The sequence below is a fragment of the Streptacidiphilus rugosus AM-16 genome (assembly GCF_000744655.1).
GTDB lineage: Bacteria > Actinomycetota > Actinomycetes > Streptomycetales > Streptomycetaceae > Streptacidiphilus > Streptacidiphilus rugosus.
Map to the genome: position 1 here is coordinate 892583 of NZ_JQMJ01000004.1, position 112745 is coordinate 1005327.

At 72.1% G+C, this 112745-nt stretch carries 101 protein-coding genes and 6 pseudogenes (2 of these 107 running past the window's edge); 55 read left to right on the forward strand and 52 right to left on the reverse strand.

Features of this window, described 5'->3' with window-relative positions:
- On the reverse strand, positions 1-488 hold the 5' portion of the coding sequence (locus tag BS83_RS13080; protein ID WP_051943001.1) for a TetR/AcrR family transcriptional regulator. The gene continues 94 nt to the left of window position 1, outside the view; the window shows 488 of its 582 coding nt (coding positions 1-488); its start codon is at positions 486-488; its stop codon lies off the left edge, out of view.
- A 105-nt stretch (positions 489-593) separates the two neighbouring features.
- Between BS83_RS13080 and BS83_RS13085 the strand changes: the two genes are divergently transcribed.
- Positions 594-1817, forward strand: coding sequence for an alpha/beta hydrolase family protein (locus tag BS83_RS13085; RefSeq protein ID WP_037603905.1), 1224 nt, complete (start codon positions 594-596; stop codon positions 1815-1817).
- Positions 1818-1891: 74 nt separating this feature from the next.
- On the opposite strand, the gene BS83_RS13090 is transcribed toward BS83_RS13085, so the two are convergent.
- A complete protein-coding gene (locus BS83_RS13090) occupies positions 1892-2161 on the reverse strand; it encodes a helix-turn-helix domain-containing protein (RefSeq protein ID WP_037603907.1) in 270 nt (89 codons plus the stop codon).
- Positions 2161-2652 (reverse strand): DUF2975 domain-containing protein, encoded by a 492-nt coding sequence (locus tag BS83_RS13095; RefSeq protein WP_037603909.1) that lies wholly within the window; start codon positions 2650-2652, stop codon positions 2161-2163. The genes BS83_RS13090 and BS83_RS13095 overlap by 1 nt, the downstream gene beginning before the upstream one ends.
- A 144-nt stretch (positions 2653-2796) precedes the next feature.
- Here BS83_RS13095 and BS83_RS13100 point away from each other — a divergent pair, with 144 nt between their 5' ends.
- A complete protein-coding gene (locus tag BS83_RS13100) occupies positions 2797-3297 on the forward strand; it encodes a VOC family protein (protein ID WP_037603911.1) in 501 nt (166 codons plus the stop codon).
- A gap of 37 nt (positions 3298-3334) precedes the next feature.
- Here the strand turns inward: BS83_RS13100 and BS83_RS13105 are convergent, their stop codons facing one another.
- Positions 3335-4207, reverse strand: a complete 873-nt coding sequence (locus BS83_RS13105; protein WP_037603913.1) for an LLM class F420-dependent oxidoreductase — start codon at positions 4205-4207, stop codon at positions 3335-3337.
- A gap of 174 nt (positions 4208-4381) precedes the next feature.
- On the opposite strand from BS83_RS13105, the gene BS83_RS41775 reads away from it, so the two are divergent.
- A complete protein-coding gene (locus tag BS83_RS41775) occupies positions 4382-5380 on the forward strand; it encodes a hypothetical protein (RefSeq protein WP_051943002.1) in 999 nt (332 codons plus the stop codon).
- Positions 5381-5404: 24 nt separating this feature from the next.
- Here the strand turns inward: BS83_RS41775 and BS83_RS41780 are convergent, their stop codons facing one another.
- From BS83_RS41780 to BS83_RS13125, 3 genes and pseudogenes are all read right to left on the reverse strand, one after another.
- Complete coding sequence (locus BS83_RS41780; RefSeq protein WP_051943003.1) at positions 5405-5857, reverse strand: hypothetical protein; 453 nt, start codon at positions 5855-5857, stop codon at positions 5405-5407.
- 274 nt (positions 5858-6131) lie between these two features.
- Positions 6132-6812: an SAVMC3_10250 family protein gene (locus tag BS83_RS13120; protein WP_269664852.1), complete on the reverse strand. Its 681-nt coding sequence runs from the start codon at positions 6810-6812 to the stop codon at positions 6132-6134.
- Between the two features lie 67 nt (positions 6813-6879).
- Positions 6880-8063, reverse strand: a pseudogene (locus BS83_RS13125) (RNA-guided endonuclease InsQ/TnpB family protein).
- Between BS83_RS13125 and tnpA the strand changes: the two are divergent.
- Positions 8062-8491: pseudogene (gene tnpA / locus BS83_RS43885) on the forward strand (IS200/IS605 family transposase). The pseudogenes BS83_RS13125 and tnpA overlap by 2 nt on opposite strands.
- A gap of 212 nt (positions 8492-8703) precedes the next feature.
- Here the strand turns inward: tnpA and BS83_RS13130 are convergent.
- Positions 8704-9941, reverse strand: a pseudogene (locus tag BS83_RS13130) (IS256 family transposase).
- A gap of 149 nt (positions 9942-10090) precedes the next feature.
- Between BS83_RS13130 and BS83_RS13135 the strand changes: the two are divergent.
- The 3 genes from BS83_RS13135 to BS83_RS13145 all read left to right on the forward strand — a co-directional run bounded on the left by BS83_RS13135 (position 10091) and on the right by BS83_RS13145 (position 12200).
- Positions 10091-10363 carry a hypothetical protein gene (locus BS83_RS13135; protein ID WP_037603917.1) on the forward strand — a complete coding sequence of 91 codons (273 nt, stop codon included), beginning with the start codon at positions 10091-10093 and terminating at the stop codon, positions 10361-10363.
- 154 nt (positions 10364-10517) lie between these two features.
- Entirely contained in the window at positions 10518-11219 is a 702-nt protein-coding gene (locus tag BS83_RS13140) for a hypothetical protein (RefSeq protein ID WP_037603919.1), read from the forward strand.
- A gap of 27 nt (positions 11220-11246) precedes the next feature.
- The gene (locus BS83_RS13145; protein ID WP_051943004.1) at positions 11247-12200 is read left to right on the forward strand and encodes a Gfo/Idh/MocA family protein; all 954 of its coding nucleotides are present in this window, start codon (positions 11247-11249) and stop codon (positions 12198-12200) included.
- 37 nt (positions 12201-12237) lie between these two features.
- On the opposite strand, the gene BS83_RS13150 is transcribed toward BS83_RS13145, so the two are convergent.
- Positions 12238-13050: a PH domain-containing protein gene (locus BS83_RS13150; protein WP_198035229.1), complete on the reverse strand. Its 813-nt coding sequence runs from the start codon at positions 13048-13050 to the stop codon at positions 12238-12240.
- Between the two features lie 295 nt (positions 13051-13345).
- On the reverse strand, positions 13346-13987 hold the full coding sequence (locus BS83_RS13155; protein ID WP_037603922.1) for an MBL fold metallo-hydrolase: 642 nt from the start codon (positions 13985-13987) through the stop codon (positions 13346-13348).
- 73 nt (positions 13988-14060) lie between these two features.
- Here BS83_RS13155 and BS83_RS13160 point away from each other — a divergent pair, with 73 nt between their 5' ends.
- On the forward strand, positions 14061-14543 hold the full coding sequence (locus BS83_RS13160; RefSeq protein WP_051943005.1) for a MarR family winged helix-turn-helix transcriptional regulator: 483 nt from the start codon (positions 14061-14063) through the stop codon (positions 14541-14543).
- Positions 14544-14779: 236 nt separating this feature from the next.
- On the forward strand, positions 14780-15937 hold the full coding sequence (locus tag BS83_RS13165) for a serine hydrolase domain-containing protein (RefSeq protein ID WP_037603932.1): 1158 nt from the start codon (positions 14780-14782) through the stop codon (positions 15935-15937).
- Here BS83_RS13165 and BS83_RS13170 read toward each other — a convergent pair.
- The 4 genes from BS83_RS13170 to BS83_RS13185 form a co-directional block, all read right to left on the reverse strand.
- The gene (locus tag BS83_RS13170) at positions 15906-17327 is read right to left on the reverse strand and encodes an MFS transporter (RefSeq protein ID WP_051943006.1); all 1422 of its coding nucleotides are present in this window, start codon (positions 17325-17327) and stop codon (positions 15906-15908) included. The two genes, BS83_RS13165 and BS83_RS13170, sit on opposite strands and share 32 nt — an antisense overlap.
- A 56-nt stretch (positions 17328-17383) precedes the next feature.
- Positions 17384-18310, reverse strand: coding sequence for a TauD/TfdA dioxygenase family protein (locus tag BS83_RS13175; RefSeq protein WP_037603934.1), 927 nt, complete (start codon positions 18308-18310; stop codon positions 17384-17386).
- Positions 18311-18490: 180 nt separating this feature from the next.
- Positions 18491-19030, reverse strand: coding sequence for a TetR/AcrR family transcriptional regulator (locus BS83_RS13180; RefSeq protein WP_232248258.1), 540 nt, complete (start codon positions 19028-19030; stop codon positions 18491-18493).
- A 124-nt stretch (positions 19031-19154) separates the two neighbouring features.
- A complete protein-coding gene (locus BS83_RS13185) occupies positions 19155-20297 on the reverse strand; it encodes an epoxide hydrolase family protein (protein WP_037603939.1) in 1143 nt (380 codons plus the stop codon).
- Between the two features lie 187 nt (positions 20298-20484).
- Here BS83_RS13185 and BS83_RS13190 point away from each other — a divergent pair, with 187 nt between their 5' ends.
- Complete coding sequence (locus BS83_RS13190) at positions 20485-21132, forward strand: class I SAM-dependent DNA methyltransferase (protein WP_037603947.1); 648 nt, start codon at positions 20485-20487, stop codon at positions 21130-21132.
- A gap of 4 nt (positions 21133-21136) precedes the next feature.
- On the opposite strand, the gene BS83_RS13195 is transcribed toward BS83_RS13190, so the two are convergent.
- The 3 genes from BS83_RS13195 to BS83_RS13205 all read right to left on the reverse strand — a co-directional run bounded on the left by BS83_RS13195 (position 21137) and on the right by BS83_RS13205 (position 24769).
- Positions 21137-21514 (reverse strand): hypothetical protein, encoded by a 378-nt coding sequence (locus BS83_RS13195; RefSeq protein WP_037603950.1) that lies wholly within the window; start codon positions 21512-21514, stop codon positions 21137-21139.
- 77 nt (positions 21515-21591) lie between these two features.
- On the reverse strand, positions 21592-21906 hold the full coding sequence (locus BS83_RS13200) for a GNAT family N-acetyltransferase (RefSeq protein ID WP_157597167.1): 315 nt from the start codon (positions 21904-21906) through the stop codon (positions 21592-21594).
- A 73-nt stretch (positions 21907-21979) separates the two neighbouring features.
- Positions 21980-24769, reverse strand: a complete 2790-nt coding sequence (locus BS83_RS13205; RefSeq protein WP_051943007.1) for an ATP-binding protein — start codon at positions 24767-24769, stop codon at positions 21980-21982.
- 90 nt (positions 24770-24859) lie between these two features.
- Here BS83_RS13205 and BS83_RS43890 point away from each other — a divergent pair, with 90 nt between their 5' ends.
- Both BS83_RS43890 and BS83_RS13215 read left to right on the forward strand, forming a co-directional pair.
- The gene (locus tag BS83_RS43890) at positions 24860-25387 is read left to right on the forward strand and encodes a hypothetical protein (RefSeq protein WP_051943008.1); all 528 of its coding nucleotides are present in this window, start codon (positions 24860-24862) and stop codon (positions 25385-25387) included.
- A gap of 16 nt (positions 25388-25403) precedes the next feature.
- The gene (locus BS83_RS13215) at positions 25404-25931 is read left to right on the forward strand and encodes a YceI family protein (RefSeq protein ID WP_051943009.1); all 528 of its coding nucleotides are present in this window, start codon (positions 25404-25406) and stop codon (positions 25929-25931) included.
- Positions 25932-25986: 55 nt separating this feature from the next.
- Here the strand turns inward: BS83_RS13215 and BS83_RS13220 are convergent, their stop codons facing one another.
- Positions 25987-26676 carry a cytidylate kinase family protein gene (locus tag BS83_RS13220; protein WP_037603954.1) on the reverse strand — a complete coding sequence of 230 codons (690 nt, stop codon included), beginning with the start codon at positions 26674-26676 and terminating at the stop codon, positions 25987-25989.
- A gap of 59 nt (positions 26677-26735) precedes the next feature.
- Positions 26736-27731, reverse strand: coding sequence for an aldo/keto reductase (locus tag BS83_RS13225; RefSeq protein ID WP_037603956.1), 996 nt, complete (start codon positions 27729-27731; stop codon positions 26736-26738).
- Positions 27732-27922: 191 nt separating this feature from the next.
- Between BS83_RS13225 and BS83_RS13230 the strand changes: the two genes are divergently transcribed.
- Positions 27923-28531: a dihydrofolate reductase family protein gene (locus tag BS83_RS13230; protein ID WP_037603961.1), complete on the forward strand. Its 609-nt coding sequence runs from the start codon at positions 27923-27925 to the stop codon at positions 28529-28531.
- Between the two features lie 39 nt (positions 28532-28570).
- Here BS83_RS13230 and BS83_RS13235 read toward each other — a convergent pair whose 3' ends face one another.
- The 3 genes from BS83_RS13235 to BS83_RS13245 form a co-directional block, all read right to left on the reverse strand.
- On the reverse strand, positions 28571-29545 hold the full coding sequence (locus BS83_RS13235) for a magnesium transporter CorA family protein (protein WP_084714926.1): 975 nt from the start codon (positions 29543-29545) through the stop codon (positions 28571-28573).
- 342 nt (positions 29546-29887) lie between these two features.
- Entirely contained in the window at positions 29888-32005 is a 2118-nt protein-coding gene (gene ligA / locus BS83_RS13240; RefSeq protein ID WP_408640995.1) for an NAD-dependent DNA ligase LigA, read from the reverse strand.
- 71 nt (positions 32006-32076) lie between these two features.
- Positions 32077-32538 carry an NUDIX hydrolase gene (locus tag BS83_RS13245; protein ID WP_037603969.1) on the reverse strand — a complete coding sequence of 154 codons (462 nt, stop codon included), beginning with the start codon at positions 32536-32538 and terminating at the stop codon, positions 32077-32079.
- A 197-nt stretch (positions 32539-32735) separates the two neighbouring features.
- Here BS83_RS13245 and BS83_RS13250 point away from each other — a divergent pair, with 197 nt between their 5' ends.
- The 3 genes from BS83_RS13250 (at position 32736) to BS83_RS13260 (ending at position 34277) form a co-directional block, all read left to right on the forward strand.
- Positions 32736-33266, forward strand: coding sequence for a DUF3592 domain-containing protein (locus tag BS83_RS13250; protein ID WP_157597168.1), 531 nt, complete (start codon positions 32736-32738; stop codon positions 33264-33266).
- 164 nt (positions 33267-33430) lie between these two features.
- Entirely contained in the window at positions 33431-33781 is a 351-nt protein-coding gene (locus BS83_RS13255; protein ID WP_232248261.1) for a hypothetical protein, read from the forward strand.
- Positions 33782-33839: 58 nt separating this feature from the next.
- Entirely contained in the window at positions 33840-34277 is a 438-nt protein-coding gene (locus BS83_RS13260; RefSeq protein WP_051945346.1) for a ribosomal maturation YjgA family protein, read from the forward strand.
- A 35-nt stretch (positions 34278-34312) separates the two neighbouring features.
- Here BS83_RS13260 and BS83_RS13265 read toward each other — a convergent pair whose 3' ends face one another.
- Positions 34313-34636: a putative quinol monooxygenase gene (locus BS83_RS13265; RefSeq protein ID WP_037608836.1), complete on the reverse strand. Its 324-nt coding sequence runs from the start codon at positions 34634-34636 to the stop codon at positions 34313-34315.
- A 358-nt stretch (positions 34637-34994) separates the two neighbouring features.
- Here BS83_RS13265 and dacB point away from each other — a divergent pair, with 358 nt between their 5' ends.
- A complete protein-coding gene (dacB, locus tag BS83_RS13270) occupies positions 34995-36566 on the forward strand; it encodes a D-alanyl-D-alanine carboxypeptidase/D-alanyl-D-alanine endopeptidase (protein ID WP_232248265.1) in 1572 nt (523 codons plus the stop codon).
- 79 nt (positions 36567-36645) lie between these two features.
- On the opposite strand, the gene BS83_RS13275 is transcribed toward dacB, so the two are convergent.
- The 5 genes and pseudogenes from BS83_RS13275 to BS83_RS13290 form a co-directional block, all read right to left on the reverse strand.
- Positions 36646-37758, reverse strand: a complete 1113-nt coding sequence (locus BS83_RS13275) for a hypothetical protein (RefSeq protein ID WP_037603977.1) — start codon at positions 37756-37758, stop codon at positions 36646-36648.
- Positions 37759-37851: 93 nt separating this feature from the next.
- Positions 37852-38994 carry an SPFH domain-containing protein gene (locus BS83_RS13280; RefSeq protein WP_232248266.1) on the reverse strand — a complete coding sequence of 381 codons (1143 nt, stop codon included), beginning with the start codon at positions 38992-38994 and terminating at the stop codon, positions 37852-37854.
- A gap of 195 nt (positions 38995-39189) precedes the next feature.
- Positions 39190-39708, reverse strand: coding sequence for a hypothetical protein (locus BS83_RS41790; RefSeq protein ID WP_232248268.1), 519 nt, complete (start codon positions 39706-39708; stop codon positions 39190-39192).
- Positions 39709-39898: 190 nt separating this feature from the next.
- Positions 39899-40142, reverse strand: a pseudogene (locus BS83_RS43895) (helix-turn-helix domain-containing protein); the annotation flags it as partial.
- Positions 40143-40191: 49 nt separating this feature from the next.
- Positions 40192-40545 carry a hypothetical protein gene (locus tag BS83_RS13290; RefSeq protein WP_037603980.1) on the reverse strand — a complete coding sequence of 118 codons (354 nt, stop codon included), beginning with the start codon at positions 40543-40545 and terminating at the stop codon, positions 40192-40194.
- Between the two features lie 164 nt (positions 40546-40709).
- Between BS83_RS13290 and BS83_RS13295 the strand changes: the two genes are divergently transcribed.
- The 3 genes from BS83_RS13295 (at position 40710) to BS83_RS13305 (ending at position 44494) form a co-directional block, all read left to right on the forward strand.
- Positions 40710-42023, forward strand: a complete 1314-nt coding sequence (locus BS83_RS13295) for a serine hydrolase domain-containing protein (RefSeq protein WP_037603982.1) — start codon at positions 40710-40712, stop codon at positions 42021-42023.
- A 529-nt stretch (positions 42024-42552) separates the two neighbouring features.
- Entirely contained in the window at positions 42553-43515 is a 963-nt protein-coding gene (locus BS83_RS13300) for a DUF4331 family protein (protein ID WP_037603984.1), read from the forward strand.
- A 61-nt stretch (positions 43516-43576) separates the two neighbouring features.
- The gene (locus tag BS83_RS13305; RefSeq protein ID WP_037603985.1) at positions 43577-44494 is read left to right on the forward strand and encodes a phytoene/squalene synthase family protein; all 918 of its coding nucleotides are present in this window, start codon (positions 43577-43579) and stop codon (positions 44492-44494) included.
- A 117-nt stretch (positions 44495-44611) separates the two neighbouring features.
- On the opposite strand, the gene BS83_RS13310 is transcribed toward BS83_RS13305, so the two are convergent.
- The gene (locus BS83_RS13310; RefSeq protein ID WP_037603988.1) at positions 44612-45061 is read right to left on the reverse strand and encodes a hypothetical protein; all 450 of its coding nucleotides are present in this window, start codon (positions 45059-45061) and stop codon (positions 44612-44614) included.
- A gap of 177 nt (positions 45062-45238) precedes the next feature.
- On the opposite strand from BS83_RS13310, the gene BS83_RS13315 reads away from it, so the two are divergent.
- The 5 genes from BS83_RS13315 to BS83_RS13335 all read left to right on the forward strand — a co-directional run bounded on the left by BS83_RS13315 (position 45239) and on the right by BS83_RS13335 (position 51491).
- The gene (locus BS83_RS13315; RefSeq protein ID WP_037603990.1) at positions 45239-45778 is read left to right on the forward strand and encodes a GNAT family N-acetyltransferase; all 540 of its coding nucleotides are present in this window, start codon (positions 45239-45241) and stop codon (positions 45776-45778) included.
- 178 nt (positions 45779-45956) lie between these two features.
- Positions 45957-48698, forward strand: a complete 2742-nt coding sequence (locus BS83_RS48310; protein ID WP_051943010.1) for a PKD domain-containing protein — start codon at positions 45957-45959, stop codon at positions 48696-48698.
- A gap of 99 nt (positions 48699-48797) precedes the next feature.
- Positions 48798-49760: an ABC transporter ATP-binding protein gene (locus tag BS83_RS13325; RefSeq protein WP_037603992.1), complete on the forward strand. Its 963-nt coding sequence runs from the start codon at positions 48798-48800 to the stop codon at positions 49758-49760.
- Complete coding sequence (locus tag BS83_RS13330) at positions 49757-51130, forward strand: ABC transporter permease (protein ID WP_037604088.1); 1374 nt, start codon at positions 49757-49759, stop codon at positions 51128-51130. The genes BS83_RS13325 and BS83_RS13330 overlap by 4 nt, the downstream gene beginning before the upstream one ends.
- Before the next feature lie 142 nt (positions 51131-51272).
- The gene (locus BS83_RS13335) at positions 51273-51491 is read left to right on the forward strand and encodes a DUF6296 family protein (protein ID WP_037604089.1); all 219 of its coding nucleotides are present in this window, start codon (positions 51273-51275) and stop codon (positions 51489-51491) included.
- A gap of 75 nt (positions 51492-51566) precedes the next feature.
- Here BS83_RS13335 and BS83_RS48315 read toward each other — a convergent pair whose 3' ends face one another.
- Both BS83_RS48315 and BS83_RS13345 read right to left on the reverse strand, forming a co-directional pair.
- Positions 51567-52709: a WXG100 family type VII secretion target gene (locus BS83_RS48315; RefSeq protein ID WP_037604090.1), complete on the reverse strand. Its 1143-nt coding sequence runs from the start codon at positions 52707-52709 to the stop codon at positions 51567-51569.
- Positions 52706-53023: a hypothetical protein gene (locus BS83_RS13345; protein ID WP_037604093.1), complete on the reverse strand. Its 318-nt coding sequence runs from the start codon at positions 53021-53023 to the stop codon at positions 52706-52708. The genes BS83_RS48315 and BS83_RS13345 overlap by 4 nt, the downstream gene beginning before the upstream one ends.
- A 117-nt stretch (positions 53024-53140) precedes the next feature.
- On the opposite strand from BS83_RS13345, the gene BS83_RS13350 reads away from it, so the two are divergent.
- Positions 53141-53809 carry a MerR family transcriptional regulator gene (locus BS83_RS13350; RefSeq protein ID WP_037604095.1) on the forward strand — a complete coding sequence of 223 codons (669 nt, stop codon included), beginning with the start codon at positions 53141-53143 and terminating at the stop codon, positions 53807-53809.
- Positions 53810-53842: 33 nt separating this feature from the next.
- Here BS83_RS13350 and BS83_RS13355 read toward each other — a convergent pair whose 3' ends face one another.
- On the reverse strand, positions 53843-54685 hold the full coding sequence (locus tag BS83_RS13355) for a trypsin-like serine peptidase (RefSeq protein ID WP_037604097.1): 843 nt from the start codon (positions 54683-54685) through the stop codon (positions 53843-53845).
- A 77-nt stretch (positions 54686-54762) separates the two neighbouring features.
- A complete protein-coding gene (locus BS83_RS13360) occupies positions 54763-57096 on the reverse strand; it encodes a M4 family metallopeptidase (protein WP_051943011.1) in 2334 nt (777 codons plus the stop codon).
- Between the two features lie 449 nt (positions 57097-57545).
- On the opposite strand from BS83_RS13360, the gene BS83_RS13365 reads away from it, so the two are divergent.
- From BS83_RS13365 to BS83_RS13395, 7 genes are all read left to right on the forward strand, one after another.
- Complete coding sequence (locus BS83_RS13365) at positions 57546-58289, forward strand: class E sortase (protein ID WP_084713441.1); 744 nt, start codon at positions 57546-57548, stop codon at positions 58287-58289.
- Positions 58290-58404: 115 nt separating this feature from the next.
- Positions 58405-59568 (forward strand): serpin family protein, encoded by a 1164-nt coding sequence (locus BS83_RS13370; RefSeq protein ID WP_037604100.1) that lies wholly within the window; start codon positions 58405-58407, stop codon positions 59566-59568.
- Positions 59569-59736: 168 nt separating this feature from the next.
- Positions 59737-59988, forward strand: a complete 252-nt coding sequence (locus BS83_RS13375; RefSeq protein ID WP_157597169.1) for a hypothetical protein — start codon at positions 59737-59739, stop codon at positions 59986-59988.
- A 430-nt stretch (positions 59989-60418) separates the two neighbouring features.
- Positions 60419-61573, forward strand: coding sequence for a GNAT family N-acetyltransferase (locus BS83_RS13380; RefSeq protein WP_037604103.1), 1155 nt, complete (start codon positions 60419-60421; stop codon positions 61571-61573).
- Positions 61570-62742 carry a LuxE/PaaK family acyltransferase gene (locus BS83_RS13385; protein ID WP_037604105.1) on the forward strand — a complete coding sequence of 391 codons (1173 nt, stop codon included), beginning with the start codon at positions 61570-61572 and terminating at the stop codon, positions 62740-62742. Before BS83_RS13380 ends, BS83_RS13385 begins: the two co-directional genes overlap by 4 nt.
- Entirely contained in the window at positions 62739-65258 is a 2520-nt protein-coding gene (locus BS83_RS13390) for an acyl-CoA reductase (RefSeq protein WP_037604106.1), read from the forward strand. The genes BS83_RS13385 and BS83_RS13390 overlap by 4 nt, the downstream gene beginning before the upstream one ends.
- A gap of 84 nt (positions 65259-65342) precedes the next feature.
- Positions 65343-66617 (forward strand): phenylacetate--CoA ligase family protein, encoded by a 1275-nt coding sequence (locus BS83_RS13395; protein ID WP_037604107.1) that lies wholly within the window; start codon positions 65343-65345, stop codon positions 66615-66617.
- Between the two features lie 98 nt (positions 66618-66715).
- On the opposite strand, the gene BS83_RS13400 is transcribed toward BS83_RS13395, so the two are convergent.
- Complete coding sequence (locus BS83_RS13400) at positions 66716-67030, reverse strand: VOC family protein (protein ID WP_037604108.1); 315 nt, start codon at positions 67028-67030, stop codon at positions 66716-66718.
- Positions 67031-67433: 403 nt separating this feature from the next.
- Here BS83_RS13400 and BS83_RS13405 point away from each other — a divergent pair, with 403 nt between their 5' ends.
- A complete protein-coding gene (locus BS83_RS13405; protein ID WP_037604110.1) occupies positions 67434-68021 on the forward strand; it encodes a hypothetical protein in 588 nt (195 codons plus the stop codon).
- 433 nt (positions 68022-68454) lie between these two features.
- On the opposite strand, the gene BS83_RS13415 is transcribed toward BS83_RS13405, so the two are convergent.
- Positions 68455-68769 (reverse strand): antibiotic biosynthesis monooxygenase, encoded by a 315-nt coding sequence (locus tag BS83_RS13415; protein WP_063774157.1) that lies wholly within the window; start codon positions 68767-68769, stop codon positions 68455-68457.
- 150 nt (positions 68770-68919) lie between these two features.
- Between BS83_RS13415 and BS83_RS49120 the strand changes: the two are divergent.
- Positions 68920-69058: pseudogene (locus BS83_RS49120) on the forward strand (IS630 family transposase); the annotation flags it as partial.
- Between the two features lie 164 nt (positions 69059-69222).
- Here BS83_RS49120 and BS83_RS13420 read toward each other — a convergent pair.
- Positions 69223-69663 carry a VOC family protein gene (locus BS83_RS13420; protein WP_037604113.1) on the reverse strand — a complete coding sequence of 147 codons (441 nt, stop codon included), beginning with the start codon at positions 69661-69663 and terminating at the stop codon, positions 69223-69225.
- Positions 69664-69853: 190 nt separating this feature from the next.
- Positions 69854-70849, reverse strand: a complete 996-nt coding sequence (locus BS83_RS13425; protein ID WP_232248270.1) for a sigma-70 family RNA polymerase sigma factor — start codon at positions 70847-70849, stop codon at positions 69854-69856.
- A 153-nt stretch (positions 70850-71002) separates the two neighbouring features.
- On the opposite strand from BS83_RS13425, the gene BS83_RS13430 reads away from it, so the two are divergent.
- Complete coding sequence (locus BS83_RS13430; RefSeq protein WP_051943015.1) at positions 71003-71635, forward strand: dihydrofolate reductase family protein; 633 nt, start codon at positions 71003-71005, stop codon at positions 71633-71635.
- 21 nt (positions 71636-71656) lie between these two features.
- Here BS83_RS13430 and BS83_RS13435 read toward each other — a convergent pair whose 3' ends face one another.
- The 5 genes from BS83_RS13435 to BS83_RS13455 form a co-directional block, all read right to left on the reverse strand.
- The gene (locus tag BS83_RS13435; protein WP_051943016.1) at positions 71657-72571 is read right to left on the reverse strand and encodes a CAP domain-containing protein; all 915 of its coding nucleotides are present in this window, start codon (positions 72569-72571) and stop codon (positions 71657-71659) included.
- Positions 72572-72952: 381 nt separating this feature from the next.
- Positions 72953-73387 (reverse strand): hypothetical protein, encoded by a 435-nt coding sequence (locus tag BS83_RS13440; protein ID WP_037604117.1) that lies wholly within the window; start codon positions 73385-73387, stop codon positions 72953-72955.
- Positions 73384-74136 carry an SDR family oxidoreductase gene (locus BS83_RS13445; protein WP_037604118.1) on the reverse strand — a complete coding sequence of 251 codons (753 nt, stop codon included), beginning with the start codon at positions 74134-74136 and terminating at the stop codon, positions 73384-73386. The genes BS83_RS13440 and BS83_RS13445 overlap by 4 nt, the downstream gene beginning before the upstream one ends.
- A gap of 93 nt (positions 74137-74229) precedes the next feature.
- Positions 74230-74520, reverse strand: a complete 291-nt coding sequence (locus BS83_RS13450) for a hypothetical protein (protein WP_037604119.1) — start codon at positions 74518-74520, stop codon at positions 74230-74232.
- On the reverse strand, positions 74517-74810 hold the full coding sequence (locus tag BS83_RS13455) for a hypothetical protein (RefSeq protein WP_037604121.1): 294 nt from the start codon (positions 74808-74810) through the stop codon (positions 74517-74519). The genes BS83_RS13450 and BS83_RS13455 overlap by 4 nt, the downstream gene beginning before the upstream one ends.
- A 322-nt stretch (positions 74811-75132) precedes the next feature.
- Between BS83_RS13455 and BS83_RS13460 the strand changes: the two genes are divergently transcribed.
- From BS83_RS13460 to BS83_RS13480, 5 genes are all read left to right on the forward strand, one after another.
- The gene (locus BS83_RS13460; protein WP_037604122.1) at positions 75133-75987 is read left to right on the forward strand and encodes a DUF4132 domain-containing protein; all 855 of its coding nucleotides are present in this window, start codon (positions 75133-75135) and stop codon (positions 75985-75987) included.
- Entirely contained in the window at positions 75984-81140 is a 5157-nt protein-coding gene (locus tag BS83_RS13465; protein ID WP_051943017.1) for a hypothetical protein, read from the forward strand. Before BS83_RS13460 ends, BS83_RS13465 begins: the two co-directional genes overlap by 4 nt.
- Positions 81137-82285 (forward strand): ATP-binding protein, encoded by a 1149-nt coding sequence (locus BS83_RS13470; protein ID WP_037604123.1) that lies wholly within the window; start codon positions 81137-81139, stop codon positions 82283-82285. The genes BS83_RS13465 and BS83_RS13470 overlap by 4 nt, the downstream gene beginning before the upstream one ends.
- Positions 82282-86271, forward strand: coding sequence for a DUF5682 family protein (locus tag BS83_RS13475; RefSeq protein WP_332262330.1), 3990 nt, complete (start codon positions 82282-82284; stop codon positions 86269-86271). Before BS83_RS13470 ends, BS83_RS13475 begins: the two co-directional genes overlap by 4 nt.
- 64 nt (positions 86272-86335) lie before the next feature.
- The gene (locus BS83_RS13480; protein ID WP_051943018.1) at positions 86336-88219 is read left to right on the forward strand and encodes a hypothetical protein; all 1884 of its coding nucleotides are present in this window, start codon (positions 86336-86338) and stop codon (positions 88217-88219) included.
- An 829-nt stretch (positions 88220-89048) separates the two neighbouring features.
- Here the strand turns inward: BS83_RS13480 and BS83_RS13490 are convergent.
- Positions 89049-89357 (reverse strand): hypothetical protein, encoded by a 309-nt coding sequence (locus tag BS83_RS13490; protein WP_037604124.1) that lies wholly within the window; start codon positions 89355-89357, stop codon positions 89049-89051.
- A 617-nt stretch (positions 89358-89974) separates the two neighbouring features.
- Here BS83_RS13490 and BS83_RS13495 point away from each other — a divergent pair.
- The 4 genes from BS83_RS13495 to BS83_RS13510 all read left to right on the forward strand — a co-directional run bounded on the left by BS83_RS13495 (position 89975) and on the right by BS83_RS13510 (position 91923).
- Positions 89975-90226 carry a hypothetical protein gene (locus BS83_RS13495; protein ID WP_037604125.1) on the forward strand — a complete coding sequence of 84 codons (252 nt, stop codon included), beginning with the start codon at positions 89975-89977 and terminating at the stop codon, positions 90224-90226.
- Positions 90207-90725 (forward strand): DUF6879 family protein, encoded by a 519-nt coding sequence (locus BS83_RS13500; protein ID WP_037604126.1) that lies wholly within the window; start codon positions 90207-90209, stop codon positions 90723-90725. Before BS83_RS13495 ends, BS83_RS13500 begins: the two co-directional genes overlap by 20 nt.
- 6 nt (positions 90726-90731) lie before the next feature.
- Positions 90732-91595: a Scr1 family TA system antitoxin-like transcriptional regulator gene (locus tag BS83_RS13505; RefSeq protein ID WP_037604127.1), complete on the forward strand. Its 864-nt coding sequence runs from the start codon at positions 90732-90734 to the stop codon at positions 91593-91595.
- Between the two features lie 103 nt (positions 91596-91698).
- Positions 91699-91923 carry a hypothetical protein gene (locus BS83_RS13510; protein ID WP_037604128.1) on the forward strand — a complete coding sequence of 75 codons (225 nt, stop codon included), beginning with the start codon at positions 91699-91701 and terminating at the stop codon, positions 91921-91923.
- A 554-nt stretch (positions 91924-92477) separates the two neighbouring features.
- On the opposite strand, the gene BS83_RS13515 is transcribed toward BS83_RS13510, so the two are convergent.
- The 4 genes from BS83_RS13515 to BS83_RS13525 form a co-directional block, all read right to left on the reverse strand.
- Positions 92478-94673: a tetratricopeptide repeat protein gene (locus BS83_RS13515; RefSeq protein WP_084713443.1), complete on the reverse strand. Its 2196-nt coding sequence runs from the start codon at positions 94671-94673 to the stop codon at positions 92478-92480.
- Positions 94674-94728: 55 nt separating this feature from the next.
- Positions 94729-95919, reverse strand: a complete 1191-nt coding sequence (locus BS83_RS13520) for a hypothetical protein (protein WP_198035230.1) — start codon at positions 95917-95919, stop codon at positions 94729-94731.
- A 619-nt stretch (positions 95920-96538) separates the two neighbouring features.
- A complete protein-coding gene (locus BS83_RS48320) occupies positions 96539-96673 on the reverse strand; it encodes a hypothetical protein (protein WP_269664853.1) in 135 nt (44 codons plus the stop codon).
- A 152-nt stretch (positions 96674-96825) separates the two neighbouring features.
- Positions 96826-98919 carry an ATP-binding protein gene (locus BS83_RS13525; protein ID WP_037604129.1) on the reverse strand — a complete coding sequence of 698 codons (2094 nt, stop codon included), beginning with the start codon at positions 98917-98919 and terminating at the stop codon, positions 96826-96828.
- A 267-nt stretch (positions 98920-99186) separates the two neighbouring features.
- Here BS83_RS13525 and BS83_RS13530 point away from each other — a divergent pair, with 267 nt between their 5' ends.
- Entirely contained in the window at positions 99187-99594 is a 408-nt protein-coding gene (locus BS83_RS13530) for a hypothetical protein (RefSeq protein WP_037604130.1), read from the forward strand.
- A 99-nt stretch (positions 99595-99693) separates the two neighbouring features.
- On the opposite strand, the gene BS83_RS13535 is transcribed toward BS83_RS13530, so the two are convergent.
- Complete coding sequence (locus BS83_RS13535) at positions 99694-100101, reverse strand: nuclear transport factor 2 family protein (RefSeq protein WP_037604131.1); 408 nt, start codon at positions 100099-100101, stop codon at positions 99694-99696.
- A gap of 342 nt (positions 100102-100443) precedes the next feature.
- On the opposite strand from BS83_RS13535, the gene BS83_RS13540 reads away from it, so the two are divergent.
- The 4 genes from BS83_RS13540 to BS83_RS13555 all read left to right on the forward strand — a co-directional run bounded on the left by BS83_RS13540 (position 100444) and on the right by BS83_RS13555 (position 103925).
- Positions 100444-101463: an ATP-binding cassette domain-containing protein gene (locus tag BS83_RS13540; protein ID WP_037604132.1), complete on the forward strand. Its 1020-nt coding sequence runs from the start codon at positions 100444-100446 to the stop codon at positions 101461-101463.
- Positions 101460-102296 carry an ABC transporter permease gene (locus tag BS83_RS13545; protein ID WP_037604133.1) on the forward strand — a complete coding sequence of 279 codons (837 nt, stop codon included), beginning with the start codon at positions 101460-101462 and terminating at the stop codon, positions 102294-102296. Before BS83_RS13540 ends, BS83_RS13545 begins: the two co-directional genes overlap by 4 nt.
- 179 nt (positions 102297-102475) lie before the next feature.
- Positions 102476-103258, forward strand: a complete 783-nt coding sequence (locus BS83_RS13550; protein WP_037604134.1) for a maleylpyruvate isomerase N-terminal domain-containing protein — start codon at positions 102476-102478, stop codon at positions 103256-103258.
- A gap of 88 nt (positions 103259-103346) precedes the next feature.
- Positions 103347-103925 carry a hypothetical protein gene (locus BS83_RS13555; protein WP_037604135.1) on the forward strand — a complete coding sequence of 193 codons (579 nt, stop codon included), beginning with the start codon at positions 103347-103349 and terminating at the stop codon, positions 103923-103925.
- Between the two features lie 64 nt (positions 103926-103989).
- Here BS83_RS13555 and BS83_RS13560 read toward each other — a convergent pair whose 3' ends face one another.
- The 4 genes from BS83_RS13560 to BS83_RS13580 form a co-directional block, all read right to left on the reverse strand.
- Positions 103990-104709, reverse strand: a complete 720-nt coding sequence (locus tag BS83_RS13560; protein ID WP_051943020.1) for an oxygenase MpaB family protein — start codon at positions 104707-104709, stop codon at positions 103990-103992.
- Between the two features lie 418 nt (positions 104710-105127).
- Complete coding sequence (locus BS83_RS13565) at positions 105128-106261, reverse strand: glycoside hydrolase family 3 N-terminal domain-containing protein (RefSeq protein ID WP_084713445.1); 1134 nt, start codon at positions 106259-106261, stop codon at positions 105128-105130.
- Between the two features lie 557 nt (positions 106262-106818).
- On the reverse strand, positions 106819-107415 hold the full coding sequence (locus tag BS83_RS13575) for an NADPH-dependent F420 reductase (protein WP_037604138.1): 597 nt from the start codon (positions 107413-107415) through the stop codon (positions 106819-106821).
- Between the two features lie 41 nt (positions 107416-107456).
- The gene (locus BS83_RS13580) at positions 107457-108275 is read right to left on the reverse strand and encodes an inositol monophosphatase family protein (RefSeq protein WP_037604140.1); all 819 of its coding nucleotides are present in this window, start codon (positions 108273-108275) and stop codon (positions 107457-107459) included.
- 137 nt (positions 108276-108412) lie between these two features.
- Here BS83_RS13580 and BS83_RS13585 point away from each other — a divergent pair.
- The 5 genes and pseudogenes from BS83_RS13585 to BS83_RS13600 all read left to right on the forward strand — a co-directional run.
- Positions 108413-109321 (forward strand): annotated as a pseudogene (locus tag BS83_RS13585) (LysR family transcriptional regulator).
- Between the two features lie 450 nt (positions 109322-109771).
- Positions 109772-110299: a hypothetical protein gene (locus BS83_RS13590; RefSeq protein ID WP_037604143.1), complete on the forward strand. Its 528-nt coding sequence runs from the start codon at positions 109772-109774 to the stop codon at positions 110297-110299.
- 184 nt (positions 110300-110483) lie between these two features.
- Positions 110484-110630, forward strand: a complete 147-nt coding sequence (locus BS83_RS45390; protein WP_157597170.1) for a hypothetical protein — start codon at positions 110484-110486, stop codon at positions 110628-110630.
- A 389-nt stretch (positions 110631-111019) separates the two neighbouring features.
- Positions 111020-111523, forward strand: a complete 504-nt coding sequence (locus BS83_RS41800; RefSeq protein WP_051943021.1) for a hypothetical protein — start codon at positions 111020-111022, stop codon at positions 111521-111523.
- A gap of 82 nt (positions 111524-111605) precedes the next feature.
- Positions 111606-112745, forward strand: partial view of a helix-turn-helix transcriptional regulator gene (locus tag BS83_RS13600; RefSeq protein WP_198035231.1) — the 5' portion only. Its footprint extends 1596 nt past the window's final position; the window shows 1140 of its 2736 coding nt (coding positions 1-1140); it begins with the start codon at positions 111606-111608; its stop codon lies off the right edge, out of view.

The window sequence follows — 112745 nt, forward strand, 5'->3', positions numbered from 1 at the left end:
GGCGCGAGGAGCTGGTCGAAGATCTCCTCCAGGGGTGGGGGGCTCTCGCCCCTGGCGGCGGCCCGTTCGCGGATGCTCTCGATGGAGCGGACCCGGCGCTGGAAGTGCTCGGTGCGTTCGGCCTGCGCGTCGGCCCCGGCGGGCATCGAGAGGGCGACGGCCCGGATGAGCATGCGGCCCTCGGAGGTGCGGATGCTGTCCACCCCGGCCCGCACCCAGGCGGTGAGGTCCCCGCGCAGGGATCCGGTGTCGTTCAACGGCGAGTCCCGTTCCAGGCGGGTGGTGACCACGTCGGCGAGGAGTGCCTCGCGGCTGCCCCAACGCCGGTAGATGCTCGTGTGGTTCACCCCGGCGCGCTGGGCGATCGCGGGGATGGTGGGCTCGGCGCCGTCGGGATCGGCCAGCAGCTCGACGACGGCCTGGTGGACGGCCGCGCGGACCTGCTCGGGGCTCTTGCGGAGGCGTTCGGCCGATGGTTTCGGGGTCACCTCCCCATCGTAGCCGACAAGCACAGATATTTACTTAGTGGCGGCCCGGGGGCTACAGTCGTCCACACAAGCACAGATCTGTGCTTAGCCGGAAGGGGAGATCCGATGAAGCAGTTGCTGTTCCCGAACAACACCCAGTTCTGGTACGAGACCCTGCGCTCGATGAGCCACATCGCCTACGGGGGCGCCGACTTCGGCGAGGTCGTCACCACCTGTGCGCGCATCACGGAGGGCGACTACGACAGCTGGCACACGGAGTGGCTCGCCACCGCCGACCGCGTGTCCGGCGAGGCCGAGAAGGCCCTGGAGGCGGGCCACCGGATCAGCGCCAGGGACGGGTTCCTGCGGGCCTCGAACTACTACCGCTCCGCGGAGTTCTTCCTCCACGGGCACCCCTGCGACCCGCGCCACGACCACGCCTACGACCGCAGCGTCGCCTGCTTCCGGGCGGCGGCGGCACTGTTCACGCCCGTCATCGAACCGGTGGCCATCCCCTACGAGGGCACGACCCTGCCGGGCTACCTCTACCGCGCCGACACCACCGGCACGCCCCGCCCGACCCTGATCATGCACTCGGGCTTCGACGGCACCGCCGAGGAACTCCACTTCAGCGGCGCACTCGCCGCCGTGGAACGCGGCTACACCGTGCTGACCTTCGACGGCCCCGGGCAGCCGGGCCCGCGCCACCACCAGGGTCTGGTCTTCCGCCCGGACTGGGAGCACGTCATCACCCCCGTCGTCGACTTCGCCGAGAGCCTCCCGGAGGTCGACAACAGCCGCATCGCCCTGTTCGGCTCCAGCATGGGCGGCGTCCTCGCCCCCAGGGCCGCCGCCTTCGAACACCGCCTGGCCGCGGTGATCGCCGTCGACGGCGTCTTCGACCTCGGCCAGATATCCGTCCGCAACATCCCCGGGGCCAGGGAGGAGGCCGAAAGGCTCCTGCGCGCCGCGGACGCCCCCGAACTCGACGCCGCGTTCGACCGGCTCATCGCCCAGGACGCCACCGCGCGCTGGGCCATCAACCACGGCATGTACGTCCTGGGTGTCGACACCCCCCGCGCCTTCAGCGCCGCCTACCTCGACTACACCCTCGACCACGGCGTCGCGGAGCTGATCCGGTGCCCCACGCTGGTCTGCGACGCGGCCGAGGACGAGTTCTTCAAGGGCCAGCCCGAGCAGCTCCACGACCGTCTCACCTGCCCGAAGACGCTCATGCTCTTCACCGCCGAGGAGGGGGCGGGAGCCCACTGCCACCCGGGCGCCATGCGTCTCGCCCTCGCCCGCATCTACGACTGGCTCGACGACACCCTCGCCGTCGGCAAGGCCTGACGGCCCGCCTCGGCCGGAGCGGGCGCCCGCCGGCCGGGCGGACGGGGCGGGGTCGGGTTCCTCGGGCGCACGGTTCAGTCGCCCGCCGCGACCTCGGCGGGCTCGGCTGTCTCGACGGACTGCGCGGACCGCGCCTCGTCCGCGGGCTCCCAGCGCAGCAGGTCGCCCGGCTGACACTCGAGCACCTCGCAGAGCGCGGCGAGCGTCGCGAAGCGCACCGCCTTGGCGCGGCCGTTCTTGAGCACCGCAAGGTTGGCGGGCGTGATGCCCACGCGGTCCGCGAGCTCTCCCACGGACATCTTGCGCCTGGCCAGCATCACGTCGATGTCGACGACGATCGGCATCAGATGACCTCGTCCAACTCGGCCCGCATCCTGGTCGCCTCGACGTCGCGGGCGACGGCCTGGGCGAGCAGCATCCGCAGCACCAGCACGATGAGCGCGACTCCCAGAATGGCCACGCCGATCCCGCCCATGATGAGGGTGACGCCCGGGTCGTCCCGCTGGCCCGGCGCGTTCAGTCCGGTGACCGCGAACCAGACGAGCGCGGCCGCGGTGATCGCGCCGATGATGCCGTCCACGTACCGGAAGGCGGCATGGGAGAACACGGTCCCGCGTCGGACCATCGTCACCAGTCGCCAGACGCAGACCAGGGCGACCTGGGCCGCTCCGACGCCCAGGATCGTCACCACACGCAGCGCGGTGAGCGGGAGCGACCCGTCCTCCGGGTCGCTCCCGCTGATCAGCGCCCACACCATCAGCGCCTGCACGAACACGGTGCCGGTGAAGACCACCAGGAGCACGGTGCGCAGCGCGCGCACGGTCAGCTTTCCCATGACCCGTTCCATCCTTCTATCGAGATGCGATGGCAATCTATCGATTCTCGATAGGCAAGGCAAGGTCTCATTTGTTCAAATTCGAATCAGTGGCTATCGTCGAGACAGTTCAGTCCAGGGTCGACCTATGCCAGGAGAGCACCCATGCCGGTACGCCGCCTCAACCACGCGGTTCTCTACATCCGCGACGTCTCCGCCTCGGTCGCGTTCTACACCGAGGTCCTCGGCTTCAAGGTCGACGTCGAGATCCCCGGTCGGGCCGCCTTCCTCAGCGCACAGGAGACGCTCAACGACCACGACCTCGGCCTGTTCGCGATCGGATCCGGCGCCCCGGGCCCCGAGCAGGGCCGGGTCGGCCTCTACCACCTGGCCTGGGAGGTCGGCACGCTGGGCGAGCTCGCCGAGATCGGCCGGGCGCTCAGTGAGCGAGGGGCGCTGGTCGGCGCCACCGACCACCACCGCTCCAAGTCCTTCTACGCCAAGGACCCGGACGGCAACGAGTTCGAGGTGATGTGGCGGGTACCTCGCGAGGACTGGCCGGCGGCCGACGACACCGCGAGGATGCGGGCCCTGGACCTGGAGGCCGACATCGCCCGCTGGGGCGCCGACCTGGCCACCGGCGCGGCCGCCGGCTCCACCACCTGAGGTCGCCGGGCGGGGCGCGTCGAGCCGCGGTGCCGCGTCAGCCGATCGACGCGAGCTGCGGCAGCACGTCCTGCCCCACCCGGCGCGCGAACTCGACCGGGTCGCGGTCCGGCATCACCTGCAGCTCCGTGATGCCGAGTCGGGCGTACTGCTCCGCCTGGGCGAGGAACGCCTTCGGGTCGTCCAGCGGCGGCAGCAGCGCGAGCATCGTCTTGGTGATGGCGCCGTAGTCGCGACCCTCGTCGACGCAGTGCGCGCGCAGCACGTCGAGCTTGCGCGCCACGTCCTCGGGGCTCGAACCGAAGAGGTTGCACGCGTCCGCGTAACGTGCCACGAGGAGCAGCGTCTTCTTCTCCCCGCCTCCGCCGATCATGACGGGCGGGTGCGGACGGGACAGCGGCGCCGGCACGCAGAGGGTCTCCTCGAGCTGGAAGTGCCTGCCCCGGTAAGGCCCGTTGTCCTGGCTCCACATCTGCCGGCAGATCTGCAGCGTCTCCTCGAGCCGCTCGAAGCGTTCGGCCACCGGCACCACGGGCACGCCGAGCCCGCGCTGCTCCCGCTCGTACCACGAGGCGCCGATGCCGAGACGGGCACGGCCGCCGGAGAGCACGTCGAGGGTGGTGACGATCTTCGCCAGCAGGCCGGGATGCCGGTACATCACGCCCGTGACGAGCAGACCGAGCGTCATCCGCTCGGTCAGCGCCGCCACGTAGCCGAGGGCCGTGTAGCCCTCCAGCATCGGCTCGTCGGCCGCCGAGGTCGGCGTCTCCATCTGGAAGTAGTGGTCCATGACGGTGAACGAGGCGAAGCCCGCCTCTTCGGCGGCGCGCGCCGTCTCGGCCAGCGTGGGTGCGATCCGCGCCGGGTCGGCGGGCGATGAGTAGTTCCAGTAGTGCAGTCCCAGCTTCACCGGACACCTCCGCGGACACGACGGCGGGCGGCGACGCCGCCCCACGCCGCTCAGCCTAACGACGGGCGGGCCGGACGGCGGGCCGGTCGGGCCCCGCCGCGCGGCGCGGGTTCGCCGGCCTGCGCCGCGCATCCCGCGCACGCCGTCTCCGCGCCGAGTCGATACGGTGGAGCCGTGACCACCGAGCCGACCCTGCCGCCGGAGGACCCGTCCGGCCGGGTCCCGGCCCCGGGCACCGCCGATCCTGACCGCAGACGAACCGAACAGAGGCCGGACGTGCATCTCGAAGACGTCCTCGAATCCGCCGCCGCACTGCTGCCGGGCGGCGCCGCCGACATCGCCCGCGCGCTCGTCGCCGAGGGCGACCACGCCGCCGCACTGAAAGCCCTCGCCGAGGCCGGAGACCGGCACTCCGCACCGCCGCGCTTCTGGGAGTTCCTGGGCGACGCCGCCGAACAGCTCCCCGGCGAGCCCGGCGCCGCGTGGTACCGCTGGCGCACCACCGAGGCGCTGCGCGGCCGACTGCGCATCGACCTCATCCTCGCCGCGGACGGCGACCTCGCGGCGATCCCGCCGGGACGAGGGCTGCAGCCCCTGTGGGATCTGGGCGAGCACGCCGTCAGCAGCTACCGCGCGGTGCGGGTGGCGGCGCTCTGGCTGGAGGGCGACGAGCCCCTGCGCGCCGGCGGCCGCGCGTTCGGACGACTGCTCCCGCTGGACAGCGAGCACTGGCACAAGCTGATGCCGGGCGACGTGATCACCATGCGCGACGGGGAACGAGTCGTCGGCAGCGCCACCGTCGTCGACGTCGCCTGGCCGGAACCCCCCGCCGAGCCGGCGCCCGCCCTCCTGCCGCCCGGATTCGGCGACCTGCCCCTGCCCCCGGCGCCGACCCGTCGCGCCCGCACCCGGACCCAGGCGGAGCACACCACCTGGCCCAACCCCGACTGCCCGGTCCAGGTGTCCGCGCTGAACCCGAGGCTCCGTCACCGCTACGTCCGCGTCATGCGCGAGAACGGCTCCGTCACCCAGCCCTACCCGTGCGCCACCCACGCCGAGTTCGTCCGCCACGTCTCCCACGAGCGCCCCGACGTCGACCCCCGTGACCCGGCCGAGGTCTACTGGGACGACCACCCCGAGATCTGGCCCGGGGCGACGCACCGACCGCTGTGACCGGGACGGCGGGCCCGGCCCTCGCTACGAGCACATGCCGGTGATCGGCGTGGTCCCGACGTAGATCACGCCGAACTTGTTGATGTCGACCGTGCTTCCGCCGCCGTTGTAGGTGTTGCTGGACCACACCGCCTTGGTGCTCCAGTCGGGATACATGACGAAGTTCCCGTCGTTCTGGTAGACGACGTGGGTTCCGCCGTGGTACCGCGTGTTCGAGGCCCAACAGACCTTGCGGCCGTACGAGGCCTCGTCGCGGTACTCGACCAGGTTGCCGTCCGACTGCATGATCAGCGTGAAGTCCCCTCCGGTCAGGGTCAGCCGCTGGATGTAGTCGCCGGCTCCGAGGTACTCCCCCTTCACCAGCTGGCTCTCGTAGGCATGGGCCGAAGCGCTGGTGGCGCCCCCGCCCAACATGACGGCGGTCAGCGCGGCGACGGCCAGCGATCCGGAGACGGCCCGGCGAAGTCGTGATGACATAGTGTTCCCCCTGTAGGTGCCCAACGCGACGTCAGTTGTGCGCGGACGGCGGCGGCGGGAATGCAGCACGCAACGCCGTCCACGGACTGGACGGGCTGTCCCGCCGCTGGGCAGAACACTCACACACGGTTCCGTCCGCGATCAAGAAGGATCCGTCCCCCCTGCGCCTCGGGGATGTCCCACGGCCCTGACCTGCGGTGTGGGATGACGGGGACGATGTCCCAACGCCCGTCCTGCCGCTCCGGGCCACCGACGTCGGCGGCCCGCCGTACGGCTATACGGCAGCCCCGGACCGGCCGTGGCCGCGCGCCACGTACAGAGGACTGGCGAAGACCACGTCACGCCCCTCGACGTCGAGCCGGAACGACACTCTCGCGAGACCGCTCATCCTGCCCGCCAGTCCGGATGGCAGATCAGCCCCGAGCTGGCGGATCAACCTGACGGCACCTTCGGTGGCCTGCCCGCCGGGCTCCGGACGTTGTCGCCCTTCGTGCTGCAGGAGGCGCCAAAGGGGAACCGAGAACAACGGCGAGATCCGAAAGTGGCGGGCAGGGACTGCCGCGTCCGCTTGGTGGGCACCGAGCAGATGCTTCGGGGAGCCGTGCAGCACCATGCCGGACTGGGCCGCCCCCACGAGGGCCTCCGGCTGCCAGAAGAAGAGCACCGGGCCGTTGGCCCCGCTCCAGTTCGGTTCGATCGTGGTGCAGTTCAGGCGCGCGTCGAAGCGCACCCACTCGCCTGCCTCGACCGCTGCGGCGTCGTACGAGGCCAGTGGCAGTTTCATTCGATCGAAGTAGCGAATGACCCTCGCCAGATCCCCGCGCGGCTGCGCCGGAGCGGACGGGTCGGCCGTCCTGACCTGGAACTCGCCGATGCCCACGGGGCCCTTCGCGTTCACCTTACTGATGCGTGGTCCCCGCCACCCCTTGCCCCGCTCGTCAACTTGACCCGGCATGAAGGACCGGGCTTGTGGGTAGGGCGCGACTGGCTGTCGCGTGGCCTCCCACGTCTGAGAGCTGCCGTCAGGCTGGCTCTGGGACGCGTGACTCACGCCCCGCAGTCCACACGTTCGCGCCCTTTCGGGCGATGTTGTGGGACGCGTTGTCGTCCGCGTGCATGATCACGCCGCAGGCGCGGCACGCGAACGTTGCTTGATCGACGCGGTTGCCGCGCTCGATGTGGTGGCACTGGGAGCACTGCTGGCTGGTGTACGCCGGATCGACGTACACCAGCGGCACTCCGGCCCGCTTGGCCTTGTACTCCACGAAGGAGGCGAGCTGGTGGAAGCTCCACGAGTGCAGTTTGGTCCGCTGGTCCTTGCGGTGCCGTACCCGGTTGCGGATGCCCGTGAGGTCTTCCAGGGCGATACCGGAGCCGGTGCGTTCAGCGGTGGTGACGATGGTCTTGGAGATGACGTGGTTGGTGTTGGCGGCGTGCCGCTGTTCCTTGCGAGAGCGCTTCTTGAGGAGACGCTTCGCGGACTTGGTGCCCTTGGCCTGCAACTTCATCCGCAGGTCACGTTGTCGCTCGCGGTGCCGGTTCAGGCCGCGCCCGGCGGCGCGGTAGCCGGAGGACGCGGTAGCGATGTTGGCGATGCCGAGGTCAACGCCGACGAACCCGGCAGGGTCCTCATTGAGCGGCGTCTCGGGCACGTCGCAGACGGCGATCAGGTAGAACACGCCTCACGTTCGATCAGGTCGGACTCGCCCTTGCGGTGCTCACGCAGCATCGTGAGGGCATCGGGCGAGCACACGAAGCGCACGCCCTTCAGACGCCCAGCGGTCGTCCAGATCGACACGGTCCACTGGTCGTACTGCCAGCTCAAACACCGGTCATCGTATGGCTGCGCGGCCTCGGGCCGGAACGCAATCGGCTTCGACTCCGCCTTGATGCGGCGCTTGGCCCCCGCCTTGCCCAGGTTCCCGGCGCGGATGTTCGCCTGCAACGTGGTGTAGGCGTCACGGGTCTTCTTGATCACGTGCTGCGCGGCCTGCGCCCCGAGCCCACGCGCCCTCAGCTCGGCGTAGGTGAGCTTGCGCAGCTCGAACTCACGCGGCACGCCACGCTCGAACGCCACCCCGGACACCCAGCAAGCCGCCTCGTTGACCGTGCGCAGGGTGGAGCGCAGCACGGCGGCCTGGTCGGCCTCCGGCATCAGCTTCACCTGCCTAACGATCTTCACGGGCATGACAATACATTGATCCATGTCACCACGATGGGAACCAAACCCCAGCATTCGCAGGGGCCGTACGGTTGTCCACACCCTCCATGCACACTTGGTCTTCACGCCCAAGTACCGGCGCGGACCGTTCACCGACGAGATCCTGCGACGCTGCGAAGCGACCATGCGTGCCGTCCGCGCCGACTTCGAAACCGAGCTGGTCGAGTTCAATCGCGAACGCGACCACGTCCACCTACTGGTGCGCTACCCGCCCAAGGTCGCCCTCTCACGCCTGGTGGGCTCACTCAAGGGCGTCTCGGCCCACAGGCTCCGCCAGGAGTTCCCCGCCCACATCCGTAAGTACCTGTGGGGCGAACACTTCTGGTCACCCAGCTACTTCGCCCGCATCATGCGGCGGCGCACCACTATCGATCATCAAGGAATACATCGAGAACCAGAACCGCCCACAGTGAAACGGCGGCGCTCCGCACCGCCGTGGCTCAGGAAGCGATTCCTCCCGGCCGTGAACGGCCGGGGTTCCTCGCTAGATCATGCTGAAACTGGGCGAGCTTCGCCTCTGAGAGGTAGATCAGTTCATCCATCCGACGCATGCACACAGGGTGGCGCTTGAGGTCACGTCCGCTGGCGTGGTGTATCGACGGCCAGTCGGTGATCTCTTTGCAGATTAGGCGGTAAGGGCGGTCGGGTTGGTGTCGTCGGTGGGTTCTCCCTCGATCGGGTGGAGGCGGCAGCGGCCGAGGATCTCGGACCCGATGTAGCGCCGTTGCTCGGCCCATTCGTCGCTCTGCTCGGCCAGGACAGCGCCGACCAGCCTGATGACGGAGGCTCGGTCGGGGAAGATCCCGACGACGTCGGTGCGGCGGCGGATCTCCTTGTTCAGCCGTTCCTGCGGGTTGTTGCTCCAGATGCTCTTCCAGACCGTGCGTGGGAAGGCGGCGAACGCCAGCAGGTCCTCGCGGGCGTTCTCCAGGTGCTCGGCCGCGGCGGGGAACTTCTCGTGCAGCGAGCCGATCACCTGACCCATCTGCTGATGGACCGCGTCGGCGTCGGGCTGCTCGAACACGGTCCGCAGCAGTGTGGCGACCCACGGCTGGGCCGATTTGGGGACCTTAGTCAGGAGGTTGCGGGCGTAGTGGGTGCGGCAGCGCTGCCAGCTCGCGCCGGGCAGGACCCCGGCGACGGCGTCGACCAGGCCTGTGTGGGCGTCGGAGACAACCAGCTTCACCCCGGCCAGGCCGCGGGCGACCAGGGACCGCAGGAATGCGGTCCAGCCGGCTCCGTCCTCGACGGTGGCGACGTCCAGGCCCAGGACTTCGCGCTGGCCCTCGTTGTTGACGCCGACGGCGACCAGGCATGCGATGTTGACCACGCGGCCGCCCTCGCGGACCTTCTGGGTCAGCGCGTCGAGCCAGACGAAGGTGTAGGGCCCCTGGTCCAGGGGGCGGTTGCGGAACTCCGCGACCCGGGCGTCCAGGTGCTTGGCCATCTCGCTGACCTGGGACTTCGACAGCTGGGTGACGCCCAGGGTCTCGGCGAGCTTCTCGACACGGCGGGTGGAGACGCCGAGGAGGTAGGCGGTGGCGACGACCGAGATCAGGGCCTGCTCGGCCCGGCGTCGGCGTTCCAGCAGCCAGGTGGGGAAGTAGGAGCCCGACCGCAGTTTGGGGATGGCCAGCTCGACGGTGCCGGCGCGGGTGTCCCACTCGCGCGGGCGGTAGCCGTTGCGTGGTTGACGCGTTCGTCGCTGACCTGCCCGTATTCGGCGTTGCAGAGAGCGTCGGCCTCCGCGGACATGAGCGCGTCGGCGAACGTCTTGACCATCGCGCGCAGCAGATCGGGACTCGCCGAGGCCAAGTTCGCCTCAATCGTGGCGTGCAGGGGCAGACTGTCAGGTGCGGTCATCGTGCTGGTCTCCTTCGGGCTTAGACACCTCGAAGATCAGCCGATGGCCGTTCAACTATGCGGGCACCCAACCGATTCAGGAGCAAACCCCCGGATCAGGTGGAAACCCGTACACCACTTCCCAGGACGCAACCGGCGCTTGAACCGGCTTGGTAACAACCTTCCCAGTTCTGACCGTTGAACCCAGCTCGACTGAGCCGCACAACGGACCACGGGCAGATGGCGACGCCTCGGAGGAGATCTTCGCGCTGCTCGGCGAGCTGAACGGCGAGACGGGCATGCGGCTGAACCCGGGCCGGATCGCCGCGAAGGTGGAGGAGGCCGGTGGGTACAAGGTCCAGCACTACCACGAGGGCACGCCGCTCGAGGAGACCATGCACGGGGCCCGCACCCGGGCCCTGGCAATGAGGTCCACGGGCTGACGTCCCGGGCTTCCGCATACGTGCGAATCTGCGTGTTTTCCCCCATGCGCACGGCGCGACCGTGCGGAAGGATCTCCGCAGCACCCGCTCGCCGCCCGGTCGGCGCACGAACGGGCCGCGGAGCAGCGAAAACAGCGCGAGGGGGACGGGCGGGATGACACAGCCGCGGGACGACGCCGGGTTGGCGCAGGGCGGGGAGGCGGAGGGCCCGGAGTGGGACGCGGAGGACGACGACGTTGCCGACTGGATGCTGGTGCGCCCGGACGGCCGGGCGCTGGTGGCCCCGCTGGTCCGGAGCGCTCCGCTGATCGCCCTGGCCGCGCTGCGCGTCGGGCTGCTGCTGGCGCGGGGGCGCGGCAGCTCTCAGGGGCTGGGGTGGGTCGGCCTGTCGGCGGGCCTCGTTCTCGTGGTGCTGCCGCTGCTCTGGGTCGTCCTGCACATCGGCCTGCGCTGGCTCAACTCGACCATCCAGGTGGAGGAGGGGGAGTTGACGATCCGCAACCCGTTGGGCCGCCGTGTACTGCAGGTCCCGGTCGGCTCCGTGACCGGGCTGCACAACGTCACCCTGCCCCAGCAGGGGCCGGGCCGTCACCGGGTCGTGCTCACCTTCACGGCCGGGAAGCCCCGGATCATCCAGCCACGGCTGTGGGACGCGGCGGCCCTCGGCGAGCTCTGGCGCGCCCTCGGTCTGCCGTTCACCGATCAGGGCACGCTGAGCTGGAAGAAGCTGGTGCAGCGGTTCCCCGGGGCCAAGGTGCCGTGGTGGAACCTGCATGCCGGCCTGGCCGCGGTGCTGGGGACGGTTCTGGCGATCGCGTACATCGCCGTGATGGTGAACCTCGCCTACCTGGTGTGACCCGGCAGCACCCGCGAGACTGGTGCGATGACGACCCCCAGTCCCCTGCGCGTCGGGCTCCTCGGTACCGGCCCCTGGGCCTCCCACGTCCACGCCCCCTCCCTCTCGGCGCACCGCGACGTCGCGTTCGCGGGGGTCTGGGGCCGCCGCCCCGACGCTGCGCAGGCCCTGGCCGACCGGCATGCGGTCAAGGTCTACGCGAGCCCCGCCGAGCTGATCGCCGACGTCGACGCCGTGGCCTTCGCCCTGCCGCCGGCCGTGCAGGCCCCCCTCGCCGTCGAGGCGGCGCGTGCCGGACGCCACCTGCTGCTCGACAAGCCGGTGGCCACCGACCCCGCGGAGGCCCGCGCCGTGGCCGAGGCGGCGCGGCGGCACGAGGTGGCGAGTGTGGTGTTCCTGACGCTTCGCTTCGGCGCGCAGGAGAGCGAGTGGATCGCCGAACAGGCGCGCACCGGCGGCTGGTTCACCGCGCACGCCGAGTGGCTCGGCTCGGTGTTCGCGGCCGGCAGCGACAGCCCCTACGCCGATTCGCCCTGGCGGCGCGAGAAGGGGGCGCTGTGGGACGTCGGACCGCACGTGCTGTCGGTGCTGCTGCCCGTCCTCGGCGAGGTCTCCACGCTGGCCGCCCGACGCGGCCCGGGGGACACCGTCCTGCTCACCCTGCACCACGTCGGCGGCGCGGCCGGCACCGTCGCCCTGAGCCTCACCGCACCGCCCGCCGCGGCCGGCGTCGAGGTGACTCTCCGCGGCACCGGCGGGGTGACCTCGCTCCCGCCCCGCGCCGGAGGCGCCGAACGCCCCTACCGGCGGGCGATCGACGCCCTGCTGGAGTCCGTGCGCACCGGCACCGCCCATCCCTGCGACGTGCACTACGGCCTGCGCCTGACCGAGCTCCTCGCCGCCGCCGAGGCCTCCCTGGCGCAGAACGGCGCTGCCGTGAGCACGACCGGCTCCGGTGCCTCGGCCGCCGGGGCGCGCTGACCTCTCTCCGCCCGCGCCCGCGGGGTCCGGGTCGGGATCAGATTCCCGGCACCGGCCCCGTAGCGCGCTTCCTCTCCCTCACCGACCGCAGCGGCACGGTCCAGACCCAGACGGCAAGAACCACCGCCCCCACCAGGGTGCTCCCGGAGACGGCGATCCAGTCGTCGCCACCGCCCCGCGGGTAGACGTCGACCCGATCGCCGGTGTCCACGGCGGGGATCTGATCGCCGACCTGGTGGACCTTCCCACCGCTGCCGAGAACGACCCCTGACCGGACGTCGGCTCCGTCGTCCGAGGTGAAGTCGCCCGTCCAGGTGCAGGTCCGACGGCAGTCCACCTGGGTGGCGGTGAACGTGCCGTGCTTTCCGGCCCCCAGATGCGCCGACCACGCGGGCACGGCGTCCAGGCTGCCGAAGATCAGAATCATGAGCGCGGCAGCCGGCGCGAGATACCGCCACGTCCATCTCCGCAGCCTCGCGTTGCCACGGGACACGGCCGACTCCACCACGGCCGGAACCGGCGCAGCGCTCTCGGGTGCGGGGAGCGAACCGTAGTGGCTCATCCGGTCCCGGATCTCCTCGACCTTGCGGTCGAGGTCGGGGTCCGGGCCGACATACCCGTCGAGCAGCATCGGCAGCGTGCGGCGTCTGCCGTCGCGGAGGACGACCTTGACGTTCCGCCCGATCCCGGACTGCGTCCTGAAGTGGTTGATCTGAACGCCGGCGATGTCCTGCCAGGGCAGGAGACGTGCCCGGCCCAGCCCCGTGTGCGTGAGGCTGATCCCGGCCGCGTCGACCTTCGTCCACGCTCCGCGAAAGGTCAGCGTCAGCAGGAGCAGCAGGACCGCCATGCCTCCGATGATCATCCCGACGACCGGCCACTGACCGGAGACCAGCCAAGGCAAACAGAGCAGAGCCAGAGGAGGCGCCGCCAACCCGATCCTTCGTATCAGGCTGATCGACGGCGGCCGGGTGGCACGGCTGAAGACAAGCTCTTCCACGGCAGGCCAGGGTACGCGTGGTCGGTTCAGGCCACCAGAGCTCGACACCGCGTCACACAGGCTTTCCCGACTCCGGGTTGGCCGTGCACGCCGGCCCAGGAACCGCCCGGAGCCGCCCGGAGCCGCGCAGAGCCGCCGCCCGGGCTCAGACCGTGACGCTCTCCCCCACCGGCACGAGCGTCAGGGGTACCTCCGTCAGCATCTCCGGGCTCAGGATCCGGGCGGTCGACTGCTGTCCCAGGGGGCTGAGCATGAGCTCGTGGATCTGGATCAGGTTCCCCGGGGCGACCTCCCGGACGTAGTCGACGGCCTCGCCGAGCTTCGTCCACGGGCCGCTGGTGGGCAGCAGCAGGGTCTCCACCCGGGCGTCGGGCACGTGGTAGGCGTCGCCGGGGTGGTACAGACGGCCCTCGACCAGGTAGCCGACGTTGGTCACGCGCGGGATGTCGCGGTGGATGGAGGCGTGGAGCTCGCCGAAGACCGCGACGTCGAACCCCGCGACCGCGATCCTGTCCCCCGCCGCGACGGCGGTGACCTGGCCACGGCGCGCCGTCCACCGTTCGACCACCGATGACGGGCCGTAGACCCGCAGCTCGGGCCTCGCCTCCAGGGACTTCGCGATCAGTTCCTCGTCGAAGTGGTCGAAGTGCTCATGGGTGATCAGCACGGCATCGGCGGCGGCCACCGCCTGCGCGGCGTCGGGGGTGAAGGTGCCGGGGTCGATGACGATCCGTGCCCCTTGCCGGGCGAGGGAGACACAGGCGTGCGCGTGCTTGGTCAGTTCCATCAGAACGTCCTCTCCGAGCATATCTACAGGCTGGACTGTACAGCTGAAACTGTACACCTGGTAACCTCGGCCCATGCCCACGCAGCCCCGGCCCTCCCCCGACGGCCTCGCGGCCGCCCTGCGCATCACGGTCGGCAGCCTGGTCCGCGCCACGCGTTCCTCCGATCGCCTGGCCCCGATCCCGGCCACCGTCCTCGATCTGATCGACCGGCAGGGACCGATGACGACAGCCGAGCTGGCGGCCGGACGCGGAGTGCGGCACCAGACGATGGCGGTCACCGTCAAGGAGCTCACCGAGGCGGGCTACCTGGCAGCCGGCCCCGACCCGGCCGACGCGCGCAAGCGGATCCTCGCGCTGACGGCCGCCGGAACCGACGCGCTCGAGACCGACCGCCGCGACCGCGTCAGCCTGCTCGCCGGGGCCATCGCCGCCGGCCTGACCGAGGACGAACAGCTCGTGCTGGCGGAAGCCCTCCCCGTGCTCGACCGGATCGCGGCCACGCTCGCCGAGGGCGGGCCCTCGCTCGACCGCGGTCCCGTCACCGGAGCCTGGTGACACCGGACGGAGCCCGCGCCGGTGGCGAGGCCCGCGCCGCTTCGGCCGACTCGGCCGGTTGGGACGGCTCGGCCGGCTCGGCCGGCTCGGCGATGGTCCCCGTCGTCAGGTGCCGCAGGCGGGTGAGATGACGGCGCGGAGGTTTTGGCGCACGCGGGCGCGGTGACGTTGCAAGCCGAAGTCCGCCCGCCCGTGCTGACGTCGGCTCTCCCCGGGAGCCGGGAGGCAGGAGTCCCATGCCGCTCACCCGTCGGCGGTCCGCCGCGATCGCCGCGATGACCGCTCTCTGCTGCGCCCTGACGGCCGCCGCCCCCGCCCAGGCCGGGCAGCCGCAGAAGGACCAGCGCCTGCAGCGGCTGCTGGACGCGCTGGTGCGCCAGGCGGGCGGCCCTCCCGGGGCCATCGCCGTGCTGAGGACGGACGGGCGGACGGTCGTCGTGCGCGCCGGCGAGGGCGACGTGCGGACCGGGCGGCCGCCGCGGATCGACGACCATATGCGGGTCGCGAGCGTCGCCAAGACCTTCAGCGGCGCGGTGGCCCTCGCGCTCGTCGACTGCGGCGAGCTGAGCCTGGACGACACCATCGCCGAGCGCCTGCCCCAGCTCCCGGCGCGCTGGGGCAAGGTGACGCTGCGCCAACTGCTGCAGCACACCAGCGGACTGCCCGACTACAGCCGGGCCCCGGCGTTCGTGGACATTCTGCGGAACGATCCGCACCACCGGTTCGACTCCCGGCGCCTGCTGGACTTCGTCGCCGACAAGCCGCTGGCGTTCCCGCCGGGCAGCCGCTACGCCTACTCGAACTCCGACAACATCGCCGTCGCCCTGATGGCCGAGGCGGCGACCCACCAGCGCTACGAGACGCTCCTCAAGCAGCTCGTCTACACGCCGCTCGGGCTCGACGCGACCAGCCTGCCGTCCGGCTTCACCCTGCCCCTGCCCTACCTCCACGGCTACGCCACCACCCCGACCGGGCCGGAGGACGTCAGCACCGAGTTCGGCAACTCCGGCGTCTGGGCCTCGGGCGGCATCGTCTCGACGCCGAGAGACCTGAGTCTCTTCATCGGCGCCTACGCGGGCGGCAAGCTGATCTCACCCGAGGTGCGGCGGCAGCAGCTCACCTTCGTCGACGGCAGCTCCGAGCCGCCGGGGCCCGGCCGCAACGAGGCGGGGCTGGCGATCTTCCGCTACACCACGCGCTGCGGCGTGGTGTACGGCCACAGCGGCAACACCCCCGGCTACACCCAACTCGCGGTCGGCACACCGGACGGCCGCCGCTCCATGACCTTCTCGGTCAACGCGCAGATCACCCCGGGCACCGCGCCGGCCGTCTTCACCACGATGCGCGCCGTCGAGGAGGCCTTCACCTGCGCGCTGCTGCGCGGCAACGCCTGACGCCCACCGCCTGCTCCCGGGAACTCCTCGTCCGCAGGCGGAAGGCGTCGCGCGCGGGATCGACGAGGAGGAGCGCGGCCAGGCCGCCGAGCAGGAGCAGGACTCCGGTGAGCAGCACAGCGTGGCGGTATCCGGCCACGCCCTGCATGTCCACCAGAGCCCCGGTCAGCGTGGGCGCGATCAGCCCCGCCGTGGTGGCCACCGCACTCGTCAGACCGAGCGCGCCGGCGCGCCGCCCCGCGGGCACGAACTCGGCCACCGTGGTGACCGAGATGTTCACCATCACCCCGGCCAGACCGAAGCCGGCCACCAGCAGCGCGACCGCGACCGGGCCCCGGTGTGCGCCGGACAGGCCCAGGCAGCCGAGGGCGGCGACGAGGAGAGCCACGCCGCCGACCCCGGCGCGGGCCCACCGGCTCGGCACTCCGCGGCGCAGCAGTCGGCCGGTCACCCCCGCCTGGGCCAGCATCACGCAACCCGTCGCCGCCCAGACCAGGGCGATCACGCCGGCGGCGGAGGCGGAGGGATAGCCGAGTCCGTCGTGCAGGTAGGAGGGCAGCCAGACCAGCGTGAGCGCGGCGGCCCAGTAGGTGCTGAAGTAGGCGGCCGTGATGCCGATCCAGGTCCGAGTGCCCAGAATGCGCCGATAGGAGACGACGACCGGCGCCTGTGACAGCGCGTCGGCCTCGGAGGCAGCCTCGGGACCTGCCTTCGGGGGTGCCCCGGGCACGGTGGCGGTCGCGGTCCCGGTCGCGGTCCCGGTCCCGGTCGCGGGGAGTGCGCCTTCTCGTCCGAAACAGCTCCACAGCACCGCCCACAGGACACCGGCGACGGCCACCGTGCCGAACGCGGAGCGCCAACCGTGGTGGCCGACCACCCAGGTCAGCGTGGGAGCGGCGACGACGACGCCCAACGTGGTCCCCATCGAGATCAGCGCCCCCGGCAGGTTGCGGCGACGGTCAGGGAACCAGGTGAACGCGGTGTGCTGGGCGATCGGGAACGCCGGTCCCTCCGCTGCGCCCAGCACGATCCGAGAGGCGACCAGCAGAGTGAAGCCGGCTCCCAACGCCATCGGGAGTTGGGAGGCGGACCACACCGCGGCAAGGACCAGCAACAGCCGTCTCGGGCGGAGCCGGTCGGCGAGCAGCCCCATCGCCCCGCCGCTCAGCGAGAACAGCAGGAAGAAGGCGCTGTTGGCCAGACCGAAATCGGTCGCCGACAGTCCGAGGTCGTGGCGGATCGGATCCGCGGCGAGCCCCAGCACGGACTTGTCGGCGAAGTTGACGACCATGAAGGCCACGAGCAGGGCGGTGACCCCCCAGGCGCGGCGCTGCGGAGGGGACGTCGACGGCCCGGTGGGGACGAGGGGCGCGAGTTCGTTGTCGATCACAGTGACTCCGGCATGCCTGCTGCCGATCGGCAGGGAACGTGGGAGGTGGGAACGGCTCAGGAGAGCGGCACGCCGGCGATCGCGATCCGCTCCATGACGCGGCGCCGGGGGTAGTAGTCACTGACCGCGTAATGCTGGGTGGCGATGTTGTCCCAGATCACCACGGAGTCGGGCTGCCAGCGGAAGCGCACCTGATACTCGGGAATCCGTGCCTGCAGGGCCAGTTCGTTGAGCAGGTCACGGCTCTCGTCGTCGGGCAGACCGACAATGCGGGTGGTGAACGGCTCGTTGACGTAGAGCAGCTTCCGCCCGGTCCGCGGGTGGCGCACGACGACGGGGTGCTCCACCGGCGGCAGCGTCGCCCGCAGCGCCGCGACCTGCTCGTCCGTCATCGTGTGGCCCCAGGTCGGCAGCCAGTCGTGCACGGCGGTCAGGGCCTCGATGCGCTGCTTCGTCGCGTCGGTGAGGTTGTCGTACGCGGCGTACATGTCGGCCCACATGGTGTCGCCCCCGGCGGCCGGCACTTCGACCGAACGCAGCACGGAGCCGAGGGCGGGCGCGGCCATGAAGGAGTGGTCGCTGTGCCAGATGTTCTCCCTGCCCACCGCCATGGCGTCCTTCGCCAGCCGGGAGACGCCGACCACGTTGCCCCGGGGGAAGAACGGGTTCGGCTCCGGCTCGCCCCATACGCCGGCGAGGGCCAGGTGCGCGTCGGTGTCGAAGGAGTGCTGACCGGGGAAGAAGATCACCTTCCACTCCAGCAGCGCCTGCCGCAGCTCGTCGGCGAGCTCCGCGTCGATCGGGGCGGAGAGGTCGACTCCGGCGATCTCCGCACCGATGTGCGGGGTGAGCGGGGAGAGCCGCAGGGTCCGGTACTCGACCGCGGGCGCGTCGGCGGCGGTGCGCTCCAGGGTGCGCCGCCCGTGGTGGTAGAGCGGTTTGTCGATGACGGGCCGTCCGGGGATCGGCAGGGTGGTGGTCATGGGGGTCCTCCCTGAGGCGCCAGAAAATTCGTTACCGGCAGTATCGATATTAGGGCGACCGAGGACAAGGGCCCGGAACGAGAAAGTGGAAAGCGGGCGCGTCAGGTCAGGAGCCCGGAGAAGGCGAGGTGAGCAGGCGGCAGGAGCGAACCGGACCGGGAGCGGACAGGACGCAGAAGCTCAGGGGGCGACGCAGACCGCGCGGGCGACCAGGTCGACGAGGTCGTCGACGAAGTGCTCATCCGGTCGCTCACGCTCCCCCAGCAGGCGGAACACCAGCGGGCCCGCCACCAGCGTGGCAGCCGACCGGACATCGACGTCGGCACGGACGTCGCCCCGGGCGATCCCCCGCTCGAGCACGCTCCGCGTCTCCGCCATGATCCGCTCGGAGTACGCCGCGTACGGCGCGCGCGAGGTCGGATCCTGAGCCGCCCGCATCAACTCCGCCAGCAGCCGATCCGTACCGGGCCGCCGGTACGCCTCCAAGCGCGCGGAGAGGATCTCCCGCAGTTCGTCGCGGAAGTTGCCGAGGTCCGGCACGCTGAGAGTGCCGATCCGACTCTCCGCCGCCGCGATCACCAGATCCTGCTTGGTCGGCCAACGCCGGTAGATCGCGGGCTTGCTCACTCCCGCGCGTGCGGCGACGGCATCCATGGTGACGGCGGCCATCCCCTCCTCGGTGACCATCTCGATCACCGCCCCGAGGACGGACGTCGTCACCCGCTCCTCCCGCGGCCGCCCCGGGCCCCGCTCCGCCTTCCCCGCCTGTCTGCCGACCACCCCCCGAGCATACGGGCCCGCCGTACACCGAACCGGCCGACCCGCGCTCGATGCGCGTCCGCGGTCATCGCACGCCGGGGAGGACGTCGCCCGGGTCGGTGAAGAAGTCGGCGATGTCGCCTGCGAGCAGGTCCGGCACCTCGGCCGCCGCGAAGTGACCGCCGCGCGGGAAGACCGTCCAGCGCCGCACCTGGTAGAGCCGCTCGTACCAGGAGCGTGGCGGTTCTCCCTCGGGGACTAACTCGTTGGCGAAGACCGCGATCGCGGTCGGTACCCGCACCAGGTCATCGGGCCCGAGGGCCGTGCCGTGCCAGCGGTTGTCGTAGTAGTCGCGCAGGGACGAGGTGATGGAGTCCGAAGCCCACCAGACGGTCAGCATGGTGAGGAGCGCGTCCCGACCGAACGTGGCGTCGAGGTCGCCGTCGCTGTCCGACCACGCGCGCCACTTGTCGAGCACCCAGGCGGCCAGACCCGCGGGCGAGTCGCTCAGTCCGGATCCCAGCGTCTGCGGCCGGGTGGACTGCACCGCGCTGTATCCGCGCTCGGTCGCGTCCCAGCGGGCCACGTGGTCGACGTAGGCGTGTTCCTCGGGCGACAGCGGCGGCGCGCCCGGGCCGGTGTACGGGGACATCTCCGCCGTGCTGAGGTGGACGCCGATCATCCGGTCCGGCTCTGACAGCGCCATCTGCGTGGCGACCCCGGCGCCGAAGTCACCGCCGCAGGCGCCGTAGCGCTCGTATCCGAGACCCTGCATGAGCGTGTGCCACAGGTCGGCGACGAACGCACGGTCGACGCCCACCCGGGGTGGGCGCTGCGAGAAGGCGTAGCCGGGCAGGGAGGGCACCACCAGGTCGAACCGGTCGCCGAGGCGGTCGACCAGGCCGAGCATCTCCACGAAGGTGCTGGGCCAGCCGTGCGTCAGCACCAGCGGAATCCCACCGCCGTTGGCCCGGTGATGCACGAAGTGGATGCGTACGCCGTCGATCTCGGCCGTGCGGTGCTCGTAGCGGTTGAGCGCGCGTTCCTGCGCCCGCCAGTCGAAACCGTCGGCCCAGTAGGCCAGCAGGCCTTGCAGGTAGTCCCGGTCCACCCCCTGGCTCCACGGCTCTCCGGGCGCCGCGTCAGGCCAGCGGGTGCGCAGGATCCGCTCGCGCAGGTCGTCCAGGACCGCATCGGGCACGAGGATGCGGAAGGGCTCAACGTGCATCCGCCGATGATAGGCAGCCGACAGCGTCCAGTGGTTCGTCTGCCGCTCCGCCGATCGGGTGACGCACGATCAGGCGCGTTCGCCCGCCCCCGGCGAGGAACTCGCGGCGCGGTGTCCCCCGTGCGTGAGTGCCCCGCTCCGCCGATCGGGCCCCGCCCGTGTCAGTGAGGTCGGCTAGATTCCCCGGATGGTCGAACTCAACTCCCTCCCCGTCACTCGTGACGCCTACGACGCCGTCGCCGCGCTCTATGCCCGGAAGTTCACCGACACGCTGAGCGACCGGCCGCTGGAGCGGGGACTGTTCGCCGCGTTCGCCGAGTCCGTGCACGCCGGCGGTGGGGGCGAGGTTGCGGACCTGGGCTGCGGGCCGGGGCACATCACCGCTCATCTGAGGCGGTTGGGGCTGCGCGCCTTCGGTGTCGACGCGTCGCCCGCGATGATCGCGCTGGCTCGGGAGGCCAACCCGGAGCTGCGGTTCGAGGTGGGCTCGATGGCGTCGCTCGACATCCCGGACGGCGCGCTGGGCGGAATACTCTCGCGGTTCTCGATGATCCACGTCCCCCCGCAGGACCTCCCGACCGTCGTCGCGGAGTTCGCCCGGGTGCTGGCCCCTGGGGGCCTACTGCTGATCAGCTGCTACGCCACCGACGACTCCGCGATTCCGACGCAGTCCTTCGACCACACCGTGACGACGGCCTATCGCTGGTCGCCCGATCGCCTCGCGGAGCTGCTGCGGGACGTCGGCGTGAGCGAGACCGCCCGCGTGCTGTGCGAGCCGAAGCCCACCGACAAGCGGCAGTTCCAGGAGCTGCAGTTGCTCGCGGCCAGGAACTGAGGCGTCACGCCATCCAACGGGCTGCGGCCTCGTAGGTCGTGGCGGGGGTGCTGTTGAAGGCGATGGCCGCGTCGGGCGCGTGGCGCCGGACGAGGTTGACCACCTGCTCCAGGAGTTCGACCTGATCGTCGGAGTGCCGCAGGCCGCCGCCGATGGTCACGCAGGCCCACGGATGACGCCGCAGCGCACGCCCGACGAGGGCTTCCACGTCGTCGCTCCCGTCGAGGCCGATCAGGCAGGTCTCCGCCTCCACGCCGTGTGCGGCGAACGTGGCCAGCCCCGCTTCGATCGCCCTGGCCACCGGCTCGGGATCCCACGGCCCGGGCACCCGGTACGGATCGAGCCCGATGACGAGGACGCGGGGCGGGTCGGCGGTGTCCATGGGTGGACGATACGCGCCGAAGGGTCCGTGCTTCAGGAGCGAACACGCAGAGCGGGCGGCTCCCCCGCTCTCCCCCGCTACGCGTCCAGGAGCGCTTCGAGCACGGCGGCGTCGGCTTCGACGCTGACCAGGGTGTGGTCGGGTTCGTAGCCGAGCGCGGCGTTCACCCGGATCATGTGGGTGTTCTCCGGCGCCGTCATCGTGTGCACCTGCTCCAGTTCGGGCAGGTCCGCGGTGAGTCCGCGCATCATGGCGGACTTCATCGCCAGGCCGAGCCCGCCTCCCCGGAAGTCCGCGATGACGGCCGTGTCCCCCTGCCGGCAGCGGGTCCGCTGTTCGGCGTCGAGGGCGATCTCGGTGAAGCCCGCCACCGTCCCGCTGCGTTCCTCCACGGCCACGACGTAGCGGTGCGACTGGCCGGCCCCCCACCGATGCCTCTCGGGCTTCGGCGGGCACACCCCGGAGTCAGCGTGGGCGGCCGTCGTCCGCAGGGCTCCCGGTGCCCGGGAAGCGTCTGATCAGCTCGGCGCGGTTGGCGCAGCCGCGCTTGGCGAGGATGCTGCGGACGTGGCTCTCCACCGTCCGCTCGGACAGGACCAGTTCGTCGGCGATGCGGCGGTTGGACCAGGCCTGGACGACCAGATGGGCGACCTCGCGCTCGCGCGAGGTCAGCGGGTCCGCGTCGGCACGGCGCGCGGCCAGGCGGCCGACCAGGGCGAGGGCGCGGGCGGCGTGGCCGGGCATGTCCAGGCGCTCGGTCGCGGCCAGGGCCCGGTCGGCGAGGACGGCGGCCTCCTCCGGTTTCCGCTCGGCCAGCAGGGTGGCCAGGTCCAGGCCGGCCAGGGCCGCGTACGGTCTGGCCCCGAGCGCGAGGTTGCGCTCGATCGCCTCCCGGAGCAGTTCCTCCGCCTGCTCGGGCCGGCCCGCGACCGCGGCGAGGCGGCCGAGCTCGCGGCTGACCGATCCGGTGAAGTAGGCGGTGGACCCGCCGATCGCACCGGGATAGCGGCGGAACAGGACCAGTTGGCCGAAGGCGGCGTCGGCGGTCTCCGCGTCGTCGAACGCCTCGACCAGGTCGGCGACGGGCAGGACGACGGCGGCCCAGGCGAGCGCGGTCATCGGGACGGGGAACAGCCGGCGCAGCTCCCCGAACGCCTCACGGGCGTCGTCGAGGCGTCCGGCCAGAAGGAGCGCCTGGGCCCGCTGCGCAAGGATCAGCGGGATCCGCGGGGCGCCGTCCAGCGCGGCGAAGATCTCAGGTGGCATCTCGGCGGCGTCGCCCCGGACCAGCGCGAGTTGCTGGCAGGTCACGTAGTGCATGGCGACGGCGGTCTCGTCGCCCCCGGCCCGGGCGAGGGCGGTGCTTCCGGCGTTCCAGCGGCGGACGTCGTCGAAGCGTCCCTCCAACTGTCCGCGCGCGACGCGGACCCGCAGCAGATGCCACTGGATCACGGGCAGCGGGACCCGTTCCGCGATCGCCTCGATCGCGGCCAGCGCGTCCGCGACGACCTCCCGACGGCCCATCAGCCACCCGGACTGGAGCCGCCATTCGTGCCCGAGCACGGCGGCCAGGGGGTCCTGGAGCGCATCGGCGCGGGCCGCGCTCAGCTCGCCGAGCCGTAGCCTTTCGGGCACGTCGTCGGGGTGCGGCAGGGTCATCTGCCGGGCTCGCGCGGCCTCCAGTTCGGCGTGCGGGTCGCCGCAGCGCTCGGCCAGCGCGAGGGCTTCCCTCGCTGCCTCGACCGCCTCAGGGGACAGCCCCGACTCCGCGGTCACGGTCGCCAACTGCGCCAGCAGCCGGGCCCGCACCGCCTGCGTCAGCCCCTGCTCCGCGAGCGCGGCGCGGCACAGCCGGGCGATCACGTCAGAAGCCTGCGGAAACGTGACGCCCTGCACCACCAGGGCCGCCTGTGCCAGTACTTCGGCGCGCTCCTCGCCACCGGAGGTCGGGGCGACGTGTCCGGCGGGCGGTGCCAGCGCGGCGGCGGCTTCGCAGGTCGTGAGGGCGTCGGAGTAGTGGCCCGCCAGGTACTCGGCACGGGCCAGCCGCAGCAGCGCGGCAGCGCCGGGCGGGTGGGCGGCGTCGGCGAAGTGGCGGGCGGCGTCGGCGAAGGCGTGGCGGGACAGGGCCAGTTCCGCCGCCGCCGTGGACCATCGGCTCGCGGCCGCGGCGTGCTCCGGGCCCGCGTGGCGCCAGTGCGCCGCGATGCGGCCCGGCTGGGCCGCGGCCGCGGGCGTCGTGGACAGCACCTGCGCCGCCGCACGGTGCAGGGCCCGCACCGTCGCCGGGTCGGCGCGACGGGTGATCTCCTCCCGGACCAGGTCGTGCCCGAAGCGGTAGGCCGGCTCCGCCGTGGAGCCGTCCGCCGTCAGCACGCCCGCCTGCCAGGCCGCCGCGAGCGCCGCGCTCACCTCGGACACGGACAGTCCCCGCACGGCCGCGACCGTGCCCGGGTCCAACCGGTCCCCCTCCGGCTCGCCGCCCAGCACCGCGGCGGCTTCCAGCACCGCCCGCTGCTCGCCGCCCAGCGGGCCGAGCAGTCCGCTGACCACGGTGCTGAGGTCGCCGGGGTCCGCCCCGCGCCCCAGGGCGGTCACCAGCAGCGGCAGCCCGCCGGTCCTCCGGTGCGCCCGGGCCGCCTCCGCCGCTCCGACGAAACGGGCGATCTCCGCCTCGGTGAACGGCGCGAGCCGCAGCGTCCGCGCCCCCAGCCTGGTGATCTCCGCGAGCGCCGCGGCCTGCTCCTCCGGCGCCGGCTGGCGGTAGGTGCCGAGGACGAGCAGCCCGTGCTCCCCTGCCGAGGCGGTCACCTGCCGCAGCAGGTCCAGACTCGCCGCGTCCGCCCAGTGCAGGTCCTCGAGCAGGACCACCAGCCCGCCCTCGGTCGCCCGAGCCGCACGGCCGAGGGCGGCCGCCATGTCCGCGAGCTCCGCCCAGCGGGCGGCCGCCGCCAGCCTGGCGTCCCCGGACCCCGGCATCGGCGCGGAGACGGCAGCGGGAGCGGTGACGCCGGCCGACCGCAGGGCCTGCCGCCACGGCCAGAGCGGCGGCGCGGCGGCGTCCCGTGGACAGTGACCGCGCGCCACCGGCCGCTCGCGCGGACTCAGGGCTTCCGCGACGAGCCTGCTCTTGCCGATCCCCGCCGGTCCCGCGACCAGGGCGACCGCGTCCTGTCCGGCCCGTGCGGAGGTGTCGAGAAGCCGGCCCAGCTCGGCCAGCTCCGCCCCACGTCCGACGAAGTCGCTGCTCTGCACCTCCGCAGTATCGCGGAGCGCCCGGGTTCAGTGGGGGATTCAGTGGCGGCACGGATGTGGGGACCGTCCCCCGGGCGCGACGGTTGGACCATGACCGCCATCTACCTCTCCGAGGAAACCCTTCCCGACGCCCATCCGGTCCACGAGGACTGGGTCGAGCGGGCGCTGGCACAGCTGGCCGGCACGGAGTGCCGGGGCGCGCTGATCGGTCGCCCGTTGACGCGCGGGCCCGGCGTGCTCATCACGCTGCGCGCCTCGGGCTCCTACGAGCTGCTGCAGCAGGTGGCCGGGAGCGCACCGGGGCGTCCAGCCCACTACGCCACCGTTCTCGTCTTCGAGGGTCCGCGCGACGCGGCGCGGGCGGCTGCGGAGGAGCGCGCGTCCACCGCACGTCTGACGCCGGCGACGAGCGCCGTGCCCGGCGTCGTCGCGACGCTCCGCGCGCGCCGCGCGGACAACGGGGTGCTGGTCGTGCTCCTGGCGGAGTCCGTCGAGGCGCTGGACGAGGCCTCGCGCGCCGCCCTCAGCACTCCGCTGCTGCCCGGCGAGGACCCGAGCCTGCTCGCCGGCCCCGACCGCATCGACCTGTACCGCCTGGTCCACGTGGACCTGCCCTGAAAGGAGCACCGCCATCATGACCACCACCGACACCGACCGCCTCGCCACCGGCAGTTGGCGGCTCGCCCCCGAACACAGCACCGCCCGCTTCACCGCGGCCAACTTCCTGTTCCGCCGCGTCCCCGGCACCATCGCCCTGCGCACCGGCACCGCCGTGGTCGGCCCGGACGGCGTCCCCTGCGGCGCCTCGGCCGAACTGGACCCGGCCTCCATCTCCACCGGCCACGAGCGCCGGGACGGAGATCTGCGCGGCAAGCGCTTCCTGCGGGTGGCCCACTTCCCCGCGATGGGTTTCCGGGCCGACCGGGTCGAACCGCAGACCGACGGCACCTTGCTGGTCCGTGGCCGCCTGACGGTCGCCGACACCACGGCCCCGCTCGACCTGACCGCGATCGCCCACCCGGCATCGACCCAGGGTCGACGATCCGTCACCGCCACGGGCCGGCTGGACCTGCGCACGGTCGGCATCCGGGTTCCGGCCTTCCTGGTCGGCCGCATGATCGACATCTCCGTCGACGCCACGCTCCTGGCCCCGGAGACGTGACCGGTTCCCGGAGCTTCGGCGCGCGCCGGGAAGGAGTTTTCCTCCCGGGAGGTCGTCACCTCCCGCGTGGTCGGACGTCCCAGGTCGGCCGGTCGAGTCGGTCGTTGTGCACGACGATGTCGGCGTGGTCGGTCGGACGCGCCGTGGCGAAGTAGAGCTGCTGGGAGGGGATGTAGCGGTCGCGCCAGGACCGTTCGATGTCGGCCGCGTCGGCGGAGCCGGCCGGGGCCCCGCCCCGGTCCTTGGCGCGATCCACCGTCCGTTCGAACGGGACGGACACGAAGATGCGCAGGTCCCAGCGGTCGATGAGTTCCGGCCGCAGCAGGAAGACGCCGTCGAAGAGCAGGACGGCATCGGCGGCGGCGGTCATGGCGGGCGGGAACGACGGGGTGTCGGCGTCCCGGTCGAAGACGGCGCAGCGGACCCTCCGGTCTCCCCCGGGCCCCAGCGGATCGAGCAGGACCCGGCACAGCGCCGCGCGGTCGTGGGCGTCGAAGTAGCAGCCTTCGGCCGAGTACTGGCCGCGCCGGTAGCGCTGCGCGCGGGGGAAGAGGAAGTCGTCGATGCCGGCCCGGATCACCTCGCGGCCCCGCGCGCGCAGGACGACGGCGAGCTCGTCGGCCAGCGTGGTCTTCCCCGAGGCGGGCGGCCCGTCGACGGCGACGCGCAGCGGGTGCGGGGTCGTGACCGAACCGATCGCGTCGACCAGCCGGTCGATGAGCCGGCCGCGGGTGCCTTGGTCCATTGCTGCCCCTTCCACCAGTCTCTCCTGTGCCCCGCTGTCAGCTTGCGTCCGACGCGGCCTCAGGACCAGGGCAGCGCCGCGCGGGTGCGCCAGTAGGTGTCGGGGCTCTCGGCGAGCGGGGCGAGCTCGGCCAGGTCGTCCGGGGTGGGGGTGAGCTCGGCGGCGGTGAGGTTGGAGGCGAGCTGCTCCGGACCTGCGGCTCCCGAGAGGACGAGGTCCGCCCAGGGCTGGGCGGCCGCCGCGGCGAGGGCGAGGGCGTCGGGGGCGGCGCCCGTGCGGGCGGCGACGGAGCGCAGGGCGGCGGTGTCGGGTCCGGTGGCGTTGCGCCCGGCGAGGCGGCCGTTGGCCATGGCCTCCTTCACCACGACCAGCCACCCGGCCGCGTACGCCTCGGCGAGCGCCGGCGCGGCGGAGGTTTCGAGGAGGTTCCAGGTGGCCTGCACGGCGCCGAACAACGGTCGCCCGCCGACGGTGACGCGCAAGGCGGCGCGGAGGGCCTCGGCCTGCCCCGGTCCGCTGGTGGACAGCCCGACCCGGACGCCCTCCGCGGCCAGCGTCGCCAGCCGGGCGTGCAGGGCCCGATCGGTGAGCGCGGGGCTGTCGGGGGTGACGGAGTGGACGAGGTAGACGCCCAGGTGAGCGCCCAGCCGGTCCCGGGTCTCGGCGATCTGACGGTCGAACACCGCCGCCGAGTGCTCCTTGACCTCGTGCGCGGGCACGCCGCTGGTGCGCCAGTCGGCGGTGTAGGTGTAACCCCACTTGCTGCCCACCACGACGTCGGCGGCCGCCTCGGGGCGGGCGGCCAGCCACGCGCCGAGGAACTCCTCGGCGCGGCCGTAGGAGCGGGCGGTGTCGAAGTACCGCACGCCTGCGCCGTAGGCGCTGTCGAGCAGGGCGTGCGTGCGCTCCCGCAGCGCCGCGACGGTCCGCTCGGCCGGGAGGTCCAGCTCACGCCCGAGCGTGATATAGCCGGGGCGCCCGACCGCCGCCGTACCCAGGCCGAACCGCCGGACCGGGGAGTCGAAGGGACGGTCGAAGGGAGGTACGGCGGGCATGGCGGGTTTCCTCTCGGCGGATCCGTCGGACGATCACCGAATCTACCCAGGAGCCGATGCGGCAGCGCTCCAGCGGCCTCTTCCGCCGGCGTCAGGAAATCCGCGAAGCGGTGTCGGATCGGGGCGGCGCTGTTCGTAGCTGAGGTGAGGCCGCCGACCAGGGGCGGCGCCGGGACGGAGGAACCACCATCGTGAAGCTGACGACCATGACCCAGGTCACCCTCGACGGAGTGATGCAGGGAAACGGCGCCGCGTCGGACGACCGCAGGAACGGATTCGAGCGCGGCGGATGGGCCCGGGGAAAGGGCGACGACGGGACCAGGGCGTTCATCACGGAGACCTACCGGCGCGCCGAGGCGTTCCTGTTCGGCCGGCGCACCTACGAGCTGTTCGCCGGCTCCTGGGGCTCGGTCGAGGCGATGCGCGCGCATCCCATCGGCGTGGCCTTGAGCCGGGCTCCGAAGTACGTCGCCTCGACCACCCTGACCGCGTCGCGCTGGGAGGACACGACCGTCCTCCGGGGCGACCTCGCGGCGGCGGTCGGCGACCTGAGGGCCGAGCCCGGGGGCGAGCTGCAGGTGCACGGCAGCGGCGTGCTGACCCGCTGGCTGCTGGCGCACGGTCTGGTCGACGAGATGACGCTGATCACGATCCCGGTGATCGTCGGCCAGGGCGCACGCCTGTTCCCGGGGACCGGCCCGGATCTCGCGCTCGACCTGGTCGAGTCACGGGTCGACGCGAAGGGCGTGACGATCCAGGTGTTCCGGCCTGCGGGGCGCCCGCGGTACACGACCGACTGAGGTCCCGGCCGGCGAAGACGTGGGCCGCGGGCCGGGTTCTCAGATCCAGTCCTTGCGTCTGAAGACCAGGTAGAGCAGGACGGAGACGACCACGATGATCACCGTGGACGTCCAGAAACCCACGGCACTGCTGAAGCCGGGATAGGGCACGTTCTGGCCGTAGAAGCCGGTGATCGCGGTCGGCACGGCGATCACCGCGGCCCAGCTGGTGACCTTCTTCATGATGAGGTTCATGCGGTTGCCCTGGACCGACAGATTGGTCTCCATGATCGAGGTCACCATGTCGCGCAGGGACTCGGTCCACTCCGTCGCGCGCAGCACGTGGTCGTAGATGTCCTGGTAGAAGGGCTGCATCGGCTCGGGGACCAGGTGCAGGTCGCGCCGCAGGAGACTGTTGACGACCTCGCGCATCGGCAGCACGACGCGGCGCAGCCGGGTGAGGTCCTTGCGCAGCGCGTAGGAGGAGCGCTGGACGGTGTCGATCTGCGCGCGGCCGTCGTCGAAGAGCAGGTCCTCGAGCGCCTCGATCCGGTCGTCGAGCTCCTGGACGGCTCGGAAGTGACCGTCCACGACGACGTCGAGCAGTCCGTGCAGCAGGAACGCCACCCCGTGGGACGCGAGTTCGGCGTTCTCGTCCCAGCGTGTCACCACCTGCGCGATGTCGAACTCGTCGCCGGCCCGGACGGTGATCAACGCGTTGGGCAGGACGAAGACGGACATCTCCACCGTGTTCAGCTGTCCGGGTGAGCTGCTCGGGCGGACGGCGTAGACGCTGAGGAACACGTGGTTGGGGTACCGGTCGAGCTTGGGCCGCTGGTGCGCGTGCCGGGCGTCCTCCACGGCCAGTTCGTGCAGGCCGAGCTCGTCCTCGAGTATCCGGAAGTCGGCGGGCGTCGGCGCGCACAGGTCGAGCCAGGCGGTGACCGCGGGTGAGTCCAGATGGTCCGCCACCTCCTGCACCGGAAAGCCCTCGCTCACCAGCCGGCCGTCGCGGTACAGGCGGGTCCTAGCCACGGCGGGCACCTCGCAGGGTCCGTCGGGGCCCGGCTTGCCCGACGCGGGGAGCGCGCTGAGACACAGCTGTTCCTTCCTGCCGCCGATGTGGTCGTCAGCGTCTTCCCCGTTGCGGCCCCCGGCACACGAGGATCGGCGTGCAGGCCCGGCTGCTTCTCCGGATGGCCTGATCCGACAGATCCTGGTCGTTGCGGCCATGTCCGAACGGGCGGAGCAGGAACACCACCGCCTCGCCCGCCTCGACGCCGCCGGACGCCTCGCCACGCGCGGCGCGTGACGCGCCGTTCGCCGTGCCGGACCGCCCCGGATGCCCGAATTCGGCCCGCCCGAGCGGTCGCGCCGTCAGCCGAGAAGCCCGGCCAGGCGCTCCGCGAGCTCCTCGGGGGTGATGATCTCGATGCCCAGCGCCTCGGCCTTCTCCCGCTTGCTGCCTGCCTTCTCTCCGGCGACCACGAGGTGGGTGCGGGCGGAGACGCTGGAGGACGCGCGGCCCCCGGCGGCGGTGATCAGTTCGGTCATCTCGGTGCGGGAGCGGTCCGCGAGAAGCCCCGTCATCCCGCCCGTCACCACGACGGTCATCCCCGCCAGCGGCAGCCCGCTCCCCGCGTCCGGCGCAGTGGTCCCGGCACCGCCGTCGGCGTCAGCGTCCGCGGGGGCGGGGGGAACGAAGCCGGGCTGGTCCATGTTCACACCCGCGGCGACGAGCTTGTCGACGAGCGGCGCGAGATCGGCCAGTTCGGCCACGATCACCGGAGCCTTCTCGCCGCCGATGCCGTCGACCTGCTCCAGGGCGACCGCGTCGGCGTCCCGGACGGCCTGCATGGAGCCGAAGTGCGCGGCGATGCGCAGCGACATGGAACGGCCGGTGCCCAGCACGCCGAGGGCGCAGAAGACGCGGTTCAGCGGCTTGGCCTTGGCGGCCGCGACGGCGGCCATGAGGTTGTCGGCGCTCCTGTCGCCCATGCGGTCCAGGGTGAGCAGTTGGTCGCGGGTGAGGGTGAAGAGGTCGGCGAAGTCCTCGATCATCCCCTTGTCGACGAGCTGCACGATGATCTTCTCGCCGAGTCCGTCGATGTCGAGCGCGTCGCGGGCGACGGCGTATCGGATGGCCTCGACCTGCCCGCAGGCGCGTCCGCGCGCGCAGCGCCAGCGCTCCTGACTGCGATCGATGTCGGCGCCGCAGCGCGGGCAGACCTCGGGGAAGGCGATGGGCTGTTCGTCGCCGGTCCGCAGGCCGGCGACCGCGCCCTCGACGCGGGGGATGACCTCGCCCGCGCGGTAGACGATGACGTGGTCCCCGAGCATCAGGCCGCGGCGGGCGATGTCGGCGGGGTTGTGCAGGGTGGCGTAGGTGATGGTGGTGCCGGCCACCTCGACCGGGTCGAGGACGGCGCGCGGGGCGATCACGCCCGTACGGCCCACGCTCCACTCCACCGCGCGCAGCACCGTGATCTTCTGGGCCGCCGGGAACTTGAAGGCCGTCGCCCAGTGCGGGGTGCGGGAGCCCGTCCCGGCCCGCTCCTGGTCGGCGGGATGGTCGGCCTTGATCACGGCCCCGTCGAGTTCGAAGTCGAGCTCCGCACGCAGGGCGCCGATCTCGCGCACCCGCTCCGCGACCTGCTCCAGGGTCGCGCAGGCCCGGGTGGCGACGGGGGTGCCGGCCGTGGTCCCCAGCCCGAGGGCCGCGAGGCGGGCGATGAGCTGGGTGTGGGTGAGGGCCGCGAGGGTCGGGTCGCTGGTGTGCTCGGCGTCGGTGAGCGCGGCGTAGGCCAGGAAGGTCTGCTCGACCCGGTAGGCCCGGTCCTTGGCGCGCAGTGAGCCCGAGGAGGCGTTGCGGCGGTTGGCGAAGGCCGTGGCCCCGTGCGCGGTCCGCGTCTCGTTCGCGGCGGCGAACTGGGCCTCCGTCATGAGGACCTCGCCGCGGACCTCGATCGTGACCGGCTCGGCCAGGGCCGCGGGCAGGCCGGTGATGTCCTCGACGGCGTGGGAGACGTCCTCGCCGGTGGTGCCGTCGCCCCGGGTGACCAGTTGCACCAGCCGGCCCTCGCGGTAGCGGGCGGCCAGGGCGACCCCGTCCAGCTTGGGCTCCACGGCCCAGCCCGCCACCGCTTCGCCGTCCAGTCGCCGCTCCAGCGACGCGGCCCATGCCGTCAGTTCCTCGTCCGAGAAGACGTTGCCGAGGCTGAGCATCCGCACGGCGTGCTCGACGTCGCCCGTGGTCACGCCTCCGCCGACCTGCCGGGACGGTGAGTCGTCCGCGATCTGCCCGGGGTGCGCGCCCTCCCAGGCGGTGATGCCGCGCAGCAGCCGGTCGTAGTCGTCGTCGTCCAGTCCCGACTCGCCGGACCCGTAGTAGGCGTCGGCGGCCTTGCGCGCGTGCGCGACGGCATCGAGGTAGGCGGCCTCGTCGGCGAGGTCGACGGCGGGCGCAACTGCGGAGGGCTTCGTCATGCTGATCATTCTGTCGACCGCCACTGACATCCGGGCTCCGGCGCCGAGCCGGGCCCCGAGCCGCCGCGCGCGCCTGGTGATCACTGGTCGGTCGCGCGCATCTCCGACTGCTCGATCAGGTGGACGAACTCGCCCTGCCGGTCGGCCAGTAGACCCGCGGCCCGGTGCAGCGGGACGAAGCGGCACCGAAAGGCCATGCCGTGGTCCTCGTCGTCCGCCGATCCCCCGACCGTGTGGATCCAGCTGTCGCGGGACTCGCTGGTCCATGCCTGGAAGAACACGGTGACCCGGGGTCGGCCGGTGTGCGGATGCGGGCGCTGCTGTACGGCCAGGGCGGCGCCGAGCGTGACGGCGGAGACGCCGGTCTCCTCGGTGATCTCCCGGCGGACGGCGTCGCTGAGAGGCTCCCCGGCGTCCACGCCCCCGGCCGGCACCTGGGTGCCCGCCTCGGGGTGGTCCCGGTGATCGAAGACGAGCAGTTCCCGGCCGCCGGGACCCTCGCGGGTGACGTAGGCGGCGACTCTCACGCGCGCGGCTGGCATGCGGTCATCCTTCCACGCGAGGGAGCGGCGGTCCGCGGTCACGCGGCTACGGCCCCGGGACGGGTGGAGGGCCCGTCCCGAACCGGTGTGTGAGCGGACGTCAGGCGTGAACCGCAACCGATCGGGGTCGGCGGTCTCGCGCGAGCCGGGGCGTGGTGCTTCAATCCAGCCTGGCCGGCCGACCCGGGGAGGGGCACGTGAGCGACGGCGACAGGACGACGGAGACCGATGCGGCGCAGGTACCGACGCCGCCGCCGAGAAGGCCCGGTGACGATCTGCGGGGGAATCCCGTGCTGGCCGGGCTCGGCTTCGGGATCATCGGCCCGGTCTTCCTCGTCCTCGGCATCGTGTACACCCATGAGGCACTGGCTGCGCGCGACGACTACGCGCACGCCCACCCCGTGACGGCCAGGGTCGTGTCCGCGCAGTACGTGAAGGCGGACAGATCCGAGGCCGAGAGGATCGTCGTCGCCCTCGACGGCTCCGGGGCGACGGTGACGATCGACGACGTGGCCTCGGCTCCGGACCATCTCGTCCCCGGTCAGGCGGTGGACGTGCTCACCTCCTCGGCCCGGCCGGGTCACGCGTTGTTCGCCCGCCAACTCGGCTGGAGCAAGCTGATGCTTCCGGTCGCGGGGATCGTGGCGGGGGTCGGCGCGCTCTGTGCCTTCGTCCGGTGCGCCGTGGAGACGCGGCGGCTCATCCGTCGGCACCGGCAGGCGGTCTGACCTCGCGGTGGCCGGGTGTCCCGCGGGTCGTTCTTCCGGGGGCCACGTCTGCCCCGACCTCGGAGGCGCCTGCCGGATAATGACCGGGGCCGCACGCCGACTGCGTCCGCGGCACCGATCGATCGAGAGGCAGAGGACGGATGACCCTGGAGGAAGGCCGACGCGTGAGGCTCGCGGAGGACCTCGCGATCGGCGAGGCGGTCGCCGGGGAGCCCGGGGCGGTCGTCGGGTTCCTTGCGCTCGGGGCCGGGATCGAGGGCACCGTCGAGCGGGTGGACGGGGAGCTGCCGGAGAGCGAGGAGGTCCGCGAGTACGAGCGGCTCAAGGCCCTGTTCGACGGCTACGGGCACGCGATGCCGGAGGCGAGCCGGAAGCGGTTGGAGGAGGAGATCGCCCAGTTGGAGCCGGAGTGGGCCGCGCACCGGGAACGCGGCAGCCGGGTGACCGTCCGGGTCCGGTGGGACAACGGCTTCGTGCTCGACGGGGCGCACGAGGACGTCCTCACCGCGCTGTGAGGGGGACAGCCACCTGCCGCTGGTCGGCCTCGCGCGGCGCCCGTGCAGAATGGCCGACATGAACGATCATCAGGGCGACGGGCGCCACCGGCCCACCCGGCTCGCCGCAGCGGGGGCGGCAGCCGTGACGATCGGCGCCGGGCTCGGGATCAGGGCGGTCGCGAGCAACGCGGTCACCAAGTACGCAGGCGACGCGCTCTACACGGTGATGGTCTACACGCTGATCGTGCTCGTCGCGCCCCGGGCGAAGCCCCGGTGGGTGGCCGGGGGCGCACTCGCCTTCAGCACGGCCGTCGAGTTCTTCAAGTTGAGCGGCGTGCCGGGCGATCTGGGCCGGCACAGCACCGCCGCCCGCCTCGTCCTCGGCACCACGTTCAACCCGCCCAACCTGTGCTGGTACGCCGTCGGCGCCGTCGTCGCCTGGCTCGCCCACCGGGCGTCCACGACGACGGCCACGACCGCGGCGGCGCAGGCCGAACCCGAGCCTTCCAGGTAGGGCCCCGGCCCACCTGCCGCGCGCACCGCGCGAGGTCAGTCGATGACGAGCTCGCCCATCGCGCTCCAGCCGTCCGCTCCCGGGATCGTGGTGCTCACGATGTCGGGGGTGCGGCTCAGCAGCGGACGCATCGCCTCCAACCCGGCGCGGAAGTGGTCGGAGGTCACGTGCGCCTCGCCGGCGCCGTCCTGGAAGGCTTCGACCAGCACGTAGGTGTTCGGGTCCTCGATGCTGCGCGACCACTCGAACCACAGGTTGCCGGGTTCGTTCCGGGTGGCCCGCGTGAACGCGGCGACCTCCTCGGGCCACCGCTCGGCATGTTCGGGTTTCACGGAAAGCTTCACGACAATAAAGATCATCCGGCTGCCCTTCGCACTGGTCCGCGCCAACGTCCCGATCCGCCGCGCCGGACGGCCGGGATCTCGTAGGCGAGGATCTCACGGGGCGGCCACGCCCACGTGGAGCCGCGTTCGGCCCGCCTCGCAGGGCGCCCGGCCGGGCCGGACCGATGCAGTCGACCGATCGGATGATATCTGTCCCACACGCCGTCATGAAGCGGACCGGTCAAGGGGCTTCCGCGCCCGCCGCGCATACGATGCTGCCGCGAGAATCCGACTTATCGGATATATCAGGCTCGCACTCCTTTCCTCTCCTGAATCGGCGGTGTGCATGAAACGGATGTTCCGCAGGCGGCTCCGGCCCTGCGCTGCAGCCTGCGTGGCGCTCGTGACCGCGGCGGGCCTGGCGGCGACCGCCCCCGCGGCGCTGGCGACGGCTCCTCCGCCCGCACCTGCGGCGGAGCACGGCTATCCCCTTTCGCCCGCCGTCGAGGCGGTCATGCACCAGCCGGGCTACGAGACGGCGCAGTGGGGCGTGTACGAGGTCGACCCGTCGAACGGCAAGGTGATCCACTCCCAGTTCGCGCGCCAGTCCTTCGTGCCCGGCTCGGACACCAAACTGGTCACCATCTCGGCCGCCTGGCACAGCCTGGGCCCCGACCACCGCTTCACCACCCCCGTGTACGCGACCGGCACGCGCCGTGGCTCGACCCTGAACGGGAACCTGGCGCTCGTCGCCCAGGGCGACCTGACGATGGGCGGCCGGACCAAGCCGGACGGTTCGGTCGACTACACCAACGTCGACCACACCTCCGCCAACGACCTGCCCGGCGCCACGCTCACCCCGGAGAACCCGCTCGCCGGCCTGAACCAGATCGCCCGACAGGTGCGCCAGGCGGGCATCACGCGGGTCAACGGCAACGTGATCATCGACCCGCGGCTGTTCACGCCCCCGGCCCTGGACCCGCAGCCCACCCCGCTGATCATCAACGACAACCTGATCGACCTGCTGACCACCCCGACCAGGCCCGGCGAGCAGGCCAAGCTGTTCTGGCGCCCGCAGGTCCAGCCGTACAAGGTGAACTTCAACGTCAAGACGGTGGCCGCGGGCGGTTCGACGAACGTCACAGTGACGGCCTCCCCGGACGGCACCAGGATCTCCGTGTCCGGCCAGATCGCCGCCGGGACGCAGCCGCTCCTGCGGACCTCGCCCATCATGGATCCGAACGCCTTCGGCCGCACCGCGCTGATCGAGGCGCTCGGCCGCGCGGGCGTCACCGTCGGCGCGAACCCGACCGGCCCCAACCCGGAGCGCAGGCTCCCCGCCTCGTACGCCCACGACCCCCGGGTGGCCGCGTACGTCTCGCCGCCCTACCGCCAGTACGCCAAGCTGATCCTGAAGGTCAGTCACAACCTGGGTGCCAACCTGGCGTTGTGCAACATGGCCACGCTCCGGGGCAGCAAGGACTGCTTCGGCGGCGGCTTCGCCGTCGAGCACGACTTCCTCACCGACGTCGCGCACGTCGACCCGAAGCAGTTCCAGCTCGACGACGGACGCGGCGGCGACGCGACCGAGAAGGCCACCCCGCTCGGCCTCGCCGAGATCCTGGGCTACTGGCTGCACACCCCTGACGCGACGGCGTTCCGGCTGTCCCTTCCCATCCTGGGCGTCAACGGCTCCAACGCCATCTCCTGCCCCCACTGCCCGGCCAAGGGCAAGGTCTTCGCCAAGCCCGGCACCGTCATCGGTATCGACCGGCTCAACAACCAGTTCGCCGTGGCGGACCAGAGCCAGGCCGGCTATCTGCTGACCGACGACGGCCACCTGCTCATCTTCGTCGTCCTGGTCAACTCCGCCACGGCCCCGGACATCCAGGGCGTCGTACGCGTCTTCGACGACACCAACCAGATCTCGGCCCTGCTGCAGGAGGAGGCCTCGGCGCACCTGTGACAAGGTGCTCCGGTCCGCGTAGCGCGGGCCCTTCGTGGGCGGGCGACGTCGCCCGCCCACGAGGGGCCGCATCAGCCGATCAGCCGTGGTGCGACTTGCCCACCATGACCGCCGCCACCACGGCGGCGACCAGCAGCACCGCCACGAGCGACGCCACCGCGATCTTCAGCGCACTGTACGGGCGCTCGCCGATGACCTCACCGGTACGGGCGTTGACCATCACCGGCCACGGCTTGCCGCCGTGGAGGTAGCTCATGAACCAGACCGGGAGCAGCAGCAGCTTGTACGTTACGTCGCTGTACTGCGTGGACACCGTATGGACCCGCTGCTCGTCGCCGCCGATGTCGCGGGCGCAGTCGGTCCGGATGACCGGCGCCATCCGCTGCTTGGCGGACTCCAGTCCGGCCTCCGGCTCCAGGTCGTAGCGCACGGTGCGGAACCCGGCCAGGTACTCCTCCTGGTAGGGCACCGCCTCCGGCAGCGGCCAGGGCGTGAGCTTCTCCAGCTGCTCCTCGGGAGTGCGGGTGGTTCCGGGGACCAGCACGTCGTCGAAGAAGCGGCTGACCGTGCCCGAGGCCGGGTACCAGGCCGTCTTCTGGACCTGCTCGGTCCGGGTGACGGTCTGACCGTCCACGGTCTCCGTGTAGGTCCGGGTCTCGTAGTAGTGCTCACCGCGCTCACCGGTGTAGTCGCTGGTGGTCTCCGCGTCGTAGGTCCAGTGCGGCAGGTAGCTGCCCCGGAAGGTCTCCGCCTCGGTGACCTTCTTCAGGCTGGACGGCGCGAACCAGCGGGACTTCGTCCAGGCGCCGAGCGCCTCCCGCGCCTGGTCCCTGGTCACCGCGAACGGCAGCACCGCCTCGGGCACGACGCGCTCGCTGGAGACGGCGTCGGAGACCAGCGGCGTGGCGCAGAACTGGCACTTGTCGCTGAGTGCGTCGCTCTCGGTCACGGCCTGGCATCCGGGACACCGGAACACCTTCATTCCCGGGGGCACGGCCGCACGGAGCGGCAGCACGGCCAGCTCCTGGATCGGGTGCTCGGTCACCTGCCGGGGCGCCGGCACGATGCCCTGCTCGTGCCGACAGTAGGGGCAGCGCAGCGCGTACGTCCCGGGCGCGTACTCGCTGCGCGCGCCGCACGCCTCGCACTCGAACGCGCGGTCCGGCGCGGGCGCCAGGCCCTCTTCCGTCATCGTCCCTCTCCCCCGTGGGTGGTCGTTTCCGTGGTCGCTTCCGCGGACGTCGCTCGGACGTCCCGGCGTGGTGGCTGCTGCATCACGGCCGCCCTATCCCTGCGGCGGGAGCGGCGGGAGCGGCGGCGGCACGTTGGCGAACAGCGGGGCGAGCTCCCCGACCTGCTCGGCGGGCTGCCAGTTCGCCATACCGTTGTGCCACACCAGCGTGGCGCGGGTCAGCCCTCCCGAACCCACCAGCCCGGCCAGGGCGTTGGCCTCGTACGGGCCCTGCTGCTGACCGCCCACCGCGACGAACCACTGCACCGCGGTCGGCAACGGCGGGGGCACCGCGGCGGCCGGGGCCTGCGCGGGCACGGGGGCCGAAGGTGCCGCGGGCGCGGCGGGGCTCTGGGGCGTCAGGCCCTGGGCGATGCGCTGGCCCAGCGCCATGCCGACGCCGAGTCCGACGCCCTCCCCGGCTCCGCCGGGATTGGCCGCGGCCGTCCCGATCGCGTTGGCGGCCTGGAACCTGGTGTAGTCGTCGAGGTTGCCCGCGATGCCCATCCGCGAGCGGGTGTCGATGGCGGCCTCGACCTCCGGCGGGACGCTGATGTTCTCGATGACGAACTTCGGGATCGCGATGCCGACGGAGGCCAGGTCCTCGGTCAGGATCCCCGCCAGCTGCTGCCCGATGCCCTCCTGGCGGGCCGCCAGGTCCAGCAGCGGGACGTTCGCCGAGCCGAGGGCGGAGCCCAGCTTGGAGACGACGAGCTGGCGCAGGTACTCGCCGACCTCCTCGGTGCGGAACTGCGGGTCCGTTCCCGCGAGCTCGCGCAGCAGGGCGGCCGGGTCGGAGACCCGCGCGGCGAACGCGCCGAAGGCGCGCACGCGGACCATGCCGAACTCCGGGTCCCGCAGGATGATCGGGTTCTGGGTGCCCCACTTGAAGTCGGTGAACTGCCGCGTGTTGACGAAGTAGACCTCCGCCTTGAAGGGCGACTCGAAGCCGTACTTCCAGCCCTTCAGCGTCGACAGCACCGGCATGTTCTGCGTGTGCAGCGTGTACGTCCCGGGCGAAAAGACGTCCGCCAGCTGCCCCTCGTTGACGAAGACCGCGACCTGGGACTCGCGCACGACCAGGCGCGCGCCCATCTTGATCTCGTTCTCGTAGCGGGGGAAACGCCAGACGATCGTGTCACGGCTGTCGTCGGTCCACTCAAGGATGTCGATGAACTCTCCGCGTATGCGGTCCATCAGACCCACAGCAGCACCACTCTCTCCTACCGACCCACCCGCCCCTACCCGGCGGCTCCGGGACGCGTTCGGGGCGGCCGGTCAGCATTATGACCTGCCGTGATACACCCTGCCGCATTACCGGCGAACCGTTGCGGACCCGGAACGCCGTCGAGTAGGACGGCACGCGTCGGCCGCCGGCCCCGCGAACCGGCGTCAGCCCGCGACCACCTCCAGGTGGTAGGTCGTGTCCACCCAGAAGTCGTCCGACGAAGCCTTGATCGACAGGACGTACTGGCCAGGGGAGAGGGGGTCCAGCGTGCACCAGATCCCCCACGCGATGCGCGGCCGTCGCATCGCCCAGAAGCGCTTGGAGGCGAACTCCTGCATCGGCAGAGGGTTGCCGTTCAGCACGGCCTCGGCGCTGGAGACGTCCAGACGCCACGGCCGCGAGGAGAAGCCCACAGCCGACCGCATGGTGTTGAGGACGGGAAAGAAGATCGGCCTCCCGGCGGGTATCTGACAGCGCCGCACCACCCGGCCACCGTAGGTACCGGCCAGGAACCAGACGTCCCACGGCTGCCCCCAGCCCGCGAACTCCCCGGTCCGGTCCCTGACCGGACTGCGGTCACGCGGCCCGGCAAAGGCCCACTTCCACCAACGTGCGGCAAGCCTCCTGCCCCGCTCGGGATCCACCGCCCCGGGACCTGCCTCCTGGACCACGGCCTCACTCACGTCAGCTCCCTGCGCCTGCACCCATACGGAAACGATTCGGCGAGACCCTATCCCGCCGCGCCGCAGCACTCCCGATCCGCCCGAACGGCGCCCGCGCCTTCCCGGCTTCGCCGGTCGGAGGCCACGCCGCATCCGAGAGCCGGCGCCATCCGATCGGGTCGCCCGCCGAGGACCGTGCCACGACGGAACGGATGGCGCGGTCGGCTGCGGACTTGGAGATGCCAAAGAGCAGGGCGAGTTGGCGCAGAGTGAGGTTGGTGCGCCAGTACGCGACAACCAGCAGCACCCGGTCCTCAACAGAGAGCGACGACGGTCGGCCCCGTCGAGTTCCGGTCGGCTCCCTCGCGGCGCAGCTGGGTAAGCAGCCCGGCGAATGCACGTGGACTCAGCCCTGCGAAAGGACCAATCCACGCGGGCTCCGACGCCGTGATCACTACGGTCGTCCCGGGATGGTCCCATGACCTGCGGTGCCGGAACGCGTGTTCAGTGGAACTCGTGCACCACCTGGATCTCACCGACGATGTGAGCGTTGAACTCGTCAAGCTCCTCCGCGGGGACCCACAGCTCGAGGATCGTCCGCCCACCCGCCTGTTGGACGGGATAGCGGGCGACGAACTCGGCCTCGACCTCGAAGCGGGTGACGAAGCCGGCCCCGTCGTGCTTGACGTTCCAGTCCCTTGCGATCTTGATCGCATAGTCCTCGTTGAGCACCGGATAAAAGATCGGCTGCTCTGGGAGGCGGGGTGGCCAGGCACGCCAGCCCAGGTCTCGCACCAGCTCCAGCTCCCTCGGCCCCGTCGGACGCCACAGAGTCGTTGTCGCAGGCCGGCTGGTCATAATAGGCGCTCTCTGGTCGTAGGTCCCGCAGGCGCGGTTGCTGAGCGTGCACGGTAGCGGCCCATGCAGGCACCAGGCGAGTTTCAATATCCGCAGACCGATCACGAGCCGTCCGCGCAGGCGAAGCCCCAGCAACGGTTGCGGACAAGCTTTAGGCTGCCGGAGTGGGATGGCATCTGAGCGAGCTGATCGCGAAGTACGGCGTGCCGGGCGCGCAGATCGCCGTGTTGGCCGACGGGGAGATCCATGACGAGGCCGCGGGCGTGCTGAGTCTGCACACCCGGGTCGAGACCACGACCGACTCGGTGTTCAAGATCGGCTCCATCACCAAGATCTGGACAGCCACGCTGGTCCAGCAACTGGTGCACGAGGGTGCGTTGGACCTCGACCGTCCGGTTCGCCACTACCTGCCCGGCTTTCGGCTGAGCGACCCGGCGGCGGGTGAGGTGCTGACCGCTCGCCACCTGCTGACCCATACCGGCGGCATCGACGGCAACCACTTCACCGACACCGGTCGCAACGACGACGCGATCGAGAAGTTCGTCGCCACCCTCGCCGAGGCGGACCACCTGCTCCCGCCGGGCACCCTCTTCTCCTACTCCAACAGCGGGTACGTGGTGCTCGGCAGGCTCGTGGAGGTGCTCCGGGGCGAGCCCTTCCACCAGGTGCTCCGCGAACGCCTGGTGACCCCGCTGGGCTTGCCGACCGTCGCCACCACCACGTACGAGGCGATCCTGCACCGCGCCGCGATCGGGCACGTCGAGACCGACGGCGAGCCGGCGCCCACGAAGAGCTGGGCAGTCCGTTACTTCTCCACGCCCAGTGGCTCTCACCTGGCGATGAGCGCACGCGACCTGCTGAGGTTCGTCCACCTGCACCTCACGGACCCCGCGCTGGCGCCCATGCGCGACCCCCAGCTCACAGGCGTCCCGGACTTCGGCGGGGGCGTCGTGGGGTGGGGGCTCGGCTGGATGCTCTACCGGGACGGCGTCGTCGGGCACACCGGCGTCTCCAAGGGACAGAAGGCATTCCTGCGCGTGGTCCCCTCGGCCGGCGTCGCGGTCGCCGTGCTGACCAACAGTTCCGGCGCGGAGCCGCTGGCCCACGAACTACTCAGCACCGTGCTCGGTGATCTCACCGACGTCGAGACGGCTCCACTGCCGGTGCCGCCCGCGAATCCGCTCCGGCTCGACGCGGAGCGCATGTGCGGCACCTACCGGAGCACCCTGTACGACCTCACGCTCACCGTCGAGGACGACCGCGCGTTCCTCGTCCGCCGCCCTCGCAACGAACTCCCGAAGTCATCATCCCTCGGCGGGCCCGGAGAATCCGTCGAGATGGTCCGCCTCGACGACAGCACGATCATCACCGCCGCACCCACGTTTGAGGGCCATCAGGTCCTCTCGCTGATCGGCTCCGACGAACACGGTCGCGCCCGATTCCTGCACAATGGAGCCGCCGCCCGACGGATCTCCTGACTGCCGACGCAGGGCCAGGGTCTCCTCCCCGAGGAGCCGGAGCCGGCCTGAGCGCAGCTCAGTGCCGGCGGTCCTCTGGCCCGAGATCCCTGACGCGGGGCCACTTCTTGGCGATTGCATCGAGCGCCCGACCAGGAGTGAGGTACTGCTCGAAATATCCGCAGTCCGTGCAGACGTAGTCGTCGGACGTCGAACGTCTACGAATGAGCCCGCCCACCACGATGTCGGTGTGCTGCCCGCGAAGGATCCCGCCGAAGGCCGTGTGTACCTCGGTGGACCCGCACTTGGGGCATGTTCCTGATCGCATGCGCGGACCTTACTCGCCGGGGGACGGCAACCCGCACCCCGGGCTGCCCTTTCCCACCGACGTCGGGCCGCTGCACGAGGGGGCTTCCGACACCGCCTGCGCCCCTGCGGGCCGGGAGCGGGTGGCCACGGTGTGGCTGGCGGGGGCGGGCAGAGGTGCGTGGCAGCATGAGGAACCTGCCGTTCCGCCTTACTCCCTTCCGATCAGCACCAGGAGTTGGCTGTGTCCCACCACCTCAGCGGACCGAACCTGCGTTCCCCCAAGGGAGACGCGCGGCTGGACCTCACGGACGTGTTCGTCTTTCCCGCCGCCGAGGCCGGCCGCACCGTTCTGATCATGAACGTGAACCCGTTCGCGCCGACGCAAGGCGACGCGTTCCACCCCGACGCCGTGTACCGGATCAACGTCGACACCGACGGCGACCACAAGGCCGAGCTCGCCTACAGCTTCACCTTCTCCTCTCCCGTGGACGGCCGCCAGACCGTGACCGTCCGGCGCGCGGACGGCGCCGAGGCGCAGCAGCAGGAGGCTGTCGGCAAGGCCGTCGTCTCCGATGTCGCCGTCGACTTCGGGCGGGTCCCGAGCGTCGTGCAGAGTGGCGGCTACCGCTTCTTCGCCGGGCTGCGCAGCGACCCGTTCTTCGCCGACCTCGACGGCATCGTGAACAACTTCCAGTGGACCGGGAACGACTTCGGCATCGACAAGAACGCCTTCGGCATCGTCCTGGAGGTCGACGACGACGAACTCGGCGACGGTCCGATCGGCGTCTGGGCCCGGGTGAGCCTGCGCGAGAACAGGGTCCTGACGTCCGTCGACCGCGGCGCCCACCCGTCCCTGACCGCGTACTTCAACGCCGAGGACGTCAAGGACGCCTACAACGCGGGCGAGCCGGCCGACGACTGGGACACCTACCACGAGGCGTGGACCGCCGTCCTGGCCCACACCGGCGGCTACGCCGCCGCGGAGGCCGAGGCGGCGCTGCACACCGTCCTGCCGGACGTCCTGCGCTACGACCGCACCCGCCCCGTCGCCTATCCGAACGGGCGCACCCTCACCGACGACGTCACCTCGGCCCGGCTCGCCATGATCTCCAACGGGAAGATCGCCGACGACCACATCCCACCCCACACCGATCTGCTCACCGTCTTCCCCTACCTCGGGGAGCCGCATTCGACCGGCTCCTGACGCGCCGCTCCGGCACACCCGGCACGCCGAGGGATCGGCGGATCTGCCAGGCTGGGGTCCCGTGATCACGTGGAGCCGCACCCTGGACGCCGCAGGCGTCACCGATACGGCGCTGCGCGCCGACTACACCGCCCAGCGCCGGGCCGCGACCCGCTTCAGGCCGGAGGCGGCCTGGGCGGTGCGGCTGCTGGTGCCGCCGGCCCTGGTCCCCCATGTGCTGGTCGCCACCGCGTTCATGCACCACACCGACAAACTGCTGGACGGCGAAGCGCCGCAGGCGGAACGGCTGGCCGAGTACCGGGCCTGGTCGGCTGCAGTGACCGCCGCGCTGGCGCGGGAGGAGGCGGACGAGCCGCTGCTGCGCGCGCTCGCCCACAGTGCGGCGCTGCATCCGCCGCTGCGCCGCTGCGCGCAGGAGTTCCTGGCCACCGCGCAGACCGAGCTGACCGCCTCCGGCTTCGCCACCGAGGCGGACTACCAGGCCTATCTGGACGACTACTCGCTGCCCGCGCTGATGGTGGTCGCCTGCCTGCTCGCGCCCGACACCGCCGAGGTCCGCACGGCCGCGCGCGCGTACATCGACGGCAGCCAGCGCCTGGACTTCGTCGCCGACCTCGGCGAGGACCTGGCCGCAGGCCGCCTCGGCCTTCCGCTCACGCTGCTGGCCGAGCACGGCGTGAGCCGTGCGGAGCTGGTCGCCGCGGCCGAGACGCCCGGCACCCGGGCGCTGCTGCGGCACGCTCTCCGGCTGGCCGGGGACGCGCTGGACCAGGGCCGCGCCGTGCTGCCGCTGACCCCGCCCGCGCACCGGGCGCTGCTCGCCACCCTGATCGGGCTGGACGAGCTCACCGCCCGGGCGGCGGCCGAGGCGGGCCCGGCCGCGCTGCTGCGCTCGGGCGCGGGCCCCGCCAAGCCGGCCGCGCTCGCACTGCTGTGGCGTCAGTGGCGGGCCGCGCGCCGGGTCGACGGCGAGGCGTGACGTCACGGCGCGACACGAAGGCGTGGTCCGTCGTGACGACCGTGCTCGCGGAGCGGCTGACCTACGATCACCGCCCGGGCTGCGGCTGGTCGCGGCCGCCCTCGTTCCGGCCGCGGGTCAGGACCGGCCGGTGGCAGCGCCGAAGTCGCGGACGAAGCCCCGGAACGCGGTCTCCACCTCCATGGCGTCGGCGAGGCTGCCTCCGTTGCCGGCCTTGACGTTGTCCAGGCAGTGGGAAGCGGCCGCCTGGGCCCGGTCCAGAGTCTCCTCCCAACTGCTTTCGGCACTGCTGTCGGGCAGCTTGCCGTAGGACTTCGCCGCGTTCACGTCTGCGAGGACCTGACGGCAGCGCGACGCGATGGTGGGGTCGTCGCCCCGGCCACTGACGTCGAGCAGGGTCTTCACGTCCGCGCCGATGGCGTTGACGTGCGTCTGGCCGCCGTGCTGGGACCAGCTCGCCACCGTCTGCCTGTCCTCGGAGCAGCCGGCCGGACCGGCGAGCAGCAGGGTTGCCCCGGCCGCGAGGAGAACGCCTCGCACGGGACGGGAGCGGGTCGACAGGTTCATGGGATGCGCCCTTCTCTTGGCCGGCGGACTCGCCATGATCGCAAAGCGGGGCCGCGGAGCCATCGGGGAAATCACTGAGCCGTCCACGTAGACGGGGCCGCAGGGCGTCTCCGAGCCCTGAGGTGGGTTCGTCCGCGCGCCTTGTGGTTCCCCGCGGCGGGGTGGAGGCTCTGTCGTATGCCGATCTTGGTCAGGACCGCCGAGCGCGCCGACGTGCCCGCACTCGTCCGTCTGCGTCTCGCGAACGCGGACAGTCATGTCCGACTCGATCCGGTCGTCTATCGCGTGCCCGACGCCGACGCTGTGCGCGGGCATTTCGAGGCGACCCTTTCGTCCGGATCGGAAGTGGAGATCTTTGTCGCCGAGGTGGCGGGTGAGGTGGTGGGCATGGTGGAGCTGGTGCCGGTGGCCGCTCCCCCGGAGCATCAGATCCTGGTTCCCCGGCGCACGGCCGAGATCCATACCGTGGTCCTGGACGGACATCGGGGTGAGGGCATCGGATCGGCCTTGCTGAAGGCAGCCGAACAGGCAGCGGCCGAACAGGGTGTCGCGATCATCTATGCCGGGATCTTCACGCGGAACGAGGGAGCCGTCCGCTTCTACCGCGCCGCGGGCTTCGGACCGCGTGGAACCCTGCTCAGCAGGGAACTGGGCGGGCCCGCCACCGACCGATCAGGGCCTTCCCGTCAACTCCATTCGGGAAATAACACGTTGTGAATGCGGACCGGCATTCAGAGCGGCCGCAGAACCTTCGGGCAACAGCGGGCGAACGCCGAACGAAAACCCCCGGATCTTGAAAAATCTACGCGCATCTACTTGCCCGGCCTCCATTTCGCGGTGACCATACGGACGGCAGTCATCTGACCATGCACCGTCATTGCGCGGAGGTGTATCGATGAAGAAGTGGAAGAAGAGATCGGCGAGCGTGGCGTTAGTCGCCGCCGTCGCACTGGGCGGGGCCTCCTTGGCCACCGCCCAGGGGGTCGGAAAGCATCCGGCGACCGGGGTCGGCTCGTGCACGCTGAGAGGGTGGAATCCGGCGACCAGCCCGACCAGCGCGAACCTGCCGATCGGCAAGCGTCCGATGACGTACAAGCCGGACGACGTCGACTGCACCGGCGCGGTGTTCGCCGCACCGGGCGTCGAGTTCGCGAAGTTCCCGCAGCCGAAGAACTTCGCGATCACGAACAAGACCGTCGTGCAGAAGGTCGGCGCCCACCAGACGGTCGTGGCGAAGCCGGCCGCCGCGGTGAACCCGCTGGCGCCGTATTTCCCGCCGTTCCAGCACTTCGTGATCATCTATCGGGAGAACCACACCTTCGACGACTACCTGGGCGACTGCGCGACCACGGTGATCGCCGGTTGCAACGGCCAGGTGCAGAGCACCAACCACATCAGCTCCGTGCCGAACCTGCACACCCTGGCCAAGACCTACTCGCTGTCCGACTCGTACAGCACCGGCGTGCAGCCCCCGTCCGGCCCCAACCACTGGTTCCTGTTCTCGGGGCAGTCCTCGTCCAGCAGCCAGCAGCAGTCGTACCCGTCGAACGGCACCGAGTTCGACCGCTTCCTGCAGAGCGACGCCGGACCCACGGACGAGGGCACCAACGCGTGCACACCTCCGTCCGGCACCAGCAGCGGCACCAGTCCGTACTCGTTCATCATGAACGGCGACATCTACTGGATGCTCAACAGCGGCAGCGGCTACTGGAAGAACCCGGGCGACGGCAAGGTCGAGGTCCTGCCGCCCAACCGTCCGGGCACGTCCATTCCCGAAGAACTGCACACCAACGAGTACACCTGCCAGAACCAGAGCATCCCCGACAGCACAGTGGCGAGCGACTACCTCAACTTCGTCAACCAGTACGGGATGCCGGCCTACAACTACGTCGAGCTGTTCAACGACCACCCCGGTACGTACCAGGACGTCCCCGGTAACGACACCGCGACGAACAGCATCGTCAGCTCCATCATGAGCAACCCGACGTACAAGGACAACACCCTGATCGTCGTCACCGAGGACGACACCCAGAACGGCAACAACGGCTCGGACCACGTCAGCAACACCTACCGCGTGCCGCTGCTCGTCATCGGGTCGCCGACCTACGTCAAGCAGCACTACCTCTCGCACGTCGCGTACACCACGGCCAACGTGCTGGCGGCGATGGAGCGCACGATGCAGAACGTACACTCCGGGGTCATCGACCCGAACGACAACCTGGGCGCGTCCACGTTCCCGATGACGACGGCGGACCAGGCCGCGCTCGGCGACCCGCTGGAGGACTTCTGGGTCCAGGGCTCGACGCCCCTCTCGGCCGCCGCCACGGGCTCCCCCACCACCGGCAACGCGCCGCTGACCGAGAACTTCACCGGCTCGGCCACCGGCGGCACGGCCCCGTACAGCTACAGCTGGAACTTCGGTGACGGCGGCACGAGCACGGCCCAGAACCCGAGTCACGTCTACAGCACCGCGGGCACCTACACCGCGACGCTGACGGTCACCGACGGCGCCTCGCCCGCGCACACCGCGACCTCGCAGGTGACGACCACGGTGAACGCCGTCGGGAACCCGCTGGCAGCCACCGCCTCGGCCACCCCGACCTCCGGGCAGGTGCCGCTGAGCGTCGCCTTCACCGGCACCGGCACCGGTGGCACGCCCGGGTACGGCTACAACTGGAACTTCGGCGACGGAACCACCAGCGCGACGCAGAACCCGAGTCACACCTACAGCACCGCGGGAACGTACACCGCGACGCTGACCGTCACCGACAGCGCCTCGCCCGCGCACACCGCCTCCGCGACGGTGAGCATCACCGCCGATCCGATCGCCGCCACGGTACCGGGCCCGCCCACCGGCCTGACCGGGACGGCAGGGACCGGACAGGTGGCGCTGAGCTGGACCCCGCCGTCCAGCAGCGGCGGCGAGAACATCACCTCGTACAAGGTCTACCGCGGCACCTCCAGCGGCGGCGAGGCGCTGCTGACCAGCGGCGGCTGCAGTGGCCTCGGCGCGGTGACCTCCTGCACCGACAGCGGGCTGACCGCCGGTCAGACGTACTACTACACCGTCACCGCGGTGAACGGCGTGGGCGAGGGGGCGGCGAGCAACGAGGCCTCCGCGACTCCCACCGGCACCGGCTGCCAGGCCTCGCAGTTGCTCGGCAATCCGGGCTTCGAGAACGGCAGCTCCAGCCCGGCGCCGTGGACGGTGACCTCGACGCACAGCCCGGTCGACGTGATCAACAGCAGCACCTCCGAGCCGTCCCACAGCGGAACCTGGGACGCCTGGCTCGACGGCTGGGGCAAGACGACCACCGACACGGTCGCCCAGTCCGTCACCCTGCCGAGCGGCTGCAGCAGCTACAACTTCAGCTTCTGGCTGCACGTCAACACGGCCGAGACGACGTCGAGCACCGCATACGACACCCTCAAGGTGCAGGTGCTGAACAGCTCCGGCACCGTCCTCGGCACGCTGGCCACCTACTCCAACCTCAACCACAACACCGGGTACGCGCAGCACACCTTCAACCTCGGCGCGTACGCCGGGCAGCGGGTGACCCTGAAGTTCACCGGCGCGGAGGACTCCCTGTACCAGACCTCCTTCGTGCTCGACGACACCGCGGTGAACGTCGGCTGAGCCGATCGCGGAACCGCCGGGTGGCGCACTGCGGTGCGCCACCCGGCGCCGCGGCTTCCTCGACATCAGCTGCGCGCCGGCTGAGGAACGGATGGACGCATGGAAACACCCGTCGCGGTGCGGGGCCACGGCATCACCAAGGTCTTCGGTGAGGTCGTCGCGCTCGACCACGTCGATCTCAGTATCACGCAGGGTCAGATCCACGGCCTGGTCGGCCCGAACGGCGCCGGCAAGACCACGCTGCTCGGACTGCTCCTGGGTCTGGCCGTCGCCGACGAAGGGAGCCTTCGGATCCTCGGCGCCCCGCTGGGACGCGGGCTGGCCGTGCCCGACGGCGTCTCCGGGTTCGTCGACGGGCCCGGGCTCTATCCCACCCTGACCGCGCGGCAGAACCTTGCCACGGTCGCCGCACTGAGCTCCGAGGAGGTGCCGGCCACGGGCATCGAGGAGGCCTTGGTCCAGGTCGGACTCGACCAGGTGGCCGACCACAAGGTCCGCGGCTTCTCCCTCGGCATGCGCCAGCGGCTGGGGCTTGCCGCGGCGATGCTGACCAGGCCGCGGCTGCTGGTTCTCGACGAACCGTCCAACGGCCTGGATCCGGCGGGAAAGAAGCACGTGCAGGGGGTCCTGCGCCGACTGGCGGCCGACGGCGTCACGGTCGTCCTGTCGAGCCATCGGATGGACGATCTGGAGGCGCTCTGCTCCGAGGTCACCATCCTGGCCACGGGGCGCGTGGTCTTCTCCGGCCCGCTGCGGAAGCTCTCCCACGAGGACCGCGAACTGGACCACCGGCTGCGGACCTCCGATCCTGCCGCCGCCCGCACCGTCGCGGCCGGGGCACCCGGGATCAGGATCCTCGAGGACCACGACGCCGCGGCTCAGCCGGACACCGACGTGATCGTCGTCCGCGGACGGGTCGCGGCCGTGGACGAACTCGTGGTCCGGCTCGTGCACGGCGACATCGCGGTCCGCGAGTTGGGGACCGTCGTCTCGCCGCTGGAAGCCGCCTTCCTCGCCCTGACCGAGCAGCCCGCCCGCACCGAGCAGGAGGCCGATCGATGACCTCGACCCTCGCCGACTCCCCCGCCGCCGGGGCCGACACCGGTCCCGGCAGGCCGGGCAGACGCCCTGTCCCGGTCGCCCGCATTCTGCACATGGAGCTGGTCAAGCAGTTCTCGGCCTGGCGGGTACGCCTGTTGCTGCTGCTCTGCTGGGTCGGTCCCGGTCTGCTGGTCTTCGTGATCGACCAGCAGAGCACCCTGCCCTCGGACACCCTGTTCGGCCGGTGGATGCACGCCACCGGCTGGGCCGGGTCGCTGGTGGTGCTCGGGGTCGCCGGCACGTGGGTGCTGCCGCTGGTCACCTCCATGGTCGCGGGCGACGTCTTCGCCTCGGAGGACCGGCTGGGCACCTGGCGCCACCTCCTCGTCACGGTGCGCTCGCACCGGCGGATCTTCGCCGCCAAGGCGCTCGCCGCCCTCACCGTGATCGTGCTGCTCGTGGCGGGCCTGGCCCTCTCCGGCGTCGTCGGCGGGCTGCTCGCGGAGGGGAACCAGCCGCTGGTCGGCCTGGACGGCCACCTGCTCGGCGGCGGCGACGCTGCCGGCGAGGTCCTGCTGGCGTGGCTCTGCGCGCTGGCGCCGACGCTCGCCCTCGCGGCCGTGGGGCTGCTCGGATCGATCGCGCTGGGCCGGTCGCCGATGGGCCTGCTCCTGCCGATGCTGGCCGCCCTCGGGATGCAGGTCGCGCAGTTGCTGCCGCTGCCGGTCGCGGTGCGCCTGGCGCTGCCCGGATACGCCTTCATCTCCTGGAACGGCCTCTTCACGGATCCGCGGCAGCTCGGGCCGCTGCTGATCGGCGTCGGGGTGAGCGCGCTGTGGGCGGTGGTCGCGACGACCCTGGCCTACCTGCTGTTCCTGCGCCGCGATTTCACCAACCTCAACAACGACGGAGCCGGCCGCAGGACGCTGACCCTCGGAGTCCTCCCCCAGGTGGCCCTGCTGGCCGCGAGCGTCGGTGTGGTGGCCGTGGCCACGGATTCGGGCGGTTCCGGGATCACGCAGGCGAAGGTGCAGCGGTCGCTGGCCACGGCGTTCGCCCACCTCTACCGCTTCCAGCAGGCGGAGATGCGCCGGCCGACGGTCTCCGAGGCCCAGCTGCGCACCTCCGCCGCCTGCGACAAGAGCGAGGGGCTCGGCCCGCAGGAGGGACCGGGCAACGACTGGCGCTGCACGGTCACCTGGAACGTCCCCGGTTACAACGCCACCGCTCAGGCCGTCTACCAGCTCGACGTCAGCGCGAACGGACGCTACATCGCCGACGGGGACGGGCCGGTGCAGGTGAACGGCTACTTCCTGATCGTCGACGCGGGACAGCCGGATCCGAACCCGCTCTGGCAGCTGGACGGCAACGTCGATCTTCTCGACGGGTGAGCCGGGCTGCGGCGGCGCGGCGACGACGGGAAACCCACGGCGGTGGGGGCGATGATGTTTGCAGAGGCCAGGAGGGGTGATTCGCCACGTGCGGCCGTCCCCACCCCCACTCCGACGGCCCGCCCGAGACAGGGAGGCCAGGATGAGCGCGAGCTACGAGCTCCGGTTCAGCCACAGCACGGGCCCCGACGACGTCGTCGTGGTCCACGCCACGAGTGCGATCGGGCCGAGCGGCAGCCCGGTGTACCGCGACGACACGGGCATCATCCAGGTGGAGATCAACGAGGAGTGCGAGGCCAGGGTGCTGCTCACGAGCGCGCGCCAGCGACCGCGGCAGCCGTCGGGGTGCCGTCGGCTCTAGAGCCTGTCTCATGGATCCGCGTGACGTCCGGACCGCCGCGGCGACGGGCGCCGGCCGGGGCGACGCGCTGCGCGGTCAGGCCTCGATCACGGGCGGGTTCGCGCGGGGCTGCGTCTCCCAGGCGTCGGGGTCCGCGGCGTGCGGGTAGCGCGTCCGGCGGCGGGAGCCGCGGCCTGACCTCCCGGGTGTGCCCGACGGCCGGGGAGGTTCCCCGGCCCGTCCGCTGACGGCGCCGGGCTCGGGCTCGGCGCCCGCTGCGGTGGCGGTGCGGGCGGGTTCGGAGGCGGTGGCGGTGGGTGAGACCTCAGGAGGCCGCGCACCCGGCCAGCGGGTCGCCGCGGGCGCCGGCGCGGCGCCGGGCCCCTGGCCGGCTCCGAGCGCCGGCGAGCCGAGGCCGCCCGCGGCGGTGCGCAGTCGGCCGCTGCCCAGCAGGCTCGCGTGGGCGGGGGCGGGCGGGGGCGGCCATGCCGCCCCGGCCCGGTGCGCCGCCGTGGGCGGGTGAGGGGGGTTGTTCAGCTGCGCCGTCGCGTTGTTGTAGGCGACGCCGAGCTGCTCCATCACCACCACGGCCTGCTGCCGGGCCTGCTCCGGCGCGGACAGTTGCGCGCCGTCGGCGTCCAGGGCGCGCGCGAGCCCGTGCGCGGCCGCGTCCTTCTTGAACTGCCAGTCGGTGCTCTGCGAGGTGACGGCCCGCAGCACCGTGTCGAGCAGGCTCGGGTCCTCCGGCATCCGCGCTCGCGCCACGGACAGGGCCTGCGCGACTCCCCCGGTCGCCGCGGCGGCGTTCGCGGCGTGGGCCGCGCCGTTGGTCAGGCTCTCGTGCAGGGTCGCGGTCCGGCGGCGGAAGGCGTCCGCGGACGGTCCGGCCCAGTGTTCGAGCAGGTTGCCGGCGTGCAGGGTGAGTCGGGCCGCGGTCTCGCCGAGCTCGTCGTGCAGGTGCCGCCAGTGCTCGGCGACGGTCTGGACGGCGGCAGGATCGGCGGTCTCGATCATGGCGCGCAGCGCCGCGACGTCCGGAGCCGCCTCGAAGTCGGTGGTGAAGCCCCCGCCGCCGTGGTGCCCGCCCCGGTTGGCCCGCAGCACCTCGCTCCAGAGCCGGTCGGCGAGGTTCTGCTCGTTCACGGCGTGGAGCACCGCGCCGACCACGTCGGACAGGACCGTCCCGACGGCGCCGAGGCCTTCGACGGCGGCTTCGGCCTGCTCGAAGACGTCGCTCACGCCAGCCTCCTGAAGGCGGCGGCCGTGTCGCTCTCCTGGTCGAGGTAGCGGCGGTGGACCTGGCCGGTCCGGTCGGTGACCTCCTGCAGCATTCCTTCGAGGGTGTCGACCATGCCCTTCAGCGCGGCCTGCATCTCCACGTGGGCCCGGTGCAGGCTGTCGGCCTCCAGGAAGTCGGCGGAACCGAGCTGTGCCCGGCTCAGGCCCGTCCGGTAGGCGGCGATCTGTCGTGTGCCGTCCATCGCGTCGGTGATCCCCTGGAGCTTGAGCACCGTTTCCCTCAGAAAGTCGACGTCGGCCTGATACCCGCTCACTCTTTCCCCCTCCCGACTTCGCCAGGTCGGATAGTGACGCTATCCATGATGGCGATGGTTGGATAGTGACACTTCCCGATGAGGGGTGCAAGAGCCTCCACCAGAAGGGCGCGAGAGATGCGGTTGGCGGAGTTGAGCGGGCGCAGCGGGGTGTCCACCGCGACGATCAAGTTCTACCTGCGGGAAGGGTTGCTGCCCCCGGGCCGGCAGGTCAACGCGAGCAACGCGGAGTACGGCGAGGAGCACCTGCGCCGGCTGCGGCTGGTCCGGGCGATGATCCAGGTCGGCCGGATCCCGGTGGCCACGGTCCGCGAGGTGCTGGGGCACGTCGACGACGACTCACTGGGCCGCTCGTTCCGCCTCGGCGCGGCCATGTGGGCGCTGCCGCAGGTGCCCGAACCCGACCAGGAGGACGAGCACCTCGACAGCGTCCGCGAGGAGGTCGACTCACTCCTGGACCACCTGGGCTGGTCCAACGCCCTGGCCCTGCGCACCGTCTCGCCGTCCTACCGCTCACTGGTCCTGGCCCTGGCCGCCTTCCGCCGCCTCGGCTACGGCGAGAACACCGACATCGTCGCCCCCTACGCCCGGCTGATGCAGCAGATGGCGGTCCTGGACGTCGACTTCATGGAGAACCACCCCACGGAGGCGGAGCGGGTCGAGTTCGCGATCCTGGGAACCGTCCTGATGGAGCCGGCCCTGACCGCCCTGCACCGGCTCGCCCAGGAGGAGGAGACGGCCCGCCGCTACGGCCTGGCCCACGAGCCCCCGCCGGACGCGGGCTGATCCCACCGACCCGCGCCCGGCCGCTCCGCGGTGCTACGGCTTGGGCAGTGTGCACCCGGGGAGCGTGAGGTCGAAGCGGTTGCCCGCGGCGACGCAGGCGGGGATCTCGTAGGTCTCCTCGGCGTAGTTGGTCCCCTCGTGGACGGTGACGTTGCCGTTGGCGTCCACCTCGCAGGGGTTGTCGAGGGTGCAGGTCTCGCCGTTCTCGTTGCCGGTGTTGTTCACCGCGACGACCAGGCCGGTCGAGGTGTCGATGACCGGGGATCCCGAGGTGCCGCCGATCGTGTTGCAGGACGGGGTGTAGCGCACCGAGTCCTTCCAGACCCAGTCGCTCTCGTGGAGCTGGTAGACGAAACCGTCGACGTTGCAGGAGTAGACGGTCTTCCAGTAGCCGGAGACGACCTTGATGGCCGCGCCCGCGGCGGGGTGGGTCGCCGACAGCCGCAGCGGGGCGATGCCGTAGGACTGCTGGATCTGGGCGTAGGTCCTGCCCAGCTGGTAGACGGTGATGTCGGTGTCGGTCATGGTCGCGTACGCCACCTTGACCGCGCGCAGGGTGGCGAGCCTGCGGCCGGTGGAGCTCAGCAGGCTGAAGCTGCGGCTGCTGGCCTGGTTCATGACGACCTGTCCGGGGTCCAGGAATCCGGTCTCCAGGCAGTGACCGTTGGTCATCACCAGGGCCGGGTCCGTGGAGACCGAGGCGGGCATGGCGATGAGCGAGCCCGAGCAGTCGTCGAGTGCCACGGTGCCGGCGAAGTTGACGGTCACTGCGGGCGCCGTGGGGGCGGGGGTGGCCGTCACGGGGCCGGCCGTGGTGAGCACGGCGGCGGTGGCGGCCGCGAGGACCGTGCCGGCCGTGCGGAGGGGGTGCTTCATCGGGGGTCCTTTCGGAAGGCGGGGCGGGGGCGGCACCCCCGGAGGTCCAGGGGTGCCGCCCCGTCAGGTACGCGCGGTCAGCTCGCGTTCAGCGCCGTGTCGTCGATGACGAAGGAGGTCTGCAGCGAGGCGTCCTCGGTGCCGGTGAACTTGAGGGTCACCGTCTGGCCCGCGTAGGCCGAGAGGTTGAAGGACCGCAGCTGGTAGCCGGTGGCCTTGTTGAGGTTGGAGTAGGTGGCCAGGGTGGTCGAGCCGACCTGGACGGTCAGCTTGTCGAAGGCCGTCGTGGTGGTGGTCTCGGCGGTGTCGATGTGCAGGTAGAAGGAGAGCGTCGCCGAGCAGCCCGCCGGGATGGTCACCGTCTGGGAGAGGGTGTCCGTGTGGGTGGTGCCGTAGCCGTTCAGCCACGCCTTCCAGGAGCCGGCGTGGGCGGGCTCACTGCTGGAGCTGTCGACGACGCCCGCGCTCGCGGTCCAGGGCGCGGCGCTGCCGGTCTCGAAGCCGGGATTGCCGAGCTTCTGGCCCGCGCCGGTGCAGCCGCCGCCGGTCGGGCTGACCGTCAGCGAGAAGGTCGCGGTGTGGGTGGCGGACGCACCGGTACCGGTGACGGTGACCGTGTAGGTGCCGGTCGGCGTCGACGAGCCGGTGGTGATCGACATCTGGGCGGTCCCGCCGGCCGTCACCGAGGCCGGGCTGAACGTCGCGGTGGCGCCGCTCGGCAGGCCGGACGCGGAGAGGTTCACGGTCTGGGCGGATCCGCTGGTGAGCGCGGTCGTCACGCTCGCGGTGAGGCTGCCGCCGGGGTTGACCGAGCCGGAGGCCGGAGACACGGCGAGGGAGAAGTCGTTGACGCCGGTGGTGCAGGTCGGGTCACCGGACTGGGCCGGGACGCTGACCGCGTTCCACGCGGCCTTGACCGTGTTGAACTCGGCGCACGAGGGGTCGAGGTTCTTCGCGGCCTGCAGCGTCCAGGTGCGATAGGTCAGGTACGAGCTGGCCGAGTTCTTCATCAGCTGGGCGTTGTACACGACCTTGAGGGCGTTCTGGATGCCGATGCCGGTGACGGAGGAGCTGTTGCAGGTCGGGCTGGCCGGACCGCCGGCCGGGTTGCTGCCCTGGGACACCAGGTAGAACCAGTGGTTGCCGGGCCCCGCGGCGGCGTGGACCTCGTCGCCGGGGACGCTGCTGGAGTAGCAGTTGGGGTCGCCGTTGACCAGGGAGGGGTTGTACATGTTGCGGATCGGCCCGGTGCCCACCAGGTTGATCTGGTTGCCGACCAGGAAGTCGGGGACCGCGTAGGGCGCGGGCTCGTTGAGGAACGCCTCGGTCGACGCGCCGTAGGTGTCCGCGATGAACTCCTGGGTGCCGTTGCCGGAGATGCCGCCGGGGGTGTGGTCGTCGACGCCGTGGCCCATCTCGTGGGCGATGACGTCGATCGCGCCGATCCACTGGCCCGCGTCGTTGTGCCCGACCTGGACCTCGGTGCCGTCGTAGTAGGCGTTGACGTCGGCCAGGCCGACCCGGATCGGCCACGCGCCGCCGCTGCCGTCCATGCCGTTGCGACCCAGCCACTGCGACAGCATCCGGAACTCGCCCTGCGCCCCGTACAGGGCGTCGACGCAGCCGGTCTCCTTGCTGGTGGCGTCGCCGTTGCCCCAGGTGTCGGTGGACTTGGTGAACGTCGTGTTCGTGGCCGCGTCCTGGCAGGGCATGTTGGTGATGCCAGGGGAGTTCATCGAGAAGCTGCCACCCGAGGAGGTGGTGCCGATGGTGAGCGGCTCCGGGCCGTTCCAGGCGCCGGTGGCGCTGCCGTGCATGACGTGCTCCTGGGTGTGCAGCACCGCCCCGGTGCGGGCGTCGACGTCGACGCTGAGGCGGCTGACGCCGTCGCTCCCGGTACCGTCGACCGTGGTCTCCCACGCCAGCGCGGCAGGTCCGGAGCCCAGGGCGTAGACGACCAGCCGGGTGCCCTCCGTCCTGGTCACCTTCGTGAGCCGGCCCGCGGCGACGGACGCGGCCTTGGCGCTGCTGATGGTGGGGGTGACGGACAGGGCGCCGATCGGACGCCGCTGGGCCACGGAGTGGGCGAGCACCTGCCCGGCGCTGTTGGTCACCACCACGAAGTCGCCGCCGACCACCGGCACGCCGTGGTAGGTGCGGTCGTAGGGCACGTACTGGGTACCCGCCGAGGCGACGACCGTGTGACGGACGAACTGGTCGTTGGCGCTTGCCTGGAGGAAGGCCGGACGCGCGGCGACGAGCGCGTCGGCGCTCTGGGCGGCCAGCGCCTGGGCGTTGGGGGCGGGTGTCGGCGCCGGTGCCGCCCCGGCGCTCGGAGCGGCTGCTAAGCCGCCGATCAGCGCGGTGACGGCCACCGCACCCGCGGCGACGCCGGCTCGTGTCCTCTTCATGGAGACCTGGTCCTCTCAGTGGTCGGCCCGGTGAGCCCGCTGGCTCAGGGGAGATTGCGGACGAGCACAGGCAGATCAGAGCCAACCCAACATGGACATGCCAAGTCCGAGGACATGGCGGTGCCCAGGCGTGCGCAGAGCGCGGAAGGGGGACGACGAGCATGTCACCACGACGAAGGGTGGTCTCTCGTCCAAAAGGGAACCAGCGGTCTCACGGTGAGTCAAGAGGAAACTCTTAGACTGCTCCTGTTGACGACTCACGCGGTTCGCGCTAAAGCGACTCCCGGATTCCGGTATGCGCCCTGCGCCATGAGGGCGCCGACGGGCCGTCCCGCGACGACCCGGGAGCATCGCGGCGCCGCTCACCCGGAGGGACTCGCGCCACGCGCCGTCGTCGGGCCCGCTGCCTACGATGGCCGTGACCCGGCCGTTGATCCGCAGGGAGCACCATGAGCCGTCTCCGTCTGGCCGCCGTTCCCCTCGCGGGCATAGTGGTCTCCGCGCTGTTCGGGTGTCCGGCGACGGCGTCCGCGAGTAAGACGGGGGCGGTCCACCGCGGCGGACAGAGCAGAACGCTGCCGGACGGCACTCCCGCCGCGCCGCCGCCCCGGGCTCGCAGGACCGCCACCATGACGCTGACCATCCCGTCGATCGGCATCCGGAACCTGCGGGTCGTCGCCTACGCCGGGACGACCGACGACTGGCCCGGCACCCGGATCCAGGACCGCGGCCTCACGGCGACCCCCTTCGGCCCCCACGGTGGCGTCGGCCCGGGTGAGATCGGCAACTTCCTGGTCACCGGCCATCGAACCGCCGACGGCGGCCCGTTCCACGCCGTGCCCTCGCTCAAGGCCGGCGCCAGGGTCCTGGTCTCCACGGGCGGCGTCACCTACGTGTACGCGATCACCGGCACACGGAGGACCGACTTCCGGTCCGCGCGCTCACTCGCCGCGCAGCGAGCCGCCGTGCCCGGCCGCCCCGGCGAGAAGCCCGCCCAGGCCATGCTCACGCTCTCCACCTGCGCGACACCCGAGGACGCCGCCGCGGGCGACACCTGGCACGACGACAAGGGCAACCCCCGACACCGGATCGACAAGATCGGCGTCCTGGTCGGCTGGTCGCGGTCGGGCAGCACGGCGAGGCCCCACCCGCTCGCCGCCGGCGAGGTGCCCGTCCGACACCGGTCTACGTGATTGCCCCGATGCCGAGGCGACGCCGGGTGCGACAGGCTCGTCGTCGTGCACCGAGGCGCCCCGTTCCGGTTCGGGTCGTCGCGCACCCTGCGCGCGGTGCGAGAGGGGAGGCCGCATGGCGGCACAGGCCACGACCGCTCAACTCGTCGGCGAGATACAGAGGTTCGCCGCGCGCCTGCTGACGGGGGTCGTCGAGGACGCGGCGCCGCGAGCCGCGTCCGGCGACTTCACCTGCGCACCCGTGGGTCTGTGGCTGGCACTGTCGGCCCTCGCCTCAGGAGCCGGGTCCGAGACGGCTCGGGAGCTGCGCGACCTGCTCGGCGCGGCAGGGCCGGAGGCCGCCTCCGCGGCCACCGCCGCGACGGAGCAGCTGGCCCTGACGGACGGCGTCGCGGTCGCGACGGCCGTGTGGTCGCGCACGCCGGTCTACCGGGAGTACCGCGAGCGCCTGCCGGACGTCGCCTTCGGCCACCTCGACCCGGCCGACGTCTCGGCGATCGACCGCTGGGTGTGGGGAGCCACCGAAGGAATGATCCACCAGCTGCCGGACCCTCCGGAGCCGGACGAGCTGCTGCTGCTCGTCAACGCGCTGCAACTGGACGGCACATGGTCCTCGCGGTTCAAGCAGGAGAAGACCGCGGACCGGGCCTTCACCGACGCCCTGGGCGTCGAGCACCTCGTCCCGACCATGGCCACGAGCCTGCCGCGGCCCGCGTACGCGTGGACCGTGGAAGCTCCCTCCGGCAACCCCGATGAGGACGTGGAGGTGGTGGCGCTGCTCTGCAGCGCGGAGCCCGACCGTCTGCCGCTGCAGGTGAGCTGCGTCCTGGGAGCTCCGGGCCGGGGCCCGGCGGAGGTGCTGCCCGCCGCCTGGGCGGCGCACGAACGCCGCCGCCCGATCGACGCGGACGCGGTCACCATCACCCTTCCGCAGCTCCACCTGGAGACGCACCTGCGTGTGGAGGAGCTTCTCCCCTCGCTCGGCGCGCCGCTGGCCGTGTCCGACCGTGCGGACTTCTCCGGCATGTCCCCGGAAGCCCTGCGACTCGGCAGGCTCACCCAGGAGTCGGTGCTGCGGATCGACGAGAAGGGCGTCCGGGCGGCGGCGGTGACGCAGAGCTGGACGAGAACGCTGGGTGTATCCGGTCGGGTACCGCGTACCAGGCACATCGCCTTCGACAGGCCCTTCGGTCTGGTGGTCTTCGCCGGCAGCACCGGGCTCCCGTTGTTCACCGCCTGGCAGGCGTCGGCACCCAGGTCACCCCACCGACACGACTGACGGTCTTCCGATGATCCGACGGAAGCGGGGGCGGGCGGCGCGCGCCCGCTTCCGTCAACGCCATTCGGGGAGGTTCACCCGTGTCGCGCGTGACGTTCCGAGCATCCCGGCTGGAGTATGTGACCGATTCCTCACGTTCTTCCCTTCACTCCTGAAAGGTCCGAGGTCATGATCCGTCGTCTTGGAACCGTGCTGGCGGGCGGTCTGCTGCTGACGATCGTCGGTCTGACGACGCTGCCCACGACAGCGTCCGCCGACATCACCAGCGGTGACACCCCCTCCCAGACCTACGTCTGCAACGTCGGCGACTCGGACTCCACGGCCACGGTCCAGACGACCGACATCGACAGCGCCTCGGCGATCATGCCGAGCCTCCTCGGCATGAAGCTGAGCAACTGCCGTCTGAACTCAGCGCGGTAACGCCGCCCCGGGGGGTGGGGGGCGCACCGGCGGCGTCCCGCCGGGGGCCGCAATCCTCGAAGCGATTCACGTCGTGTGCGACGTACATCGCGGATTCGGCCGGCATTCACCTCTCGCCGGGGTGTTGTTCGTCCTCCGTGTGATCCTCATCGCATTCACCTGCCTCCGTGCGGCGAAAAGCACTTGACGCGTCATTAGCACCGTTCCCGACAGGTTATGGTGGATCTTGCCTTCCGCTCGCAGCGCGGATCAGGCTCCTCCATTCGGTCCACTGCCCTTGCTGGCCAACACACCCGCACGGACCGCGGAACGCCGCTCACAGCGGTCGTCACAGCGCGCGGAAACCTCATTCAGGGACCGCCCCGATTGCGAGGACGAAATCCGGTCCCGGGTGAACCCCGGCGGCCCGGGGGGACTTTGGGGAGGTACATTGGCTGCGCAATTCCGTGCTGCATGCACGGACGATATCGACGAACTGCTGACGCTCTATCGGGCGGTCTACGGCAGCTCGTACACCCTGCCTCTCGGCACCGACCGCGAGGTGATGGCCCGGGAGATCAACTCCCCCACGACCACCTGGCTGGTGGCCAGGCAGGGCGCACACGGGAGCCTGGTCGCCTCGATCCTCGGCACCGTCTCCCCGAGGGAGCGGCTGGGCAAGCTCCAGGGGCTGGCCGTGCACCCCGACGCCCGGGGCGGCGGAGTCGCGCGGCAGGCGGTGCGGGAACTGAGCGACCGGCTGCTCGACGAGCAGCCGGTGGACTCGGTCTACGCGACCGCTCGCACCAACTCCACCGCGCCGCAACGGATATGCCTGCAGAGCGGGTTCCGCGCCCTGGGCGTCTTCCCCAATCTGCGCAAATCCGACCGGCACGAGACGATGGTCCTGCTCGCCCGCCACCGTCCCGGAGTGCTCGAGCAGCGCCTCGCCGTACCACGTGTGCCCGCCGGGCTCGGCGGGCTGGTCGACGCCCTGCACCAGGCTGTGGGGCTGTCCGGGGCGCCACGGCCGCGGGTGGACCAGCGGCCGTCGCGGAACCCGTCCGAGCCGGCGCCTCCGGACGCCGCACCGGCCTTCGAAGTAGTGGACGCGCCCGCGTTCGTCCGGCGCCGGCTCGCCACCGCCGTGCCCGATCCCGAGGACCGGTTCTACCCCTTCCACGCGCCCAACGTGCTCCTCGCGGCCGAGGACGGCGGCTTCGAGGTCTACGCCCAGTTGAACCGGAGCGACGGCTACTGCGCCCTGGTCGCCACGGCTCCCGGACTGCCCGAACGCGGGGGCGACCTCGACGCCGTGATCAGCACCCTCTCCGACCAGGGCGCGCTGCACATCGAGATGCTGCTGCCGCTGGACCGCTACGCGGACCTGGACCTGCTGCTCGGCAACGGGTTCCTGCCCGCCGCCGCCTACCCGGCGATGCGCAGGGAGAGCGACGGCTACCGCGACTACGTGGTGATGGCGCGCACCATGAAGCCCCTCGACTTCCGCGGACTGGCCATCGACGCCGCCTTCCGCCCCTTCACCGAGCAGTACATCGAGCTGTGGAAGCAGCAGTACCTCAACACGCACGGGATATTCCATTGAGCCAGTACCTCGAACCGGTCGCGGTCCCCGACCCGGCCGCGCTCGCCCACGTCCAGCAGTTGTGCGACATAGCCGAGCCCTACGCGGTCGGCCCGGAACTGGACGCGTTGTTCGTCCGGGCCATGAACGAGTCCAACGCTTGGCACGCCGCCCGGTCCCCGTTCTTCGCCCGCCTGTGGGAGTCCGGACCCACCGCGGGAGCTCCTCTCGCCGGGATCGACGAGCTGGACCGGCTGCCCTACGTGCACGCCAACTTCTTCAAGGCCCACGAGGTCGTCTCCGTCCCCGAGCAGGACGTGACCCTGCACGTCACCTCGTCGGGGACCACCGGACAGAAGTCGCAGATGTTCTTCGACGACTGGACGCTGCGCAACGGGCAGCGGATGGTCGCCAGGGTCTTCGACTCCTACGGCTGGCTGGGCGAGGAGGAGCCGGTCAACTACCTGCTCTCCAACTACCAGCCCCGGCCGGGACTCAACCTCGGCACCTCCTTCACCGACGAGTACCTGTGCCACTTCGCGCCGGTGCGCTCCGTCGAGTACGCGCTCAAGCACACCGGCGCCGGCCACGAGTTCGACCCGTTCGGCTGTGCGCGGGCCCTGCTGCGCTACGCCGAGGAGGGCGCCCCCGTGCGGATCCTCGGCTTCCCCGCCTTCCTCTCCTTCACCCTGGACCGGATGCGCAACCTGGGCCTGCCGCCCGTGCGGCTCGACCCCCGCTCGCTGGTCGTCTTCGGCGGCGGCTGGAAGGGACACGCGGACAAGCAGGTCGCCAAGCCCGAGCTCTACCGCCGCATCCACGACCAGCTCGGGATTCCCGACGAGCGGATCCGCGACGGCTACGGAGCCGTGGAGCACTCGGTGCTCTACATGGAGTGCGCCAACCACCGCCTGCACGTGCCGACCTGGTCGCGGATGCTGGTCCGCGACGTGGGCACGCTGGAGCCGCTGCCCTACGGGGAGCGCGGCTACGCCCAGTTCGTCTCCCCGTACATCACCTCGGTGCCGGCCCAGTCGGTGCTCATGGGCGACCTGGTCTCGCAGCACTCCCCCGAGGAGTGCGGCTGCGGTCTGCCCACCCCCTGGTTCGCCGTGCACGGCCGGGCCGGGGTCAGCCGCAACCGCAGCTGTGCCGTCGCCGCCGCCGAACTGCTCAAGGGAACGTCATGACGATCGATCAGCACTACTGGCAGGGCGCCTGGGTGGACGACACCGAGGCCGACGGGCGACTGGACCGGCTCGGCGACGACGTGCGGACGGCGCTCGGGCAGCGGCTGAGCCCGCTGGTCGTGCTGGCCGCCTGCGACCGGCTGGCCGCCGACCTGACCGACCCGCACGGCGCCCGCTCGCTGCGCCTGGCCGCCGCGCTGGAGGCCTCGGGCGTGCCCGCCCACGAGGCCGCCCGCACCCTGCGCGACGTCACCGAGGCGCTCGGCCGGGAGCCGCTGGAGGCCAAGCTCACGCGTGAGCTCGGCGGGATCGACCCGGGCCGGCTGGCCCGGTTCGACTTCCGCCGCGAGATATTCGAGGCCTGGCTCCCAGTCGGACTGCTGGTCCACGTCGCCCCGGGCAACGCCCCGGCCGCCGGCGCGCTCAGCGTCGTCGAGGGCCTGCTGGCGGGCAACGTCAACGCGGTCAAGACCAGCGGCGGCTCCCGGTTCACCCAGCTGCTGCTGGCCGACCTCGCGGAGCTGGACCCGAGCGGGCTGATCGCCACGCACACCATCGTGCTCAACTTCCCCTCCAGCCGGGTCGACTGGCTGCGGCGCATGTGCGAGCAGGCGGACGCGGTCGCCGCCTGGGGCGGCGAGGAGGCCGTCGCCGGGGTGGCGGCCCTGGTGCCGCCGGGCTGCCGACTGGTCGACTGGGGCCCCAAGCTGTCCTTCGGCTACCTGACCGAGGACGCGTGGTCCTCGCCGGAGACGCTGCGCGGGATCGCCGACGACATCTGCCGACTGGACCAGCAGGCCTGCTCCAGCCCCCAGGTCGTCTACCTCGACACCGACGACCCCGAGGAGGTCTTCGCCTTCGCCGGGCGTTTCGCCGAGGTCCTCGGCCGCGCCGTGGCCGAGATCGCCCCGGCCCCGCCAGCGCTGCTGGAGCGCGCCGAGATCAGCAACACCGTGCTCGTCGCCCGGCTGGAGGAGCACCTGGGCCTGACCCGGGTGCACGAGGGGGCGGACGGCACCTGGCGGGTCCTGGCGGACACCCGCAGCGCGCTGCGGGCCTCCCCGCTGCACCGCACGGTGTGGGTGAAGCCGCTCCCGCGCACGCGGATCGTCGAGGTGCTGCGGCCGATGCGCCGCTACCTGCAGACGGTCGGCCTCGGCGCCTCCCGCGCCGACACCGCGGAGCTGGCCCAGGCCGTGCTCGCGGCGGGCGCCCAGCGCGTCACCGTCCCGGGCAGGATGCTGGACAGCTACGACGGCGAGCCGCACGACGGCGTGTACGCGCTGCAGCGCTACAGCCGCAGGGTCGACGTCCAGTTGGGCGCCGCCTTCGCGGGCGACGCGTGCCTGGACGACCTGGTCGCGGCCCGCGAACTGACGCCGCCGCACGTCGAGGTGGTGTCCAAGAGCGACTTCGAGCTGCTGCAGGACGACCTGAGCCGGGCGGAGGTCTTCTTCCGCAGCGGGGGCAGCTCCGGCGCGCCGAAGCTGTCGGCGTTCACCTGGGACGACTACCACGAGCACATGCGCTGCGGTGCGGAGGGACTGCTCGCGGCGGGCTTCGACGTGCGCACCGACCGGGCGATGAACCTGTTCTTCGGCGGGCTGCTCTACGGCGGCTTCTCCAGCTTCTTCTCCGTGCTGGAGACCCTGCAGGCCGTGCAGTACCCGATGGCCGCCCAGGACGACCACGCGCTGGTCGCCCGCTCGATCGTCGAGCACCGGGTGAACGCGCTCTTCGGCATGCCCAACTACCTGATGCGCGTCTTCACGGAGGGAGAGGCCGAACTGCGCGCCTACCGGGGCGTGCGCAAGGTGTTCTTCGGCGGCGAGCACTTCCCGCAGGCGCAGCGGGACTGGCTGCGCTCGGAGTTCGGCGTCGAGGTGGTCCGCTCGGCCGCCTACGGCAGCGTGGACGCGGGCCCGCTGGGCTACCAGTGCCAGGCCGCCCCGGACCGGGTGCACCACCTGTTCAGCGGGCTGCAGACGCTGGAGATCCTCGCGGTGGAAGAGGACCGTCCCACGGCGGTGGGCGAGACCGGCCGCCTGGTCTTCACCGCGCACACGCGGCGCGGCCAGCGCCTGGACCGCTACGAGATCGGCGACCTGGGGCGCTGGGTGCCCGGCGACTGCCCGTGCGGTCGCCGCACGCCCCGCTTCGAGCTGCTGGGCCGCTTCGGGGACATCTTCCGCAGCGGCAGTCACTTCCTCAACGTCCGCCGCTTCGTCGCCGTGGCCGAGGAGACCCTCGGGCACCGCGGCGCCCTGCAGATCGTGCTGGACGAGGACGCCGCCGGGGAGTCGCTGACGGTACGGCTGGAGGCAGAGGCGGACCCGCTACCGCAGGAGGCCGCTCGACAGGCCTTCCTCGACGGGTACCCCGAGCTCGCGGCCGCCGTGCTGCGCGACCGCCTGGTGGAGCTACGCGTGGAGCACCTGCTGTCGGACGCCTTCGAGCGCACCGCCGCCAGCGGCAAGCTTCCGGCCGTGGCCGACCACCGCATCCGCAACCGCTGACGGCCACTCCGGGTCGGACGGTCCCCGCCGTCCGACCCGGGGGCCGCCGACCATCCCACGAGACGACACGGACACGACCCGACGATGAACCATCACCAGACCGCGGACCTGATCGCCTTCGCGCGCGAGCACTCGCCGTTCTACCGTGACCTGTACGCCGACCTGCCCCCTGCGACGACCGAGCTCACCGCGCTGCCCCTGGTCGACCACTCCGCCTTCTGGGAGGCCCACGGCACCACCACCAGCCGGATCCTGACCGGGCCGCACGACGACGGCATCGTGTTCAAGACCGGCGGCACCACCGGCGCGCCCCGCGTCTCCCGCTACACCCGTGCGGAGTGGCGCGCGATGTGCCACCGCTTCGGCGAGGGCCTGCCCGCCGCCGGGCTGCTCCCCGGGGACCGGGTGGCCAACCTCTTCTACGCGGGCGAGCTGTACTCCAGTTTCGTCTTCACGCTCAACCTGCTCCAGGAAGCGCCGATCCCCACCGTCCAGCTCCCCATCGGCGGCGCCGCACCGCTGGACTCCACCATCGCCACCCTGCGCGACTTCTCCGCGACGGTGCTCGCCGCCCCGCCCACCTCGCTGTGCCGGCTGGCCCGCGAGGTCGTGGCCGAGCAGGGCACGCTGCCGGACGTGCGCCTGGTCCTCTTCAGCGGCGAGGCCTTCTACGGCGACCAACTCGCCCTGCTGGCGGAGGCGTTCCCCTCGGCCCAGGTCCGCTCCATCGGCTACGCCAGCGTCGACGCGGGCATCCTGGCCGGCCCGGTGGCCGACGAGCCCGACGCCCGCATCCACCAGGTCTTCACGGCGGACAAGATCGTCGAGCTGCTGGACCCGGTCACCGGTGAGCCGATCGAGCAGCCCGGCCGCCCCGGCCGCGTGGTCGCCACGGACCTCGCCCGCCGGCTCATGCCGATCATCCGCTACCCGGTGGGCGACCTCGCGGAGTGGGTGGACTTCCCCCGGCGACGCTTCCGGCTGCTCGGCCGCTCCGAGGAGGGCGCCCGCGTCGGCCCGGTGACCGTCTACCTGGAGGACCTGCGCACCCTCGTCTCCACGGCCGACACCCACCACCACGTCGCCGACCTGCAGATCGTCCTCCGCCACCACGCCGAACGCGACGAACTGGTCCTGCGCCTGGCGTTCTCCGACGCCAACGCCCCCGACGCCGGGGAGCAGGCAGCCCTGGCCCGGGCGCTCACCCTCCGCCTCGCCGACACCCGCCCGATGTTCGACTCCCACGTCCGCAGCGGCCTGATCCACCCCCTCGCGGTGGAGTGGGTCCCCGCCACCGACCTGAAGGTCAACCCCCGCACGGGCAAGCTCGTCCGCCTCCTGGACGAACGGATGGGCTGAGCCCTGTTCCATCCGGCTGGAATGTCCCGCAGACAATCTCCGTGGCGTCCACAGCCGGGCCCTCCGTGGACCGGGATCTGCGGCAGCGATTGAGGGGGTCAGGCTGCGTGGATCTCGACTGTGCGTCCGTCGGGATCGCTGAGAATGTGGCCTCCCGGGGTGAGTGGCGGAGTCGCCGTCGCGCCGTCGATGGCAAGGCCGAGGCGGAGGGCGGAAGTCTCACGTCCTTGGCGGGCTGGGTAGAGCTCGAACACCATGCCGTCCGGGAAGACCGCGGCGTAGTGCACGGGACCCTGGCCGTGCCGCTCTGCGGTGAAGGCCAGGCCGAGGTGCTGGTAGAACTGCAGGCAGTCCGCAAGCCGCGGTGAGTACAGCACCAACAGGGTCACGCCGACCGGTTTCGGGTCACTCATAGGCTCCTGGCCTTTGCTGATGTCGACGGGGATGAACGTATCGCAGCAACTGCCGAAGGGGGCGGGCGAGTTCTGCGGATTGCATGGGTCGCTGCGACCCGTTCCGGGCCGCGACGGCATCGGCGATCGCGGTCCGGGCCAAGGGCTGGACGTGCGCCGCCGGAGCCGGCACCGCGGGGCCCAGGCCGCGCCGCCTCCGGACTCCACCTGTGACGGCACCGGCTCCCGCGGTCCGCGCCACCGATCGAGCGGGTCGGGTCTCGGGGCCGTCTCTCCCGGGTCTCATCCGCGTGCCAGTTGGGGCGGATCGCTGCTGGGAGCGTTGTGGGAGGAGGCGGTGGCCGGGTTCCATGGTCCCGATGCCGTGCAGGGGCGGCAGACGCCTGACCGTTCGGGGGAACACATGTCGAGCACGCCCGTCCTGCCATCGACCCAGCCGGCGAGCGGCACCCGCCCTGCCTGGGTCGGACTCCGGTGGTTCGCCCTCGTCTTCGCCGGCCTCTACGCCCTGCTGTGCCTGTGGCGCCTCGGCTGGACGGTCCACGAGAACAGCCTGCTGACGACCGTCAACGACCGGCATCCCGGCTCGATGATGAAGAATCTCCAGTCCGAGCTCAGTCCGGAGATCATCTTCGCCGCCGCCCTCTACGCCACCCTGGTGCCGATGCTGCTGTTCTCCGTCTCGTTCGCACTCTCGGCCCGGCTGGACCTTCTCGGCGCCTGGCAGAACCCACGAGAAGTCACGCGCCACTGGGGCGCCTACCTCTACCTGGTCGGCCTGCTGGGTACCCTGCTACTGCTCGCGGTGCTCCCCGGCCAGGGCTACAACCCCTACCCCAATCCCTTTCCCCGCCCCGACACCGACGGAGGGATCGTGGCCGCCGGCCACCACGTCGAGCTGTCGATGGGCCTGCACGCGCTGTGCGCCGTGCTCCTGATCGCGGGCCTGATCGGGCTACGCCGACGGATGGGGCGTGGATCCGCCGGCTGAGGCGGCTCGAGCCAGGCCGGCTGGGCCGGCGCGCGAGCGTCAGCTCAGGGCGCCCGCCGGGCAAGGTCGCCGCCTGGGAGGGAGTATGAGCTTGTATCAGTTGTGACGTCGGGACTGCTGTCTGAGATGAGCCGAGCCATCATGCGATGCCGCTCCCAAATGCGTGGGCAGTCCTCCTCTACGAGCTCGGGGAGGACCTGCTCAAGCTCGTGGAGGAGGACCCTGATGGCGTTCAGATACCGCGCGTCGAAGGACTGGCGCCAGGTGCAGCACCGCCCGATCGTCGCGCGACCGATGGCCAATCAGGACACGGTCGTGGCGCAGACTCTTGAAACGAGGTGCGCCGCATCGCTCAGCAGGGTCCCGCCAGCAGGGCATCGATGAGGCGATCTACGTCATCCGGACGTCATCCCGCCAAGCACCTCATTCTGGACTACGGGATTTCCGGTTGCGGGGTGATCCACTCGTCCACCACGTCGAAGATGTCGAACGTGGATTCGATGTCGAGGTCATGGAAGAGGCGCGGCGCCGTTGATCCCATGGGCGACGCGCGCATCGCCTCCATGGAGGTCCGGTCCCGCCAGAGGGTCTGGACCCGCCAGTGGCCGTCCTGGCCGCGCAGGAGTTCGGTCTGGAGGAGGCCGTCGGGGTGGGGCTGGGCGACCAGGCGGTGGTAGGCCGCGATCAGTTTGGCCTCGTGCTCCGCCGGAAGGCTCAGGTTGGCCTCGACCAATACCCAATTGATCATGCGCAACCCCAGTCGGAGAGTCCGGCGACGAGCCCCTTCCACCACGCTAGGCCCGAGCCGCGCGGCCCGCGCGGTGGCCGGGCCGTGGGTGCGACGGGGGAGCTACTGGCCTCGGCTCGTCAGGGCGAGGTCCCCGCACGCAGGGTGGCCGAGCGCGACGACGCCGATCTGGCGGCGGTCGCCCTGGGCCGACTCGAAGCCTCGTCCGCAACGACTCAAGCGCCTGCAGTACCGGCCAGACATCCTCGACGGCTTCATAGCCGGCACCGGTCTGACCCTCGACAACCCACCCACACTCGGACGAGCCGAAGTCAGGATGTGGACGGGAGCGGGCGGGCGTGTCGAAGTGGCGTGCTCCACCAGCTGCCGGGTCCGCTGGCCTCGGCGAGTTCTTGCTGCCCGCCCGCGCCGCGCTGGTGCCGCTCCCCGATCGGCGCCCACCCGACACCGCACTCACTGCATGCAGAACTCGTTGCCCTCCGGGTCCTGGAGCGTCACGTGGAACCCGGCGGGCTCGTCGACCCGGTACAGGACGGTGGCTCCGAGGGCGGTGAGCCGCTCGGTCTCGGCGTCGAGGCGGTCGGGGCCGACGTTGAGATCCAGGTGCAGCCGGTTCTTGCCTGCCTTCGCCTCGGGCACGGTCTGGAACAGCAGGCGGCGGCCCGAGTCCTCGCGGGTGCTCCCCGGCAGTACGGCGGCCGCGGCGGCGGACCAGGCGAGCCGGCCGTTGTGGGTGACGACGTCGGTGTCGTCGGCGTACCCGGCGTCGAGCGCTGCGCGGACGGCGGGTTCGTGGTCCTCGACGGCCCAGCCGAGGGCAGCGGCCCAGAAGTCGGCCAGGCGGTGGGGGTCGGCGGCGTCCACGGCGATCTGGAATCTCACGGGAGAGGTCATGCCGCCACGATAGTGACTGATACGAGGATGAACGGAAGTGAGCAACAGGGTCCGCAACCGGCTCGAACGCCTGCCGAGTCCACGTCCTCCGAGGGGGTGTCGCTCGGCAGCCTGTGTCCGCACCGTCTCCCGGCGCCACTGTCCTGCGGCGGTCGGCCCGCCGTCTTGTGGTCACCCTGATGTGCCGGGGTCAGTAACGGCTCGGGAGGGAGCGCGGGAGTCCGAACCAGGGCAGGAGGGTGGTGTCGAAGCGGGTCAGCGCGCTGATGCGGTCGCCCGCGAGAGTGAGGACGAAGACGCCGGTGCCGTGGCTGATGCCGTGGGCGGTGCGGAGGTACGCGCCGAAGGCCGGCTGGCCGTTGGCCCGGGTGGGGACCAGTTCGAAGCTCCGGCCTGCCCGGAAGACCGTGGTGCAGAAGCGGGCGGCCGCCTCCCGGCCCTCGTACTCGAAGGGGACCGGGGGCATGGAGATGAAGACGTCGTCCGTCAGCAGGCTCACCAGCGCGTCGAGGTCGGCGGACTCCCACGCGCGGACGAACTCCGCCACGATGGCGCCCTCCGCGGCCGAGCCGGACCCCGGCGCGGGCGCGGGCTGTCGGTGTTTCAGGGCGGCGCGGGCGCGCTTCAGAGCGCTGCTGACCGAGTCGACCGTCGAGTCCAGCATCGCGGCCACCTCGTCGGCGTGGAACCCGAGGACGTCGCGGAGGACCAGAACGGCGACCTGGCGGGGTGTCAGCGTCTGCAGGGCCGTCACGAAGGCCAGGGAGACCGACTCGGCCTGCTCGTAGCGGGCCTCCGGCCCCAGCGGCGCGTCGACGAGCGGTTCCAGCAGCGTGTCGGGGTACGGCTGCAGCCAGACGACCTCGCCGAGCCGGGTCGGCTCCGGCGGTTCGACCTGCGGCACGTCCCACTCCCTCGCCCGCCGCCGGCTCGCCGAGCGCCGCGCGTTGAGACACCGGTTGGTGGCGATCCGGTACAGCCAGGTGCGCAGCGAGGCCCGCTGCTCGAAGCCGCCGAGCCCACGCCAGGCGGCGACCAGCGTCTCCTGCAGGGCGTCCTCGGCGTCCTGCAGCGATCCGAGCATCCGGTAGCAGTGCACCTGCAGCTCCGCGCGGTACGGCTGAACCAGGGCGCGGAACGCCTCGCCGTCCCCTGCCCTGGCCTTCGACATCAGATCGCCCGCCACTCCTGTGCCACCTCTCTCGCGTACGACGTGCCCGTCCACTCCGTACCGACACCGGTCGGCGCGTGAACCGGGCGGCCGGCACCCGCCCGGTTCCGCCGATGCGGCGGTGTCCACCTCACCGGTCGCCCGACCACCGAGCAGAGGAGCACCGCCATGGGAACGATCGTCGTCTTCGAGAACGTCTCACTCGACGGAGTGACGCAGGACCCGACCGGCGAGGAGGGCTTCGGCCGCGACGACTGGCGCGCCCGCCTCGCCCCGGGCGACCGTGCGGCGTGGGCCGAGCTCATCCTCGACGACGCCTCCCGCGCGAAGGCGCTGCTGCTGGGGCGACGGAGTTACGAGTTCTTCGCCGCACGGTACCCGCACCGCAGCGGCGCGCTGGCGGACAGGCTGAACGGCCTGCCCAAGTACGTCGTCTCCGCCACCCTGACCGATCCCGCCTGGAACAACGCGACGGTCCTGGCCGGTGGCGTCGTCGACGAGGTTTCGGCGCTGAGGGAGAAGGTGGACGGCGAGATCCGCGTCTACGCCAGCTCCCACCTCGTGCACACCCTGATGGAGCACGACCTCGTCGACGAGCTGCGCCTGGCGGTCTTCCCGCTCGTGATGGGCGCGGGCGACCGCGTTTTCGACCAGAAGGGCGTCCCTGACCCCAGGACCCTGCGCCTGGTCGACACCCGTCGGGTCGGCGACGGCCTCGCCCACCTCACCTACCGCTGTGTCCCGAGCGGCAACGCCACGGCGACCGCGTCGGCCGACCGGACCGGTCGCCGTCGGGGGTGAGGCGGGCGGCCCGCCCGCGGCTCAGTCCGAGAAGTCCTGGGTCATGTAGACCGTTCCGTCGCCGGTCCGCTGGATCACGATGCCGATGTGGCGGAACGAGCTGCTCAGGATGTTCCGGCGGTGGCCGTCGTTCGGCGGCTGCTCCGCCAGCATGCTCTTGGTCAGGCCCACCGCCATCGAGGCGATCGCCGCGTCGGTGTTCGCCATCGGACCGCCCTCGCCGATGTTCTCGCCGCAGGCGCCCCAGTGGACGCCCGCATCGGTGATGCGGGTGCCGAGATCGGCCTCACCCGGGCACTGGTGCGAGAGGCCGCACCCGCTCATCATCACCGCGTTGTGGGCCCCGGCGCTCCTGGTGAGGCCCTGGGTCAAGGTGTAGGCGGGCAGACCGGCCTGCGCCCGGGCCTGGTTGATCACGGCCAGCACTTGCTGGACGGCGTAGGCGTTGCCCGCTCCCGCGGGCGTCGTGCCGGAGCCGCCGCCGGAACCCCCGGGGGCCTGCGGGGTCGAGGTCCGCGCGGGCCGGGTCTGCCCGGAGCCCGACCGTGCGGTCGGCTTCGTGGTGTGCGCCGGGGTCGGGTGCGCCGTCGCGGTCGGCGAGGCCGACGCGGTGGCCGAGGCGCTGGCGGAGGCGCCGGCCGACGCACCCGAGGCGTCGCCCGTCGCCGTGTCGGGCGAGGCCGAGCCGACCACGGGGGCGGCGGGCGGAGCGCCCACCTGTTTGCCGGCGGAGGAGGCGTGCAGGGCGAAGGCCCCCACCGAGCCTGCGCACGCCACCGCGGCGACGGCCACGAGCGGCGTGACCAGCCCGCGCCTGCGCTTTCGGTGCCGGTTCCCCGCGCGTGCCTGGGGTTGCGACGTCGTCCACTCCCCGTCGCCGGCCCCGGGTATCCAGCGCCCTGGCTGCGTGCCCTGCTCGTCCGTCTGCCAGTCCATCTTCGTGCCTCCGTCGCCGGATCGGTTTCGTGCCGTCACATGGGAGACCTGAGGAACAGCGTCAGGTCACACAAACTGACGATCGAATTTCGACGATGCCGCTCACAGCGGAAGAATAGGCCCCGCCCCGCGACGGGATCGAAGCCCGAACCGGCGGCCAGGGGAGGTGCGCGGCATGGATGTTCCGTTCCTGAGGGTGGCCGCCCACCGTGGTCGTCGGGCGGAGCCTGGACGGCTACCCCACCGGCGACGTGCTGCGGAACCTTCGCCGGGACGGCATCACCGACCCGCTCCTCCGCCGGCTGACCCCCTGACGTCCCGTCGCCACCCGGTGCGGCGCCCCGTGGACTTCCCCCGCCGCCGGAACGCCACCGGGACCGCTCAGGCCGCAGGTCCGTCGCCCGGCCGCCGCCGCCTGGGCGGGGGAAGAAGGAGGAGCAGCGCCGCCGCCGGCACCAGGGTCAGGGCGACGAGGTTCAGGGCCTGGTCGGCGGCGCCGTACATGTCCAGGTGCCGCACGTGGAAGCCGAGGTGCAGCACGCTGAACACCAGCCAGGTCGTGGCCGCGGCCCGCGCCAAGGGCCGGTCGAGCGGTCGGCGGGCGGCGGCGAGGGTGAGGACGGCCAGGGCCAGGTAGAAGGCGCCGACGTCGGAGGCGAGGTGCTGGTTGGCGGGGCCGAGCGGCGGGAGCCAGTGGTGGCCCAGGCCGGGGAAGGACCGGTACCAGCCGTCCGGGGCGAGGTAGGCCCAGCCGCCGATCCAGAGCCCCACGGCGGCGAGGAGCACCAGCACCGTCCGCCGGACGGCGGCGTTCACCGCGTGCCTCCGCCGGTGCGCTGCAGCCAGGCGTCGAAGGTCTCGGTGCCGCGCATCCCCGGGCCTTCGGGCAGCAGGCCGGTGCCGGCCATGGCCCTGCCCGTCTTGCCCGGCAGCCGCACCGGGACGACCAGGGTGCGTCGGCCCCTGGTCCGCAGCAGGCGGCGGGCCAGCACGGTCATGTCCTCCTCCTGCGGCCCGGCCAGCTCAGGGGCCATGCCGACGGGCGCCTGCACGGCGAGGCGGACCAGTGCCTCGGCCACCTCCCGTGCCGCCACCGGCCGGCTGCGCATCACCGGCACCACGGCGACCGGCCCTGGCACGCGGGCCAGCACCTGCCCGGCGAACTCGTGGAACTGGGTCGCCCGCAGCACGGAGCCGGGGACGTCCGCCGCCAGCACCAGTTCCTCCTGGCGGCGCTTGCCCAGGTAGTAGCCGAAGTCGACCCGGTCGCAGCCGACGATCGACAGGGCGACGTGGTGCTTGACCCCGGCCCGGCGCCCGGAGTCCAGCAGCCGTCGCGTGGTCTGCTCGAAGAACGCGATCGACGTGCGCGCACTCGTGGACGTGACGTTGCTCACGTCGACCACCACGTCCGCGCCCTCCAGAGCCGGCTCAAGACCGGCGCCCGTCATCAGGTCCACCCCGGCGGACCGGGCCAGGGCCACCGGCTCGTGCCCGGCCTCCCGCGCGGCCTCGACGACCAGCCGTCCGACCATCCCCGTGCCACCGGCCACTGCGATACGCATTGTCTTCACCCTTCGGCTGTCCCTGTGGGAGTTGCTCCCTTCAGGTGGACAGGGCAGCCGCGTCAGATGTGACATCGCCGGGTCCGGCGGACGTCAGCCCAGCCAGATGAGGTTGGTGACGAAGAGCTCCAGGCGTTCCCGGTCGGGCAGGTAGTAGACCACCACCGGCTCGCGCGGGACGTCGAGGGCGTAGCGGCCGTCGTCCAGTCGCAGTCCGGGCGGGCGGCGCCCCGCGGTGACCGCGCTGCCGGCCTCCAGGGCCGCGCCGCGCAGGAACAGCAGGAGTGCGCGGTAGAGGCGCTCGTCCCCCGACTTGAGGACGGCCTGCAGGGTGTCGGCGGCGTGCTCGCTCGCGGTGAAGCTCCAGCGGGGCGGCCGGCTCACCCGCCGTCCAGGGCGTCGACGCCGCCGAGCGGGGCGGCCAGCTCGTCCAGGGTGACCCGGCGGGCCGACGACGGCAGCGGCGCGCGGTCGTACTGGTCGAGCAGCGCCTGGTAGCGGCCGCGCTGCAGCACCTCGTCGATCTCCGGTCCTGCGGTGGCGGCCATCGCCTCGGCGTAGAACTGCAGGCGGGCGGCCGGAGACGCCAGCGCGGGGCCGATCGCCTGGATGTTCGCCGGGATGTCCGGGACGCGCGGGTCCTCGCCGTCGTGGTCGATGGCCTCGACGCTCATGACCGCCTCCTCGGTTCCGGCTCCCTCCCACCGTAGCGGCCCCGCCCCGGACGGCACACTCCTCCCGGCCGCGCGGGCGCGGTCCGGCGCCCCCGCGGGACGCCAGGGACCGCTGTCGCCGGCTCGGTCGATCACTCTGCGCAGCGTACCCGGCCGCACTGACAGTCCGACAGCAGCGGGCGCGGGCACGGTCCGACGGCGAACGACCCGCCGGCGCCCGCGGCGATCCGCGCTGGTCGGGGCCCGGACCGGGGGCTGTCAGTGCCCCGCACTACGGTTCTGGCCATCTCAACGGGTTGATCACGTGGCCGGGAGGCTGTGCATGGGGTGGGTGACGGCGGGCGACTACGAGGTCGCTCTGGACGGCGGCAAGGTCGTCTGCCGCAATGCTGCGGGCAAGCAGTTGCGGAGCGTTCCGGCGAAGCTCAAGGACGCGCCCGCCGTCGTCGAGCTGAAGGCCCTGGCGGAGTGGCTGGAGCGTCATGCGCGGGAGTGCGCCAACGTGGTGGAGCGCTGGATGATCCAGTCCGAGCCGGTCTCCCTCGCGCTGCTCGCCGAGGTGTGGACCGATCCGGTCTGGCGCGGTGTGCTGCGGGACGCGGTGGTCTGTCCGCCGGAGGGCTCGGACGTGGCCGGTTTCCTCCGGGACGCGGACGTCGACAAGGGCCTCGGGGTGGTGGATCTCGACGGGGACACCGTCCAGCTCGACGACGCGTGGGTGCGGATCCCGCATCCCGTCATGTTGCAGGACCTGGACGAGCTGCGGGAGTTCGCGGGCGAGTTGGGCGTCGAGCAGCGCGTGCAGCAGTTGTACCGGGAGGTGTGGCGCCGTCCCGAGAGCGCCGACGCGGCCGCGCTCTCCGAGCACTCCTTCGCGGGTGGCGAGTACGCGGACCTGCGCGAGCTGCTGGGGCGCGCCACCCGGCTCGGCTACCGGCTGCGCGGCGGCTACGCGGTGCTGCCGCTGGTCGAGTCCGGGGCCTCGCTCCAGGCCAGGGTCTGGCTCGGCGACTACTACGAGGGCGAGTCGGAGACCGGCCCGCTGCAGTGGTGCGGTCGGGACGGCAAGCCGGTGCCGCTGGGGGCGGTCGGACCGGTGTCGTGGTCGGAGGGCATGCGGATGGCGGCGGGACTGTACGCGGGGCGCAAGATCCAGGACGAGGAGCAGGCGGCATGACCATCACCGACGGCAGCACCCGCGGTACCGCCGCGTCCGAGGCCACCGTGGACCGTCTGACGGCCCGCCGGTACGTCCATCCCGCCCTGTCCGACCAGCCCGTCGTGCGCCTGGTTCCGGCCGCGCTGGGTGAGGCGGAGGATCTGGCCCTGGAGTTCCTCGGCCTGGCGCGGGACGGTGAGCCGGTGGACGTGGGCCGGACCCGCCAGGAGGCTCTCGGCTTTCCCGCCTGGGCGCTGGTGAACGACCCGGAGAACGGCCATCACGCCCTGGCGCTGGTCAAGGAGATGGAACGGCTGGCGCGGCAGGCGCGGACCAAGCCCGGCGCCGCCAAGGAGGGCTTCGAGCAGCTGGCCGACCAACTCGGCCGCAGTGTCCCGCACTTCCTGCCCACCTACCTGGAGCAGGTCGGCCGGGTCATGCTGGAGGTGGACAACAGGTCCTATGCCGCCGCCTTCTTCGACAAGGCCCGCCAGGCCGAGCAGGTCCACAGCCTGGAGCTGGACGAGGACCGACTGCGGGCCGTGTTCGTCGAGTTCGCACTCGGCGGCGCGCTGACCGTCAAGGCGCTGCGCCGCTACGTGAAGGACCTCACCGCGCGCCTGGACGGTACGCGGGCCTGGGAGGGGTTCCGGCAGTTGTGCGTGGAGCGCTCCGCCGCCGGAATGCCGCCCTACGCCGGTCTGGCCGAGGACACCCGCTCGCTGCTGCGCCGGACCGCGCTGCCCAAGGACGTGGTCGCGGCCGAGGAGCGGAAGCTGCTGTGGGAGCTTCTCTGCTCTCCCGCGATCGGCCGCGCGCCGGCCCCGTTCTGGTCCTCCTGGCGCGAGCGGCTGATCGAACTGACCACGGACGGCGCGGCGGAGGCCGAGCGGGTCGCCTCGGGCGGTCCCGGCGCCACCGAGGTGCGGCTCCGGCTGCTGGAACTGATGCCGACCCCGAGCGGACAGTCGAACTGGCGTCCGTCGCGATTCACTCCGACCTGGCTGGAGCTGCTCGCGGCGACGGGCGCCGACTCGCTGCTGACGGGCGAGGCCTCCGCCGACGGCGCCGAGGTCGGCGCGCCCGCCGCCTGGCTGGCGCGCTGGTCGGCTCATCTGGTCCCCCGCTGGGGCACCTGCGAGCGCTCGGTCGGGACGATCGCGCTCGTCGGCCGGATGGCGGAGCGGCTGCGCAGGGACGCGGTCCCGGTGGAGTTGTTCGCCTCGCTTCCCCAGCACCGCTTCGGGGCGCTGCTGGACCACCTCGACGTCCTCCTGGCGACGGGCGTGCCGGTGACCCTGCCGACCGGACTGCGGCAGATGGACCTCATGCCCTGGCTGGAGGACCGCTCCCCCGGCGCACGCGACCTCCGGGCGCTGGCCGCCGAGGCGACCCTGCGCCCGATGCTCCGGCGCTCGGTGGGTGACAGCAGCCGCGCCAGCAACGGCCGGTCGCCGCAGCTGGTGGTGAAGGTCCCGGTCCTGGCGGAGCTGCTCGGCGAGTGGGCGGACGAGCAGGTGGAGCTGCTGGACCGCTGCCACGGTCTGGCCGCGGCCGACGAGATCCTCAACTCGCTGAACGCCTGGCGCGCCCAGCTCGCCGAGGTCCGGCCGAAGGCGGCCGAGCACATCGCGCGGACGGACGTCGGCGCGCTGCTCGGCCGCACCCTGCGGGCCGGGCTCGTCGACGAACTCGGCTGGCCCGCGTTGGAGCAGGCCTGCGCCTTCGTCGAGGGGGCCGGCCATCCCACCCCCGGTCTGCGGGGCCTGGGCGTCGCCCGCCCGCCCGCCGCGCTCTCCGGCGCGGCGAAGGTGGGCATCACCGAGGCTTGGCCCGCCCTCATCGCGGACCACGGCGACGCGGTCGCCGTGGCCGGTCCCGACGAGGTGGTGCTCACCCATCACACGCGCACGCCCCCGCAGCGGCAGGGCTACCGGCAGTTGCGCCAGTTCCGTTTCGCGGACGGCGAGTTGCTCGTGGCCTGGTACCAGCAGGACGGCGGTTGGCAGGCGTACTGGTCCGCGAGGCCGGACGACCGGTTCGAGCCCGCCGGGCTCACCCCCGAATACCCGTGGCACGTCACCACCCACGTCTCGCTGCCGAGCCCCGGGGGCGGCCGCACCACCGGAGGCCGGCCGCTGCGCGCCGCCGACACCGCGCTGCCGAAGCGCCGCCCGGTGTTCGGTGACGGCATCGGCCACTGGGTGATGGACGAGGACCGACGCAGGCAGCAGACCTGGTGGGAGTTCGATCCGGCCACGGGCGCGCGGGGCCGCGCCTCGCTGCCGCCGTGGCTGAACGCCTCGTCGCGGCTGTGCGACGCGCCGTTGGAGCCGGCCCACTGCGAGGTGCTGCCGCTGCAGCCGGGCCAGGAGGGCACGCCGCTCGGCACCGACGGCGCCCTCCTCGGCCGATGGATCCGGCACCGGGACGACCACCACGTGCTGGGCACGCCCGACGGCCGGATGCTGTCCTTCCCCGCCCACCTGGCCTCCGGTCCGGCGCTGCCGATGGGCCTGGTCAGGCTCCCCGGGGGCGCCGAGCTGATCCTGGTCCAGCGGACCGGCAACGTCCTGGAGGTGTTCCGGCCGGACGGAGAGGGCAGTCGTCAGGACCTGCTCGGCCGGTTCAGTGTCACGCACACCGGCGGCCTGTCCGCGGCGGGCACCGGGGTGGTCGTGTCGCCGCAGTTCTGGCACAACCTCCGCCCCCGTGACGAGCAGGGTTCCCTGGCCCTGCGCGGGCTGACCGACGCCCGGGCCGCCGAGCTGCTCGCGGCCGCCCTCCCCCGCGACCACCAGCCGGGTGAGGACAAGACCTGGGTGGTGGTCGGGGGCATCCGACTGCCGCGCACCCGCGCCGAGTTGGTGCCGCTCGCCGAGGTGCGGGAGCTGCTTCCGCAGCTGGCCGACCCGATGCTGCGCGCAGGCGTGGCCGGGCACGTGCTGCACGCGGTCCTGCTGCAGGCCAAGGCCGCCGCCTTCCACCCGGCGGAGAACGCGGACGACTCGGCGAAGCGGCGACTCTCCGCCCCTCCGCGCGCGGAGCAGCGGTACCGCCCCGCGCTGGGCGACGACTTCCGGATCCGCATGCTCAGCCAGGTGAGCCCCGGCCACCAGGTGAGCAGCAGCACCGAGACGTGGACGGTGCTCGGACAGATCCGCGCGGTCGCCGAACTGCTGCGCCCTGCCCCGGAGAAGGACCCCGAGACGGGCGCGGCGAAGGACGTGGCGGGGGACGCGGTCGCCGGGACGGCCGAGGGCGGGGCCCCCGGGGAGGTCCCCGTCACACTGGCGGACGGGTGGACGCGGACGAAGCGCGACATCGGCCCGAGCACCCACACCCCCTGGGTGCCGCTGCTGCACCGTCTGCCGGACCTGACGCTGCGCGCCGTCTCCCTGACGACCGACGCCGAGGCCCGCGTGACGCTGCGGCTGCTCCTGGACGAGCTGCTGAGCCTTCCGCTCACCGCCGGTGCGGGCACGCTCCGCGAGGTCGTGCTGACCGAGCCCGTCGACAGCGACACGCCACAGCGCAGCGGACGCCGCGGACAGGTGCTCCGCAAGGGCGACCGGACCGTGGTGATCGTGAACCAGGACCGGTGGAGCCACGTCAGCCACAGCTGGCTGGCCCTCGACCACGACCCCAGCGGGCAGTTCGGCCAGGTGGCCGGGTTCACCACCGAGCGCGAGCATCGCGTCGAGACGCATCGTGACCCCGAACTGTTGCGGGCGTACGTCGCGCGCGGCGCCGCGGAGGGGCCGGTGACCTGGCGGCCCGCGGCCGTGGAAACCCTGCACGAGGGAACGGGCGTCGGGATCGGACTGGCCGCCGTGCTCCTCGCCGGGGCCCCGCAGCACGAGACGCCGGAGCTTGCCGGTCTCAGCAAGGCCGAGGCCTCCATCGCCAGGTACCGGCTCCGCCAGCAGGACGAGTGCGCCGTCTCGTCCGTGCTCGCCGCGCTGCTGCCCGAGGAGACGTCACTCCTGTGGAGCGGGGGTCCGGACGCCGCCGCCGGAGCGGCCCGCTGGCGGGAGGCGCTCGGCCGCCGCACCTGGCTGCCGGAGGCCATGGCCGCGACGGTGAACGGCGCGGAGCTGGGCACGATCGACGCGCTGCTCGACGCTGAGCACACCCGGTGGCTGAACCGCACCACCGTGCACCGGATGCGGACCACCCGCCACGGCGCCCACACCGTCACCGACTTCCAACCCGACGACCCGTCCGCGCTTCCACCCGGTCACACGGTCTGGACCGGCGTGCAGAACGCCCTGCGCTGGCTCGCCTACCACGTGCCCTACGGCCACCCGTTGCGCGCCCGGCTCCCGAAGGCGCTGCACGCGGTCCGCGGCCGACTGGCCGACCCCGGCCTGCTGCTGGACCTGCACGTCTCCTGGGACGACCGGGGCCGGCCGGCGGCCCCGGCGCTGCGCGCGGCCCTCGGCGCACCCGAGACGGGCGGCGGGGACGCCGACGGGATCGTCCCGCTCGGCAAGGCGCTGCTGCTGGTTCCGGCGCACGGTCGGGAGAACGTGCTGCTGCGTCCGTCGGCGCTGACCGGCCCGCACGACCCGGTTCTCGACCTGGTGGCGGCCCACAGCGGCGGCGACCGCTTCGGCGAGCTCGGCGCGCTGCGCTGGCTGCTCGACCCGGAGGCGGACCGTCTGGTCGAGGCGGGCGCGGCCACCGGCCCGACGCCGCACCCGGCGCAGGACGCCGCCACCTGCGCCCCGGAGCTGGTCCGCGAGATCGCGGAGGCCCGCGGTCTCGGCGCGGACGCCGCCGCGCTCTACCTGATGCTGCTGGCGCTGCCCGACCCGACGGACCGACGCGTCGCCGCCTGGACCGGGTGGAAGCCGGCCAGGCTCAAGACCGCCCGCGCCGAACTCCTCGCCGCCGACGGCCTGGTGGTCGAGGCGAAGCGAGCCCGCGCCGGGCGGGCGCTGTTCCTGCCCGGTGGCTGGCAGGAGTCCCGGTCGCCGGGCATGCCGATGGAGACCTGGAAGTCCGAGCTGTATCCCCTCTCCACGCACGTCGCCCGGTGGCCGTCGCGTCCCGTCCCCGAGCTGTTCGCCGAGGCGTGGCGGCGCGTCCGTGAGGGCGACGCCCCCGGCTACGTGCGACCCGTCGCCCCCTCCGCCCGCCGTACCAGCAGGAAGGCAGCCCGTTGAGCCGCACCGACCGTCAGCTCGTCCCCCCGGAGGAGCTCCACGCCGCCGAGTTGGCGTTCCTCGCCGCCCACGACGGCGGCCCGCGCCCGCCCGGCTGGCTGCTGACGCCGCAGGCCGTGGTCACCTTCGTCCTCGGCAGCGGCGGCGAGCGGCTGACCGGCCCCAAGGGCGGCAAGGCCGCCCAGGGCATGGTCATCGGCCAGAAGTTCGTCGGTGACCGGGCCCTGGTCGAGCGCTGCGTCGTCACACTGGCCGGCGAGCGCGGCCTGCTGCTGGTCGGCGAGCCCGGCACGGCCAAGTCCATGCTGTCCGAGCTGCTGGCGGCGGCGGTCTGCGGCACCAGCGCGCTCACGGTGCAGGGCACCGCGGGCACGACGGAGGACCAGCTCAAGTACGGCTGGAACTACGCGCTGCTGCTGGCCAAGGGCCCGAACCGGGAGGCGCTGGTGCCGTCCCCGGTGCTCACCGCGATGACGGAGGGCCGGGTCGCCAGGGTCGAGGAGATCACCCGCTGCCTGCCGGAGGTGCAGGACGCGCTGGTGTCGCTGCTGTCGGAGCGCCGCGTCGCCGTCCCCGAGCTGGCCGGGACCGAGGACGCGCAGCTGCATGCCGCCCCCGGCTTCACCCTGATCGCGACGGCCAACCTGCGCGACAAGGGCGTCTCGGAGATGTCCTCGGCGCTCAAGCGCCGCTTCAACTTCGAGACGGTGGGCCCGATCGGCTCGCTGGAGGAGGAGGTCGCCCTGGTCCGCAGCCAGTCCTCCGCCGCAGTCGAGCGCGCCGGCGCACCGTACTCCGTCGACGACGCGGTGCTGGAGGCACTGGTCACGGCCTTCCGTGACCTGCGCTTGGGCCGGTCCACGGAGGGCTGGGAGGTCGAGCGTCCGTCGACGGTCCTCAGCACGGCCGAGGCGGTCTCGGTCGCCACCTCGCTCGGCGTCGCCGCGGCCTATCTCCCGCAGTCCGGCGATCTCCTGGCCCGGCTGCCCGGTCAGCTCCTCGGCGCGGTCCGCAAGGACGACCCGGCCGACGCCGACCGCCTGCTCGGCTACTGGGACGGCCCGGTGCGCCGCCGCGCCGAGCAGGGCGCCGCGACCTGGCGCACGCTGTGGGACCAGCGCGGGGATCTGGAGGGGTCGCGGTGAGCCTGGCCCCCGTGGCGCACGACACGGCGACCGAGCCGGCCGACGACCCGACGGCGGCGGTCGACGCGCTCGCGGCGGAGTCCGGCCTGATCGGCGTCCGGCACCACTCGCCCGCCCTGGCGGCCGCGGTGCCGGCACTCCTGACGGCGGCGCGACCGGATCTGGTCCTGGTGGAACTTCCGCAGGAGCTGGAGACATGGCTGCCCTGGCTGGTCCGCCCGGACACCACCGCGCCGATCGCCCTCGCCGCCGCGGCCGAACCCGGTTCCCGGGCGGCCGGGGCGGAGGAGGGCGCCTGGAGGGGCACCGCGTTCTACCCGTTCGCGGACTTCTCCCCCGAGCTCGCCGCGTTGCGCTGGGCGGCCAGGAACGGGGTCCGCTACGGGACCTGCGATCTGCCGCTGGCCGCCCGTGGGGCCGGTCGCGGGCCCACCCTCCCCGCCCCTGAGCGTGCGGCGAGCGGTCCCGGCCTCCTCGACGCGCTGCGCGACCGTCTCACCGGACGCCCCGACGAGGACCCATGGGACCGCCTCGTCGAGGCCTCGGCCCCGGGCTCCACGCCGGAACAGCTGCGCCGCGCTGCGCTGCTGGTCGGGTGGGCGCTACGGCGCGACGCGGAGCGTCGCGGCGGCGTCGACCCCCACGACCTGGCCCGCGAGGACTGGATGCGCGCGCGGATCTCCACCGCCCGCGCGCAGGGACAGCGCGTCGCCGCCGTGGTCGGCTCCTTCCACGCGCCCGCGCTGACCACCGCCTTCACCCCTGCGGGCGCGCCGCGGGAGCCGGAGCGGTCCGGCCGACCCGCGCAGCCGAAGGACGACGCAGCGTCGGCCGCCCAGGCCGAGGGTGGCCGACGCTTCGTCACCCCTGCGGGCGCGCCGCGAGAGCCGGAGCAGTCGAGCCGGCCCGAGCAGCCCAAGGACGACGCAACCCCGGGCGCCCAGGCCGACGGCGACCGACGCTTCGTCACCCCTGCGGGCGCGCCGATGCAGTCGGAGTGGTCCGGGCAACCCGCGCGGATCAACGACGACGCAGCCCCAGCCGACGGCGACCGACGCTTCGCCGCTCCTGCGGGCGCGCCGCGAGAGTCGGCGCAGTCAGGACAACCCGAGCAGCCGAAGGACGACGCAGCGCCGGCTGCCCCGGCCGAGGGTGGCCGACGCTTCGTCACCTCTCTCATCCCCTACACGTATCCCCTCCTGGACGAGCGCTCCGGGTACCCGGCCGGCATCCGCGATCCGGAGTGGCAGCACTGCGTCCTGGAGGCCGGGGGCGATCCCGTCGTCCTGGAGGCGGCACTGATCCGCACCGCCGTCGCCGTCTGCGCAGAGCTCCGAGCAGACGGGCACTCCTCGGGACCGGCCGACGCACGCGAGATCGTCCGGCTCGCCGGTGACCTGGCCCGGCTGCGCGGACTGCCCTGCCCGGGACGCGGCGAGTTCGTCGAGGCCGTGCAGAGCGTCCTTGCCCAGGGCGAGCCGCTGGGGCGGGGACGCGCCGTCGCGGCCGCCCTGGGCAGGGTCCTCGTCGGCTCCCGTACCGGGCGGATCGACCCCGACGCACCGCGCAGCGGCCTCGCCCCGGCCGTCGAGGCGGAGGCGGGCCGGCTGGGACTGCCAGGGCCCGCGCAGACGGCAGCGGCACCGGACCTGATCCGCCTGGACCCGCTGCGCTCGGCCAAGGACCGGCAGCGCGAGCTGCTGCTGCAGCGGCTCAGCACCTGCGGCGTCCCCTACGCCGAGCCGGTGGCGAGCGTGCGCGCGGGCGGGGCGGAGGCGCTCGGAACACGCTGGCGGGTCGCCTGGACCCCGTCGGTCGCGGCGATGCTGCCGGTCGCCGGCCTGTGGGGCGTCACTCCGGCGCAGGCGGCCGAGGGAGCGCTGCGCGCGGAGCACCGTCGGCAGGACGCGCGCGGCGGCCCGACCCCGACCGAGGCGCTCGCCGGACTGCAGGCCGCAGCCGCCTGCGGTCTGCCGGAGTTGACGAGGGAACGGCTGGGCGACTGCGCCGACCTCGTGCCGGCGACGGGCACCCTGGCGGACCTGCTTTCCGCCCTGGCGCTCGTCGACCGGCTGCAGCACGGCCACTTCCCCGATCCGGCCGACGGCGCCGGATGGCCGCAGGCGGCAGAACTCAGCGCACTCACCCAGCTGCTGACGGATGCCGCACTGCGCACGCTGGACGGACTCGCCGGGAGCGAGGACGCCGCGGACGCCCGCACCCTGGTCGAACTCGCCGACCGCGCCGACGCCCTGGGCGGCACCCGCTTCACCCGCGCCCTCTCCGTCCTGGCGGCCACCGGCACGCCACTGATGCGCGCCGCGGCGGACGCCGTCCGCGTGCTGCTCGGCCAGGAGCAGGCGTCCCGGCTGGGCGACCGGATCGCCTCCTGGGTGGACCAGGCCGAGACGCCCGAGGCGCGGGCCCGCCTCCAGCAGGCCCTGACCGGCCTTCTGACCGCGACGGGCGTGCTGCTCGACAGCGCTCCGGACGTGCTCGCCCCGCTCCTCGAACGCATCGCGGGCCTCCCGGACCAGGCCTTCGTCACCCGTCTGCCCGCCTTGCGCGGCGGTTTCGACACGCTCAGCCCCGCAGCGCGCGAACGGCTCCTCGCCTTGGTCGAGGACCGGGTAGGCGCCCAGGTCGCACGACTCGACGGCACACCCGCCTGGACGGCCGCCGATCTTCCGGCGCGCGACGTGCTCGCCGGCCTGGGACTGCTGCCCGACGGGCCGGAGCCGGCCGTCGGCGCGTCCAGCGCCGGGGCCGGAGTTGCTCAACCGCCTGTGCCTGCTGCGACGGGCCTCCCGGTCGGCGTCCCGCACGTCGGCGCTCCGCAGGCGACGACCTCGGGCAACAGCCTCTCCCTCTCAACGCGTTGGCGACTCCTGCTCGGACGGCCGCTCCCCCGGGACGGCTCCTCGGCGAACGGCGGCCGCCTCGCCCGCGCCCTCGACGAGCTCTACGGACGCGGCACCGGCGAGGGTTCCGGTCCGGGGATCGAGACGCCTTCCGCTGGGGCCCCGGCCGGTCGCGGCGGTCGCGAAGCACCCTTCCCCGGCGTCCGCGACTGGGCGGAGGAGCTGCGGGCGCTGTTCGGGCCGGGCGTCAGGGAGGAGGTCCTGGCGGCGGCCGTCGCCCGTGGACGCGGCGACGCGTTGCAGGAACTCGACCCGGCCGCGGCGCGCCCCTCCGTGGAGCTGCTGCGGACCGTGCTCGCGCACGCCGGTGGCCTGCCGGAGGCCAGAATCGCCCGGCTGCGCCCCTTGGTCGCCCGGCTTGTCTCGGAACTGTCCGCGCAGTTGGCGACCCGTCTGCGTCCCGCGCTCACCGGCCTCGCCGGCGTCCGGCCGACCCGCCGCCCCGGCGGCCCGCTCGATCTCCACCGCACCATCCGGGCCAATCTGGCCACGGCACGCCCCGGGCCGGAGGGCCGCATGGTCGTCGTCCCTGAACGTCCGGTCTTCCACAGCCGCAGCCGCAGGAGCTCCGACTGGCGACTGATCCTCGTGGTCGACGTCTCCGGCTCGATGGAGGCCTCCACCGTCTGGGCTGCGCTCACCGCCGCGATCATGGCCGGCGTGCCCACCGTCAGCACGCACTTCCTGGCCTTCTCCACCGAGGTCGTCGACTTCACCGAGCAGATCACCGATCCGCTCTCGCTGCTGCTGGAGGTGCGGGTCGGCGGCGGCACGCACATCGCGGCCGGCCTGCGCGCGGCCCGCGATCTGGTCACCGTGCCGTCCCGCACGCTCATCGCCGTGATCAGCGATTTCGAGGAGGGCTACCCGGTCGGCGGGCTGCTCGCCGAGACCCGCCACCTGGTCGGCATGGGGTGCCATCTCCTCGGCTGCGCCTCCCTCGACGACACCGGCGTGGCGCGCTACTCCACCGGCGTCGCCAGCCAACTCGTGGCCGCCGGAATGCCGGTGGCGGCGCTGAGCCCACTCGAACTCGCCCGTTGGGTCGGGGAGCGGATCAGATGACCCAGTCCCTCACCCGTGGCGCGCGCAGGACGCCGCCCACCCCGTCCGGAAGGAGCCGCACCGCATGACGGTCACACCTGGCCAGGCCATCACCGACCTGCCGGCCGTCGAGCCACACGTGGTCGCCGACATCGTCGGCGCGCTCCCCCCACGGTTGGCGAAGCGGCTCGACTCCGCCGTCGCCAAGGTCGCGACCCGGCCGCGCAGCTGGAGCGAGGACTCCGCCGAGCTGCGGATCGCCGTCGACGAGGACGCGGAGCTCGTGCTGCGCACCGACGGCGGCACGGTGACCTCCGCCGAGGCGGTCGTCTGCTCCTGCCTGCTCGCCCCTGCCTGCCTGCACCGCGCCGCCGCCGTCAGCGCCGCCCCGCTCGCGGCCGCCCAGAGCGATGCCGGGGCCGACGACCAGCCCCCTCCGTTCGCCCAGCCCACGAGCTCAACCAAGACAACGACCTCGACCGGCCCGGACTCGGTCCCGGAAGGCGCCGTCGGCGACGGCACGACGCCCGGCGCAAGCACCGCGGGCAAGACCGCCGAGGATCAGCTCTCCCCCCGCGAGCGCGAGGCCGCGAGCGGACTGTGGCAGGCGGGCGCCGCCGTCCTGGCCGCGGGAACCGGCGGCTCCGGGGCCGTGCTGCAGGCCGAACTGCTGCGTGCCGCCCATGCCGCGGCCCTGGCCGGACTGCACCGGGCCGCCGCCGCGGCGGTCCGCACGACCGCCCTGGTCCGCGGCGCACGGAACGCCGACCCTTCCTTCCGGCTCGCCGACCTGAGCGCCGCCCTGTGCGAGCTCCTCCTGGTGTCCCACGGGCTCGGGGCCGACACCTCCGCCCACGCCCCCGGCGGCGACTCGCTCGCGGCGCTGCGCGGCGTCGCCCGCCAGAGCTACGCCGCCGCGGGCTCGCTCCGTCTGTACGGCCTGTTCACCGAGCCCGTGCTGACGGACACCCATGCCGGTGCCGTCACCTGCCTGGTCGACCGGCACGGCGTCCTCTCCAGCGTCGGCGACGTCCTCCCCCACGACGGCTCACCCGACGCCGCCGCCGCACGCGCCGCCGCGGGCCGGGCCGTCCGGCTCGGCGACACGATGCTCAGCCACGTCCAACTGTCCGGCGGCGGCCTGAGTCTGTCCGGTGCGACCCGGTCCGGAACGGGCCGCCTGGGGGCCGGCCGCGGCGTCCGGGCGATCGGCGCGGCCGGCGTGGGCTGGACGGAGGCACCGCTCGCCGCCCTGTGGGAGAAGCCGCTGCGCGACCAGCTCACCCGCGCGCTCGCGGCGCACTCTCTGCCCAGGACCGAGCGCGCGGTCGGCGCCGACCTGCTCTTCGTCGACCTCACGCTGCTCGGTCCGGCCGACGGGCGGCTCCTGGCCCGGGTGGACGGCACCGCCACCCCCGTGGCGCTCCTGCCCGCCCACCCCGAGCCCGGTCTCGCCTACGCCCGCAATCTCGCGGTGCTGGCCGACCATCCCGGCCTGCGCCTGCGCGCGGTCGGCCGCCTCGCGGCGACCGACCGCCCGGCCCTGCACCTGCTCGCCGCCGAACTCGACGGCCACCGGGTCAACCTCGGCGTCGCACCGCTGCCGCCCCTCCCGGATCCGACGCCTCCGCCCGAGACCGGCCCGTCCGTGGCGCCCGCCTCCGGCGACGCCCCGACCCACCTACTCCTCCGCCGCACCGAACGCGCCCTGGCCTCCGGCCGACGGGCCCTGCACCACGACTCCTCGGCCCCGGCGGACGTCGCTCGCCTGCACCGGGCGGCGCTCCCCACCGCCGCCACCCTTCTCGACGGGCTCCACCGCGCCGCCCGTGACGTCCCCCGCGACGCCTTCGGCCGCAGCCACCCCGACAACCCCGCCCAGTTCGCCCGCACCTGGCTGGCCGCCGTGTCGTATCTCTCCGCCTTCACCACCGCCCGGTGCGTCGATCTCTGGCTCGGAGGCGAGTAGCCGACTCCAACGCTCACGTCCACGCAATCACGAGGCCCGCCTGGCCGGCGTCGAGCAGGTCATGGTGTCTGGTGAGCGCGTGCCCGTGTCCGACCAAGCACGTCGCGACGCGAAGCGCCAGCGGCGCGCCGAGTACTGGGCCGCGCGGTGACCAACGACCTCGACGCTCGCATCCGCGAGCTGATCAGCGACATCAACTTCGAGACCGGCGGCCCCGCGGGCAGCGAGCTGGAAGAGCTCGCCTGCCTGCGCGCCGCCGGCATCGGACAGGAGCCCTCTATGGACCCACCGACCGCCACCCCAGCACCGTCGCCGTCGCGCGCCACTTCACCTACGACCACCTGCCCGAGCGCCTCCGCGCGGTCAACAAGCGCTGCCACGACCTCGCACAGGACATGGTCCAGATACTCCCCGACTGCCCCGAGCTCACCGTCGGGCTGCGGAAGCTCCTGGAGGCGAAGGACGCGTTCGTGCGCACCGCCGTCGAGCACGTCGGCTGATGCGGGTCAGCGTCAGCCACGGCCAACACCACGTCGAGATCCGCATGCACGGCAGCAGCCTGCGTCGCCTGCGCGCAGCCGAGAAGGCTGCAATCCGGCTCCTCGGCGACCCCGCTGACACGCCACCCGACCCCAGCCCTCCGGCCTCAGCCTCGGCGCTGACACCGAGCTCGTACCCAACCCGGACTGACCCACCATCCGAGTCCTGCTCGACGGACACGACGGCTACTGGGCCGCCAGCCGCTTCCAAGGCGGCCAGCCCAAGCAGTGGTCCTGGCCCACCCAGGGCTGAACAGGGCCGAGAGTCCGTCCGGTATGCAGCCCTCGGCTCACGACCAATTGCCCTGCGGCGTAGGCGGAATGTCATCCACGCCCGGTTTGTATGCCCTCGGTATGGCCACTAGGCCAGCCACCTGCACCGATAGGCACTTGTCGCGCCTCAAGGCGCTCTTCGCCTTCCATTTCAGAACGAGGCTCATGCCGGTGACCACCGCTGCCGTGTGAGGCTCGGGAATGAAGGCAGCCGCGATGGAGCCGACGGTTGTCGCGTCTTCGGCGATGGCTTCGGTCTCCCGCTCCGTGAAGAAGATCACCATGTAGCCGCCGCGCGGTGTGGTCCCGTAGTGCGTTTTCGCCACAGGGGCTCCTAGGCCAAAGAGTTGGCGTTTGGACACCATCCGTCACGATGGCGTGAGTCGAAGCGCGTTGGATGCTCTTTCGGTCTGCCCTGGGCGGCATCCGACTATGCCGGGTGCGTTCGTCCGCAGGCAGAAACTGGTTGAGAGCGATGGTGTAGGGGATACCCAGCTCGCGGGAGCGCTCGCGAGCCCGCTTCTGCGCAGTGGTCTTGGGCTTCTTGGTCATGTTGATCCTCTCTGCGGCGTGTGGACGCCTACGGCAAGAGAGGGACGCGGATTCACGGAGTCCGAAGACACTTTCGCTCGGTGAGCGAGTGGCGTACGTGGTTTGCCCAGTTGAAGTGAAGTCACGGGCTCCCGAAGGTGCCTGTTTCGCCTGGCGACCGACGAATGGTGTTCGTGACGAACCGTAAAGTAGCGGCAACTCTGGGTCCAGATTTGTCAAGCCCGCCCAGACGCAACTCGCTCAGGTGGAAGTCTCGCCTCGCATTCCGCCTTCTCTGGGGAGCATGCTCGATCGTCCCAGCTACAGCGTGGCGCATACGGAGTACTTGACGGCACATCGGTAGGCCGGGAGGGTTGAGTGCAACGTCGTGCAACGCCGAGAGGAGATGCAGATGTCGCTCCAGCTGATCGCTGTCGACGAAGAAAGCGGAAAGTCCGGCTCGCCGACCGTCTACGTGGACCAGGAGCACGAGGAGTTCGTACTCCAGGGCTGGCTACCCAGCCCTGCCCTGGTCGCCGACCTCGAAGCCAACCCGGCCCTCGACCACGCGCCCGGCATCCCCGACGGCGAGGGCGTCGTGCGCATCCCCTTCCGCATGGCGGCCGCACTGAGGAAGGCCTGTGATGCAGCCGAACTGGGCTGACCTGATCGGCACCGCCAACGAGCACGCGAGACACCTGGAGCTGCGCGACCGCTACCTGGTACCCGACGAAGAGGTCGAGTTCCAGGCCTGGCGCGGCGACGGGACACTCGACGTCGACCCCGACGGTGACGGCTGGAGCAGATGGACGGGCATCGTTCGATCCGCCCTGAACCGCGGCTGCTCCGTGCAACGTCTGCGGATCGTCTCCGAACCGGTGACCGAGTACACCCGCTGGCTCCACGCCATCACCGCCGCCAACATCGCCGCCGGCGAACAGGTGCGCTGGCTTCCTCGCGCGATGGCCAGGGACCTGCTGATCCCGGCCGAGGACCTCTGGCTCTTCGACGACCACACGGTGGCGTTCAACGAGCTCGACGGGGACGGCAACTCCCACGGCTGGGACCTTCGCACCGATCCGCCGCTCGCCGTCCGCATGTGCGTGGCCTGGAGCGAGCTCTGGGACCGCGCCATCCCTCACGAGAAGTACGAGATCCACTGACCTGACATGGCACGATCCCCCCACTCCGGGGCCCAGGAAGTCCGCGAGCGCGTCGCCTCTCGCCTCCTCGGCCTGCGCACCCGCGCAGGCCTGTCGGGCGTCGAGCTGGCGGCACGCTGCGGCTGGTCCCCATCGAAGGTGTCACGCATCGAGCGCGCCCTGACCGCTCCGTCCCTCGCGGACATCCAGGCCTGGTGCGGCGCCACCCAGGCCGAGAGCGCAGTCGCGGAGGAGCTCGCCGACGCCACGGCGGAGGCGAACATCCTCTATCGGGAGTGGCGAGAGCGGCAGCGCCACGGCCTGAGGGTCTTCCAGGACGAGGCCATGACTGTCGCGGAGCGCACCCGCGTCCAGCGGGTCTACTGCGCCAACCTTCTGCCCGGCTTCTTCCAGACCGCGGACTACACCGCGGCCGTGCTGCGCACCTGGGTCCGCGTCGAAGGCATCCCCGACGATGTGGACCAGGCGGTCGCGCGGCGTGCTGAGCGTGCTCGCCTGCTGCGGTCGCCCGAGCACCGCTTCGTCGTGGTCGTCGAGCAGGCCGTCCTGTCCTTCGTGATCGGTGGCCCGGCCGCGATGCGAGACCAGCTCACGCACCTGATCGCAGTCTCGCGGCTGCCGGCCATTCGGCTGGGGATCATCCCGGCCGGGGTCGACCGCTCACCCCACTCCATGCTCCCGTTGGAGTCCTTCTACCTCTTCGACTCCCGCGCGGTCATGGTCGAGCTGGTCACCGCGCAGCTCGACATCACGGCCCGGCACGAAGTGGCGCTCTACGAGCGCTGCTTCGCGGAGCTGGAGAGCCTCGCTGTGTACGGGCGGGACGCCCGTGACCTGATCGCCGGAGCACGGGCAGGCATCTCGGCCTAGTCGGCGCAGGCGTGCAAAACGGTGCAAGAAAGTTGAGATGTCCTCAGCAGTAGCCGCACCGTGGTCGGGACGGAATCCACGCCCGGAAGCGAGGACCAAGCCGATGAGCCACGCGCACGCCCCTGCACCGCCGCCGGAGACCACACTGTCCCGCCCTGCCGCCTCCGGCCTCGCGAGCTCGCCTCAGCCCGACCCGGTGCTCGACCGCGCGATTTGGAAGAGGCTGCGTGCTGCGGCCCGGCTGGGCAATCTCCAGCCCGAGGGAGCCCTGATCGTCCAGGAGCTGCACGAGCAGTACCCCGAGTGGCGCGAGCAGTGGTCTCGGTGAGCCAGGGCGAAGCCCGCCCTGGCACCCCCGCGGACGACGCAGGGGCGCCGTCCTGGCCGCCAGCCTCATACTCAGCGGCGGCCGACTGGTGCCCGAACTGCGACTTCCCACTCAACCGCGCTGAGCAGCATGGGCGTTGCCTCGGCTACATCGTCGGCGCTCCCGGGCTCCCGTTGTGCTCCTGCCCGTGCACGGAGCCGCGCCGCGCTGCTGCAGCGACGCGCAAGCCCGATGCCCAAGGCGTCGTTGTAAACAGTTCGCAGGCCACAGAAGGATCAACCAGTACGGCCCGTACGGCCCCCTCTGGATGTCACGCCTAAAGCCATGCAGGAGGAATTTTCGGTGCAACGGGATGGATCCTCTTAGCCATTCTGCTAATTGGAGGGTTCTTCGCCTACCTCATCTGGTTCGCAGCAGCGTCACCACCAACTGAGCGAGCCGGTTCCCGAGGGCGGGAACCGGACCCGGGTGCTCTGGCGAACCCCAGAGCACGGTCTGCCGGACGCGGAGACGGGCCACGGCCCCGACGGATCGCGTCGGGGCCGCGCGGCGTGTCAGCCGGGGAGCAGGTCGGGCATCAGGTCGTAGACCTGTTCGGCGCTGGCCGGGTCGCTGTCCAGGCAGGCCTGCAGGTCGGCGCGGGCCGCGTCGGGGCGGTCCAGAAGCATCAGGCAGCGTGCGCGCTGGAGCCGCGCGTCCGCGTCGTCCTCCGAGTCGAGGAGGGCGTCCAGCAGCTTGACCGCGTCGTCGTACCGCTGCGCGTCGTGGTAGACCAGCGCGAGGTTGAAACGGACCCCCGGGTCCTCGGACAGCGCGGCCGCCCGCTCCAGATCCGCCGTGGCGCGGCCGAGATCGCCCTCCTGGTAGGCGAGCTCCCCGCGCAGCGCCCACGCCTGGCCGCATGCGGGGTCCGCTGCCAGCGCGGCGGCGTACGCCTGCTCCGCAGCGGCGGGGTCGGTCTCCGCCAGCACGCTGCCCTTCAGGCAGAGCAGCTGCGGATCGTCGGGCGACAGGGCCAGCCCCGCCTCGGCGTCGTGGAGCGCGGCGTGGGCGTCCCCGAACTGGGCCAGCAGCGCGCCGCGGTTGAGGTGGGCCGAGGGGAAGGCCGGGTCCAGCCGCAGCACGTAGCCGAGGTCGGCCACGGCGCCGTCGAGGTCGCCCAGTTCGGTGCGGACGTCGCTGCGGTTGAAGTACGCCTCAGGAAACGGCGGCGACAGGCGGACGGCCTGGTCGTAGTCGGTCAGCGCGTGCTCCAGCTCACCCAGTTGGCGGTGGAGCATGCCGCGGTCGAACCAGTACTCGGCGTAGTTGGGGTCCCGCTCGATCACCGCGGTGTAATCGGCGACGGCGTCCTCGAAACGCTTCAGGCCCGCGTACACCTGCGCGCGGTTGTACCGCAGCACCGAGCGGTGCAGCGCGTGCTCGTCGGCCTCCAGGGTCTCGTCCAGGCGGGCCATGCAGGTGTCCAGGAGGGTCAGGGCCTCCTGCAGCCGACCCTGGTGAACCTCCACCAGCGCCAGCCCGTTGCGGTTGAACACCGTGAGCGCCTCGCGCTCCTTCGGGTCCGGGGCCCACCTGGCGAACGCGATGGCCTGGTTGGCCCAGGCGCGGGCCACGTCGTGGTCGCGCCGGTCCTCCTCGAAGTGCCGCGTGTACAGCATCGCGGTCGCGTACGCCGCCTGCATGTGCACCTCGGGCGCGCTGCTGAGGGTGCGTGCCTCGTCGTAGAGCGGAAGCGCGCGTTCGGGCAGTCCCAGCGCGGCGAAGGAGGTGGTCATCTTGGTGGTGAACGCCCACCAGTGATCCGGGTGGCTCAGGTGGTCGACCAGCAGCCGTCCGCGCTCACCGAGGTCCACGACGGCGTGGTAGTAGCCGAGGTCCATGCAGTAGTCGAGGGCGTGCCGCAGCGCGTCGGCCCCGGTGTCGGCCGGGGCCGAGCCGTGCTGGGCGTGCCACGGGACGGCGCCGAGCAGGAGCGACGCCTGACCGGTCGCCTCAAGTTCGGCCCGGCGCCGGTCGTGCAGCGCCGCGCGCTCGGCCGGCGGGAGCTCCTGGTAGGCGACCAGAACCGCGGGGTCGTCGTCGGTGCCGTCGCCTGCGACGTAGCAAGCAGCCCGCTCCATGCCCGTCACGGCGTCAGCGTCGGCCTCCGGTTCCGGTTCCGCTTCGATGAGCGCGCAGTGGGCTTCGAGCGCCGTGGGAAGCGTCTCCGGTCCGGGGCCGACGGGGATCTCCAGCGGTTCGCCGTCCGTGGTGACGACCACACGGAGCCGCTCCGGGGGGACGCGGCGCAGCAACACGGCCAGGAACTCCGCGTCCGTCGGATCCGCCCGGTGGGCGTCACCGACCACGAGGGCCCGAGGGCCCGCGTCGAGAGCGCCCAGGTACTCCTCGACGAACTCGACCAGACCGTGGGCGATGCGCAGGGTCCGCAGCGGAGAGTAGAAGCGGGTGCGTTCCTTCGGCACGGCCAGCGAGGTCAGCGTCTCGCGTGTCGCGGGCACCACGTCGCGCAGTTCCGGGGTGGTCGAAAGGATCTCGATGTCATGACGGGCCACCACCTCGGGACAGCGTTCGAGCGCGTCAGGGACCAGCGCCCGCAGGATCGCCCCTGCCGCCGTGTAGGGGCCGCGCAGTCGCCGGTGGGCGCTGACCTCGGCGAGCACAGGCGGGAGGTCGAGTCCCCGACGCGCCCTGACGCGTTCCGTCCCCAGCTGAGCCCTGATCCACAGATGACGATGCTCCGGCATGGCAGGACTGCCTTTCGTGCGACGAGGTGAACGGAACGGTGAGAACGAGCGGGGGTCAGGCCGGTCGCGCCAGGCCGCCGGTGGCGCCCTGCGCCGCGCGGCGTTCCCGGAAAGCCAGCCAGAGCACCGCGAGGCCCTCGCCCACGGCCAGGGCCGTCAGGGTGAAGGAGTCCAGTTGCGCGGCCGTCGAGACGTGTCCGGAGAAGCGGTGCCAGATGTCGTGCGCGAAGCGGGCGAAGGTCGGCACCAGTACGCCGAGGAACATGGCGAGCGTGAAGGTGTAGCCGACGAGCATCAGCCAGGAGTACCAGCGCGCGGCCCGCAGGTCGGCAGCGCCGTGGCGGGACAGGTCGACGGGCGGGCGCCGACCGGTGATCCGGCGGAACCGGTTGCGGAGCAGGTCCGCCGAGGCGGCGTGCAGGTCCTGGCAGCCCAGCACCGTGACGAGCAGCACGTAGACGTCGGTGCGGAGGTAGAAGAATCCCTGCCAGGCGATACGCAGCACCGTCGCGTAGGACAGCGCCAGGCAGAGCGGAGCGACCACGCCGCCGGTTCGCCAGGTCAGGTCGGCGACCAGCGTGAGCACGTCCACCGCCAGCAGGTCGGCGAGAACGCCGGCGAGAATGGGCAGGTACCGGCGGCGGCGCGGCACGGTGACCAGTCCGTCGAGGGAGGTCTCCAGCACCAGATAGGTGAGGCGGCGTGCGACCGACAGCCGGGAGCGCAGGCCCAGCCGGCGACCGGCCAGGGCGTGGAAGGCCTCGTGCAGGGCCATCAGCGGTGCCTGACCGGCGAACAGCATCAGGACGATCAGGGAGTAGTACGGGGTGAAGAAGAGGTGGTCGGTGCGCGGCAGCAGCCGCGGCGACCTGATCGTCTCGACGAGCGCGGCGACCGTGAGCGCGGCGTAGGCGGCCATCGCCGGCCGGCTGAACAGCGCGGTCCCGAGCCGCTGCCAGCGCACTGGGGCGACCTCGCCGGGTTCAGGCGCGTCGGCCTCCCGCACGAAGCCGAGCTCCCGCAGTCCGTCGAGCAGGTCGGCGATGTCGACGTCCTCGCCGTACTCCTGCCGGTAGCGCTGCGCCGCCTCGCGGGGGGTGAGCCCGTCCCCGAGCATCCGCACCAGGGCGGCGCCGTCCGGCGGGAGCACCGCGTAGGTCTCCGTGGCGGCACAGCCGACGGTGACCTCGTCTCCCTCCTCCAGATACACCAGCTGATGGAGCGCCACCGGCTCGTCCAGCGTCACAGGGATCCTTCCAGAGCGTGCCGACGGGATGGACGGCCGAGACGGCCGGGTGCCGGCCACGGTGGAGACCGCTGCGGCCGGCACCCTCACCCGTCGGGGTGTGATCAGTTGGGCTGGACGCACGTCCACGGGAAGTACAGCGGGCGCGCCGCGGTGGTGAGGCGAACCGGACCAGCCTTGCGGAGACCGATCTTCTTCATGGCTTTCTCCTTTCGGTGGACAGGAGTGCAATTCCAGAAATAGGCACGGAGAAAGACAAAGAAAATCCCCCGCGCATATTCCTGTGGACATGCCAATCATGGTGAAGGCGGCGTGAACTGTCAATAGCACAAGGGTTGTCGACACTCAGCCGATCTATTCCGACCCCACCCCAGGCAGTGAAACCGGCGATATTGCCGGTCGAATTCGATTTTGCCGATCGTTATTGCCGCCGCATTACCGGCCCTGCCGTGTTTAACCGCAGCCGACCGCCGGAAAGCTTGCCGCGACGGCGGTTCCCTGGCCGAGGCCGCGCTCCCGACCAGGCCACGAGCCGTCCGCGAGCGCCGCGTCGGCAACGAAGGGCCCCGACGCCGTGCCCGGCGTCGGGGCCTTGTCACGCCCTCTGGGGCGCAGGTGACTACTCGTCCGTCAGGACGTCGTCCAGGTCGGCGAGGAACTCGTCACCGAAGCCGAATCCTCCGTCGGACTCCTCGACCGTGTTGTAGTCGTCGTCGAAGTCCTGGTCCTGCGGGGTGATGCCGTTCTGCGGCATGACGCACTCCTTCGTCTCAGATCGTGGGTGCGCGCTCAGCTCAGCAAAGACCCCGGGCGGCTGCCCGTCCTCGCATCCGATCGGGTGAACCACGCTGCGTGCCCGCGCGCGGTCCGGCAGCCGCCGCGGACGACAGGGCCCGCCTCTGCCGGTCAGCTGCGCGCGGGCTGTGCGGTCTCCTGTTGCCAGAGGAGTTCGGTCAGACGCTCGACGCCCTTGGCCAGGTGGCGGCGGTAGGTGCTCATCGGGAGCGCGAGGATCTCGGCGGCGCGCTGCTGGCTCGGCGCGGGCTGCAGGTAGGTGTGGTGCAGGGCCCGGTAGGCGTTGCGGTCCAGCGGTGACGCGCGCAGCCGTCCGGCGGCGTCCAGGAGCACCGTGCGGAGCGCGTCCGCGTCCTGAGCGGGGTCGTCCGCGGCCCCGCCGACGTGGTCGGCCAGCAACCGCGAGTGCAGCAGGGGTGTGTCGCTCAGGCCGCCCGCGCGGCCGAGGCCGCGCAGCGCCAGCCGGACGGCGGCCGCGAAGTCCTCGTGCGAGAGCAGCCTGGTGGCCGGCGGGGCCTCCGGCGCGGTGACCGAGCCCGGGTCGTCCGCCTCCTGACGGGCGGTGAGCAGGCTGAGCCAGGTCAGCGGCGGGGTGCGCCGCCAGTCGTGCACGAAGACGCCGAACCGGTGGGCGTCGGTGGTGAAGTCGGCCTGCGGCAGGCGGACGAAGTCGGCGTAGCCGCAACCGGGTTGCCAGCTCTCCGGATCGGAGAAGGCCAGCAGGGTCAGGGCCGGCCTGTTGCGGACCAGGGAGCGGTGGGTCAGCGTCAGCGTGATCAGCAGTTGCACGGGCGAGGGCGCCTGATAGCGGTCGCGGCTCATCCAGTGCCGCACCAGCAGGGCGTGCTCGCCGGGCCGCAGGTCGCCGCCGTCGGGGTCGCACAGCCAGGCGCGCGCGGCGGTCACGGCCGGATCGCTCGGCGCGGCGGCGTCGGGAGGCAGCCCGGTACCGTCGAAGGCTGCGTCGAGCGTGAGCGCGGCGCAGAACCCCTCGATCCGGCCACCGGGTTCGGCCACGACCAGCACCTCGGTGCCGGGGCGGGCGCACCACGCCCGCAGCAGCTCGGCGGACTCGGGGCCCTCCTGGCGTCGCGTCATGGCGCGCAGCTGCGACTGGTCCGCCGCCGTGGCCGGGCGGACGGCGAGGCGCTCCAGCCAAGGGGCGGCGAGTGCCCCGCCGGACGCGACGCCGTCGGGGAGCGGGGCGAGCAGGGTCGCGACGGCCGGGTTGTCGCGGTGCAGGAAGGCGAAGTCGCTCAGCACCGCCTGCTGTCGGGCGAGGTCGCCGCGGTCGAAGAACTGCTGGTAGTAGCCGGCCGCGCGACGGCCGAGCTCGCGGTGGCGGTCCGGGTCGCGCCAGCGCAGTTCGGCGTCGAGGGCCCGGCGGACCAGGTCGTGCGGGGCCAGCCCCAGACGCCCGGCGTGCATCGCCGACAGCTCGCGCAGCCAGTCGAACACCTCGCGGGCGTCGGGCACCTGGAGCAGGTGGGCCAGCAGCGGCTCGGTGGTGACCAGGACCTGGGAGCTCGCCTCCAGCGCGAGACGGTGCCCCGGGGTGGGCACGTGCTCCAGCAGCCGGGCCAGCAGCTCGTGGACCACCCGCGGGGAGCCGGTCAGCTGGGTGGGACCCGATCCGGACTGGTGCCACAGATCGGCGGCCAGCGCGAGGGCCAGGGGGTGGCCGCCTGCGGCTTCGAGGATCCGGTCGTGCTCGGCGGCCGGCACCTGCCGGAGCCGCAGCAATTCGTGGCTGTCCTCCCGGTCCAGCGGGCCGAGCGGCATGGAGTGGAGCAGCCCCTGCCAGGCGGGATCGACCCGCCAGGCCAGCGGCGGCAGCTCCCGGTCGGCCAGCACGAGGAGCGTGTCGTCCGGCAGCGTCGGCAGCAGTCGCTCGCACAGGGCCGCCGCGTCGGTGACGCCCGGACGGCCGACGTCCAGGAGCAGCAACTGGCCCTTCCCGGTGGGCAGCGGTTCGGGGCCGGGGCGGTCCGGCGCGAGCCAGACCACGGTCCGCCCGGCCGCGGCGCCCAGGGCCGCGAACCGGTGCAGCAGCACGCTCTTGCCGATCCCGCCCGGCCCGTGCAGGTGGACCACCGCTCCGGTCGACCGCTGCAGCAGCTCCTGGAAGGCCCCGCACTGCGCCTGCCGTCCGGCGAACCGCTGGTCGCGCCGTCGGGCGAGCTGGTCCCCCAACCGTCCCGTCACCCTGCCCCCACTCCCCCGGCGGCCGCACCCGACGGCACGTGCACGCCAGCAGTCTCCGGAGCGTCGCAGGCCGCAGTCAACCAGCGCACGGAGGCACACGGGTCGCGGACGCGAAGTGGGCACAACGGACACGGAACGGCTGCGGATCGGACCGGAGCTGATCTGTCGAGTGGTCAGGCGGCGCGCCTACCTTCAAGGCATCGCAACGGACCGACCAGGCAGAACGCCCGGTTCGCAGCCGTTCTCCACGCATCGGAGGGATCCGCCATGGCACTCGCCAAGAACCGCCGCGCCACCCGTCTCGCCACCGTGCTCACCACCGCCGCCCTCAGCGCCACCGGCCTGCTCGTCGCCGCCGGCAGCGCCTCCGCGAACCAGTTCTACGGCGGCACGCTCCACCCGGGCGAGCAGCACTGCGTCCAGCAGTACGCCGGCTACCAGGTCCGCGGCGACGGCCAGGCCACCGGCCAGGGCGCCAAGTTCAAGATCCAGTTCAACGGCGCGACCGTCCCCGGCACCGGCTCCCCCGGGCTGGTCTCCGCCTGGGCCGCGGAACTGCGCACCAGCCTCCACACCTTCCCCGGCGCCGGCTACTACACCGCCTGCGTCACCAACAACGGCACCACCGACACCAACGTCCGCCTGCAGCTGCGCACCGACGCCGAGTTCAGCTGACCGGTTCACGCCCCGGTGACCGGTTCTCGCCACCGGCCCGGGCCGGGAACGGCCGCAGCGGTAGCGCCCGGGTCGCTACCGCTGCGGGGTCCTTGAGGGTCAGTCGTCGAGGAACAGCGCGGCGACCTGAGCGGTGTCCTCGGTGCCCCGGTAGCGGACGATCAGCCCGTCTCGCAGCGTGAAGTGGTGGTGCAGGTCCATGGTCACCATGCGGCCGCCGGTCCGGTGCCGGGCGCGGCAGCGCACCACGGTCAGCACGTCGTCGCCGCTGGCCGCGTACACCAGCGGGGTGAACTCCTCGACGTCCATCGCGGTCGCGAACTCCCCGAAGAAGGCGGCGACCTCGGCCTTGCCGATGCGCGTCCCGTACCAGGGCGCGGCGGTCGTGGTGGTCTCCACGCCCCAGTCCACGCCCTCGCTGAGCGCCGCGAGGATGCCGTCCGCGTCGCCCTTGAGGAACGACTCGTAGCACGCGGTGATGATCTCGATGTTGGTGTCCGTGGTCATGGGCGGCCGTCCTCCGTGTCGGGCGAGCGGCTCCCGCGGCGTCGGAGCGGGGCTTCGACGACGCGGTGCCGAGCGGTGGCAAGCAGACTCCCGCCGGGCGGCCTCGCGGGGCAGAGCGCGCGCCGACCGCGCGCGCAGCACGTGTCCGGCACGTCCCGCTCCCGCGCGCGGGACGGCGCGCGCCGGATGCGCCGGTCGAGACCGTCCGTGCAGCTCAGGGGCCTTCTCGGTACCTCCGCACAACCGGGCCTGAGACCGGACGACGCGCTCCTGACAGCGGTCCTTCGGCGACTGTCAGTCCGTATCAGCGCTGTGTCAGCGGGCCCTGGGACGTTGACGGACATGACGCGAATCGACAAGAACCCCGAATCCGGCCGCCCGGTGGCCGTGTCCGTCCGGGGGCTGGTCAAGCACTACGGCGAGACCAAGGCGCTGGACGGGGTGGACCTGGACGTGCACGAGGGCACGGTCCTCGGTGTCCTCGGCCCGAACGGCGCCGGCAAGACCACCCTCGTCCGCTGCCTGTCCACCCTGATCACGCCGGACGCCGGCCACGCCGTCGTGGCCGGCTACGACGTGGTCCGCCAGCCCCGCCAGTTGCGCCGGGTGATAGGACTCACCGGCCAGTACGCCTCGGTCGACGAGAAGCTGTCCGGCCGGGAGAACCTGTACCTGATCGGCCGGCTGCTGGACCTGTCCCGCAAGGAGGCGCGCGCCCGCGCCGACGCGCTGCTGGAGCGCTTCTCGCTCACGGACGCCGCCACCCGGCCGGCCCGCACCTACTCCGGCGGCATGCGCCGCCGCCTCGACCTGGCCGCGTCGATGATCGGCCGCCCGCACGTCCTGTACCTGGACGAGCCGACCACCGGTCTCGACCCGCGCACCAGGAACGAGGTCTGGGACGAGGTGCGGAGCATGGTGCGCGACGGCGTGACGGTGCTGCTCACCACCCAGTACATGGAGGAGGCCGAGCAGCTGGCCTCCGAGCTGACCGTCATCGACCGCGGCAAGGTCATCGCCAACGGCGGGATCGACGCCCTGAAGGCGAAGGTCGGCGGCCGCACCCTGCGGATCCGCCCGACCGACCCGCTGGAGCTGCACCCGCTGGTGACGGCGCTGGACGACCGCCGGCTGACCGGCCCCGACGCCGCCGTCCATACCGAGTCCGACGAGGTCGTGGTGCCGATCGTCAGCGACGACCAGCTGACCGCGGTCGTCGCCGAGGTCACCGCCCGCGGCATCACGATCGGCTCGATCTCCGTCGAGCTGCCCAGCCTGGACGAAGTGTTCCTCTCTCTCACCGGCCAGAAGGCGTCCGCTCCCGAGCAGGCCGCACCCGAGCTCGAGGAGGTCGCCGTATGAGCGCCGCCACCCTGTCCCCCACCCTTCCGACCATCACCGTCGAGGCCGACCCGAAGATCGGCCTGCGCGGCCACCTGCGCCACACCGGCGCGCTGATCCGCCGCAACCTGCTGTGGATCAAGCAGGACCCCGAGTCCATGATGGACGCGGTCCTGATGCCGGTGATCTTCACCCTGCTCTTCGTCTACGTCTTCGGCGGCTCGATCGGCCAGTCGCTCGGCGGCGGCCAGGCCGCGTACGTGCAGTACGTCATCCCGGGCATGATCGCGATGATGAGCATGAACATCGCCCAGGCCGTCGGCACGGGCTTCAACGAGGACTTCAACAAGGGCATCATGGACCGCTTCCGGTCCCTGCCCATCGGCCGCGGCTCGGTGCTGATCGCGAAGATCGCGGTCGAGCTGATCCGGCTCGTGGTCGCGGTCACCATCCAGATGATCGTCGCGCTGCTGGTCGGGTACCACATCAACGGCCACTGGGGCGGTCTGCTGGCGTCGATCGGCCTGTCCGCGCTGTTCGGCTCCGCCGTGATGTGGATCTTCCTGGTCCTCGGTGTGACCATGAAGAACGCGCAGTCCGTGCAGGCGATGGGCTTCCTGGTGATGATGCCTCTTCAGTTCGGCTCGTCGATCTTCGCGCCGACCAGCTCGATGCCGGGCTGGCTGGAGAGCTTCACCAAGTACAACCCGATGTCCGGCCTCGCCGACGCCGCCCGCGGCCTGATGACCGGCGGCCCGATCGCCCACGGCCTGACCGTCACACTCGCGTGGACCGCCGGTCTGACCCTGGTCATGGCGCCGATCGCGATCCGCAAGTTCACGAAGAAGACCTGACGCCCCGCCCCACTTCACGTCCGGTCCGGGTCCCAGCAGGGCGGCAGCCTCCCCACGAGGCCGCCGCCCTCGGCACTTCGCGGCGCGGCGCGCGCGGTGGGCCCGCCGCAGGTTGCCCCGCCGTGAAGGCGGGGAAAATCGCTGTCGGGCTGGCGGATCACGGTGGTAGAACCACCGCTGTGCACAAGACTCTGGAGTTCCCCGATCTGCTGCGTCTGATCGACGATCGTTCGACCGCGTTCCGCGCCGCGATCGCCGCCGCGCCCAGCCTCGACCTGCCCGTGCCGACCTGCCCCGAGTGGACGCTGGCCGACCTGGTGCAGCACATCGGCGAGGGTCGCCGCCGCTGGGCCGCCACCGTCGCCGCCGGGCCGGACGCCACGTCCAGGACCCCGGCCCAGGGTGACGCGGTCGCGCCGCAGGAGCCGGAGGCCGTGCTGGCCTGGCTGGCCGGCTCCACCGAACTGCTGCTGGCGGCCCTGCGGGAGGCCGGTCCGGACCAGGGCTGCTTCACCGGCTGGGGCAACACCCAGACGCCGCACACCGCCGGTGGCGTCGCCCGGCACCAGGTCCAGGAGATCGCGGTGCACACCTACGACGCCGAGCTCACCGTGGGAGAGTCGCCCTCCCTGCCGCTCGAGGTGGCGCTCGACGGTGTCGAGGAGAACCTGTTCATCGCCAGCTTCACGACGAGCGCCTGGCCGCACAAGCCCACCGCCTTCGACCTCCACGCCACCGAGGGCCGCTCCTGGCGCCTCACGGTCGACGGCGACGGCGCACGGACCACCCAACTGCCCGCTGTCGGCGAGGACCCGGACGCGGCAGGCCTCTCGATCAGCGGTACGGCCAACGAGCTGGTCCTCTGGCTGTACAACCGCATCACCGTGGACTCCCTGCAGCTTGACGGCGACCGGGGGTTGCTGGACCTGCTCCTCGCCTGGGAACCGGAGGACTGGGGCTGACGGAACGTCACCGCGCCCCGGCGGCACCGACGCCTCCACCCGGATAAGTGCTGGTCCGCGTCCCGTCCCGTGCCTCAAGATCCTCGGTATGACTGACACAGAACTCACCGAAGAAGAGACGCCGGACGGGCTGCTGGGCTGGTGCCTGGTGGCCAACGTGGCGCAGGAGACCGCGCGCGGCGACGGCGGACTCCAGATCGAGCGCGGCACGAAGCACTTCCCGGCGGGCGCCCTGCTGTGGATCCCGCCCATACGGTGGGACCCCGGCTGGGGTCGCTGGCGTGCGGTCGGACGGCACCGGGGCAACAGCCGCCGCTACGTCAACATGGTCGTGCGCGCGGACGACCTGGAGAACTTCCGGGTCAAGGGCGTCTACAGCGAGGGCCTCGTCCGCAGCCTCAACGGCTACGACCACGACCCGTCCGCCCCGCAGACCCTGCAGAACCCGTGGACCCGCGAGCAGGCCCAGAGCTGGGCCGACGCCCGGAACCGACTCCGGGAGAGCATCGTCATCGACGGCCGGCGTCACGTGCGGATCTCCGTCCCCAACCCTCCGCCTGCAGAACTCCAGGTCGGCGGCGAAATCCTGCACCTCGCCCACTACGGCCCCAGGGGACCCCACTACAGTCGCATGCCCCCTCCCGTGGAATGGGTTCCCGAGACCTGAGACGTGCTGCCCGAACGGGTGGACGGGGAAAGTTGATGCTGCGGGTGGGGAGCCAATGGTCGCGCTATGAGGTCTGCCGCCGGCGGATGACCCAACCGCGCAGGCGCAGCAGTGCAGCCGTGGCGTGCTTGCCGGTGGCGCTGGGGGCGGCCAGCCCCAGGGCGCTGCGGACCCGGGCGTCGAGCAGGGCGCCTGCGACGTTGGCGACGCTGCGTTGCAGGGGGCGGCGGAGTGGGCGCGGCAGTCGGCGGGCGGCGAGGGGCGCTCCGGCGAATTGCCACAGGGACAGGGAGTGGCAGGAGGGGCCGAAATGCTGCTGCTCGTAGGCGTCGGCCCAGCGAGTCCATTCGGCGACGTCCCCGGCAGGGGGTTGGATGCCGAGTTCCCGGGCCAGCCCGCTGGCGAAGCTGAGGTAGTCGTTGCGCTCGGTGTCAGTCAGGGGCCGCCAGCCGTACTGGTCGATGAAGCGGATGGGCGGCAGAGTGAAGGCGGTGAGCACAAACCGCATGAGGTCTGGGTCTATGCCGTCGTGGATGCCCTGGAGCCGGGCCAGAACGGGTTTGCTCGCGGGACTGTCGAGGCCTTCCTCCATCAGGCCCAGCAAGGCATCGCCTGTGGCGCTGGCTCTTCCGGCGGGATCGTTGATCAGTCCTCCGGCACTCGCGAGTTGGCGGGCGACGTCGGGGTGGGCGAAGGTGCGCCACAGCCCGAGAGTCAGTCCGATTTTGAGATCTTCGGGATGGGTGTTCAGGACCAGGTGGCGCAGTCGCTCTTGCTGGTCCATTGCGGCACTCTCGATCTTGTCGTGGGTGAAGGCGGCGATGGGTCCCTAGTATTGCGTCGGTCAGCCGGCGCCGCCTTCGCATCTCGGGCGCGGGTGCGCGGGAACGCCTTCGCCAGTTGGTCGGTGACATCCGCGGCGTCACAGGTGGCCCTCCACGCCGCCGCGAAGGAGTGCGTTCTGACCATGCCCACAGCAAGGGACGTCGAGAGCCCCCGTGGGCATGGCGAAACCTGGCGAATCCGTGATCTTGCAGCGCGTCAGGTCCACGAACGCGGAGTCGAGGCGTGCAACAACAACCCGTCGACGTTCCATCGCGGCGGCGGGACCCAGCTCCGCCGTCGAGACGCCCGCCGGATCGTGGCGCAATGCCCCCGGCCGGAACGCCCCGGGCCGCGAGCACCGACACACCCGGCCCGGCTCACGTACAGAGGTTGACGTGCCGCACGGCCAGGACGGCGCCCGCGGCGTCGATGAGGCGGGCCCGGGAAAGTTGGCCGCTATTGGTCGCGGACACGATGCGTGAGGCGATGGCGGTGGTCTCGGCCTGGGTGTTCGTGACCGGGCCGAAGAGAATCATGTCGGCTCCGGAGCGCAGTGCCTGGACGGCGGCGCCGGAAACGCTCCAGCCTGCGGCGGAGATGGCCTTGGCGGTGAGCGAATCGGTGAGGATCAGCCCGTGGAAGCCGAGCTTTCCCTTGAGCTCGTAGGTGATGAGCGTCGGCGAGATGCTGCCCGGGTTGGTGGACAAGCCCGGCACGGAGGCGTTGGAGGTCATGATCGCGGGTGCGCCGGCCGCGATGGCGGCCTTGAACGGCGGCAGGCCGACGGTCTGCTCGGTGGACCAGGCAAGGGTGTGAGCGGGTCCGAAGTCGGTGTTGTAGCTGGCGTCGCCAAGGCCGGGGAAGTGCTTGATCACGGGGATCACGCCGCCGCTGCGCAGGCCGTTCATGTAGGCGACGGTGTCGCGGGCGACGACGGAGGTGTTGCCGCCGAACGAGCGCAGGCCGTCGGGATTGGTCGCGCTCGGGACGACGGCGCGGCCGTCGACGTCGGCGACGGGAGCGAGGTCCATGTCGACCCCGGCGGCGGCCATCTTCACGGCGACGTTGTGGACGGCCTGCTGGATCTGGGCCGCGGACCAGGTGGCGCCCATGGTGTGAGCCCAGGGCAGGGAGCCGACCAGGTTGGCCATGCGCTGGACACCGCCGCCCTCCTCATCCGTCATCACCAGCAGCCCCAGATGTCCAGGGACGTGGCTGCGCAGGGTGGCCAGCAGCGAGCCGAGGTTGGCTGGCGCCTGCGAGCCGAAGAGCAGGACGCCGCCGGCTCCCTGGCTGACCTCGGTGCTGACCTGCCCGGGGGCGGTCTCGGACGCGGGCACGGCGATGGTCGTCATGGCCAGCCGGAAATTGGACCAGCCGGCCAGTCTGCTCGCGTTGGTGCAGGCCGCCGCCGGCGGCGAGAGCGCGTTCGTGGAAGCGGGAAGACCGGATGGGGCCGAGGAACGCAGTGCGTCGGCGCCCGAGGCACAGACGCCGAGGGTGAGAGTCATACCGGCTGTCAAAAGGCCCAGCCTGCGCGCGGAATGAATGGAGCGACGCTGCACGGAACTCAGCCTCCTCAGGCACAGCGGCCGGCCCCCTGAATGCCATGCTAGGCCGCTTCCCCGCGAGTCACTCGGGCGAACGGCCCAAGCCTGTGCAAAGTCCGGCGAACAACCGGGGCAGCGGTCTACGGCGGCCACGCCCGGAAGCCGATCAGGGCTGCGACACGGGGGCTCGGGTGGTGCTGCGCAAGTCGCCGCAAGGTCGTTGAGGACGGATTCCGGCTGCTCCTACCGTCCGAGGCATGGCTTCTGCATCCTCCACTTCTGCGGGCGAATCACCGGCTCGACCTCCACCGGATTTGCTGCGCGCCCGGCGACCGGGACCGCCCTCGGCTGAGTCCGCGTGCCGTGCGCATGTGACTGCCACGAACAGGCTGCGTCGTGACCACAGCCCGGGAAGAGCCGACACCAGCTGCCGGCGCGGATCGCGAGGTCGATCGCGCGGTGTGGGAGAGGCTGCGGCGCGGCCCTCCTCGGCAAACGGCCGCGATGTGCTGGTGCGATCAGCGGGCTACGGAGATCGCGAAGGGTGCGAATCCACTGGAGCGGATCACGTGCGGCACGAACAGGATCGCAGCCTCGGTGGCACGGGCGGTCCGGATGCCGCCGAGGTCGGTGATCCGCTCCGGGTGCCAGCCGAGGTCGGCGAGCAGTGCGCGGACGGTCTGCTTGGCCTGCGGACCCTCACCGGAGAGGAACGCGGTCGGCGGCTGGGCGAGCGTGTCCGGTGCGGTCATCACAGGGAAGAGCATGGTGTTGAGTGTCTTGACGACGCTGGTTCCGGGGAGCGCCTCCTGGAGCTGCTCGGCGAGGCTGGAGCCGGGGTAGAGCAGGTCGGCGGGAAGTCCGTCCGGTCCGTCGGTGGTGGCGTTGGAGACGTCGACAAGGATCTTGCCCTGCAGTTCGGCGCGCAGGGCGGCGAGACGTTCCAGTGAGCCGGCGCCCGGGGTGGCGTTGATGACGACCTCGGATGTCCGGGCGGCGTTGGCGGCGGCGCCCGGCTCGCGGTCCGCCACCGTCACCTGATGTCCTGCCCGAGTGAGGGCTGCGGCGAGGTTGCCGCCGACGCGGCCGTTTCCGAGAACTGCGATCGTGGTCATGGTGATGTGCTCCTTGCGTACGGGTGGGTCGTGGTGTGGGGTCAGCGCGAGAGTGTGGCGACGGCCTGGGCGTGGACGCCTGGCGCGGCGGCCAGGAGGCTCTCGCTCTGCGGGGTCCAGGGGCGGCCCTGAGCGTCGGAGACGCGTCCGCCGGCCTCGGTGACGAGCAGCACCCCGGGGAGCAGGTCCGCGCGGGCGCCGGCGAACTGCCAGAAGGCGTCGATCCGGCCGGCGGCCACGTTCACCAGGTGCAGGGTCGCGGGCACGGCGGTGCGCACGACGAGCGCGTCGAAGAGCATCGCGGTGATCGAGGAGCCCACGCGCCGCACGACCTTCTCGTCCTCGTCCGGCCGGGCCTGGCTGGTGGCCACGATGCCGAGGCCGAGATCCGCGGTCCGGGAGACGCGCAGCGGTCGGCCGTCGAGGTGCGCGCCCGCGCCCATGAGGGCGGTGTAGGTCTCGCCGGTCAGCGGCAGGTGGACCACGGTGAGGACCGGCTGGTTGTCCCGCACGAGGGTGGCGGTGACCGCCCACTCCGGCAGGGCGTGGAGGTGGTTGACGTTGCCTTCGGCCGGATCCACGACCCACCATTCGCCGGGCGGCAGCGCGCCGCCGTCGAGCTCGTCCTCCACCCACCCCGCCTGCGGGCGCAGGTGTGTGAGGGCCGGGCGCAGGATGGCCAGGGCGGTGTCGTCGTTGGCGGCGAGCGCGCGCATCAGTTCGTCGCGGGTCCGGTAGTCGACCACGTCACCGAAGCGCTCGCGCAGCGCGGAGCCGGCCGCGCGCACGGCGATCGCGGTCCGGTCGAGCAGGTCGGCGTCGGAGGCGGCGACGTCAGTGGTCGGCAGCGTTTCGGACATGGTGAACTCCCTTGTGAAATACGAGGTGATGAGGCCGTTCGGGCGAACCGTGCGCCCTGTTCGGCTCTCTGGTCTCGAAGGTATACAGCCCATTGATTAACCTCAAATGCATGTAAAGCACGGCTAGGATTACTCGCATGCAATTGGACTTGAACCTGCTGGCCGCGCTCGACGCGCTGCTGGAGGAAGGCAGCGTGGCCGGGGCGGCCGCACGCCTGCATGTCACCGCCCCCGCGATGAGCCGCAGCCTGGGCCGGATCCGGCGCACGACCGGGGACCAGATCCTGGTGCGCACCGGCCGCACCATGACACCGACGCCGTATGCGATCGCCGTACGCGCACAGGTGCACGAGCTGCTGCATCAGGTCCAGGGGGTGCTGGCACCGAGCCGCGAGCTGGACTTGGCAACGCTGGAGCGCACCTTCACACTTCGCTGGCACGACTCGCTGGTCGCCCTGAGCGGACCCGCGCTGCTCGCAGCGGTACGCGCACAGGCGCCGGGCGTGCGTCTGCGCTTCGTCGCCGAATCGAGCACCGATACCCCCGAGTTGTAGCGCGGCCAGGTCGATCTCGAGGCGAACGCCAACCGTCCCGGCGCACCGGACATCCGTGCCGAGAGCGTGGGTGAGACCGGCCTGGTCATCGTGGTGAGGCAGCGACACCCCCTCACCCGTGTCAGGACGGTCACCGCAGAGCGGTTCGCCGCCGCCGAGCACGTCACCGTCTCGCGACGCGGAAACCTCGGCAATGCCCTCGACGACGCCCTCGCGCGGCTCGGCCTCACCCGCCGCGTGGTGGCGACCGCGCCCACGGAGGCGGCCGCGCTGGAGTTCGCGCGCGACTCCGATCTGCTGGTCTGCGTCCCCGAAGCCGCCACCCGCCGCGCGGTCTCCGACCTCGGTCTGGTCGTCCTGCCTCTACCGCTCGAATTGCCGACGGCACCGATCTACCTGTCGTGGCATCAGCGCTACGACACCGACCAGGCCCACGCCTGGCTGCGCGGACTGGCGCGAACCGCGCTGACCCTGGACGGAACACCTTCGTAGTCGGCGCTCTCCGGCCGCTCCACCGATGCGTCCACGCGACGAGGAGGGTTTCGTGATCGCCGGCCGCGACTCGATGAGCACGGTCCGCTCGTCGCACGTCACCGTCACCGCCCACTTCACCGGTCGGGAGCCCAACCAGGTCGGCGGCTACGGCGTGCTACGTCTCCACCAGGGCAGTGGAGCGCGAAGACGCCCACCCACTGCCCGATGCCGACAAGGCAGCCGAGTAGCCGCCCGAAGACAGCACCAGGCCCCGTCACGTTGGACCCCAAGCCGCCCGCCACGGGCCGGGCTCGAAGCCCAGTCGTAGCAGCGGGCGCAGAGGTCACGGCCGGCCGGTGGAAGTGACAGGAGAACGTCTGCCCTGCGTCGTTCGCCTCCTCGCAGTCCGCGACCAGACTGCTACCAGGCCCGGGCAACAGGACTCGGGCATCACACGGGGGAACGCACATGACCGGGATCAAGACGATGCGGCGGGCGCTGGGCGTCGTGATCGGGACCGCCGGGCTCGCGCTGGCCGGCACGGTGACCGCCGGCCCGGCTCAGGCCTACGGCGGCGTCAACCTGCACATGGTCTACGGCAACGGCCCGTGCCTGCGGCCGGACAGCAACGCCCTGGGCTCGCTGGTGCACGCCAACTACTGCGACGGCAACAGCAACGGATGGGTCGTACTGTGGAACAGCTACCACTCCGAGTTCCGGTTGGAGTGGCTGGGCAACGGCGGCTGCCTCATCCCCAACCACGACGCGAAAGGGGAGCCGGTGGTGGTCACCAACGGGAGCAACGGGACGGTCTGCGACCGCCCCGACGCCTGGTGGTTCATCCAGCTCTTGAACGACAACGGCACCTGGAACATCGCCAACGCCAGCAACGGCTGGCTGTCGCTGGACTACGACATCTCCTCGAACCATCGCGGGCTCCAGACCTGGGACGAGATCGACTCGAACACCAACCAGCAGTTCTACGGGCTGGGCTGAGTACGGCAGCCGCCGGTGCGAACCCTGCGTTCCGTAGCGCTCTTCGACCGTGCCGCACAGACCGGGTCCGCTGCGCGACGACTGCAGGGTCGGTGCGCGCCGGAGCAGCAGGCGACCGCCGTGGAGCCGGCGGCTTCCGGGCATCCAGAGAGTGACGTCAACAGTGGAACGAGAGGGGACGATCATGCCGGGCTACACAGGTGGGGGCGCGAACAGTGGCGGCGAGCTGGCGCAAGCCGAGGAGGGCACCGCGCCTGCGGAGCTGACGGACACGACCACCGAGGAGCAGGCGGACGCTGCGAAGGACGCTGAGGCGCCGTCCGGCGAGTGACCCGAGCAGCGCACAGGCCCCGCCGTTCATGACGAACGGCGGGGCCTGCTGTGTGCCGGGGGGAAACTCCCACATGCTGGCAGGGGATGCCGGGTTTCCGTTCCCCAGGTAACCCGCCGCGTGTCCCCGATCCGATTCCGGCCCGGGAACGTTGACCTCCCCCACGCATCCTCCCGATCCAGCTGCAGAGCCGTGACCGCTCACTCTGGAGCTCGGCTCCTGGCCTCAGGTATCGGCAGCCAACCCAGTGAACGTATGCGGTCGCAGCACTGGGTAGTGGTCCGCAGCGGGGATGAGTAACGGCTGCTCATCCGGCGGGGCGGGGTTTCGCGGTTCTCTTGTGAGCAGCAGGGGGGCCGCCCGGTCCCCCGCAGACAAGGGGGAATCCCGTGAGCATCACGATCCGTAAGAGCGCCGCTGTCCTGCTCCTCGCCGGGCTGGCTGCCGGCGTGCCGGCCGCCGCGGCCAACGCGGCCGGCGCCGCGTCCGCGGCGCGGGGGGTCGCCGCGACGGACAACGCGCCGGCCCGGAGCGTCTTCGTCGAGGTCGACAACTGGACCCAGTGCGAGATGGACTTCGTCGGCGCCGACCTGTCCCACGGGATCTGGACCGGGGTCAACTGGCCGCCCGCCGTGATCACCAACAGCACCTGGGGCGTGTGGGGTTCGGAGTCCAACGGCGTGGCCACCGGAACCGAGGGGACGGCCACCTACCAGCTGTTCCACTGCGTCAACCCGGCGAACAACTACAAGTGGGTCGCCTTCCACTGGGACGACCCGTTCGTGGGCGCCAACTCCTACGACAACAAGGGCACCAGCTCGGGCGTGAAGATCACCCGCAGCGGCGGCAGCGGCGACAACGCCGTGGTCAGCTTCACCGTGAAGACGAGCTGACGCCCTCCGCCGGGGTCGGACGCCCTGCCATACTGCTCACGTCGTGCCGGCAGAACAGCGGAGGACGGGGGGTCGGGCGGTGGTGGCGGGGGCGTCCGCCCGGCAGTGGCCGTTCGTGGGTCGCCGGGGCGAACTGGAACAGATCGGTGACGCACTGGAGGACGAGGGCTGCGCGGCGGTGCTGATCGCCGGGCCGTCCGGAGTCGGGAAGTCGCGGCTGGCGGCCGAGGCGTTGGAGCTGTTCCGGGGACGCGGCCACGCGGGCACGCATGTCCTCGCCAGCGGCAACGCCTCGGCCGTGCCGCTGTCGGCGCTGCTGCCGATCCTGCCCTCCGACCCCGGCACCGAGAACCCGCGGCGGCTGTTCGAGGGGGCGGCCCAGCTGGTCAGGGACAGGACCGCGGGAGGGGGAGGGCGGCTGGTGCTGGTGGTCGACGACATCGATCTGCTGGACGTCACCTCGCTGGCGCTGCTGGCCTATCTGCTCGCGCACAGCCCGGTCTTCCTGATCGCCACGCAGCGCACCGGCACCTCGGTGCCGGACATGCTGGAGGCGCTCTGGCGCGGCGGCCGGGCGTTGCGGCTGACCCTGGAACGGCTGCAGCGCCTCGGGGTGGAGACCCTGCTGCACCTGGCGCTCGGCGCTCCCGTCACGGCGGCCGCCGCGCAGGCGCTGTGGGAGGCCAGTGTCGGCAATCTGCTGCACCTGCGTGAACTGGTGCTCGCCGCCTGCGCCGAGGGGGCGCTGGACGGCCGGGAGGGGGCCTGGCGGCTGGTCGGCAGGCTGTCCGCCACCGGCGGGGTACGCGCTCTGGTCGGCGAGCGGCTGGAGCGGCTGAGCCCGGCGGAACGGGCGGTGCTCGAGCTTCTGGCGCTGTGTCAGCCGATCGGCCTCTCCGACCTCCTGCAGGTGGCCGCCGAGGAGGTGCTGGCCGAACTGGAGCGCACCGGACTGCTCGTGGTCCAGCTGAACCGGCGCCGCCAGGAGGTCTCGCTCGCGCATCCGCTGCACGCCGAGGTGCTCCGGGAGACGATGCCCAGGCTCACCGCCCGTCGGCTGCTGCTGGCGCAGGTGGAACGGGTGCGCGCGCACGGGGCCAGGCGCGGCGGCGACCCGCTGCTCGTGGCGTCCTGGCTGCTGGACGCGACCGGCGAGTGCGATCCGGAACTGCTGATCCGCGCCGCCGGGTTGGCCCATTTCGGACACGACATGGACCGCACA

Coding starts and splice junctions, on each gene's coding strand:
- BS83_RS13085 (WP_037603905.1), top strand. CDS start 594: ATGAAGCAGTTGCTGTTCCCGAACAACACCCAGTTCTGGTACGAGACC.
- BS83_RS13090 (WP_037603907.1), bottom strand. CDS start 2,161: ATGCCGATCGTCGTCGACATCGACGTGATGCTGGCCAGGCGCAAGATG.
- BS83_RS13095 (WP_037603909.1), bottom strand. CDS start 2,652: ATGGGAAAGCTGACCGTGCGCGCGCTGCGCACCGTGCTCCTGGTGGTC.
- BS83_RS13100 (WP_037603911.1), top strand. CDS start 2,797: ATGCCGGTACGCCGCCTCAACCACGCGGTTCTCTACATCCGCGACGTC.
- BS83_RS41780 (WP_051943003.1), bottom strand. CDS start 5,857: ATGTCATCACGACTTCGCCGGGCCGTCTCCGGATCGCTGGCCGTCGCC.
- BS83_RS13120 (WP_269664852.1), bottom strand. CDS start 6,812: ATGCCGGGTCAAGTTGACGAGCGGGGCAAGGGGTGGCGGGGACCACGC.
- BS83_RS13140 (WP_037603919.1), top strand. CDS start 10,518: ATGACACAGCCGCGGGACGACGCCGGGTTGGCGCAGGGCGGGGAGGCG.
- BS83_RS13145 (WP_051943004.1), top strand. CDS start 11,247: ATGACGACCCCCAGTCCCCTGCGCGTCGGGCTCCTCGGTACCGGCCCC.
- BS83_RS13150 (WP_198035229.1), bottom strand. CDS start 13,050: ATGGCGGTCCTGCTGCTCCTGCTGACGCTGACCTTTCGCGGAGCGTGG.
- BS83_RS13155 (WP_037603922.1), bottom strand. CDS start 13,987: ATGGAACTGACCAAGCACGCGCACGCCTGTGTCTCCCTCGCCCGGCAA.
- BS83_RS13160 (WP_051943005.1), top strand. CDS start 14,061: ATGCCCACGCAGCCCCGGCCCTCCCCCGACGGCCTCGCGGCCGCCCTG.
- BS83_RS13165 (WP_037603932.1), top strand. CDS start 14,780: ATGCCGCTCACCCGTCGGCGGTCCGCCGCGATCGCCGCGATGACCGCT.
- BS83_RS13175 (WP_037603934.1), bottom strand. CDS start 18,310: ATGACCACCACCCTGCCGATCCCCGGACGGCCCGTCATCGACAAACCG.
- BS83_RS13185 (WP_037603939.1), bottom strand. CDS start 20,297: ATGCACGTTGAGCCCTTCCGCATCCTCGTGCCCGATGCGGTCCTGGAC.
- BS83_RS13190 (WP_037603947.1), top strand. CDS start 20,485: ATGGTCGAACTCAACTCCCTCCCCGTCACTCGTGACGCCTACGACGCC.
- BS83_RS13195 (WP_037603950.1), bottom strand. CDS start 21,514: ATGGACACCGCCGACCCGCCCCGCGTCCTCGTCATCGGGCTCGATCCG.
- BS83_RS43890 (WP_051943008.1), top strand. CDS start 24,860: ATGACCGCCATCTACCTCTCCGAGGAAACCCTTCCCGACGCCCATCCG.
- BS83_RS13215 (WP_051943009.1), top strand. CDS start 25,404: ATGACCACCACCGACACCGACCGCCTCGCCACCGGCAGTTGGCGGCTC.
- BS83_RS13220 (WP_037603954.1), bottom strand. CDS start 26,676: ATGGACCAAGGCACCCGCGGCCGGCTCATCGACCGGCTGGTCGACGCG.
- BS83_RS13225 (WP_037603956.1), bottom strand. CDS start 27,731: ATGCCCGCCGTACCTCCCTTCGACCGTCCCTTCGACTCCCCGGTCCGG.
- ligA (WP_408640995.1), bottom strand. CDS start 32,005: ATGATCAGCATGACGAAGCCCTCCGCAGTTGCGCCCGCCGTCGACCTC.
- BS83_RS13245 (WP_037603969.1), bottom strand. CDS start 32,538: ATGCCAGCCGCGCGCGTGAGAGTCGCCGCCTACGTCACCCGCGAGGGT.
- BS83_RS13260 (WP_051945346.1), top strand. CDS start 33,840: ATGAACGATCATCAGGGCGACGGGCGCCACCGGCCCACCCGGCTCGCC.
- BS83_RS13265 (WP_037608836.1), bottom strand. CDS start 34,636: ATGATCTTTATTGTCGTGAAGCTTTCCGTGAAACCCGAACATGCCGAG.
- BS83_RS13275 (WP_037603977.1), bottom strand. CDS start 37,758: ATGACGGAAGAGGGCCTGGCGCCCGCGCCGGACCGCGCGTTCGAGTGC.
- BS83_RS13280 (WP_232248266.1), bottom strand. CDS start 38,994: ATGGACCGCATACGCGGAGAGTTCATCGACATCCTTGAGTGGACCGAC.
- BS83_RS13290 (WP_037603980.1), bottom strand. CDS start 40,545: ATGACCAGCCGGCCTGCGACAACGACTCTGTGGCGTCCGACGGGGCCG.
- BS83_RS13310 (WP_037603988.1), bottom strand. CDS start 45,061: ATGAACCTGTCGACCCGCTCCCGTCCCGTGCGAGGCGTTCTCCTCGCG.
- BS83_RS13315 (WP_037603990.1), top strand. CDS start 45,239: ATGCCGATCTTGGTCAGGACCGCCGAGCGCGCCGACGTGCCCGCACTC.
- BS83_RS48310 (WP_051943010.1), top strand. CDS start 45,957: ATGAAGAAGTGGAAGAAGAGATCGGCGAGCGTGGCGTTAGTCGCCGCC.
- BS83_RS13325 (WP_037603992.1), top strand. CDS start 48,798: ATGGAAACACCCGTCGCGGTGCGGGGCCACGGCATCACCAAGGTCTTC.
- BS83_RS13330 (WP_037604088.1), top strand. CDS start 49,757: ATGACCTCGACCCTCGCCGACTCCCCCGCCGCCGGGGCCGACACCGGT.
- BS83_RS13335 (WP_037604089.1), top strand. CDS start 51,273: ATGAGCGCGAGCTACGAGCTCCGGTTCAGCCACAGCACGGGCCCCGAC.
- BS83_RS13350 (WP_037604095.1), top strand. CDS start 53,141: ATGCGGTTGGCGGAGTTGAGCGGGCGCAGCGGGGTGTCCACCGCGACG.
- BS83_RS13355 (WP_037604097.1), bottom strand. CDS start 54,685: ATGAAGCACCCCCTCCGCACGGCCGGCACGGTCCTCGCGGCCGCCACC.
- BS83_RS13360 (WP_051943011.1), bottom strand. CDS start 57,096: ATGAAGAGGACACGAGCCGGCGTCGCCGCGGGTGCGGTGGCCGTCACC.
- BS83_RS13365 (WP_084713441.1), top strand. CDS start 57,546: ATGAGCCGTCTCCGTCTGGCCGCCGTTCCCCTCGCGGGCATAGTGGTC.
- BS83_RS13370 (WP_037604100.1), top strand. CDS start 58,405: ATGGCGGCACAGGCCACGACCGCTCAACTCGTCGGCGAGATACAGAGG.
- BS83_RS13375 (WP_157597169.1), top strand. CDS start 59,737: ATGATCCGTCGTCTTGGAACCGTGCTGGCGGGCGGTCTGCTGCTGACG.
- BS83_RS13390 (WP_037604106.1), top strand. CDS start 62,739: ATGACGATCGATCAGCACTACTGGCAGGGCGCCTGGGTGGACGACACC.
- BS83_RS13395 (WP_037604107.1), top strand. CDS start 65,343: ATGAACCATCACCAGACCGCGGACCTGATCGCCTTCGCGCGCGAGCAC.
- BS83_RS13400 (WP_037604108.1), bottom strand. CDS start 67,030: ATGAGTGACCCGAAACCGGTCGGCGTGACCCTGTTGGTGCTGTACTCA.
- BS83_RS13405 (WP_037604110.1), top strand. CDS start 67,434: ATGTCGAGCACGCCCGTCCTGCCATCGACCCAGCCGGCGAGCGGCACC.
- BS83_RS13415 (WP_063774157.1), bottom strand. CDS start 68,769: ATGATCAATTGGGTATTGGTCGAGGCCAACCTGAGCCTTCCGGCGGAG.
- BS83_RS13420 (WP_037604113.1), bottom strand. CDS start 69,663: ATGACCTCTCCCGTGAGATTCCAGATCGCCGTGGACGCCGCCGACCCC.
- BS83_RS13430 (WP_051943015.1), top strand. CDS start 71,003: ATGGGAACGATCGTCGTCTTCGAGAACGTCTCACTCGACGGAGTGACG.
- BS83_RS13435 (WP_051943016.1), bottom strand. CDS start 72,571: ATGGACTGGCAGACGGACGAGCAGGGCACGCAGCCAGGGCGCTGGATA.
- BS83_RS13445 (WP_037604118.1), bottom strand. CDS start 74,136: ATGCGTATCGCAGTGGCCGGTGGCACGGGGATGGTCGGACGGCTGGTC.
- BS83_RS13455 (WP_037604121.1), bottom strand. CDS start 74,810: ATGAGCGTCGAGGCCATCGACCACGACGGCGAGGACCCGCGCGTCCCG.
- BS83_RS13460 (WP_037604122.1), top strand. CDS start 75,133: ATGGGGTGGGTGACGGCGGGCGACTACGAGGTCGCTCTGGACGGCGGC.
- BS83_RS13465 (WP_051943017.1), top strand. CDS start 75,984: ATGACCATCACCGACGGCAGCACCCGCGGTACCGCCGCGTCCGAGGCC.
- BS83_RS13480 (WP_051943018.1), top strand. CDS start 86,336: ATGACGGTCACACCTGGCCAGGCCATCACCGACCTGCCGGCCGTCGAG.
- BS83_RS13495 (WP_037604125.1), top strand. CDS start 89,975: ATGTCGCTCCAGCTGATCGCTGTCGACGAAGAAAGCGGAAAGTCCGGC.
- BS83_RS13500 (WP_037604126.1), top strand. CDS start 90,207: ATGCAGCCGAACTGGGCTGACCTGATCGGCACCGCCAACGAGCACGCG.
- BS83_RS13505 (WP_037604127.1), top strand. CDS start 90,732: ATGGCACGATCCCCCCACTCCGGGGCCCAGGAAGTCCGCGAGCGCGTC.
- BS83_RS13510 (WP_037604128.1), top strand. CDS start 91,699: ATGAGCCACGCGCACGCCCCTGCACCGCCGCCGGAGACCACACTGTCC.
- BS83_RS13515 (WP_084713443.1), bottom strand. CDS start 94,673: ATGCCGGAGCATCGTCATCTGTGGATCAGGGCTCAGCTGGGGACGGAA.
- BS83_RS48320 (WP_269664853.1), bottom strand. CDS start 96,673: ATGCCGCAGAACGGCATCACCCCGCAGGACCAGGACTTCGACGACGAC.
- BS83_RS13530 (WP_037604130.1), top strand. CDS start 99,187: ATGGCACTCGCCAAGAACCGCCGCGCCACCCGTCTCGCCACCGTGCTC.
- BS83_RS13535 (WP_037604131.1), bottom strand. CDS start 100,101: ATGACCACGGACACCAACATCGAGATCATCACCGCGTGCTACGAGTCG.
- BS83_RS13540 (WP_037604132.1), top strand. CDS start 100,444: ATGACGCGAATCGACAAGAACCCCGAATCCGGCCGCCCGGTGGCCGTG.
- BS83_RS13545 (WP_037604133.1), top strand. CDS start 101,460: ATGAGCGCCGCCACCCTGTCCCCCACCCTTCCGACCATCACCGTCGAG.
- BS83_RS13555 (WP_037604135.1), top strand. CDS start 103,347: ATGACTGACACAGAACTCACCGAAGAAGAGACGCCGGACGGGCTGCTG.
- BS83_RS13560 (WP_051943020.1), bottom strand. CDS start 104,709: ATGGACCAGCAAGAGCGACTGCGCCACCTGGTCCTGAACACCCATCCC.
- BS83_RS13565 (WP_084713445.1), bottom strand. CDS start 106,261: ATGACTCTCACCCTCGGCGTCTGTGCCTCGGGCGCCGACGCACTGCGT.
- BS83_RS13575 (WP_037604138.1), bottom strand. CDS start 107,415: ATGACCACGATCGCAGTTCTCGGAAACGGCCGCGTCGGCGGCAACCTC.
- BS83_RS13580 (WP_037604140.1), bottom strand. CDS start 108,275: ATGTCCGAAACGCTGCCGACCACTGACGTCGCCGCCTCCGACGCCGAC.
- BS83_RS13590 (WP_037604143.1), top strand. CDS start 109,772: ATGACCGGGATCAAGACGATGCGGCGGGCGCTGGGCGTCGTGATCGGG.
- BS83_RS45390 (WP_157597170.1), top strand. CDS start 110,484: ATGCCGGGCTACACAGGTGGGGGCGCGAACAGTGGCGGCGAGCTGGCG.